Raw genomic sequence first — 115,343 nt, 5'->3', positions numbered from 1 at the left:
TTAATGGAGGATACACTATTTCTATTAAGTGTGAGTCATCATGCGAGAAGATATTATATTTAAATTTATGTTCATTTAATGATTTAAATATCTTATAGCAATTTAAAATAAAAAGATCTGTATATTCTTCTATTATAATATCAGATAATTTAATCATTTTCCTTTCATCTAATGAAAAACAATCGTTAGTAATAGTAATTTTATCTTGGTTAAAATCTATCTTAATTTTTTGAGGAATATTGCTTTGCCTATCTATACAAAACTTACGCTATGAGTAAAAAAGTGATAAATTATTGTAAAAATAATTAAACATGTCAAAGAGGATAAAGTTGCAAGCAATACCAATTAATAGGACAGATTATTGTCAATTTTAATAGTTAGCCAAAAGAATTATAGTTTAACCTACTACGCTGAACATGCAAAGAAATGTAGTCATGATGTTATTAATAGATTTTTAAGGAATGAAAAATATACACCTTCTTTGTTATGGGAACACATCAAGAATGATGTTATTTTTTCATCTAATGGATATACAATATTTGATGATACGGTTTCAAATAAAAGGAATACGAAGCAAATAGAAATTGCAAGATCGCAGTACAGTGGAGCTACAGGTAGAGTTACTAAAGGTATAGGAGTAGTGAGTCTGGTATATTATAACCCTGATATTAATAAGTTTTGGGTAATAGATTATCGAATTTTTGCACCTGATCATGATGGAGCAACAAAACTAGAACACCTATTAAACATGTTAAATAATGCTGTTTATAGCAAGAAGATTCCTTTTCAAACAGTACTTTTTGACACATGGTATTCTACACACAAAATTATGCAACATGTTGACTCTCTGGGGAAATATTATTATGCCCCTATTAAAGCCAATAGAAACGTTAGTAAAACACACGATTCTAAACCTTATAAAGCTGTAAAAGAGTTGACATTTTCAGATGAAGAGATCAGGCATGGAGTAGAGATTCATATAAAAGGCTTTGCTAAAAATAAGCATGTTAATTTGTTTAAATTTACTGTTTCTACCAACAGAGTTGAGTATGTTGTTACCAATAACAAAACTCACAAATCTTCTAAAGCTGCACAAGATGAGTGTGGCTTTCGATGGGTAATTGAGAGCATGCACAGAGAAATTAAGCAACTTACTGGGATAGAACGTTGTCAATGCAGGAAACAGCGTATTCAACGTAATCATATTAGTTGGGCATTTTTAGTTTGGGCATTTCTCAAAAGGACTGCAAATACAATCGGTAAAACGGTTTACCAAATAAAGTTAGGGCTTTTAGATGACTATATGCAACAACAGCTGCGTTCTCCATCTTTACGATATTTAGAACCAAACATAGCGTAAGTTTTGTAATATTTACCCAAAGAGTCAACATGTTGCATGATTTTATGCGTAGCATACCATGTATCAAAAAGCACAGTTTGAAAAGGAATCTTTTTGCTATACACAGCATTATTTAGCATGCTTAGTAAGTGATCTAGTTTTGTTGCTCCATCATGGTCGGGAGAAAAAATGCGATAATCTATTACCCAAAACCTATTAATGTCTGGGTTATAATATACAAGACTTACTACTCCTATACCGGTAGTAATTCCACCTGTAGCTCCACTGTACTGTGATCTAGCAATTTCTATCTTTTTCGTATTCCTTTTGTTTAAAACCGTATCATCAAATATTGTATATCCGTTAGGTGAAAAAACAACATCATTCTTAATGTGTTCCCATAACAAAGAAGGGCTATATTTTTCATTTTCTAAAAATCTATTAATAACATCATGGCTACATTTCTTTGCATGTTCAGCGTAGTAGGTCAAACTATAATTCTTTTGGCTAACTGTTAAAAATTGACAGTAATCCGTTCTATTAATTCGTATTGCTCGCAATTTTATCCTCTCCTCATGATAAATTATTCTTACAATAATTTATCACTTTTTTACTCATAGCGTAAGTTTTGAAGAAAAAACAGTCAATTATTAAAAGATATAGTTATAGCACTGCCTGATGATAAGGAATTAGATTTAGATGATAGAATAGCCATTACTCATGAAATCATCGAAGAGATGGGGTGGGTAAGAAATGGCCTAGGAGTTCAGGTTGATATTCATCAGCCACAGACGTACGAAAAGAATTGGCATGCCCATGTGCTTGTAACTACCAGAAGATTTACAGAAAACGGTAAAGCTTTAGGAGCTAAGGCAGTAGATTTAAATCCTAAATTTGCCAAAGTTAAGGGCAAAGCGTTTATTATCCCCGAAGATAAAATTATTCATGAAAGAGCTAAAGAAGTAATCAATAAATATTTTGTTAAGTTAGGTTTAGACATCAGAGTAGACCCGATAAGTTTTATGCCACAGCAACATGTTGGCCCTACTAGAATGAGAAGTATTATCAATGAAATAGCAGAGCAAAATAACATATGCAGGCTTGCCCATCTTGAAATCATCAAAGGAGCAGATGGAGTGCTTGATCGCATGATTCGTCATCAAGCTATTTTTACTAAATTGGATATAGAAAAAGCAGTAAAAGAGATTAAAGAAGAAGCAGAAAAGCAAAAACTAATAAGGGAAATATTAAATTCAGATAGGCTGGTAAAACTATATAGCATAAATCATTAAGATACTGACAATTTAATAGTATTAAAAACAGCATCATAAAATGTTTCAAAATCTTCTACAACTTTCCTAATTTCATTTTTTATCTTAAACCAGTAATGCTCTATAGGATTTAAATCAGGAGAGTAAGTTGGTAAATACAATATGGTACAACCAACGGATTCAATGAACTCTTTAACTTTAGAATTTTTATGAAAATTAATGTTATCCATAATAACGGTTTGCCCAGGTTGTAATTCTGTAATTAATACATTTTTCTCCATAACACCTTTGTCCTATAATGCTCCATCCATACTCTTTGCAAGCATTATCCTCTATTCCAGATTCATCAAGATATACTAATTTGTCTTTTGTGATGGTTTGTATCTTTGCTATAAATTCATTTCTTAATTTAATATCTCTTTTCGGATGAAAATGAGTTTTGTTTATAGCTATAGCCAAGTTTTCTGATTTGTCTTAAAATAGTTACAGATGCAATATTACCCCATTGCTTTGCTAACTCCTTTGATGTTTTATTCATATTAGCTTTAAAAAATTCTTTAAAAGATTCTGAATCTTTTATCTTATGACTATGTCCTTTCTGATAACCAGTTGCTGCTTCTAAAGTACCTTGCTTATCTTTTAATTTTTTCCATTTATATATAGTATCACGACTTACATTAAATAATTTACTTACCTTACTTATTCGTATCCCTGCTTCTACAGCTTTTATAACTCTTAGTCTTAGTTCTATTGCATATGCTCGTGCCATATCTCTTTACATGCTTGTTAATATTTGCTTACTATAACATGATACTCTCGCTCTGTCAGTACCTTAATGACTTATGCTATATAATGAAGATGGCACGGATACTAAATACTATACTACTATAGATATACGGGATGAAGAATTAAGGATAGTTAGAATAGCAGATAAGGTAAATAGCCAGATTCATTTTAATAACGTTATTAAGCTTAAAAGTGCTATCGATAATCTTGCAAGTGTTAATGAAGCACAAAGAGAAAGTCTACAGCATATTTTAATTAATAATCAAGGGATTAGGATTTTACAAGGTAGAGCTGGCACTGGTAAGTCGCAAGTACTTGCTGAAGCTTATAAAATTGCCACCAATAATAGGCAAAATATTATAGGACTTAGCCCTACTCATAAAGCAGCATAAAAGTAAAGGCTACCAGCAATGTCATACAGTAAAAGGGTTTTTATTTAAATTATATAATGGTAAAGCTGATCTAGCAAGAAACAGCCTGCTCGTAGTAGATGAAGCAGGGATGGTAGGTAATAGTGATTATTTAGAATTACTAAAAGTAGCAAGGAGTAATAATTGTAATCTGATATTGGCTGGAGATGAGAGACAACTCACTTCCGTTGAGCGAGGAGGAATGTTTACAGTATTGGCTAGTAAATTTGGCTCATATGAATTAAGTAACATTAGAAGACAAAGCAAGGCATGGGCAAGAGAAATGGCTTCATGCTTTGCAAAATCAGATATTGCTGGTGGTCTGCGTTTACTTGCACAGCATAAATGTTTAAAGATTGATCATACGCTAGAAGAATCAATGGCAAGATTAATTAATGATTGGAGTAACAGCAAATTTGCTCTAAATGAGCGTTTAATAATTACCATGCGTAATGCTGAAGTAGATAGTATTAATCAAGGGATTAGGGAGTTATTAAAAGCTAAAGGCTTGCTTGCCGGTAAAGAGTATAGACACTATCTATCATCTGAAAAGCACGAAGATTATATGGCAGGAGATCGTATTTTGTTTAAAAGTACTAATAAAGATTTACAAATAGAAAATGGTGAATTTGCAACGATAACTTCAGTAAGTAATGATAAGTTTGTTGCTAAAACAGATAGCAGGAAAGAAATAGAATTTAATCCTCAAGATGTAAGCTTTAAACATGGCTATGCTTCTACAGTGTATAAAGCACAAGGAGCCTCAATTAAAGATGTCTATGTATTACATAATCTAGCAGGAAATAGCAGAAATTCTTATGTAGCCATGACAAGGCACATAGAAGAAGTAAAATTTTATTATAATAGGAAGGCTACCAGGAATATGGCCAGTTTAATATCGCAACTTAGTAAAATAGATAATAGGCTATCTAGCATTAATTTTAAAACTTTAGAAGAATTGGTAGCGATTCAAGATCAAAAAAATAAGAGTCCTAATATTATAGATAAAGTAGGTAATTGGTTTAAAGGGGTAGTAGAAGATATTAATGATAGATTACACAGTAATGATAATTATTACCACTTAAGAGTGAAGTTAGAGCCACCTGCTAAAGTAGCAGAAATCCTAAGAAGCACTAGCACAAATCTTGCCACAAGCCATAAAGCCCAAGAAGATCGGAAAAGCTCTTCTTATAACCTTACGAATTGTAATAAACAAGATACAACAATAAGTGTTAAGTTACAAGAGGATATTATGGCAAAGAATAAAATAGATTATAATGCTATTAATAAACAAAAAGCAGTAGAATTAAAGCAACGATTATCATTTAAAGCGGAAGAAATAGGTAGAAATTTGCTAGGCAGTCCAAACAAGCATTTATCAAATAGTCAAGTGTTACGCTGGGAGAAAGATGGCAAAATAGTGATGAGGATAGGTGGCAGTAAAGCTGGCAGATGGTATGATTTTAGTAAAGGAGAGGGAGGAGATTTATTTACCTTAGTACAAAGAGAAAAAAATTGTGATTTTGTAGAAGCTAAGAAATATTTACAAGATATGGTTGGTGTGTCAAACAATAGCAAGTTATTAGAAGATAAGATAAAAGAGCAATTTGACCAAAAAGTTAAGAATCAAGATCAACAAGCGAAATATGCTGAAATATCTAAGATAAAGAGAGCTGAAGAATTATATGAAAAATCAGATTCTATAATTTATATGACGCCAAATAATATAGCAAAAAAATATTTATTAGAACATCGTGGAATTAAAAAAATATTAACAGGATATCAACTAAATAATGATCTTAGAACCAATATGATGTGGGACAGTAATAGCAAACAATATTATCCTGCATTAATTGCTTTTGCTAGAAATAAAGATGGTAATATTACCGGTGGACAATCAATTTATTTAAACAAAGACACAAATAATAAAGCTGATATTGAGGTTAATAAACGTTCTTTTGGCAGAATCAGAGGTTCTTTTGTTGAGATTAGTAAAAATAATGAACAGCAGAACGTACACAGCAGGAATGTACAAAGCAGTAAAGATGGCAATAATTCAGTTAGTAATATAACGATTATAGTAGAAGGGGTAGAAACGGCTTTAAGCATTGGGGAAGCTGGTATTAAAGGCAAAATTCTTTGTAGTTTAGGTGTAAGTAACATCAGGAACTATGAGCCTATCAAAGGTGAGAGAATAATAATTGCTGCTGATAATGATGGTAAAGAAGCAGTATCGGTTCACACTGTAATGAAAGCTCAGGAAGAATTAATTAGCAAAGGAGCTGTGGTAGCAATAATACGACCACCAGAAAAAGGCGATTTTAACGATATGTTAAAATCCCAAGGAGCAGAATCTATAAACAAGCTTATAGAGCCTGAAATAGCAAAATTAACAGTAGCTAGTAAAATAACTAAACAGTCATCCTTAAAAGCAAGTGATGATAGCAAATCACAATTTCAGTCTATAGAATTATTATTGTCAAAATTGGCAAATAACGATAATAACGGACTAAATAATTTGCAGCAACAGCAAATAAAAGCTTTAGCAAAGTTTGGCACAGCAGAGAATATCAATACCGCAATACAAATCTACAGAGAAAAAGGTATAGATTCTTGTCTGCTCTACAGTAACAAGATTTGCATAGCAGCAATAGAGCAGAAGATACAGAAAGATTTACAAATTATGCAGAATAAATTTGATCCTAATTATAATCTTGGTGATCAAAAATTTTCTGATATAGTAGTACATGATTTTCAAGGCAAAAGCCATCTCATCCCTGAAGATTACTTAAATGCTATAGGAAGGGATAAACAAGTAATGCAGTATATAAGTCCAAGCTCAGAAATAGCTAAAGAAATAAGAAGTGCGGTAAAGAATTGCTCTGAGATCAAACTAAATCAAGGAATAAGAGTTTAGGATGTAATAATATTTTATCAAGTTAAAAAATGTCAACATATGAGTGAACAAGGAAACCTGCTGGGTGATCCAGATAAGGATAAGAAGAAAGCTAAGCATGATAAGATATTTCGTAAGGCACTGGAGAATCCTCTAGTTGCTAATGAGTTCTTTAATGCATATTTGCCCCCAAATATTAAAAGTTTAATAGATTTTCCTAGTTTAGCAATGGAAAATACCACTTTTGTAGAAAGCTCTTTAAAAGATTCTATCCCTGATGTTTTATTCTCATGCAAATTTGATAAACAAGACGGATACTTATTTTTGCTTGTAGAACATCAATTAAAAGCAGATCATTTTATGGCTTTTAGGTTATTTAAATATATGATTAATATTTGTGAGCGATATTTAATACAAAATCCTAAAGCTAAGACTTTACCATTAATATACCCAATGATATTTTTCAATGGTCAGGAGAAATACAATGTTGCAAGGAATTTGTGGGATTTATTTGCCAATAACAAATTAGCAAAAGAATTATGGATTAATGATTACCAGTTAGTGAATGTCCATGAAATTCCTGATGAAGAATTTAAGCACAAGATATGGTCAGGGATATTAGACAAAACTTACGCTATGAGTAAAAAAGTGATAAATTATTGTAAAAATAATTAAACATGTCAAAGAGGATAAAGTTGCAAGCAATACCAATTAATAGGACAGATTATTGTCAATTTTTAATAGTTAGCCAAAAGAATTATAGTTTAACCTACTACGCTGAACATGCAAAGAAATGTAGTCATGATGTTATTAATAGATTTTTAAGGAATGAAAAATATACACCTTCTTTGTTATGGGAACACATCAAGAATGATGTTATTTTTTCATCTAATGGATATACAATATTTGATGATACGGTTTTAAATCTCTTTTGGGTATATTCCCCGCCGCTTGCGGCGTAATATGGCGGAATGAGCAAATATATACATAAAAGTCATAATGTTACGGTACTGTCATTGCTAAAATAAAAGGGACCAGTAAATTGCACGAAAAAGGGACCAGAGAAGTTGGTGTGACCTAATAAGGTTAATGTGCAATATTCACTAGATAATTAAGCAAGTAAATATCTAGTGATACAATGATAAGAATAAATATGTATACAACAATTATCACCCTTTATAAACAAGGCAATAGTCAAAGGAATATTGCCAAACTAACAAGAACAGACCGCAAAACAGTACGAAAAATAATAAACCGCTATGTAGAGGCTGGTACAGAATCCCCAGCAATCTATGAACGATCTTCAGTTTTGGATTTTTGGCACGAAAAAATAATTGAGTTATTAGAAAAAAATCTGAGTTACATAAGAATTTTTGAGGAGTTAAAAAATCAAGGTTATACAAGCAGTTATACTTCTTTGACCCGTTATATCAAAAAATATAAAATTAAGGATAACAGTTGCATTCGTTTTCATACTTTAGCAGGAGAGGAAGCACAAGTAGATTTTGGTGACATAGGCTTACAGTATAATTCTAAAGGGCGTAGAGTTAAAGCATATGTATTTAATATGCGTTTAAGCTATAGTCGCCTTGATTATTATGAAGTAGTGTTTGATCAAAGTTGTCAAACATGGATTCAATGTCATATCAATGCATTTAATTATTTTGCTGGTAGTCCAAAAGTAATAAAACTTGATAATCTTAAAGCTGGAGTAGTAGATGCCAATTTTTATGAGCCAGTATATCAGAAGGAATATAAGTGCTTAGCCGATCATTATGGAATTTTACTTTCTCCTTGTCGAGTGTATCAACCGCAAGAAAAAGGCAAAGTTGAGTCGGGAATAAAATACGTTAAAAATAATTTTTTTGCTGGTCGTAAATTTGATAGATATGAAGAATTAACAAATGGTCTTGCAAATTGGTTAAATAAGGCCAATAGCCGAATACATGGTACTACTAAGAGAATACCTAGAGAACTGTTTGAGCAAGAGGAAAGAAGTAGTTTGATTCCTTTACCATTAGAAACTTTTGATTTGTCATCTTGGCATAATCGAAAAGTAGCAAAAGATTGTCATATTACCATAGATAATAATTATTACTCTGTACCAGCAAAATATATATACAGTGAGGTAATGGTACAATTGTCCCCAAAACTTGTTCAAATATTTTCTATACAAAATGATTTAATAGCAAGACACGTTAGAACAGAGGGCAAGGGGATATTTACCACTAATCCGTCTCATTATGCTAAATACAAACGTCTATGCCCAGGTTTTATAGAATATAGTGAACATTATCAACAACAAATGCAGCAGATAGGGAATAATTGCAGTTTATTATTAGAATCATTACAACAAACAAGAGTGAATGATTGGCAACGTTGTGCACGAGGTATCATTTCTTTACGTAAGGTTTACAATGATGACTTAATAGATAAAGCCTGTCATAGAGCACTACATTATGGTATAAGTTCTTACTCTAAAATTAAGAATATTTTAAATAGTAATGCAGTAAACTTACCATTACCAGAGTTTGGAGGTAATAATGCAGAACTTATTTAATGACCTACGAAGCTTTAGATTATCAGGTATAGTCAATAGTTTAAATGAAAGGATTATTTATGCTCAAAATAATAAACTAGGATTTAAAGAATTTCTATCACTATTATGTGAAGATGAAAAATCTAACCGTAAGGATAATAATTACCGTCGCCGTAAAAGTGCTGCTAAATTGCCGGTAACTAAAAATTTAGAAGACTTTGATTTTAATTTCCAACCAAGTGTTGATGCCAAAGTAATAAGTGATTTATCAACTTGTGATTATATTAATACTAAGGGAAATGTAATATTCATAGGTGATTCAGGAACTGGGAAAACTCATCTTGCCATTGGGCTAGCATTAAAAGCTTTAACACGAGAATACTCTGTATATTTTACTACGGTATCGGATATGCTTTATAATTTACATATTGCAAGAGCAGATAATAGTTATCACAAAAAGGTTAAATTACTCCTATCGTTTGATTTATTAATTCTTGATGAGCTCGGGTTTAAGCAATTGCCAAAACATTCAGTAGAAGACTTTTTTAATATTATTGCTAAACGATATGAAAATAAATCTACCATTATTACCACAAACAAGGATTTTGAAAAATGGAATGAAATATTTGCTGATGAAGTATTAACTCATGCAATTATTGATCGAGTGGTACATCATGCTCATATACTAAACATAAAAGGTAAAAGTTATCGTATTAATAACTATAAATCTGGAGGTAATATGGCATAAAAATTTTTAAATATAGTGGTTCCTTTTTCGTGCAATTTACTGGTCCCTTTTTAATTGACAATGACAGTACTGCTGTATCACATGGTATTTCCAGCAAAATATCGCCGAGCAGTGTTTGACGTATCAGTTGATCAAGTATTACGAGAAATATGTTTAGAGATAGAAAAGAGATATCAAATAAAATTTTTAGAAATAGGGGTTGATGAAGATCATGTCCATTTTTTGGTACAATCTGTACCAACCTATAGCGTAACAAAAATAGTAACAACAATTAAAAGTGTTACAGCTCGTCAAATATTTAGACAGTGTCCACAGGTAAAGAAACAATTATGGGGTGGAGAATTTTGGACTGATGGATATTTTACGAGTACGGTAGGTAAGCATGGAAATGAGAATATGATAGGAAAATACGTAAAAAACCAAGGCAAGGAATATCAGAAACTGCATGAGGATCATCAGCTAGCTTTCTTCTAAAATACCCCGCTGCTTGCGGCGGGGATTACTTTTATTTCGGTCTTTATATGATACATATTTTAAACTATTTCTAATCTGATGTACAATACATAATTGATGTTCGGTTTTCGGAAAAACTGCCTCTATCGCCTCAGACATACCGGTTAAATTATCACTGCAAGCAATAAGCATGTCTTGCATACCTCTGTTCTTCATCTCAGTAAAATTACCAAGCCAAAATTTTGCTCCTTCATTTTCACTGATCCACAATCCTAAAATATCCTTCCTGCCAGATAAATCAATACCTAATGCTACATATACAGACTTATTGATAATTCGTTTATCTTGACGTACTTTTACTACTAAACAGTCAAAAAATACTATAGCATATACTCGATCCAATGGTCGGCTTTGCCATATCTTGACATCCTCAATTACATCATCAGTAATTTGACTTATCAAACTTTCGCTAACGTCAGCTCCATACAATTCTTGCATTTGAATCTTAATATCAGATAAGCTCATTCCTTTAGCGTATAACGATATTATTTTATCATCAAATCCTTCAATACGTCTTTGACGCTTTGGAATTAATGCAGGTTCAAATGTACTACTTCTATCCCTTGGAACCTCAATCTCTATAACTCCATTATTTGTTACTAGATTCTTTACATTCTTACCATTACGAACATTATCACTGTCATTGTCAATTAAAAAGGGACCAGTAAATTGCACGAAAAAGGAACCACTATATTTAAAAATTTTTATGCCATATTACCTCCAGATTTATAGTTATTAATACGATAACTTTTACCTTTTATGTTTAGTATATGAGCATGATGTACCACTCGATCAATAATTGCATGAGTTAATACTTCATCAGCAAATATTTCATTCCATTTTTCAAAATCCTTGTTTGTGGTAATAATGGTAGATTTATTTTCATATCGTTTAGCAATAATATTAAAAAAGTCTTCTACTGAATGTTTTGGCAATTGCTTAAACCCGAGCTCATCAAGAATTAATAAATCAAACGATAGGAGTAATTTAACCTTTTTGTGATAACTATTATCTGCTCTTGCAATATGTAAATTATAAAGCATATCCGATACCGTAGTAAAATATACAGAGTATTCTCGTGTTAAAGCTTTTAATGCTAGCCCAATGGCAAGATGAGTTTTCCCAGTTCCTGAATCACCTATGAATATTACATTTCCCTTAGTATTAATATAATCACAAGTTGATAAATCACTTATTACTTTGGCATCAACACTTGGTTGGAAATTAAAATCAAAGTCTTCTAAATTTTTAGTTACCGGCAATTTAGCAGCACTTTTACGGCGACGGTAATTATTATCCTTACGGTTAGATTTTTCATCTTCACATAATAGTGATAGAAATTCTTTAAATCCTAGTTTATTATTTTGAGCATAAATAATCCTTTCATTTAAACTATTGACTATACCTGATAATCTAAAGCTTCGTAGGTCATTAAATAAGTTCTGCATTATTACCTCCAAACTCTGGTAATGGTAAGTTTACTGCATTACTATTTAAAATATTCTTAATTTTAGAGTAAGAACTTATACCATAATGTAGTGCTCTATGACAGGCTTTATCTATTAAGTCATCATTGTAAACCTTACGTAAAGAAATGATACCTCGTGCACAACGTTGCCAATCATTCACTCTTGTTTGTTGTAATGATTCTAATAATAAACTGCAATTATTCCCTATCTGCTGCATTTGTTGTTGATAATGTTCACTATATTCTATAAAACCTGGGCATAGACGTTTGTATTTAGCATAATGAGACGGATTAGTGGTAAATATCCCCTTGCCCTCTGTTCTAACGTGTCTTGCTATTAAATCATTTTGTATAGAAAATATTTGAACAAGTTTTGGGGACAATTGTACCATTACCTCACTGTATATATATTTTGCTGGTACAGAGTAATAATTATTATCTATGGTAATATGACAATCTTTTGCTACTTTTCGATTATGCCAAGATGACAAATCAAAAGTTTCTAATGGTAAAGGAATCAAACTACTTCTTTCCTCTTGCTCAAACAGTTCTCTAGGTATTCTCTTAGTAGTACCATGTATTCGGCTATTGGCCTTATTTAACCAATTTGCAAGACCATTTGTTAATTCTTCATATCTATCAAATTTACGACCAGCAAAAAAATTATTTTTAACGTATTTTATTCCCGACTCAACTTTGCCTTTTTCTTGCGGTTGATACACTCGACAAGGAGAAAGTAAAATTCCATAATGATCGGCTAAGCACTTATATTCCTTCTGATATACTGGCTCATAAAAATTGGCATCTACTACTCCAGCTTTAAGATTATCAAGTTTTATTACTTTTGGACTACCAGCAAAATAATTAAATGCATTGATATGACATTGAATCCATGTTTGACAACTTTGATCAAACACTACTTCATAATAATCAAGGCGACTATAGCTTAAACGCATATTAAATACATATGCTTTAACTCTACGCCCTTTAGAATTATACTGTAAGCCTATGTCACCAAAATCTACTTGTGCTTCCTCTCCTGCTAAAGTATGAAAACGAATGCAACTGTTATCCTTAATTTTATATTTTTTGATATAACGGGTCAAAGAAGTATAACTGCTTGTATAACCTTGATTTTTTAACTCCTCAAAAATTCTTATGTAACTCAGATTTTTTTCTAATAACTCAATTATTTTTTCGTGCCAAAAATCCAAAACTGAAGATCGTTCATAGATTGCTGGGGATTCTGTACCAGCCTCTACATAGCGGTTTATTATTTTTCGTACTGTTTTGCGGTCTGTTCTTGTTAGTTTGGCAATATTCCTTTGACTATTGCCTTGTTTATAAAGGGTGATAATTGTTGTATACATATTTATTCTTATCATTGTATCACTAGATATTTACTTGCTTAATTATCTAGTGAATATTGCACATTAACCTTATTAGGTCACACCAACTTCTCTGGTCCCTTTTTCGTGCAATTTACTGGTCCCTTTTATTTTAGCAATGACATCACTATCAGTATGACAATATTTATCATATCCTAAGTGATTATTCATCTCTGACTGCAATGCCTTCTCTACAAGCCGTTTGGTTAATTGCTTTAATAAACCATCCTCTTTAAGTAATGTTGATATATCTGTATCATTATTTATTAATAAATCTATCGCTTGATTCATTGCTTCATTTTGTTTTTGGCTCATATAATTTCTCCTTTTGTTATATTATATTTTTATATAACCTTTGAGAAATTCCCACACTTATTTGGACAGAGCCTATAAATTTAGTCTTGATTCCACATTGTGTAGCTGCATAACCAAGGGCAATAGCTATATGGGTTTTTCCTACTCCAGAAGGACCAAGCAGAATAATATTTTCCTGTCTTTCTACAAAAGATAGAGATCTTAGGCCTTCCAGAATCTTGCGTTTTATTCCTGTAGCAAAATCATAATCAAAATTATCCAGCGTTTTAATAGCAGGAAAACCTGCCATTCTGGTGAGTATTGATTTACTTCTATTCTGTCGTGCCAACAGCTCTGTTTTTAATATTGACTCAAGGAAATCCGTATAACTTGAGTCTTCTTTACTAGAAGATTGTGCAATATCAAAATAATTTTCAGCTATCTGAATAAGGTTTAAAGAGCGGCATAGCTCTTCTATACGTTGGTGCTGTAGGTTCATAATGCCTCCAGTATACTTTGGTATATGCAGAGGGAATGTTGTAAGGAAACTGTAGAAAATCATTCCCTTTTATCTTCCATAATCTCTAGTGCTGCAGGATGACTACCACTATAATCCAATGGTAGTGGCGGAAGATTGCTCCTTTCAAACTGTAATGTTTGGCAAAATCCAGCATACCTTTATTAAAGCGGTGTATGCCAGGACCATATGTATCCCTATCCAGTATTACTGTCTTCATGTTGTCATACAGTACTTCTTCTGGCACTCCGCCAAAATATTCAAATGCCCGCTTATGGCATTCTATTAATGTTACAAGCTTCTCATTAGTAACAAATTCTACATAGCTTGCTCGACTAAATCCTAATGTAGCCACAAAAGCTGATAGAGGACTTTTCCCCTTACGAAATTCTATCCAGTCAACTTGCATCTGTTTGCCAGAAGCAGTCTCAAATCTTATCATATCCTCCTGTTTAGCTGCAGGCTTTATACTCCTTAAATAATCCCTGAGTTGGGTCATCCCGCCTGTGTAACCCAACTCCTTTATCTCTTGAAACAGTACCAGATAGTGATACAGGATGGGCTGATTTTATTCTGTCACTCAAGTAGTCTTTATATGGGGCAAGCTTTGTTACCAACTTTGGCCTATCCTTATATTTAGGGGAACCATCATATTTTAAATATTTACGTACTGTATTTACTGATGCACCTACTTCTCTTGCTATACTTCTTAAGCTTTTACCATGTTTATTCAATATTTTTATTTCCATTATTTGCTCCAGTATTATCATTATTCATTACCTCCTTATTCAGAAGATATAGCTTAATGCGATAAGGTAGTGACTTATAGTATGAGTTGGATTATACTAAATGAAAAACTTATGGCAAAGGCATATTCATACGATTTAAGAATACGAGTAATAAAAAGTTTAACAGATGGTAAAACAATAAAAGAGACTTCAGAGATATACTCTATTAGTAGGAAGACTATAATAGAGTGGAAAAAATTAAAGAAACAAACTGGGGATGTCAAAGCAAAAAGTGGTTATCATACAGGACATCGTAGAATAATAAGAGACATAGAGGGATTTAAAAAATTTATAGAATTAAATTTTGATAAAACCACCATGGAGCTAGCTAATAACTGGAGTCAAAAAGTATCTGCAAGTACGATATCAAGATTGCTTAATAAATTAGGTTATAGTTATAAAAAAAACTTTTCTTCATCCCAAAAGGGATATTGGTCTAAGGAATGAGTTTATATTGAAACTAAAAACTATAGATAAACAAGATTTAGTATTTATCGATGAGTCTGGGATAGAAGATAATAGCTGTAGAGAACACGGGTGGAGCATTATCGGTCAAAGATGTTATGGTGAAAAGGTCTATCAACATAAATCACGGATTAGTATGATTGCTGGGCTGTGTGTCAAAGATATTATTGCCCCAATAATATTTGATGGGACATGTAATAAGGACATTTTTGAAACTTATGTACAAGAGATATTGATCAAGGAATTAAAGGCTGGTCAGATAGTAATAATGGATAATATTAATTTTCATAAAAGTACAAAAGTGAAAACGTTAATTGAATCTGTTGGTTGCAGTATTTTATTTTTACCAACTTACTCTCCTGACTTAAATTCTATTGAGCATTACTGGTTTAAAATCAAGAATGAAATAAGAAAAACTATTTCTAATTTTGAGCACTTTTTTGATGCTGTTTACTATGCTCTTAAAAAATCACTACCTTATCGCATTAAGCTATATAGGACAAGCCACGGGATGACAGGGGAAAATGATCCACGCAGGCAACGCTTATGCAGTAATGATACCAACTTTATAACTAATAAAACTACCTCCATACTTACTTTACCCTTTAACCTCACAAAGTTATTGTTTGTTTTACTTTTTGTGATTATTATCGCATAGAAAATTAACTTAATTCTATGCCAAATATAGACATTCTTATTTTTGCTAGTTTTTTAGCGATTAATTTAATCGTTGGGTTTGCGGATATTAAAAATATAAAAAATATTCGGGAATATGCGATTGGAAAAAGGAATTTCTCAACCGGTACGATAGTTGCAACCCTAATTGCTACTTGGATCGGTACTAGTACTTTCCTAATCGATAATGCAAGAATATATACTGACGGGTTGTTTTACTTGCTTCCTAGCATACTCGGTAGTGTTGTTAGTTGGCTCTTAATTGCCTATTTTCTTGCTCCTCGTTTTGAACATTTTTTAGGCAGTAGGTCAGTAGCCGAAATAATGGGGAACGCTTACGGCAATAAAGTTCGTGGTCTTACCGCTATTGTTAGCATATTAATGGCTATAGGCAGGATTGCCATTCAGTTTCACATAGCAAGTTTAGTGCTAGAGTTATTTTTCGGTATCTCAAATTTTTACGTAGATTTGTTTTTAGCGACTTTCATAATAAGCTATTCGGCTTTCGGTGGGGTTAAATCGGTTACTTTTACTGAAGCTGTACAGTTTTTTACCTATAGTGCCGTTATTCCGGTAATAGGTATTATAGTGTGGAATGTTTTTAGTGATCCTACTATTTCTATTGACTCAAATGTGCAACATCGTCTTACCGATTTAGGGATGATATTTAATTATACTAACCCTAAATTTTGGATATCCCTAAATATCTTTATATATTTTGCGATTCCATCACTTGGTCCTTCGATTTTTCAAAGAATATTGATGGCAAAGGATATACACCAGATATCAAGAACCTTTTTTATTTCAGCAATTATTTGCCTTTGTTTATCTGTCTTATTCATTTGGATTGCGATATTATTACTTTCCCAAAATGCTGTCGATAGTAGTCAATTATTTTTTCAGATTACTAAAAGCTATATAGGATTGAAAGGCTTAATAGTTGGCGTTATTATGGCAATGATAATCTCAAGCACTAACTCTTATATTAACGTTGCAACAGTAAGCTTTATTAATGATATCTGTAAAAAAACCTCGCTGCGATATAGCTATATAACTGCAATTATCATAGGTTTGATAGGATTCGTTATCTCGCTTTATACGCAAGACCTAATTAATATATTCTTATTACTCACCAGTATCTATTTACCTATAATCACCTTGCCATTGATTCTCATAATATATGGCTTTAAATCAACTGCTAAAACCTTTTTTATTGGCACAGTAGCAGCATTGTTAACAATCATAATATGGCAATTATTTTCTTTAAGGCAGATTATAGGAATTTATCCGATCTTGCCGGCTGCGATCATAAACTTAATCTTTTTCCTTGGTAGTCATTATATTTTAAAACAGCCAGGCGGTTTTGGTTCGTTAAAAGAGCCACTAAGCGTAAGGCTGATAAAGCAAGAGCGAAGAAGAAGATTCTTGGGTTTATTCAGCTTAATCAAGAATTTTAATCCTTTGATATATTGGAATAATACATTACCACGCCAAGAAATCACTTATAGCTATGTTGGGATATTTATTTTAATCTCTATCTTTTCATCTTTATATCTTACGCCTAACAGCAGGATAATGAATCATCTAAATATATATAATATCATTTATCACTGCACGCTTGTAACTTCTGCAATACTTATCACCTATCCGTTATGGCCTTTGAGGTTTCAGAAGAAATATATTATATCGCTATTCTGGTTTATTGCTAATTTTGGTATATTGATATTTTTTAGTAGTTTGCTTGTTTTATCAAGCAATTTCTATCAATTACAATTAATGAGTTTGATAATTAATCTGCTTATAATTGCGACATTGTTTAGATGGCATACTACTTTACTTATGACTATTATTGGCGTATTTACTAGCATAGAGTTTTATAAATATTTTATGGATGAGAAGCTGTTAATTAATATAGATAGTTTCCAGTTCAAAGTGATATATTTCCTTACTTTATTTAGTGGGTTGTTAATTGTTTTCTTAAGACCAAGGCAAGAGCAAGAGAGATTAGTTAACCTAATAAATACTCATTTAGGGGATAGGGTTAGCTTTAGAGAGCAGGAACTAGAGAAATTACTTGATTTAAAACATGAATTTTTACGTAATATAAACCACGAAATAAATACGCCGCTAACCGGTATTATTAGCCTTGGTGAAACTTTATGGGCTAATTACGATAGATTTAGTGATGATCAACGTCGTAATGCAGTAGAGATAATAGCTAAAAGCTCTAGTAGGTTAAATAGTTTGATAGCCAATATTTTAGATTTTTCAAAACTATCTAGTCTTGGTTATGAGTTAAAAAAAGAAAGCATAAATTTAAGTGAGCTATTGCATGAGCGAATAAAAATTTGTAAGAAATTATATTTGAACAATAAGAAGTTAGAATTTATATCTAAAATTGAAGAAAATATAATATTTAAATGTGATCCTCATTATATTAGCCATACATTCGATAACTTAATAATTAACGCTATTAGTTACTGTAATAACGGCATAATAAAAATTGATTTACAAAAGCAAGAAAATAATATTTTATTTACTATTAAAGATGATGGAATAGGTGTACCAAAAGAGGAACTACAAACTATATTCGGTGTGTTTGTCGTAAGCTCAAAAACCCGCTCACCTGCAGGTGGTAGAGGAATGGGGCTTGCCTTATGTAAAAAGGTAATAGAGCTGCATGGTGGCAAAATCTGGGCAGAAAATGATGAGCAAGGGAAGACGACTTTTATTTTTATGCTGTGATATCATTGTACAATGTCATCCTCGCGTAGGCGAGGATCCAGACTTTTCCGGTGTCATCCCGTGGCTTGGGAACTAGATCCAGCATAAAGCGAGATAACCTAAGCTTTTTATATTTGTATTTTTTAATTGATCCCGTGTGGACAAGCAACTAGGTGACAACTGAAAAACCGATCCACGCAGGCAATGCCCCCACGGGATGACAATGAAAAAATAATAAAATAATAAGTATAGCTTAATGCGATAAGGTAGTGACTTTTTTAAGAGCATAGTAAACAGCATCAAAAAAGTGCTCAAAATTAGAAATAGTTTTTCTTATTTCATTCTTGATTTTAAACCAGTAATGCTCAATAGGATTTAAGTCAGGAGAGTAAGTTGGTAAAAATAAAATATTGCAACCAACAGATTCAATTAACGTTTTCACTTTTGTACTTTTATGAAAATTAATATTATCCATTACTACTATCTGACCAGCCTTTAATTCCTTGATCAATATCTCTTGTACATAAGTTTCAAAAATGTCCTTATTACATGTCCCATCAAATATTATTGGGGCAATAATATCTTTGACACACAGCCCAGCAATCATACTATAGCATAAGTCATTAAGGTACTGACAGAGCGAGAGTATCATGTTATAGTAAGCAAATATTAACAAGCATGTAAAGAGATATGGCACGAGCATATGCAATAGAACTAAGACTAAGAGTTATAAAAGCTGTAGAAGCAGGGATACGAATAAGTAAGGTAAGTAAATTATTTAATGTAAGTCGTGATACTATATATAAATGGAAAAAATTAAAAGATAAGCAAGGTACTTTAGAAGCAGCAACTGGTTATCAGAAAGGACATAGTCATAAGATAAAAGATTCAGAATCTTTTAAAGAATTTTTTAAAGCTAATATGAATAAAACATCAAAGGAGTTAGCAAAGCAATGGGGTAATATTGCATCTGTAACTATTTTAAGACAAATCAGAAAACTTGGCTATAGCTATAAACAAAACTCATTTTCATCCGAAAAGAGATATTAAATTAAGAAATGAATTTATAGCAAAGATACAAACCATCACAAAAGACAAATTAGTATATCTTGATGAATCTGGAATAGAGCAAAACTTACGCTATGTTTGGTTCTAAATATCGTAAAGATGGAGAACGCAGCTGTTGTTGCATATAGTCATCTAAAAGCCCTAACTTTATTTGGTAAACCGTTTTACCGATTGTATTTGCAGTCCTTTTGAGAAATGCCCAAACTAAAAATGCCCAACTAATATGATTACGTTGAATACGCTGTTTCCTGCATTGACAACGTTCTATCCCAGTAAGTTGCTTAATTTCTCTGTGCATGCTCTCAATTACCCATCGAAAGCCACACTCATCTTGTGCAGCTTTAGAAGATTTGTGAGTTTTGTTATTGGTAACAACATACTCAACTCTGTTGGTAGAAACAGTAAATTTAAACAAATTAACATGCTTATTTTTAGCAAAGCCTTTTATATGAATCTCTACTCCATGCCTGATCTCTTCATCTGAAAATGTCAACTCTTTTACAGCTTTATAAGGTTTAGAATCGTGTGTTTTACTAACGTTTCTATTGGCTTTAATAGGGGCATAATAATATTTCCCCAGAGAGTCAACATGTTGCATAATTTTGTGTGTAGAATACCATGTGTCAAAAAGTACTGTTTGAAAAGGAATCTTCTTGCTATAAACAGCATTATTTAACATGTTTAATAGGTGTTCTAGTTTTGTTGCTCCATCATGATCAGGTGCAAAAATTCGATAATCTATTACCCAAAACTTATTAATATCAGGGTTATAATATACCAGACTCACTACTCCTATACCTTTAGTAACTCTACCTGTAGCTCCACTGTACTGCGATCTTGCAATTTCTATTTGCTTCGTATTCCTTTTATTTAAAACCGTATCATCAAATATTGTATATCCATTAGATGAAAAAATAACATCATTCTTGATGTGTTCCCATAACAAAGAAGGTGTATATTTTTCATTCCTTAAAAATCTATTAATAACATCATGACTACATTTCTTTGCATGTTCAGCGTAGTAGGTTAAACTACAAAACTTACGCTATGAGTAAAAAAGTGATAAATTATTGTAAAAATAATTAAACATGTCAAAGAGGATAAAGTTGCAAGCAATACCAATTAATAGGACAGATTATTGTCAATTTTTAATAGTTAGCCAAAAGAATTATAGTTTAACCTACTACGCTGAACATGCAAAGAAATGTAGTCATGATGTTATTAATAGATTTTTAAGGAATGAAAAATATACACCTTCTTTGTTATGGGAACACATCAAGAATGATGTTATTTTTTCATCTAATGGATATACAATATTTGATGATACGGTTTTAAATAAAAGGAATACGAAGCAAATAGAAATTGCAAGATCGCAGTACAGTGGAGCTACAGGTAGAGTTACTAAAGGTATAGGAGTAGTGAGTCTGGTATATTATAACCCTGATATTAATAAGTTTTGGGTAATAGATTATCGAATTTTTGCACCTGATCATGATGGAGCAACAAAACTAGAACACCTATTAAACATGTTAAATAATGCTGTTTATAGCAAGAAGATTCCTTTTCAAACAGTACTTTTTGACACATGGTATTCTACACACAAAATTATGCAACATGTTGACTCTCTGGGGAAATATTATTATGCCCCTATTAAAGCCAATAGAAACGTTAGTAAAACACACGATTCTAAACCTTATAAAGCTGTAAAAGAGTTGACATTTTCAGATGAAGAGATCAGGCATGGAGTAGAGATTCATATAAAAGGCTTTGCTAAAAATAAGCATGTTAATTTGTTTAAATTTACTGTTTCTACCAACAGAGTTGAGTATGTTGTTACCAATAACAAAACTCACAAATCTTCTAAAGCTGCACAAGATGAGTGTGGCTTTCGATGGGTAATTGAGAGCATGCACAGAGAAATTAAGCAACTTACTGGGATAGAACGTTGTCAATGCAGGAAACAGCGTATTCAACGTAATCATATTAGTTGGGCATTTTTAGTTTGGGCATTTCTCAAAAGGACTGCAAATACAATCGGTAAAACGGTTTACCAAATAAAGTTAGGGCTTTTAGATGACTATATGCAACAACAGCTGCGTTCTCCATCTTTACGATATTTAGAACCAAACATAGCGTAAGTTTTGACTATAATTCTTTTGGCTAACTATTAAAAATTGACAATAATCTGTCCTATTAATTGGTATTACTTGCAACTTTATCCTCTTTGACATGTTTAATTATTTTTACAATAATTTATCACTTTTTTACTCATAGCGTAAGTTTTGAGAGGATAATGCTTGCAAAGAGTATGGATGGAGCATTATAGGACAAAGGTGTTATGGAGAAAAGGTGTATCAACATAAATTTAGAATAAGTATGATAGCTGGTCTTTGTAATGGTAATCTTATTGCTCCTGTAATATTTGTCATTGTCAATTAAAAAGGGACCAGTAAATTGCACGAAAAAGGAACCACTATATTTAAAAATTTTTATGCCATATTACCTCCAGATTTATAGTTATTAATACGATAACTTTTACCTTTTATGTTTAGTATATGAGCATGATGTACCACTCGATCAATAATTGCATGAGTTAATACTTCATCAGCAAATATTTCATTCCATTTTTCAAAATCCTTGTTTGTGGTAATAATGGTAGATTTATTTTCATATCGTTTAGCAATAATATTAAAAAAGTCTTCTACTGAATGTTTTGGCAATTGCTTAAACCCGAGCTCATCAAGAATTAATAAATCAAACGATAGGAGTAATTTAACCTTTTTGTGATAACTATTATCTGCTCTTGCAATATGTAAATTATAAAGCATATCCGATACCGTAGTAAAATATACAGAGTATTCTCGTGTTAAAGCTTTTAATGCTAGCCCAATGGCAAGATGAGTTTTCCCAGTTCCTGAATCACCTATGAATATTACATTTCCCTTAGTATTAATATAATCACAAGTTGATAAATCACTTATTACTTTGGCATCAACACTTGGTTGGAAATTAAAATCAAAGTCTTCTAAATTTTTAGTTACCGGCAATTTAGCAGCACTTTTACGGCGACGGTAATTATTATCCTTACGGTTAGATTTTTCATCTTCACATAATAGTGATAGAAATTCTTTAAATCCTAGTTTATTATTTTGAGCATAAATAATCCTTTCATTTAAACTATTGACTATACCTGATAATCTAAAGCTTCGTAGGTCATTAAATAAGTTCTGCATTATTACCTCCAAACTCTGGTAATGGTAAGTTTACTGCATTACTATTTAAAATATTCTTAATTTTAGAGTAAGAACTTATACCATAATGTAGTGCTCTATGACAGGCTTTATCTATTAAGTCATCATTGTAAACCTTACGTAAAGAAATGATACCTCGTGCACAACGTTGCCAATCATTCACTCTTGTTTGTTGTAATGATTCTAATAATAAACTGCAATTATTCCCTATCTGCTGCATTTGTTGTTGATAATGTTCACTATATTCTATAAAACCTGGGCATAGACGTTTGTATTTAGCATAATGAGACGGATTAGTGGTAAATATCCCCTTGCCCTCTGTTCTAACGTGTCTTGCTATTAAATCATTTTGTATAGAAAATATTTGAACAAGTTTTGGGGACAATTGTACCATTACCTCACTGTATATATATTTTGCTGGTACAGAGTAATAATTATTATCTATGGTAATATGACAATCTTTTGCTACTTTTCGATTATGCCAAGATGACAAATCAAAAGTTTCTAATGGTAAAGGAATCAAACTACTTCTTTCCTCTTGCTCAAACAGTTCTCTAGGTATTCTCTTAGTAGTACCATGTATTCGGCTATTGGCCTTATTTAACCAATTTGCAAGACCATTTGTTAATTCTTCATATCTATCAAATTTACGACCAGCAAAAAAATTATTTTTAACGTATTTTATTCCCGACTCAACTTTGCCTTTTTCTTGCGGTTGATACACTCGACAAGGAGAAAGTAAAATTCCATAATGATCGGCTAAGCACTTATATTCCTTCTGATATACTGGCTCATAAAAATTGGCATCTACTACTCCAGCTTTAAGATTATCAAGTTTTATTACTTTTGGACTACCAGCAAAATAATTAAATGCATTGATATGACATTGAATCCATGTTTGACAACTTTGATCAAACACTACTTCATAATAATCAAGGCGACTATAGCTTAAACGCATATTAAATACATATGCTTTAACTCTACGCCCTTTAGAATTATACTGTAAGCCTATGTCACCAAAATCTACTTGTGCTTCCTCTCCTGCTAAAGTATGAAAACGAATGCAACTGTTATCCTTAATTTTATATTTTTTGATATAACGGGTCAAAGAAGTATAACTGCTTGTATAACCTTGATTTTTTAACTCCTCAAAAATTCTTATGTAACTCAGATTTTTTTCTAATAACTCAATTATTTTTTCGTGCCAAAAATCCAAAACTGAAGATCGTTCATAGATTGCTGGGGATTCTGTACCAGCCTCTACATAGCGGTTTATTATTTTTCGTACTGTTTTGCGGTCTGTTCTTGTTAGTTTGGCAATATTCCTTTGACTATTGCCTTGTTTATAAAGGGTGATAATTGTTGTATACATATTTATTCTTATCATTGTATCACTAGATATTTACTTGCTTAATTATCTAGTGAATATTGCACATTAACCTTATTAGGTCACACCAACTTCTCTGGTCCCTTTTTCGTGCAATTTACTGGTCCCTTTTATTTTAGCAATGACAATCATATTTTAATATAGCATTAATATGCTATATTAAAATATGAGATAAGCCCTTAACTTATTAAGGTAATAACCAGTTATGACTTAAATTATTAATACTATATTGAAATATAATTAGTATTAGAAATATTTATCGAATAGGAATATAAGCAAAGAGATAAAGATACTAAAGAGCAGACAAGAGGTTAAGGGGCAGAAGAAAGAGAAGTTACCTTTTTGCAAGAAAAAGTCACCTGGTAGATGTCCAAGTTTAAGATAAGGGATGAGAGGATAAATAAGTCCAATGGTGGTGATAAGTAATCCAAGGGTAATGAAGAATTTCTGCATATAAGAATCTGATAATTATAGTTAATAATTATTTTATACGCACATAAAAACCACGGGGCTTGCCCCATGGATGTAGTGCTCCCCATATCTTTCTGCTATGGTGATGTATGCAGATTAGAAAACAAGGTCACTGTGCTTACCGATGTGAATATCATTTGGTGCTGGTTAGTAAATACAGACACAAAATATTTAATGATGGTAGTTTCAAATATTTTCAAGGCATTCTGAAGCAGGTATGGGAAAATATCCCTGAGGTAAAATTATTGACAATAAATCATGATACAGACCACATTCATATGCATCTATCAATACTACCTAAGGTAAGAGTGAGCGATGTGGTTAGGACAGTGAACGCTCCACGGGGCTTGCCCCGTGGAGCGTTCACATAAGGTTTAATAATTTCTTAATCCTACTCCCTCTATATCCCTTATCCATAATCGGGGTTATAGTATTTTCAAGTCTTTCTTAGTTTTACTATAGTCTTGTTTATATGCTTGCCATAGATCACGTACTGGACCGGATTTATTAAGTAACATGGAAACAGATCCACTAGCTATAACTTTTCCATTATTTAGCATAATAACACTATCAAAGTTGGGCAAAAGGTGTAGCCGATGCAATGAAATAATCATAGCTGATTCTGGAAAATCATTTATAATTTGTAATAGAATTTCTTGTTCTGTAGGTAAATCTACACTAGAAGTAGGCTCATCCATTAGAATAAGCGAGCTAAAACGTGCAGCAAATAGCCCACGTGCCAGAGCCAATCTTTGCTTTTGACCAACTGAAAGATTTAGCCCTTTTTCACGAATATCTGTTTTAAGACCATTTGGTAAGGTGTCAAGAATATTTGAAAAACCAGAGAGTTTTACAACATGATGAATTTTATCTAATTCTGTTGGAAGATCCATTGTAATGTTGAATGCTATTGTATTTTCAAATATTTCTGGATCTTGAGGTATCAGAGTAGTAATTGTTTGAAGGGGTTCTAATGAATTGAAATGAACTTCATCAATTTTAAGATCCACATGTGAAGGGGTATAAAGTCCGGACAATAGATTCATCAATGTACTTTTACCTCCGCCATTTAATCCAATCAAAGCAATTTTTTCGCCACGCCTTATCTTAAACTCAATTCGATTAAAAATTTGGACATACCTAACAGCTTCTGAAGCATGGTGAAAAGTTAGATTTTTTACCTCAATGACATGCCATTGTTTAACAGTTGCTGAACTTTTAGGTAAAAGTGTTAATTTTTTAATATCATCTAGAATAGGTTGTATGCTTTTGATATCTGTATTCATACGTACAATTTCTCCATAATGAGTACTTAAAGCTTGGAATACATCATTAATATCACATTGGTAACGAAAAATCATGACTACGATGCCTAGCATAATTGTTTCCGTTTTATTTAAAGTATGAACTACATAACTAACCAAAATTATGGTTTGAACAATAGTGAACAAAATCATCATTGAGAACCACTTAATCTCATTTAAAACTACTCTTTTTCGGAAAAATGGCCAAATAGACATCATGTGCTCAAATAAATTATTATGTGTTAATTTACCTAAACGTAACGTTAGTATTGTTGTTATGTTACTAATGTAGTCAAAGAATACAGAACCAATGTGATTCTCAACTTCATTTTCAGCATTAAAGAGTGGTACTAATTTATTATCGAATAAAATCACCACTATCATTACAAATAAAGAAGAAAAAAAACTGATAAAACCTAAGGGTGGTGAAATCCAAAGTAAAAACCCCATTGCGGTTACAAATTTAACTATTGTATGAATATAGCTGAATTGATTATCTGCGAAGCGGTATATAGCTGCTGATGAACGATTAATGCGTGTAATAATGTTACCAGAATGATGATCTTGATGCCATTTTAGTGGTAAATGCATTAATTGTTTATAAATATTTAGTCTAAACGCTTGTTGAATTTTTAGAGCGACATTCCTTTCAACAACTCTTGCAGGACCATGAAATAACCAAAATAATAACATTAGACCAACTCCAGCAAGCAACCAAAATATTATTTGAGTCAGTTGTCCAGGCTTAAAATGCTGCAATTCATCGACAACTCGACCAAATGCATATGGACTTAAGCTCAAAAATATTTGAGCTACTATAAGTGCTAAGTAATAACCAATAATTGCGAACCTCCATGGTGCACCATAATGCCAAACAGTATAGATCAAGTTGAGGTAAGGATTACTCATTAGGTTTGTGACCATATAGGTTAATTGTTCGAGAGTTCAATGTTATTTCAAAAGTACAAGATATGAATTATACTTTAACTAACTCTAAGCTAATAGCTTAACAAATTATCTGGAAAACTTTCGACAAATCAACATATTCTTTGGGGATACAGGTTGATATTCCGGCGAAACGTACATTATTAAGAGTAGAAGTCGGCATAGTCAGTGTCTGAGCATCTGATAAAGATCGCCTACAGATTTTGCCTTAGAGAGATCATCACCAGTAATAGTTTGGCCATATTCTGTGTCGAACATGACGATAACACCAAGGGCAGCAAGCGAATCCCACTCCGGCAAATCCTTAAGCAACGTATCCATGGTTACTTCTACAGGATTCTGGAAGTCTGTCACAGACAGGAAATTCGCAAGAAAGGTCTCTTTACTCATTCAATACCTACTAATAGTTTGTCTTTTGCTAATAAAATGGCTTATAGTAGATTGTGTAAGAATACGAACCGATTCATAGTGTGTAGAGTTTGAGTATTTTAATCGATGGTACAATACAACTTTTGAGAATTGAATTTACTTATAGCCATCGATTATTTAAAAACATATCTAAACAATCCACTAATTCTCTTAATTATTTGCTATCTTAAAATCTTAACTAAAGTCATTATCTCTCTTACTTCTATATTGAAATTATTAAGTTATTATAATTCTGTTCTAATATGAACACAGAGCTAATTGTATAAAACTTAATACTAAAATGCAAATTTATTTATTAATTTGTCATTGTCAAATAAAAAGGGACCACTATATGTAAAAATTTTTATGTCATATTACCTCCAAATTTATAGTTATTAATACGATAACTTTTACCTGTTATGTTTAGTATATGTGCATGATGTACTACTCGATCAATAATTGCATGAGTTAATAACTCATCAGCAAATATTTCATTCCATCTTTCAAAATCCTTGTTTGTGGTGATAATGGTAGATTTATTTTCATATCGTTTAGCAATAATATTAAAAAAATCATCTACTGAATGTTTTGGTAATTGCTTAAAACCTAACTCATCAAGAATTAATAAGTCAAATGATAAGAGTAATTTAACTTTTTTGTGATAGCTATTATCTGCTCTTGCAATATGTAAATTATAAAGCATATCCGATACCGTAGTAAAATATACAGAGTATTCTCGTGTTAAAGCTTTTAATGCTAATCCAATAGCAAGATGAGTTTTGCCAGTTCCAGAATTACCTATGAATATGACATTGCCCTTAGTATTAATATAATCACAAGTAGATAAATCACTTATTACTTTGGTATCAATACTTGGTTGGAACTGAAAATCAAAGTCTTCTAAATTTTTAGTGACTGGTAATTTAGCAGCACTTTTACAACGACGGTAATTATTATCCTTACGGTGAGATTTTTCATCTTCACATAATAGTGAGAGAAATTCTTTAAATCTCTTTTGGGTATATTCCCCGCCGCTTGCGGCGTAATATGGCGGAATGAGCAAATATATACATAAAAGTCATAATGTTACGGTACTGCTGTATCACATGGTATTTCCAGCAAAATATCGCCGAGCAGTGTTTGACGTATCAGTTGATCAAGTATTACGAGAAATATGTTTAGAGATAGAAAAGAGATATCAAATAAAATTTTTAGAAATAGGGGTTGATGAAGATCATGTCCATTTTTTGGTACAATCTGTACCAACCTATAGCGTAACAAAAATAGTAACAACAATTAAAAGTGTTACAGCTCGTCAAATATTTAGACAGTGTCCACAGGTAAAGAAACAATTATGGGGTGGAGAATTTTGGACTGATGGATATTTTACGAGTACGGTAGGTAAGCATGGAAATGAGAATATGATAGGAAAATACGTAAAAAACCAAGGCAAGGAATATCAGAAACTGCATGAGGATCATCAGCTAGCTTTCTTCTAAAATACCCCGCTGCTTGCGGCGGGGATTACTTTTATTGACCTACGAAGCTTTAGATTATCAGGTATAGTCAATAGTTTAAATGAAAGGATTATTTATGCTCAAAATAATAAACTAGGATTTAAAGAATTTCTATCACTATTATGTGAAGATGAAAAATCTAACCGTAAGGATAATAATTACCGTCGCCGTAAAAGTGCTGCTAAATTGCCGGTAACTAAAAATTTAGAAGACTTTGATTTTAATTTCCAACCAAGTGTTGATGCCAAAGTAATAAGTGATTTATCAACTTGTGATTATATTAATACTAAGGGAAATGTAATATTCATAGGTGATTCAGGAACTGGGAAAACTCATCTTGCCATTGGGCTAGCATTAAAAGCTTTAACACGAGAATACTCTGTATATTTTACTACGGTATCGGATATGCTTTATAATTTACATATTGCAAGAGCAGATAATAGTTATCACAAAAAGGTTAAATTACTCCTATCGTTTGATTTATTAATTCTTGATGAGCTCGGGTTTAAGCAATTGCCAAAACATTCAGTAGAAGACTTTTTTAATATTATTGCTAAACGATATGAAAATAAATCTACCATTATTACCACAAACAAGGATTTTGAAAAATGGAATGAAATATTTGCTGATGAAGTATTAACTCATGCAATTATTGATCGAGTGGTACATCATGCTCATATACTAAACATAAAAGGTAAAAGTTATCGTATTAATAACTATAAATCTGGAGGTAATATGGCATAAAAATTTTTAAATATAGTGGTTCCTTTTTCGTGCAATTTACTGGTCCCTTTTTAATTGACAATGACAATAGAGGGATTTAAAAAATTTATAGAATTAAATTTTGATAAAACCACCATGGAGCTAGCTAATAACTGGAGTCAAAAAGTATCTGCAAGTACGATATCAAGATTGCTTAATAAATTAGGTTATAGTTATAAAAAAAACTTTTCTTCATCCCAAAAGGGATATTGGTCTAAGGAATGAGTTTATATTGAAACTAAAAACTATAGATAAACAAGATTTAGTATTTATCGATGAGTCTGGGATAGAAGATAATAGCTGTAGAGAACACGGGTGGAGCATTATCGGTCAAAGATGTTATGGTGAAAAGGTCTATCAAACATAAATCACGGATTAGTATGATTGCTGGGCTGTGTGTCAAAGATATTATTGCCCCAATAATATTTGATGGGACATGTAATAAGGACATTTTTGAAACTTATGTACAAGAGATATTGATCAAGGAATTAAAGGCTGGTCAGATAGTAGTAATGGATAATATTAATTTTCATAAAAGTACAAAAGTGAAAACGTTAATTGAATCTGTTGGTTGCAGTATTTTATTTTACCAACTTACTCTCCTGACTTAAATCCTATTGAGCATTACTGGTTTAAAATCAAGAATGAAATAAGAAAAACTATTTCTAATTTTGAGCACTTTTTTGATGCTGTTTACTATGCTCTTAAAAAATCACTACCTTATCGCATTAAGCTATATTAATGTTACAAGCTTCTCATTAGTAACAAATTCTACATAGCTTGCTCGACTAAATCCTAATGTAGCCACAAAAGCTGATAGAGGACTTTTCCCCTTACGAAATTCTATCCAGTCAACTTGCATCTGTTTGCCAGAAGCAGTCTCAAATCTTATCATATCCTCCTGTTTAGCTGCAGGCTTTATACTCCTTAAATAATCCCTGAGTTGGGTCATCCCGCCTGTGTAACCCAACTCCTTTATCTCTTGAAACAGTACCAGATAGTGATACAGGATGGGCTGATTTTATTCTGTCACTCAAGTAGTCTTTATATGGGGCAAGCTTTGTTACCAACTTTGGCCTATCCTTATATTTAGGGGAACCATCATATTTTAAATATTTACGTACTGTATTTACTGATGCACCTACTTCTCTTGCTATACTTCTTAAGCTTTTACCATGTTTATTCAATATTTTTATTTCCATTATTTGCTCCAGTATTATCATTATTCATTACCTCCTTATTCAGAAGATATTACTTTAATACTGTATCAATTTTTATCCGTTGCTCTGTATCATTTTACTTCCGTTGCTAACAAGCTATTATCTTCTATCCCAGACTCATCGATAAATACTAAATCTTGTTTATCTATAGTTTTTAGTTTCAATATAAACTCATTCCTTAGACCAATATCCCTTTTGGGATGAAGAAAAGTTTTTTTTATAACTATAACCTAATTTATTAAGCAATCTTGATATCGTACTTGCAGATACTTTTTGACTCCAGTTATTAGCTAGCTCCATGGTGGTTTTATCAAAATTTAATTCTATAAATTTTTTAAATCCCTCTATGTCTCTTATTATTCTACGATGTCCTGTATGATAACCACTTTTTGCTTTGACATCCCCAGTTTGTTTCTTTAATTTTTTCCACTCTATTATAGTCTTCCTACTAATAGAGTATATCTCTGAAGTCTCTTTTATTGTTTTACCATCTGTTAAACTTTTTATTACTCGTATTCTTAAATCTCTTTTGGGTATATTCCCCGCCGCTTGCGGCGTAATATGGCGGAATGAGCAAATATATACATAAAAGTCATAATGTTACGGTACTGCTGTATCACATGGTATTTCCAGCAAAATATCGCCGAGCAGTGTTTGACGTATCAGTTGATCAAGTATTACGAGAAATATGTTTAGAGATAGAAAAGAGATATCAAATAAAATTTTTAGAAATAGGGGTTGATGAAGATCATGTCCATTTTTTGGTACAATCTGTACCAACCTATAGCGTAACAAAAATAGTAACAACAATTAAAAGTGTTACAGCTCGTCAAATATTTAGACAGTGTCCACAGGTAAAGAAACAATTATGGGGTGGAGAATTTTGGACTGATGGATATTTTACGAGTACGGTAGGTAAGCATGGAAATGAGAATATGATAGGAAAATACGTAAAAAACCAAGGCAAGGAATATCAGAAACTGCATGAGGATCATCAGCTAGCTTTCTTCTAAAATACCCCGCTGCTTGCGGCGGGGATTACTTTTATTCGTATGAATATGCCTTTGCCATAAGTTTTTCATTTAGTATAATCCAACTCATACTATAAGTCACTATCTTATCGCATTAAGCTATACGACTTTATCGCCTTTGGTGCGTTTATGTCCATTATAACCTAAATTATCACCCTTTTTTAGCAGTAGTACATGTACCATCACCTGTAGTACTGAAGTATCAAGCATCCCAGCTTTAAATAATTTTAAAACTGAGGCTTCAAAGATTTTATCAAAACATCCATGCTTAATCCAAAAACTAAAAGCTTTAAAGATGCTGGTATAGTGTATCTCTGGTTTGCCATTGGAATCTTTAGCTATTGGTATTTCTTGCCACTGACAACCAATGTGTATTAGTTTAAGAATATAGTGGAATAATTTGAAAAAAGATATTTTTTTACTTGGACCACGTGAACTCTTTTTAAGATGCGGTAAGACAAATTCATTAAACTCAGTTTCCCTCAAAACCGTAGGGATACTATTATATTAACGCTTACCTTTCATTTAATTTTGTATACCATACTTTATTTTGAATTCCGTAATATACTCTCTAAACCTTTATATGCAAGCTTTTATTCATAGTTATTAACTGTTTCTATTACTCGCAATGAGTTCCTATAGTAATATTGTACGACAAACATTGTCGTATTGCTATGATGTGCGGTAATTGGTAAAATAGAGTTTTCCGTACCATTAGTGTCAAGTCTTAACTAATGTCAATAGTATCAAAAAGGCTGTTCTAAATATATGGTATGTCCATAACTATGTCAAGATAATTTTTGGACATAAAAATACGATATGTCCGAAAACGAACCTTTTTGAACATATGTGGTTCTAATCGCATCATTTTTCTTATTCCTAAAACGTTTTTTTGTTATATTAGAAGAACATTCTAATAAGAACAAGGTTTTGAAACATTTTTTGAACAAATTTTAATTAGGTTTTTGTGAGTCTGTGACATGTTTCAAAACGATCATTTTTGGAATATACTAACTTTGTTACTTACCTAGTATTTATTTTATTTTGTCTTCTATGTTGTTTACGCTGTATTTCTTCAGTCACAAAATCTTTTTTCTTATTACACTCTTTAGGATCTACTACCCTTTCTTTATATTGGCTTATCTTTTCTTGTAATAAATCAATATTTTTTAGTGCCTCTACTCTTTTATCTAACTCTTTATTATATATTTTAATGTTTTTTACGTTTTGTTCCATTAGGTCTACATGGTTATTACTGGTTTCTGAAGATACAGTTACTTCTTTTTCTTTAGGATATAAACGACTAATTAGTTTTTTTATTAAATTCTTTATTTTAACAAAAATATTTTTCGTACTATTTGATGTATCTGTTTTTAAAGCTGATTTCTGATTATGCTGCTCCTTGTTCTCAACTGTTTTCTGTGAAGATATGGTTTCAAGAATATCTTTTAATATTTTTTCTTCCTCCTTCTGTACCTTATCAAGATCTAAGTGTTGTTTATTTTCTGCCCTTACTTCCTTTTCAGACTTAAATTCATATTTGTCATTCTCATTAATGATAATATGCTGGCTTACTATGTACGCAGATGTTAAATCTTGCCTAATTACTTGTAGCTTCTTAAGACAATCTGTCGTTATGTCCCTTAACTCATTTATCATTATCATATTCTTTGCACTTGTATCCTCTGTGTTAATACCTTTAAGTATACTCTTGATATCTGTCATAAAAACCTCATATGTTATTTATCTAGTCTAACAGAAAATATTATGTTAATAATAATCTATTGTTTTGTAGAAGTCAAGATTTGATCTTACAGACACTATAAATTTTGCACCTGATTGTCAGTTAAGTTTTGACTGTCAGATATATAATCAAGATACAAGATTTCATTATTCTTTTCAACAGCTAATTTCTTACTATCCTTAAAAGTTTGCATAGGAGTTTTTCCATAACAATATTTACCAGAATGAGGTCTTTCATTATTGAAATACTCTAGCCAGATATCAAGATCTAATTGTAGGTCATCAAGATCTGTATAAATCTTTTTCCGCATTGCTGTATCAAAGAATTCTTGTTTCATAGTTTTATTAAAACGCTCACACATGCCGTTTGTTTGTGAAGAATATGCTTTAGTAGTAGTATGCTCTATACCTTCGATACTTAGAAATAATTCAAAAGCATGATGCTCTATATTCCCCTTATATTCTGACCCACGATCTGTAAGAATACGAATTATTGGTATCCCCCCTTGGGTCTCGTACCATGGTAACACGCGGTCATTCAGCATATCAGCAGCAGTTAAAGCTGTTTTATCAGTATATAGTTTAACATCAGCTACTCTGCTGTAGCTATCAATAAATACCTGATAATAAACCTTACCTATACCCTTAAAGTTGCCTACATAATATGTATCTTGGCATCCTAGATACCCCGGATGCTGTGTCTCAATTTCTCCATGTGCTTCTTTTTCATTACGACGCTTCTCTAGCACTTGTAATTGTGCCTCAGTAAGTACAATACCATCTTGAGCCATTTTTGCTTCTAATGCTTTAAGCCTTTTACTGATATTGTTTAAATCATTACGTAACCAAATTGATCTCACTCCTCCAGGTGATACAAGTACACCAGTCTTTTTAAGCTCATTTGATACTCTTAGCTGACCGTATGGGCTTTGTTCGGAAGGGTATCTGTTGGTCTTTTTTAGACGTAATTATCCTATTTTGACTGTGACACATTTACCGAATGAATTCCATAAATTTATAATATTGGTAATAACAATTGCTTCACGTTTTTGTGATGATATTTTTTTAGTTAATAGAGATGAACCAATACATCTCTTAATTCTTGAAATTTGAGCTTCAATTCGTGCCCTAATTCCATAACAGTATTTTTTATAAAATGCATAAATGTTACCTTTCTTACTAATCTTACAACCTTATCATGCCATATGGTGTTATCTTGACCGGCTTTGTTCGGAAGGGTAATAAAAAAGGAAGGGTAGTATGTAGAGAATACCATATAATATTCTGGAATAGATAAGTTATAAATTAAAAATGCCATACAAAGAAAGAACAAAAACAGGTTTGCCAAGAAAAATAGATAGGCCGAGATATAAAATAACCAATTGGTCACAATATAACGATAGTTTAAGAAAAAGAGGGATGGTCAGCCTGTATTTCCCTGAAGGTGATTTAGAGTCTTTGTTCATTAATACACAACCTTACGTAGAGGGAGAATCTGGGAGGACAACGACATACCAAGTACCATATATACAACTACATTTATACATTATATCGTTTATTTGATTTCGGGCAGCGTCAAATAACAGGTTACTTTGAGGATCTATGGCGGGGCAAGGGTCTTGAGATTCCAGTACCAAGTTTTGGTCATCTATGTGATTTATTTTCACAGATACCATTAGAGGTCAAACAGTTTTGCAATAAACTTGCTGTGCGTATCAAGAATGGCGAAGCTATATCTCTGATACTAGATAGCACAGGTCTTAGATTTAATACAGCTAGTAACTGGTATGAAACAAAATACAATAAAGTCTGTAAGAATAAGCCATGGCAGAAAATGCATATTTCTATAGATCCTGCAATGAATATTCATGATGTTGAGATTACTGATTGCTATACTGCTGATATAGAGATGCTAGAGTCCTTAATACCAGAGAATATATCGGTAGATAGAGTAATTGCTGATGGTGCTTACTATAGTATTGAAGGAGTTGAGAAATTAAGTAATTGCGGTATTACGCCAGTAATGCCTCCCCCACGTAATGCTAAGATATATGGTGTAAATACCTTATTATATTATTTAACAATCAAACCCTGCTTTAGCAAGGTGAACAAGTAAATTTAGTTTATAATAATATCTAAAGATAGAAATTCTTCATCTATACCCAATAGTGATGCTTCATTAGTAGAATATTTAAAAGCACGTTCTAAATCATCATAATCAAATTTACTTGATGATATTAATATAGTATTATCATCAATATCATTTTCTTTAATAACTACAACATCGTTACCGGTAGAAGTAATATTTTCTGATTCTTTAAAATCCTTTATTAATAAGGCTCCATCCTAAATCTAAACACCTGCCTTTTGTCTATCCTCTTGTGTTTTACAACGGCAAAAAGAAATATAACGCTCCAAAGAATCTTTGGGACTTGTGCCAGCATAAAGAACTTATGCAAGATATTTGGACTAAAGACCATAAGGTAGTAAATGTTCATGATATTCCTGATGAGGATTTAAAAAAGAAAGCTTGGACGGAGATACTGCAATTCTTCATGAAGCATATTCATGAAAGAGATTTACTTAAAAGATGGCATGAGGTAGCTGATCTATTACCAGAATTTGCCAAACTTAATATTGGTATTGATTACCTAGAGCTAATATTAACCTATACATTGATTAAAATTGAAAAATCTGATAAGATAGAACTAGAAAAAATATTAAAAAGTCGTTTAAACACTGCACAGGGAGAAAAACTTATGACTAGCTTAGCTCTCATCATTGGAAAGAAGAAGGTATACAACAAGGAATAGCAAAAGGCATGCAGATTGGGGAAGCGAAAGGTTTGCAGATTGGTAGAAATGAGGGAAAACACGAAAGAACTATGGAAGTAGCTAAAAATATGAGTCTTTCTAATTAAGTGTGTAAATTTTAGGGCTTAAATTCTACCTTCAAATTTTATCAAAAAGTGAGCCATAGCTGCGTTCCAGTTTGGAATCGGCATAGCCTATTTCTTGGTCATATAATCAATTGCCAAATATAAGGTCTTAAAAACGGCATTATCATTTGGAAAAACCTGTTTATTCTTGGTAACCTTACGTAATTGGCTATTGACAGATTCTACACTATTCGTTGTGTATATTACTTTCCTTATCGCCTCAGGGTATCCTAGAAAAACCATTAAATTTTCCCAATGAACATACCAAGATTTAGCAATTTGTGGATACTGTTTACTCCATTTAGCTTCAAAAGATTCTAAAGCAAGATGTGCTTCTTCCTCTGTGCTAGCAGTATTGAAAATACTATAAGTAAGTAGAACAAAACTTATTTAAAATAATAAGATTTTAAATAGGTAATGATGAACAGAAAATATAGACACTTATCTCGCGAAGAGAGATATGAAATAAAAAGAATGTATGACCTAGGAGTCAGTATTAACAAGATAGCACAACATCTTACGAGGTCTAAAAGCACTATTAGTATGGAGCTAAAAAGAAATAAAGTAAAAGGTAAGTATATGCCTTGTGTTGCTCAGGAACAATATAAAAAAAGGATGCATCAGCAAGAGTTATTAAAAATAGAGAAGTTACCTATTTTGTTAAATTATATCAAAAATGCTATGATTCACAAGAAATGGTCACCGGATGCTATAGCCGGAAAGTTAAAACTGGACAAAAATACAGCTTGTTGTATCAGTACAGAAAGTATATATAGATTTGTCTACACTTCTCCAGTTGCAGCTAAATTAAAGTTATATAGCTATTTACCGTCTAAAAGATATAAAAGGCAAGAAAGGGGGACAAGGCATCAAAGGATCATTATACCACAAAGGATCTCAATACATCAGCGTGATGCAATAGCAATGCAAAAGCTAGAAGTAGGGCATTTTGAGGCAGATCTTACATTTCATAAAGGTAATCAAAGTATGAATATCGGTGTGCTGGTGGATAAAAAGAGTCAAAAGATTATTTTAGTGCTGAATAACTCCAAAAGAGCTAAAACAGTTACCACTGGGTTTTTAAAAAAGATCAAAACGCTGCCAAGTAGTGTTAGAAAGACTATTACTATGGATAATGGCAAAGAGTTTGTAGGGCATCTTGCTTATAGACTATCTGGGTTTCAAACTTTCTTTTGTGATCCATACCGCCCTAGACAAAAAGCACTAGTGGAGAAAATGAATTCTATGATTCATAGAATTTTACCTAAAAATACAGATATTACAACCGTTACACAAAGAGGTCTTGACAATATTGCTGAGATTTTAAATAACATGCCAAGAAAGATTTTTGGTTATAAAACCCCCAATGAAATTTGGGCAGAAAATTTATAGGTTTTGTTCTACTTAGTCCTTGAATTTTCAGTATAAATAGGCTTTAAATCAGCCGCTAATTCTTTTCGGTCTTTATATGATACATATTTTAAACTATTTCTAATCTGATGTACAATACATAATTGATGTTCGGTTTTCGGAAAAACTGCCTCTATCGCCTCAGACATATCGGTTAAATTATCACTGCAAGCAATAAGCATGTCTTGCATACCTCTGTTCTTCATCTCAGTAAAATTACCAAGCCAAAATTTTGCTCCTTCATTTTCACTGATCCACAATCCTAAAATATCCTTCCTGCCAGATAAATCAATACCTAATGCTACATATACAGACTTATTGATAATTCGTTTATCTTGACGTACTTTTACTACTAAACAGTCAAAAAATACTATAGCATATACTCGATCCAATGGTCGGCTTTGCCATATCTTGACATCCTCAATTACATCATCAGTAATTTGACTTATCAAACTTTCGCTAACGTCAGCTCCATACAATTCTTGCATTTGAATCTTAATATCAGATAAGCTCATTCCTTTAGCGTATAACGATATTATTTTATCATCAAATCCTTCAAATACGTCTTTGACGCTTTGGAATTAATGCAGGTTCAAATGTACTACTTCTATCCCTTGGAACCTCAATCTCTATAACTCCATTATTTGTTACTAGATTCTTTACATTCTTACCATTACGAACATTATCACTATCAGTATGACAATATTTATCATATCCTAAGTGATTATTCATCTCTGACTGCAATGCCTTCTCTACAAGCCGTTTGGTTAATTGCTTTAATAAACCATCCTCTTTAAGTAATGTTGATATATCTGTATCATTATTTATTAATAAATCTATCGCTTGATTTATTGCTTCATTTTGTTTTTGGCGCATATAATTTCTCCTTTTGTTATATTATATTTTTATATAACCTTTGAGAAATTCCCACACTTATTTGGACAGAGCCAAAAATCAATTGTATCCCCATATTTGTCTACAGCTCTATACAAATATGCCCATTTACCTTTTACTTTAATGTATGTCTCATCTACTCTCCAACTAAACCCTGACTTAGGCTTCCAGCACCATTTTAATTTATCTAATATCTTTGGGGCATAATACTGAACCCAACGGTAAATTGTAGAGTGATCTACCTCTACACCTCTTTCCTCTAACATCTCTTCTAAATCTCGATAGCTAATACCGTACTTACAGTACCACCTTACTGCCCATATTATTATATCGTATTTAAAATGACGTCTCTTAAAAAAATTCATAAAGCTTATCTATAACAATTTATTCCCTATTCTTATATACTAATATTTCCTATTTGCAACAGGGCATTTTAAAGCTTAATGTAATTATAATTGTTGGGAGAATAATTTCCGTTCCTGTCATCTAGTTGCTTGTCCGCTTGTCCGGCTCTGATTATTCAGAAAATAAAGTTTGTTATTAACCATTTATAGCATAAATCATTAAGATACTGACAATTTAATAGTATTAAAAACAGCATCATAAAATGTTTCAAAATCTCCTACAACTTTCCTAATTTCATTTTTTATCTTAAACCAGTAATGCTCTATAGGATTTAAATCAGGAGAGTAAGTTGGTAAATACAATATGGTACAACCAACGGATTCAATGAACTCTTTAACTTTAGAATTTTTATGAAAATTAATGTTATCCATAATAACGGTTTGCCCAGGTTGTAATTCTGTAATTAATACATCCCTAATATAAGTTTTAAAGACCTCTGTATTACAATTACCTTCAAATATTACAGGAGCAATAAGATTACCATTACAAAGACCAGCTATCATACTTATTCTAAATTTATGTTGATACACCTTTTCTCCATAACACCTTTGTCCTATAATGCTCCATCCATACTCTTTGCAAGCATTATCCTCTATTCCAGATTCATCAAGATATACTAATTTATCTTTTGTGATGGTTTGTATCTTTGCTATAAATTCATTTCTTAATTTAATATCTCTTTTCGGATGAAAATGAGTTTTGTTTATAGCTATAGCCAAGTTTTCTGATTTGTCTTAAAATAGTTACAGATGCAATATTACCCCATTGCTTTGCTAACTCCTTTGATGTTTTATTCATATTAGCTTTAAAAAATTCTTTAAAAGATTCTGAATCTTTTATCTTATGACTATGTCCTTTCTGATAACCAGTTGCTGCTTCTAAAGTACCTTGCTTATCTTTTAATTTTTTCCATTTATATATAGTATCACGACTTACATTAAATAATTTACTTACCTTACTTATTCGTATCCCTGCTTCTACAGCTTTTATAACTCTTAGTCTTAGTTCTATTGCATATGCTCGTGCCATATCTCTTTACATGCTTGTTAATATTTGCTTACTATAACATGATACTCTCGCTCTGTCAGTACCTTAATGACTTATGCTATACACCCACAATACCTATTTGCAACAGTGCCGAATAAATCACGGGATGACAGGGGGAAACAATCCACGCAACAACTTCGTGGATGCAAAGCATCGACACAGCAATCTCGTCAAACATCCTAAGATTGCTTCGTAGAAACTTTCATTTTCTCCTCGCAATGACGATTTGCTACTGACCTTGTTCCTTATCTTTTAACAACTTAATATCTCTATGTGTAATTATTTTATCGATTATGCCGAATTTTTTTGCTTCTTCAGGTGACATAAAATTATCACGCTCCATACTTTTCTCAACATGTTTTACATCTTGCCCAGTATGTTTACTATATAAGCTATTAAGGATCTTTTTGATTTTCAATGTTTCTTGAGCATGAATTTCTATATCTGTTGCCTGACCTCGATAACCTCCGGATGGTTGGTGGATCATAACACGGCTATGCGGCAGGCTGTATCTCATTCCTTTTTCACCACCACAAAGTAAAAATGACCCCATAGAACAAGCTTGACCGATACAAAGAGTAGCTACTTTAGGCTTGATATATTGCATCGTGTCATAAATTGCAAGACCGGCAGTTACAACCCCGCCAGGAGAATTTATATACATATATATATCTTTCTCAGGATTTTCTGCCTCAAGGAACAATAATTGAGCAGTAATCAAATTTGCCATATGGTCTTCAATAGGACCACATACAAAGATTATACGTTCTTTTAATAACCTTGAATATATATCATAAGCACGCTCACCCCTAGAGGTTTGTTCAATTACTATCGGTACGTAGGACATTGGATATTTTTCCTTAAAGTTTTTGTTGGAAAGATATGCGTCATCCCGTGGATAAGCCACGGGATGACACACCGAGGAGATTGACTAACAATCCTACTTCTTACTATCTTCTAAAGCATTAGCAAGTATGTCGCCCATATTGGTTGTATTATCGCTAGAGCCATATTCTTTAAGAGCCTTTTGACGCTCTGCTATTTTATGGGCTTTTATTGATAATAAAATTTTATTGGTTGACTTTTCGATAGAAGCAACTTTTGCTTCGATTTCTTGATCTACTGCAAACATTTCAGGTTTTTGTTCTTCTTTTTCATCTGATAAATCAGATTTTTTGATAAATCCTGCTGCTTTATCGTTTACTAATACTTCCAATCCATCATCTTTGATTGCTGTCACAACAGCTTTAACTACTGTTCCTTTTTTATATTCATCAGCAATTCCTTGATATGGATTAGGAGTTAATTGCTTGATACCTAGACTAATTTGTTCTTTTTCAATATTGATTGTTAGCACTTTGCACTCTACTTCATCACCTTTTTTGTATGTTTTGAGTAACTCATTGCCATTATCTTCCCAAGTAATATCACCCTCATGAATCATACCGTCTAAATTGTCGCTAAGTGCAACAAAGATTCCAAAATCAGTAATGTTTCTAATTGGAGCTTTAATCACTGTTCCAACAGGGTTAGTTTCAGCAAATTTTATTAAAGGATTTTGCTGGCATTGCTTAATACTTAAAGAAACACGATGTTTTTCTGTATCAACTTCTAACACCATGAATTCTACTTCTTGACCTATGGTAAGAGTCTTTCTAGGATTTTGATTAGATTTAAGCCAACTAATTTCACTTGAGTGAACAAGCCCTTCTAAACCATCCATTAATTCAATAAATACACCATAATCAGCAAAGTTTGTGACTTTTCCAGTCATTTTTTTACCGACAGGGAATTCTTCTTTAATTTTTTCCCATGGATTATAATCAAGTTGTTTCATACCAAGAGATATTCTTTTTGTCTCTTCGTTAAACTTAATAACCATTACTTTAACTTTCTGATTAAATTGTAGCACTTCTGATGGGTGGTTAACTCTACCCCAAGAAATATCAGTTAAGTGTAATAAGCCGTCAACACTACCAAGGTCAATGAATGCACCATAATCTGTAATATTTTTTACTGTTCCCTCAAGGATCATTCCTTCTTTGATTTTAGATAGCATCTCGTCTCTAGCTTCAGAACGTGATTCCTCTAATATAGCTCTTCTTGAAACAACTATGTTACCAAGCTTTTTATCCATGCTTAGGATCTTAAATGGCTGTCTAATATTCATTATAGAGCTAGGATCTTTAATTGGTCTAACATCAACTTGGCTTCCTGGTAAAAACGCTACAACACCAGATAAATCAACAGTGAACCCACCTTTTACACGACCAAAAATTGTACCATCAACAAACTCACCTTTGCTACACATGAGTTCTAACTGACCCCATAATTCTTCTTTTATCGCTTTCTCACGACTTAAAGTTTTGCCGCTATGTCCTTCAGTTTTTTCAATATAAACATCAACTAAATCACCAATCTCAGGTAATTTATGTGCCGGTGATAATAAAAATTCAGATTTAGGTATTCTACCTTCATTTTTTAATCCAACGTCAACAACCACTACTTCATTAATATCAACTACTTGACCTTTTACTACTGTTCCAGGTTTTATATGACTCGTATCAACATTTTCAAGCATTTTAGAAAAATCATCTTCAAATTCATGATTAACTGCTGCAAGTTGTGGAACGAATCTTTGTTTTAATTTTGTTGTCATATTTTTCTCGTAAATATTAGCGGTGCTGAACTAATAGATAATCTTTTTAAAGGGTTAATAAAAAAGATATTTTCCAAATATCACTGTCATCCCGTGGTGGCATTGCCCGCGTGGATCGAAAAACACCCTAAGGTAGTCATGCCGTGGCTTGACTACGGCATCCAGAAAATAATAAAAAATACTAATATTATTAGTATTTTTTAACTGGACCCGGTGGACAAGCCACGGGGTGACATGGGGAAACGATCCACGCGGGCAATGCCTCCCGTGGTCAAGCAACTAGATGACATTTCTATCTATAAGCGAGTTTGGAAAAATATCCTCTAAATAAAATAAACTATAAGCACCAAGTTATTTTATTCTTTTAATATAAATTGCGTTATTTGTTCTACAACCAATAAGGGTGAAAGTTTGGAAGTATCAATAATTAATGCATCCAAAGCCGGTAATAAAGGTGCTACTTCTCGCTCTTTATCTCTTTTATCACGCAGAATTATCTGTTGTAAAATCTCGTCAAGTATACATGCTTTCCCTTTAGCTTGCAACTGTTTATATCGCCTCTCAGCTCTAATCTCAGGGTTTGCGGTTATAAATATTTTAAAATCGGCATTAGGTGCAACTATTGTCCCTATATCTCTACCCTCCATAAGAATTCGAGGTGTAATATTAATTAACTTTACTAAATGCTTATTTAGATTATCTCTTACCTCAGCTATTACGGCAATTTGCGAAGCAATGCCTCCTATATTTTCATCCTCTAAGTCAAACTTATCTGTAATATCTATTTCTTTAGATAAGGAAATTACTTTATTGATGTCTGTAATATCTATTTTTTCTTTAATGCAATTAAAAGCAAGCTGCCTATAAACAATACTTGATTGAACATATTTTAAAGAAAATTTTTCAGCAAGCATAAGCCCAATAGTGCCTTTACCGGAAGCTGCAGGACCATCAAGTGCAATAACAAAATTTTGAGTAAAGTATAAAGCTTTAGATTTTAAGTTTGTCATAAAAAATTTGTAGAATAGATAATAAAATACTATAAATAATGTAAATAAAGCTTGAAATCTACTATATTATACAATAAATATAGAACTTAATATTTATAAGGGTGATTAGCTCAGTTGGTTAGAGCATTACGTTGACATCGTAAAGGTCGGGGGTTCAATTCCCCCATCGCCCACCACCTTATCTCCAGGCTTTTCTTAATCTGCTAATTTTATCTTCATACTCCGTATGCTCACTATATGCTCCTTGCATTTTGAAAAATAGTACTATAATTGCCTTGTGTGCCTCTTATAAACTGATGTTTAAGTTGAGGTCTTATACACACTATATGCTGCTCACATTTCACTCCTGATTGTGTAATCCATAATGAGAGTGATAATAATCCCACTATCTTCTACAATTTTGTCGGTAATTTTATTCCACCTGAATGGAGTACTCTTTCCTCTCGTAATGGTAAAATTTTAAGTAAAACCTCAAGACAACTCCTATCTCTTATAGTCTTCCGCTTGCAAATCTACTATAACAACAGTATTGACGAACTTCAGGAAACCTATCATTTCTTTGAGGATTCTCTAGGAGTATGTCAAGAGCGTGTAAGACAGTGTCTAATTGAATTAAAAAAGAGTGGCTTTATCGAATTTTATAAAGCAACAATAGTTAAATATGGCATTAAATGCCGTAATACTCCTTGTATTAAGCTGGCTAGAAATTTCCAACCTACTTCTAGCAAAATACCTTCTGAAAATGAAAAAAATTTTGCCTCAACTCCAAAAAACTTTGGGGTGAAACCCAAAGAAATTTTGCCTCAACCCCAAAAAAGTTTGGATGAGAGAATATATATAGATAATAATAAAAATATATCTAATAAATCTAGATCTAGCGAATCTATCATTTTTCAAAATGAACAAAATATATTTAATCATAATAACCAAACTCAGTTACAAGAACAAAAACCTGAAGCAAATTTACAATGCAATGTTATAAAATCAATCAATGATCAACAACAAGGTGATAATATCAGTTCATCTAGTGCTAATATCACAACAGGTGCTACACGAATTAATACTGCACTACAAGCAGTTATTAATAAAATCTCTAAAAAATATGACTCTACACCATCAAATAGCAATAATGCTGCAATTACTGCTATTAATCATAAAAGCTGGTTCAAAAGAAAAAAATTAGCAGATTTTTATCCATTAAGCCAAGAAGATGCTGATTTACTACAAGTAAAATCAAATAGAGAATTTAACCTAGATTTTATCAACAAATTGCTCTTAAAGCTTGCAGGAGAATATTCCAATCACCATTTTGGCCATAAGAAAGTGTTACTAAACTATATGGCTAAAGCTTTAGCTCATGAGTTACATGAAACTACTAAAGCTAATAATGCTACATTTCAGTTTAAATCTAGCGACTTAAACAACGCTAAAGAGCAATACCTAGATAAGATAGAAAGTAGCCTTGATACTAGCTTGCAAGCTCAGCTAAAACGTAAAATTGTTGGTAGTTTTAATCCTGATTCAGCTTATAAATTACTAAGCTCCTGCTTATTTATTGGGGTAGTAGGTAATAGCTATCAAATAAAACTGCTTAAAACTATTACGTTTTCAGAAAATGCACAAGATAAAATACTACAGCAAGTACAAATGATCTATGGCAGTAATATTGGGCAGTTACAAATCATACCATTTGCTGAGCTTGAAGCGAAGCAGAGTAATATTGAAGATGAAAAACAAGATTATCTATTGCAGCTAAGCAAACAATTAAATCCTGATTCAATATGGTACAGGGCACGGAAATTTCTTATTGAACGTTATAACCAATATATTGATTTTGGTGTATTAACTAAATTAGTAGTGGTAGAGGAAGATATAGTCAATAAAAAGGTAATCCTCAAATCAATATCAGCTTTTAATGATTATTATGTTAGGAATCGTCATATGCAAGATCTAGAAGAAGCTTTTAAGAGTCAAGATTATTACTTTGAATTAATCAAGTTTGAATATAACTAAGCTATTGTGGTAATTGATAATTTGTAATAACTACTTCATCAGATATTTTATTGTGCTCAGGCATAGAATATTTAACCTTAATAGTACTAATATTAAAATTTTTGTATAAGTTTCTAATAAAGGGAGTATTACTATTAGAAATCATTATTTTTATACCTTGATTATTGAGTTCTGTAGCAAAATCTTTAAGTCTCGTTTGATCATTTTCATCAAAGGGTAATCTGGTATAAAACTTCTCACCTGATTTATGATAAGGAGGATCAAAATAAACAAAATCACCTTTTTGTGGTTCAATGAACGAAAAATCCATAGCACAAATAGATGTGTCAGCTAAAAGCTGACTACACTGTTTTAATCGAGAAGCAAGATCAGATTTACTATAATTCCTACCAGAGAAAGTTTGAGCTGGTTTGCCATCAATATTAATCCGGTAAATGCCTTTAAATGAATATCTATTAAGATAGATAAATCTTGCGGTAATCTTTGCTGGGTCGTTACTGTCATTATTACTTCTAACTTGATAATAATGTTCTTTAGAGTGTTTTTCTTTATGAGAGTCTAATAGTTTACTGACCTTATCTGGATTCTTCTTTATTGCGTTATAGCTAGTTACTAGCTCTAGATTAATATCAGATAAATAGCATTGTTTAAATTTATCTCTAATTTGAAAAAATAAAGCCCCACCACCAAGGAATGGTTCATAGTAGTTATTCAGTGTTGATGGAAGAAACTTAATTAATTGATCGGCAATTTTTCTTTTACCACCAACCCATTGTAGGAATGGTTGTGGTTTATCTGAGTTCTTTACTGACATGAAATTATTATTAAAATATTTATACTAAATTATAGTATAAAATAGGTTTAAATGCCAGCAAAATACTGTATTACAAGGGATTTTCAAGGAATTCTTGATGTTTTCTGTAGCATCATTAATACTAGTTTTGATTTGTATGTAATAGACAAAGATCTGAGCTAACAAATAATAGTAATTTAGCTGTGTCTCATTTATGCAGCTCTTTATTAAATTGTGTAGAAATCTGTCAAAAAAGCTCTTAAATCCTCTGTACTTCATGGAATAGTTAGGATATCTGTCCTTGTTAAGAGCAGCCGTGGTGCAGTTCTAGTTCAGAGGTTAAATTAAAAACTACAAAATTTTAGCACTTTAACCTCTGAGCTGTTTTCTTAACTTTAACAGCAAGGAAATGCTATGACAATTAATAATCAAAATCAACAAAAAGATAATAATAACGTTAAAAATTCTCTGCAGCAAGCTTGGATATTGCAATTATCTCCTATATCTGTCACATTAATGCCATCTGACCCTGAATACAGTTTTACAGACAAACATCAAGAATTAGAGCAAAAATTACAAAAGGCAAAGCATGAACTAAAAGAATCTAATATATTTAAGATAGATTTAATTAAAAATATTAGTAATAAATTAGATATATAGCATAAGTCATTAAGGTACTGACAGAGCGAGAGTATCATGTTATAGTAAGCAAATATTAACAAGCATGTAAAGAGATATGGCACGAGCATATGCAATAGAACTAAGACTAAGAGTTATAAAAGCTGTAGAAGCAGGGATACGAATAAGTAAGGTAAGTAAATTATTTAATGTAAGTCGTGATACTATATATAAATGGAAAAAATTAAAAGATAAGCAAGGTACTTTAGAAGCAGCAACTGGTTATCAGAAAGGACATAGTCATAAGATAAAAGATTCAGAATCTTTTAAAGAATTTTTTAAAGCTAATATGAATAAAACATCAAAGGAGTTAGCAAAGCAATGGGGTAATATTGCATCTGTAACTATTTTAAGACAAATCAGAAAACTTGGCTATAGCTATAAAAAAACTCATTTTCATCCGAAAAGAGATATTAAATTAAGAAATGAATTTATAGCAAAGATACAAACCATCACAAAAGACAAATTAGTATATCTTGATGAATCTGGAATAGAGGATAATGCTTGCAAAGAGTATGGATGGAGCATTATAGGACAAAGGTGTTATGGAGAAAAGGTGTATCAACATAAATTTAGAATAAGTATGATAGCTGGTCTTTGTAATGGTAATCTTATTGCTCCTGTAATATTTGAAGGTAATTGTAATACAGAGGTCTTTAAAACTTATATTAGGGATGTATTAATTACAGAATTACAACCTGGGCAAACCGTTATTATGGATAACATTAATTTTCATAAAAATTCTAAAGTTAAAGAGTTCATTGAATCCGTTGGTTGTACCATATTGTATTTACCAACTTACTCTCCTGATTTAAATCCTATAGAGCATTACTGGTTTAAGATAAAAAATGAAATTAGGAAAGTTGTAGAAGATTTTGAAACATTTTATGATGCTGTTTTTAATACTATTAAATTGTCAGTATCTTAATGATTTATGCTATATCATGTAATGAAATGCTCTCTGAGCTACTTACACTTTATGGAGTAGAAAAAGATCCTAATAAGAAGAACTCCTTATCTAATATTGTCATAGATTGTGCTAAGGGACTATTAGATTATTCTCATAATCTGGTTAATTTGCTGCATAAAGATGCTAAACTAGTTCCCATAGATCTACAAGCTTTTAATCTAGAGCAATTAGTAAATGAAACTGTTAATAAAATTATACCAGAAGCTAAGGATAAAGGTTTAGATCTTTTTTGTAATTTTCAGTATGATATAGTCAAGATTATTATTGGAGATAGTTACTGGATAAAGGCAATATTAGAACAATTAGTAGCTAATTCAGTTAAATTTACTGAAGAAGGCAAAGTTATTGTGACAATCAATTTATTTCCTACTACTATAGACGAAGATAATAAAGAGATGGTGCTACAGCTTATTGTCCATGATACAGGTATTGGCATGTCTGAGGAAATACAGCAATATATTAGAGGTAAGAATACTGAATTTGATTCTGCAACTGAGTATAAAGGGTTAAACTGCGGACTTAGCTTTGTTAAAAGACTTATCCATGAAATGCACGGAGATATTGAGGTAGAAAGCGAAGAAGGTAAGAGTACGACTGTTACATGTAATATACCAGTAAAATTGCCTATATATCATCAATAATTACTAAATAAAGTAAAGTCTTGTAAAAAAATTTACAAGACTTTACTTAAATATCTATAAAACTATAGTCCTGGTAACCATACTGTAGTAAAAATATCTTGACTATGATTAGTTTAGTTAACTAAACTAAAGGGATGAGTAAAGAATGGCGTAATATGGTTAAAAATCCAGTAAATTATAAGTATGAAGAGTCTTTAAATAATTGTTCTTATAGTAAAAGATTATTACACAAACTTTGGTTATTAAATAAATATGCAACAAATAAGATAAATCTTAATCAAGTTACTAAGGCTATTTACTATGCCAAAAAATATCACAGTGGACAAAAACGAAAAACTGGAGAATTATTTTATACTCATACTTTAGAAGTAGCATATATGGTATCTGATTACTTATTTAAAACTGATATTATTGTTACCGCTATATTACATGATGTTATTGAGGATACAGAGCTTACTAAAGAAATGATAGCAGAAGCATTTAATGATAAGATAGCCTATTATGTTGAAGATTTAACCAGAATTAAGAAAGATCATAAGATTAGTGCCGTAGAAATGGTGAAGATATTATATATGCAAAAGAAGGATGATTTATTATTAATTAAGCTATTTGATAGATTACATAATATGCAAACAGTCAGAGCTAAGTCTCTTGACAAGATTTGGCAAACAACATCTGAAACTTTACAAATATTTTTAGCTTTATCTGCTTATTTAAAAATACCCGAGATTGCTAAGCAATTAGAGGCACACTGCCTACGAGTAGTCTTTAATTATGAAATCTTACAGAACGCTGTTACGAACAGAGAGAAATATTAATTTTCCTAGAGAAGAGTATAAGTTATAGCAAGCCTTAGTATTATTAATAATAGTAATTAACAAGATAAAAGGGATTGATATATGCCTAATGATTTATATTATTTTTATGAAAGTGATTTAGATAAAGGAAATTTCAGGAATTTTTATGATAGTCTACCTTCTTCAAGGCTAAAAGAACAATTTCTAAATTCTATACCAAAGGATGATATATGCTGGGACTCTACTTGGGTTTTGCAAGGGTATAAGGGGCCATATCCTAATGGTAATAGTGAAAAACTATCTTCAAGTTACGGATTACAAGAGGTAAGATATTGGTGGGGGTATCAAAGCATATAAACTGGGTTCCTATAGTTGGTACGATCGTGTGGGGTGCATCGAAGATTGCTGGAAAAATAACTAATGTGTCTAAATGGTGTAGTTTATATTTTGACAGTAAAACTGGAGAGTGCTTAAGCCATAATAAAGAGGTAGCTGCATCAAAACTAAATGAGATAGGAAGACAATTGTTTGATAATGGCAAATTTAGTGAAGCAAAGGAGTATTTTAGTAATGCTTATACACACTCGAGTAATAAAGCAAATTATGATGTCTATAAGGATAATATAAATAAGGCTAAAGCTGAAACAGATGCTATAAACTTAAATTCCCAAGGTGATAATTTATTTAACCAAGGCAGGTATCACGAAGCTCACAATAAATATCAGGAAGCTTATGATAAATCTCAAATTACAAAAGAAAAAAACAAATATGCTCTTTATAAGGATAAAGCTAAGACCGAACTAAATGCTATAGGGCTAAAAGAATTGGGTGATGTAGAGTTCAATGCTGGTAGGTATGATAGTGCAAAAGTCAAGTATCAAGAAGCACATGATAAATCTCAAATTACAAAAGAAAAAAACAAATATGCTCTTTATAAGGATAAAGCTAAGACCGAACTAAATGCTATAGGGCTAAAAGAATTGGGTGATGTAGAGTTCAATGCCGGTAGGTATGATAGTGCAAAAGTCAAGTATCAAGAAGCACATGATAAATCTCAAATTACAAAAGAAAAAAACAAATATGCTCTTTATAAGGATAAAGCTAAGACCGAACTAAATGCTATAGGGCTAAAAGAATTGGGTGATGTAGAGTTCAATGCCGGTAGGTATGATAGTGCAAAAGACAAATATCAGCAAGCCTGCAACAAATCATCAGTTGTTGTTAATAAAACGACATACACTAACTGCATAAGTAAAGCCCAAGTCGAGCTAGATGCACAAAGTGCGTACCAATGTGGTAAGATGTTGTTTAGTCAAGGTAAGTACAGTGATGCTTTAAAGGAATATCAGGTTGCTCATGGTAGTTCTAAGATAATGAATGTAAAATCTACTTACAATAATGAAATATCTAAAGTAAAAGTAGAAATAAGTGCTAAGCAGTTATATGAACAAGGTGAGGCGTTATACCGTGCCGAAAATTATGTGGAAGCTAAGATAAAATATAATGAAGCAGTATATGTTTCTGAAGTTAACAAAGATTACTATAATAGGACAGGTGCTGCAAGAGCACAGGTAGAGTTAGATGCTACAGAGTTAAACGAGCAGGGGAATATACTATTTGCGAGTGGTAATTTTAGTGAAGCAAAAGATAAGTACCAGCAGGCTTATGACATATCTGAAGTTGCCAAAAAAAATGATAACTTTTTCAGCAAATTATTTTATAGCCCCCATGAATATAAAAAGAATAAAGATAAAGCTCAAACAGAGTTAGATGCAATTGCATTGAGTGATCAGGCTAATATTCTCTTGAATCAGGGGAAGTTTGCTGAGGCTATAATAAAGTATCAAGCGGCTTATGATAAAACACAAATATTTAATCAACGTGACCAATACAAAAATAATAGAGACCTAATACAGGCAAAAGTATATAATAAGGAAGGTTATCAATTATTGAGTGAAGCTAGCACTGGAGGAGATATTGCTGTTAAAATTCTCAAATATAAAAATGCACAAGAAAAATTTGAAAAGGCCATAAATATACGTCCTAATAGCGATGTATATAAAAGTAGTCTGGCTAAAGTCAAAGCTGAACTAGATGCTATAAACCTAAATTCTCAAGGTGATAATTTATTTGATCAAGGCAGGTATCATGAATCCCACAATAAATATCAAGAAGCTTACAATAAATCTCAAATTACAAAAGAGAAAAATATATATGCGATTAATTACGAAAAAGCCCAAACTATCATAAATAAATTATCAAAACTTGAGACCTTATGGAATAAGGCTTGGGAAGCTGAAAATGATACAGAAGACGATAGATCTAAAGAAGCAGGAGAAGTTTTTCAAGAAGTCCTGAGAGAAGCAAAAGATGGTTTAAAAATAGTTCCTAATGATCCCAAATTTAAACAATATGAAACCCTTGCTTCTTTTAAAATAGAAGGAAATGAACTATTCAATGAAGGTCTTGAATCGCAACAAAATGGGTTTGAGTTGCTACAAGAAGCACACAAACTAAAACAACAACAAAAATATGAGCTAGCTAATAGCAAATTTCATGAAGCAAAAGATAAATTCTCTAATGCAAAAGATAAATTTGAGATAGGAAGTAACGAAGATCAACGATTTGTATCTTGTGTTGAGTTGGTACAGGAGCAACTTAATGAGGTTATGGAATCAATAAAAAATACTGAACAATATACGCTAGCTTCAGAGTTATCTAACTTAGATATCAATATTAGTAATAGCAGTTATTTAGAAACCGATTCTCTTGAGACTAATATAACTGGAGAACATAATAATTATTATGCACAAATTTAGTGGAGATCACTTATGAAAAGAAAGTTAGCTCGAAATATTAATAAATGTAATAAAGAAATTAATGCACAAGTAAAAACAACTCATGCAAATGTAAGTGATATTGGTAACAAACTCTTAACAGATGATTCGTTAACTCTTGAAAATATTAATGAATTAGGACAACGTATTGCCGAGCAACAAGAATACGATAAAAATCAACTTATTGTTTGTGATATTAGCAAATTAAATGAACGATTAGAGTCACATAAGGATGATGATATTAACGAAAAACCAATTTTTATTATTTGTCATAGCGAGCACAATGTTAAAGCTACTTTTTGTATTATTAAACACTTGGATAAAACTGTTTGTTTATATCAAGATTTTTCAAATATACAAATTCCAGAAAATATAAAAAGTATTTTAGAACAGTATTTTGATAAAGATATAGAGTTTAAGATACATGCTAAAATAGCAGAGATAAAAAATCAAAAAGATGAGGATATTTTATCTTTAACAACTCTAAAAACTATGATGGATTATTTAAAATCAGATAACAAGAAGGATTTTATTGAAGGCTTTACTAATACTAAAAACACATTTTTTGGATGGTTCAAAATTGGATGGTTTAAGAATGGAATTACAAATTTAAAAAAGGAGTTATTTTCCTTAGTGGAAGAAGGTTATTATAAAATAATTGCTAGTGATATTGATCAATTATCAAGAGAAACAGAGTTCAAAAAAGCAATTAAAGAACTTATTAATAATATTCCATTAATAGAAGAAATAGATAATTTTAAAAATTATCAAACTCTTTTAAAAAAATTCGTAGAAACGGAAGAAAATGAAATCGATACTGATACTGTTAAAATCAAAGAACTAGAGAAACAACTAGAGGAGGCAAAAGAAAATGCTTTTGGCAAAACTAAGGAACTAAAAATAGGGGTGTCTAAAAATAAAGAAGGTAATCAACAATTAGACATTGTCAAAAATTTTCCAACTCAAATGGATAAATTTACAAAAATTTTTGAGCCACTTACAAAATCTGCAGTAGATGAAAAGTTAGATAAGGTACTTGAAGAGATTAGCTCAAAGTTAGATCTTGAATATGACAAGTTAAAAGGTTTTTTTAGAGTCACAGAAGAAAAAAAACAAGATGATAATTATAATACTTCTAGTGTCAGAAATATTAAAGATGTTATTAGTGTTTTACCAAAAGCTAAATCTTACGATACTAACCTGATAAATACAAACAAACCGTTTGAGAAGTTATTATCAGAGATAAAAGAAGAATCAGATGTTTTAAATATTAAATCTTCAAAGAAAGGTTATAACAAAGTCAAAGAGTTTTATGAATTATGGAAAAATAAGGAAGCATTGGAAATTAATCAATGGGCAGTTTCTAAGAAGGGACAACTTGCCGACACTGAAATTTATGAAGCATTAGCTATAATGGATAGGGCTAATGAGCTTGTGACGGGAGGACATAAACTTCGCGATACTCAGATTTTAGCTATACTTACATTTTTACAACAAAAAGATAAGGGACAATTATCTCAAATTCAAACAGGAGAAGGAAAAACTACTATTGTATCAATACTTGCAGCTATTAAGGCTTTGCAAGGTGAAACTGTAGATGTTATCACTAGTAATCCTATTTTAGCATCTGAAGGAATTAAAGATAAAAAGCTCTTTTATGACTTATTGAATTTGAATGCGACAACAAATAATTTAGATGAAAACTATAAGAGCGGTGAAAGAGAATGTTATAAATCTGACATTGTATATGGCAGTATTAGCAATTTTCAGTTTGATTATCTAAAAGATACATTTTTAGGTCTTGGAACACGTGCAGGTAGGGCATTTGAGAGTATTATTCTTGATGAAGTAGATAGTATGATTATTGATAATGCAAGTCATATTGCTAAATTATCCGGACCATTACCCGGCATGGAAAGTTTAAAATATGTTTATATAAAGATATGGCAAGCACTTTATAAAGCAGAAGAAAAGATTATAGAAGAATTTCAAGAAGAATTAAAACGAAAAGCTCAAGAATTACCGGATAGTGAAGAAGCTAAACTATTATACGAACAATTTGAGAATGAATTACAAGACTCAATAATTCCAAAAATCAAAGATTATATTAAATCATCTAATCCAACGAAAATTGATATTATTCCTTCACATATTCAAGAATATGCTGACAACTCGTTAGATAGATGGATCAATAGTGCTATTGATGCAAAATTTAATTATCATGAAGATGAACAATATATTATTCGTATCAATAAAGATGGAGAAGAAATAGTTCAACCAGTAGATTATGCCAATACAGGCATTACTTTAAAAAATACCATATGGCAATATGGTCTTCACCAATTTTTACAACTAAAACATAATTTACACTTAACTTCCGAAAGCTTAACTAGTTGCTTCATTTCTAATCTTAGTTACATTAATAAATATGGGGATAAAATATTTGGTCTGACAGGTACTTTAGGTTCTACAGCAGAACAAGAATTATTATCTTCAATTTATAATGTAGGTTACGCAAAAATTCCAACTTATAAAGAAAAGAAATTTATCGAAATTGATGGTGAGGTTGTAAATGATGAAATCTTTAGTGAGAAAGTTGCAGATGATACTATAGCTGAAATAAAGAAAGATCGATCTTCTTTAATTATTTGCGAAACAATAAAAGATGCAAAAACAATACAAGAAGTATTAAAAAGCAAAAAGCAAGATATCATTATTAGGATTTTTTTTGATGAAGAAAATGCACATATTACTGAAAAAGAAATAAAGTATGCTGAAGTAGTTATAGCAACAAATATAGCCGGTAGAGGAACAGATTTTAAGACTTCCGTCGAACTTGAAAATAATGGTGGATTACACGTATGTGTTGCTTTTTTACCTTGTAATAAAAGAGTAGAAGATCAAGCTTTTGGTAGAACAGCACGTCAAGGTAATAATGGTACTGCTAAATTAATTATCAAGAAAAGTGAAGTTGAAAAATTAGGTATTAATGCTTATAGCTTTGCAGACGTTAAACTTGTAAGAGACCTAAGAGAAGAGGACAGAATTGCACAAATTAAATAAAAGTAATCCCCGCCGCAAGCAGCGGGGTATTTTAGAAGAAAGCTAGCTGATGATCCTCATGCAGTTTCTGATATTCCTTGCCTTGGTTTTTTACGTATTTTCCTATCATATTCTCATTTCCATGCTTACCTACCGTACTCGTAAAATATCCATCAGTCCAAAATTCTCCACCCCATAATTGTTTCTTTACCTGTGGACACTGTCTAAATATTTGACGAGCTGTAACACTTTTAATTGTTGTTACTATTTTTGTTACGCTATAGGTTGGTACAGATTGTACCAAAAAATGGACATGATCTTCATCAACCCCTATTTCTAAAAATTTTATTTGATATCTCTTTTCTATCTCTAAACATATTTCTCGTAATACTTGATCAACTGATACGTCAAACACTGCTCGGCGATATTTTGCTGGAAATACCATGTGATACAGCAGTACCGTAACATTATGACTTTTATGTATATATTTGCTCATTCCGCCATATTACGCCGCAAGCGGCGGGGAATATACCCAAAAGAGATTAAAATACTAGAACTTAAATTTCAAGATAGATTATTTGAACTTTTTTCTGATCTGTATAGAAAATTAAAAAGAGAGGGGCAATCCTATTGAGCATTACTGGTTTAAAATCAAGAATGAAATAAGAAAAACTATTTCTAATTTTGAGCACTTTTTTGATGCTGTTTACTATGCTCTTAAAAAAGTCACTACCTTATCGCATTAAGCTATACCAATGAAATCACTTACAGGAACTGAAAATGTAGATTTAAATTGTTGTTTAATTATTGTATGAAAGTATTCTTGTAGTGCAGTTGGTGATTGATGATTACAAAATAATAACCAAGCCTCTCCTACAACATAATTATAAAGGTGAGCATAATTATATTGTACATAATTTAATAGCTCGAACAAGTCATTCCAATCATGCTGTACTACTATATTACGAGCACTAGTAATACGTGCTTGTTGTAGGGTCTCTGAATCATAATGCATCACAGCACTTGCGAATCCTTCAGTAAAAAAACGAGGCATTGAATCCATTTTACCTTGAAGTATAGCATTGATTATTGCATGGGCCATTTCATGCTCAAGTACCCGAAAATCACTATTGATGTGTGAGGAGGCTCTTATGTTACATATAATCTTTTGAGCATTATTATAACCAGGAGAAGGTGTTGAACTATAGACTCCACTTTCTCCAGAATATGTTGGTGGTGGACTTAAATTTAATGTGCAGTCATGTGTTATCGCCTTATTTAGTAGGTTAGTCCCAAATATTCCGCCAATTTTATCAATAGCTATTTGCAAATGTTCTTTAACTACTGTTCTATTCCTACCATAATAATTCAAAACTTACGCTATGTTTGATATAATTCCTATAAATTAAAGGATATTATAAAGTGATGCACTGTAAAAACATAGCTTTGTAGTAAGGGTTTTTAGCATATTTGCTATAACATAGCGTAAGTTTTGAATTATCACTAACTTTAAAAGTACCAAAATGACCAAGATCCACATTATATTGGTCAAGATATTGGGATAGTGTTTGCGTTGCACAAGGTTCAGAAAAACATTCATTCATTATCAAAGAATTCAAAACTTACGCTATGTTTGATATAATGCCCATGAATTAAGGGATATTATGAAGTGCTTCACTATAAAACATTGCTGTGTAATAAGAGTTTTTAGCATATTTGCTATAACATAGCGTAAGTTTTGAATTATTACTTGGTGCATATTGTGCTAAATGCTTTGGGGGATCTATATCTTCACGTTTATTTCTTACATGAGATGAATCGTAACTTGAATAATAACTTTCTTGTTCCTGAAATTGGTTCAATTCATCTTTTATATATTTTTTAAGGTCATAGCCCTTATAACTGCCTTTTTTATGACCCAACGATGAAGTAGCTTTATTGTTGTTTTGCTGTTTTTTTTATGGTGAGAGTCTTTAGACTTATTTCTCTCTTGGACGTGAGGTGTAGTAGAGTAGCTACCTTTTTGTTGAGGTTTAGCTAATTTGTGATTATTGTTAGTAACTTTCTCTATTTTTTTAGAATTATATAGAGAATGATTTGATGTTAAAGAAGAATTAACTTTCTGATTATTATAATTCTGCATAAAATAATGATTGCCATTATACATATATTTAGGAAGCAAATTATGTGAGCTATGACTAATAGAACTAGTTTTCTTGTGATGGTAACTTGTAGATAGAGTATGATTAAAATGCGTAGTAGTTGAGTTTACAATAGCAGAACCATTATTATGTATTTTTGTAGTATTTGTATTAGTTTTGATATTGCTTAGTGCAGCCGTAACCGTCACCATGCCAGTTGTTGTATTAAACATGATGTATCCTTTTTTGTTAATCTTAATAAATGATGTTAATAGACTTAGAATCTAAAAATAGGTAGTACTCAAAGATTAGGTAAGACAAAAAATAGAGGAAAAAAATAGCAGGTTATTTTAGGTATCCCTTTTTTGGAGAAAAATTAATATATTCGTAAGTAAGTATTTATGAATTACACTATAATGTGATAATTTAACATATCTTGCTCCTCCTCTCTCTTGAACACTAATATAGCTCTGCTAAATATTTTTCATAAAATGTAAAAATTATTTCTCCTCTTTTTTTTAATGCTCTGTTATAATTATTCCAGTTGTAAACTTTTTATAGCTTTGACATATACATTTGTGGTTAAGTTCTTTATCAATTCAATACTTTATCGAGTTCGTAGCTACTTTTTTCTTATCCACAAAACAATACCTCCCGTGGCTTGGGAACTAGAGCAGTTTTTTTATTGTCATCCCATAACTTGATCACGGAGTCTTGTGTTGCAGACCATATCCTAAGATACCGCAATCAAGTTGCGGTATGACAAAATATTGGATCACGTAGTCAAGCCACGGGATGACACATAAATAGCACCAATAATATAAGAATAAATTTAAATGATAAATTCTATCAGGATAGGCACTAGGAAAAGTAAGCTCGCTTTAACGCAAACTAACTTAGTTATTGAGCAAATCAAAAAGCATTTTCCTAATATTAACTGCGAAATAGTAGAAATCACTACTAGCGGCGACTTGATCCAAAATAAACCTTTATATGATATAGGTGGTAAGGCTTTATTCTTGAAAGAAATAGAGCAGGCTTTGCTTGATAAAAAGGTTGATTTGGCTGTTCACTCTTTGAAAGATGTTCCAGGTATAATACCTGAAGATTTGAATATTGAAGCTGTTTTAGAGCGAGAAGATTCAAGAGATGTGTTTGTTTGTCTGACACATAAATCCATAGAAGAGCTACCAAAAAATGCTGTAATAGGGACTTCATCAGTACGCCGAAAATTATGTGTACAAAGAATAAGACCGGATTTAGAAATAGTAGTTTTTAGGGGTAATGTTGACTCAAGAATCAATAAGCTAATTAATAAGGAAGTTGACGCAATCATACTTGCATATGCCGGCTTAAAAAGGCTTGATGCATTTAATCCGGAATATTGTCATTTGATAGAGCATTCACAAATGTTACCATGTATAGGACAGGGTGTTATTGCGATTGAAATACGAAAAGACGATCATGATATGATTGAAATATGTAAACAAATTAACCACCTACCGACTTTTGAGCTGATAAAGCCGGAAAGAGTACTTTTAGAATATTTAGATGCAAATTGCCGCACGCCTATAGGTGCTTATTCGAAATATTTAGATAATGGTGATATACAAACCGATTTCATGCTCGGTAATCTTGATGGTAGTAAAATAGCTTTCCATACAGAAATATCTAACCCAAAAACCTCAAAAGAAGCAGGCATAAAAGCCGCTAAAGTGATGTTAAGTCACCTCGAATAATCTATGAATCCACAACAGTAGATGGTCCAGCACATTCCATAAAGGTCGATACAAGCGAATTTTGCAGGATTCGCCTGTACTCACGTACTTTTGTACGCCTAGCCGCCTCACCTTGAAATTCATCTTGTCTAGACCTTTATGAAATGTGCTGTATAGGTGACCTTATATGTCATTTTTAGCAACGGCGGGAATCCCGCATAAAGCAAGATAAATCGAGCTTTTTATTTCAAAACTTACGCTATGTTTGATATAATTCCTATAAATTAAAGGATATTATAAAGTGATGCACTGTAAAAACATAGCTTTGTAGTAAGGGTTTTTAGCATATTTGCTATAACATAGCGTAAGTTTTGATTTAAATGTCATTGCTAAAATAAAAGGGACCAGTAAATTGCACGAAAAAGGGACCAGAGAAGTTGGTGTGACCTAATAAGGTTAATGTGCAATATTCACTAGATAATTAAGCAAGTAAATATCTAGTGATACAATGATAAGAATAAATATGTATACAACAATTATCACCCTTTATAAACAAGGCAATAGTCAAAGGAATATTGCCAAACTAACAAGAACAGACCGCAAAACAGTACGAAAAATAATAAACCGCTATGTAGAGGCTGGTACAGAATCCCCAGCAATCTATGAACGATCTTCAGTTTTGGATTTTTGGCACGAAAAAATAATTGAGTTATTAGAAAAAAATCTGAGTTACATAAGAATTTTTGAGGAGTTAAAAAATCAAGGTTATACAAGCAGTTATACTTCTTTGACCCGTTATATCAAAAAATATAAAATTAAGGATAACAGTTGCATTCGTTTTCATACTTTAGCAGGAGAGGAAGCACAAGTAGATTTTGGTGACATAGGCTTACAGTATAATTCTAAAGGGCGTAGAGTTAAAGCATATGTATTTAATATGCGTTTAAGCTATAGTCGCCTGAAAATACTATAAGTAAGTAGAACAGAACCTATTTAAAATAATAAGATTTTAAATAGGTAATGATGAACAGAAAATATAGACACTTATCTCGAGAAGAGAGATATGAGATAAAAAGAATGTATGACCTAGGAGTCAGTATTAATAAGATAGCACAACATCTTACGAGGTCTAAAAGCACTATTAGTATGGAGCTAAAAAGAAATAAGGTAAAAGATAAGTATATGCCTTGTATTGCTCAGGAAAAATATGAAAACAGGATGTATCAGCAAGAGTTATTAAAAATAGAAAAGAACCCTATGTTGTTAGATTATATTAAAAATGCTATGATTCGCAAGAAATGGTCGCCGGATGCTATAGCCGGAAAGTTAAAACTAGACAAAAATACAGCTTTGTGTATCAGTACAGAAAGTATATATAGATTTGTTTACACTTCTGCAGTAGCAGCTAAATTAAAGTTATATAGCTATTTACCTTCTAAAAGATATAAAAGGCAAAAAAGAGGGAAGAGGCGTCAAAGGATCATTATACCACAAAGGATCTCAATACATCAGCGTGATGCAATAGCTACGAAAAAGGTAGAAGTAGGGCATTTTGAGGCAGATCTTACATTTCATAAAGGTAATCAAAGTATGAATATTGGTGCACTGGTGGATAAAAAGAGTCAAAAGATTATTTTAGTGCTGAATAACTCCAAGAGAGCTACAACAGTTACCAATGGTTTTTTAAGAAAGATAAAAACTCTTCCAAATAGTGTGAGAAAGACTATTACTATGGATAATGGCAAAGAGTTTGTGGGGCATGTTGCCTATAGACTATCTGGGTTTCAAACTTTCTTTTGTGATCCATACCGCCCTAGACAAAAAGCATTAGTGGAAAAAATGAATTCTATGATTCATAGAATTTTACCTAAAAATACAGATATTACTACCGTTACACAAAGAGCTCTTGACAATGTTGCTGAGATTTTAAATAACATGCCAAGAAAGATTTTTGGTTATAAAACCCCCAATGAAATTTGGGCAGAAAATTTATAGGTTTTGTTCTACTTAGTCCTTGAATTTTCAGCCTTGATTATTATGAAGTAGTGTTTGATCAAAGTTGTCAAACATGGATTCAATGTCATATCAATGCATTTAATTATTTTGCTGGTAGTCCAAAAGTAATAAAACTTGATAATCTTAAAGCTGGAGTAGTAGATGCCAATTTTTATGAGCCAGTATATCAGAAGGAATATAAGTGCTTAGCCGATCATTATGGAATTTTACTTTCTCCTTGTCGAGTGTATCAACCGCAAGAAAAAGGCAAAGTTGAGTCGGGAATAAAATACGTTAAAAATAATTTTTTTGCTGGTCGTAAATTTGATAGATATGAAGAATTAACAAATGGTCTTGCAAATTGGTTAAATAAGGCCAATAGCCGAATACATGGTACTACTAAGAGAATACCTAGAGAACTGTTTGAGCAAGAGGAAAGAAGTAGTTTGATTCCTTTACCATTAGAAACTTTTGATTTGTCATCTTGGCATAATCGAAAAGTAGCAAAAGATTGTCATATTACCATAGATAATAATTATTACTCTGTACCAGCAAAATATATATACAGTGAGGTAATGGTACAATTGTCCCCAAAACTTGTTCAAATATTTTCTATACAAAATGATTTAATAGCAAGACACGTTAGAACAGAGGGCAAGGGGATATTTACCACTAATCCGTCTCATTATGCTAAATACAAACGTCTATGCCCAGGTTTTATAGAATATAGTGAACATTATCAACAACAAATGCAGCAGATAGGGAATAATTGCAGTTTATTATTAGAATCATTACAACAAACAAGAGTGAATGATTGGCAACGTTGTGCACGAGGTATCATTTCTTTACGTAAGGTTTACAATGATGACTTAATAGATAAAGCCTGTCATAGAGCACTACATTATGGTATAAGTTCTTACTCTAAAATTAAGAATATTTTAAATAGTAATGCAGTAAACTTACCATTACCAGAGTTTGGAGGTAATAATGCAGAACTTATTTAATGACCTACGAAGCTTTAGATTATCAGGTATAGTCAATAGTTTAAATGAAAGGATTATTTATGCTCAAAATAATAAACTAGGATTTAAAGAATTTCTATCACTATTATGTGAAGATGAAAAATCTAACCGTAAGGATAATAATTACCGTCGCCGTAAAAGTGCTGCTAAATTGCCGGTAACTAAAAATTTAGAAGACTTTGATTTTAATTTCCAACCAAGTGTTGATGCCAAAGTAATAAGTGATTTATCAACTTGTGATTATATTAATACTAAGGGAAATGTAATATTCATAGGTGATTCAGGAACTGGGAAAACTCATCTTGCCATTGGGCTAGCATTAAAAGCTTTAACACGAGAATACTCTGTATATTTTACTACGGTATCGGATATGCTTTATAATTTACATATTGCAAGAGCAGATAATAGTTATCACAAAAAGGTTAAATTACTCCTATCGTTTGATTTATTAATTCTTGATGAGCTCGGGTTTAAGCAATTGCCAAAACATTCAGTAGAAGACTTTTTTAATATTATTGCTAAACGATATGAAAATAAATCTACCATTATTACCACAAACAAGGATTTTGAAAAATGGAATGAAATATTTGCTGATGAAGTATTAACTCATGCAATTATTGATCGAGTGGTACATCATGCTCATATACTAAACATAAAAGGTAAAAGTTATCGTATTAATAACTATAAATCTGGAGGTAATATGGCATAAAAATTTTTAAATATAGTGGTTCCTTTTTCGTGCAATTTACTGGTCCCTTTTTAATTGACAATGACATTAAAAAACTTGCTGCTTTTATGTTAATTTTTCTGGATTCCCACTTCTAGCTAAGAATGACATAGAATAATAACTGTCTGGTACTATTGACAATTTGTCCCTATGCTTTCGTAGAAAATTTTTAAGCCGTTTCAGGTGCAAATTTGTCTGTTTCACCGGCTAAGTTATATTCTTGGTGTTCAGCTTCATTTATAAAACTTGGGGTTACATCAGGTGATGAAATAGTATTATCTACTATGCTGAAATCATTATCTTTACATGCTTTTGTAAGTGTTAGTAAAGCTCTTAATATTGGTTCACATCTGCTTTCTGCTAATTCTATTAAGTTTTTTTCGTTATACATAGATTCTTTATTAACAAGTTTTACATCAATGTTAGCACCATATTGTATTAATAATTTTGTTACCTCTTTATTATCCGATATAACGGCATCTTGAATAGTAGTAAGACCCCCAATATTTTTTAACTCTAAATTAGTAAATTTGATTAAAAGCTCTACTATTTCAATTTTATACTTTGTATATACTCCCGTTTTTACAACATAATGTAGAGGAGTGTCGCTTAAATAATAATCTTGGATATTAGGGTTAGCTCCTTCTTCTAGTAAAAATGTAGCCACCTCATCTAAATTTTCTGTAATAGAAGTATGTAGAAGAGTATACCCACAAAGCTCTTCCTGAATATCAATATTTATACCTTGCTTAAAAGCTTTTTCCAAAATAAGTTTTAATTTATATTGTTCATTTTCTTTACATCTATTAACTACCTTAAATAAAATTTCTGATGTAATAGGTGAGGTTGAATTTAAAATATTATCTAAGTAATTAGAGGTCTGATCAGTAGTGCTAGATGATGATTTTTTTGAGGTACTATAAGAAGCTTTATATTCATTTATTTTTTGTAAAGTTTCGCTACTAGCTAATTCTGGTCTAGTCAAAACTTACGCTATGAGTAAAAAAGTGATAAATTATTGTAAAAATAATTAAACATGTCAAAGAGGATAAAGTTGCAAGCAATACCAATTAATAGGACAGATTATTGTCAATTTTTAATAGTTAGCCAAAAGAATTATAGTTTAACCTACTACGCTGAACATGCAAAGAAATGTAGTCATGATGTTATTAATAGATTTTTAAGGAATGAAAAATATACACCTTCTTTGTTATGGGAACACATCAAGAATGATGTTATTTTTTCATCTAATGGATATACAATATTTGATGATACGGTTTTAAATAAAAGGAATACGAAGCAAATAGAAATTGCAAGATCGCAGTACAGTGGAGCTACAGGTAGAGTTACTAAAGGTATAGGAGTAGTGAGTCTGGTATATTATAACCCTGATATTAATAAGTTTTGGGTAATAGATTATCGAATTTTTGCACCTGATCATGATGGAGCAACAAAACTAGAACACCTATTAAACATGTTAAATCTCTTTTGGGTATATTCCCCGCCGCTTGCGGCGTAATATGGCGGAATGAGCAAATATATACATAAAAGTCATAATGTTACGGTACTGCTGTATCACATGGTATTTCCAGCAAAATATCGCCGAGCAGTGTTTGACGTATCAGTTGATCAAGTATTACGAGAAATATGTTTAGAGATAGAAAAGAGATATCAAATAAAATTTTTAGAAATAGGGGTTGATGAAGATCATGTCCATTTTTTGGTACAATCTGTACCAACCTATAGCGTAACAAAAATAGTAACAACAATTAAAAGTGTTACAGCTCGTCAAATATTTAGACAGTGTCCACAGGTAAAGAAACAATTATGGGGTGGAGAATTTTGGACTGATGGATATTTTACGAGTACGGTAGGTAAGCATGGAAATGAGAATATGATAGGAAAATACGTAAAAAACCAAGGCAAGGAATATCAGAAACTGCATGAGGATCATCAGCTAGCTTTCTTCTAAAATACCCCGCTGCTTGCGGCGGGGATTACTTTTATCATGTTAAATAATGCTGTTTATAGCAAGAAGATTCCTTTTCAAACAGTACTTTTTGACACATGGTATTCTACACACAAAATTATGCAACATGTTGACTCTCTGGGGAAATATTATTATGCCCCTATTAAAGCCAATAGAAACGTTAGTAAAACGCACGATTCTAAACCTTATAAAGCTGTAAAAGAGTTGACATTTTCAGATGAAAAGATCAGGCATGGAGTAGAGATTCATATAAAAGGCTTTGCTAAAAATAAGCATGTTAATTTGTTTAAATTTACTGTTTCTACCAACAGAGTTGAGTATGTTGTTACCAATAACAAAACTCACAAATCTTCTAAAGCTGCACAAGATGAGTGTGGCTTTCGATGGGTAATTGAGAGCATGCACAGAGAAATTAAGCAACTTACTGGGATAGAACGTTGTCAATGCAGGAAACAGCGTATTCAACGTAATCATATTAGTTGGGCATTTTTAGTTTGGGCATTTCTCAAAAGGACTGCAAATACAATCGGTAAAACGGTTTACCAAATAAAGTTAGGGCTTTTAGATGACTATATGCAACAACAGCTGCGTTCTCCATCTTTACGATATTTAGAACCAAACATAGCGTAAGTTTTGATATCACAATACGAGTTATATTGAAGATTCTATGCCTCTTATTGAAACGTTAGGTATTGATGATGCATATTGTTCTAAAGCATATTGGTTTAGTTAAATTACTTCTGTAATTTGCTATTTATGGTGCTTATTTTAGCATCAGGTGGGCGGATATAAAGCGGCGCTATAACACTGTTTAACTCCGCCTTGTTTGCAAGTAAGCTTGCTACATATCTACAAATAATAAAAGCTTTAACTCTAACAAAGCGTGGCAGAATTATTATATTCGGCAGATTTTTAACTTGAGTATATATAAATTCAAGACCGCTACCACAACAAATTATATCTCCTTTCTCATGCTTAAGCAGCCCTATAGCATAATCAAAATCTATTAATAGCGGTTCATTTGTTTTACCTGATCTATCAAAAATCTGTAAATAGAGCTGACTACGATAGGCGTTTAAGAATACATATATTTGATCGTAAACTTTAACCTGCCCTATAGCTCTAAAATAAGCATGCTCAAAATTACTAACCGCTACTGCTTTAATATTCTTTTTGGCAAATAATATACCTTTAGCCGCAGCAAGCCCTATCCTAATTCCTGTAAAACTACCAGGACCGTTTGTTACGGCTAAATAATCCAGCTCATCATATGAACACTGAGCAGCTTTCATTACCTGCTCTATCATAGGCATTAGATTTTCTGCCTGCATAGATGGGCGTAATTCTTCCGCATACGCTAAGATATTGTCTTTATCTGAAAGTGCTACCGATGCCGTATTATTTGCCGTATCAAATGCTAGAATTTTCATGAGTTATAATGACTAAATTTATATACCACAGATACTTTAAAAGTTGGTAAGTCAAATAAGCGGTGAGTCTGCGGAACATAGATAAACTACGTGAGCAAAGACGAATCCCAAAATTTGACTTATATGAAGATCAACTTGAAAAAGAGCAAGAAGTCTGTAGACCGAGGAACGGAGCGTATAAGTAATACGTGAAAGGCTACAAAGACGACGTAGCCAATTTTTCAAGTTCATCGAATATGTACCAAATCTTGAAGTATCAAAGGTATACTCCTGTAGAACCGAAGCCACCACTACCTCTTGCAGTCTCTTCAAGAGTTTCGCTTTCTTTCCATGATATACGCTCATATTTTGATATTACCATTTGAGCAATTCTCATACCTTTTTCTATAACAAAATCATCTTTGCCTAAATTAATAAGAATAACTTTTATCTCACCACGATAATCAGCATCAATAGTACCAGGGGAATTAGCAACTGTAATGCCATTTTTGGCGGCAAGACCCGAACGTGGTCTTATTTGTGCTTCGAATAATTCCGGTAGTGCAATAGCTATACCGGTTGGAATTAGCTGTATCTCACCTGCTTTTATAGTTATAGGTTGCTCGTTTGCTGCTGTTAAATCCATACCAGCACTATGATCCGTAGCGTATTCTGGCAATTTGCCAAAAAAATTATCTAATTTCTTAATTTTAACTTGTGTTATAGTCATGTTACTTTATATCAAATTTATCGTTAATAATCTTATTTTCAATTGCATTAATTAAGGAATCAGCAAAATTATCAGTTAGTATTTTACTTGCCATACCAAGCTTCTTTTTAATCCATGGCTGTTTAGCACAAAGATACTGAAATTTAATATTATCACCAAATTTAGCTTTCATAGTACTATACATATCGCCCAGGTCATCAATTAAACCATAATCAAGAGCCGTTCGTCCTGCCCAGAATTCACCATTAAATAAAATATCGTCTTGTTGAGTTAATTTACCGACTCTTCTTGTTTTTACATAATCAACAAAATGTTCATAAACTTGCTTTTGTAGATCTTTAATAATTTTTACATCCTCTTTATTAATAGGTTTGAAAGGATCTAAAACTGATTTATTTTTCCCTTCTGTATAGACTCTTCTTTCTATTCCAAGCTTATTAATTGCTTCATGAAAGCCAAAGCCACTTGAGACTACACCGATACTACCTATAATCGAGCTATGCAAAGCATATATTTGATCACCAGCACAAGCTAGCCAATAGCCGCCCGATGCTGCCATATCTTCTATAAAGCTATAAATTTTGATTTTGTGTTCTTTAGCAAGCGTGCGAATACGTTTTGCAATAAGTTCCGATTGTACAGGCGATCCACCTGGGGAGTTGATAATAAGGCACAAAGCTTTTAGCTTTTTTATTTTAAAAGCTTTTTCTATTAGCTCGTTTAATGATTCTAAAGTAAGCCCTGACTGCACAGTACTAACTTTACCTATAACGCCGTTTAAACGTAAAACGGCAACTACTTCTTTAGAATTACCAAAGATCGAAGCAAATAATTGCTCTAATTTACTTATCTGAGGTTTAGCTATTATTGGTTCAAACTCTGCATTCGCAATAGTTGATTTATTTACTTCGTTCATTATCTTGCTCATTGTTATCTTTTGATGCTTCTTCAGCAGGTGCTTCTAAAGGATTTATTAGGTCTTTTACTGTTCCTTTTTTTATAGGCTGCAAAGGTTTTGCTGGTTTATTCAAAGATTGCCCATTATAGCTATTTTTAGGTTCTGGATAATTTCCTGGTATAGCAGATAAAATAGTTTCCCTAATTTTTTCATCATACCAATTAGTATTACCAATAAAACTAGTTACTATTTTACCATTTGGATCTATTAATATGCTTGTAGGTAAACTAATTACTCCTAAAGCCTTAAATAGCTGATTTCTATAATCTTGATAAATCGGTAAATATCTTATCTGGTAACTTTTATAATACTCCATAATAACTTTTACGTCTTGATAATCTTCTGAAACCGGAATCACTGAGAAAGGCAGCTTCCTAAAATCTTTCTGTAATGTATCAAGATCGGGCATCTCTTTTACACAATTAGCACTCCAAGTAGCCCAAAATACTAATAATATAGTTTTTCCCTCGAACTGATCAAGAGAATATTGATTTTTTTCTTCATCAAAAAAAATTATATCATCAGGAACATTAGAGCCATTCTTAGGATTTGCATAAATTTTAGAAGTAAAAAATATTATTAATAATAAAAATACTGTAATGGTCAAAAAATATTTATTATAATTACTTAAACCCATAAAATAATTTATTATTGTAATGAAAAAATTTGGTTTCGTTGTACTTTTACTTCTATGCACTATGTTATGTAGCTGCGGCATAAAAAAAACTTTAGAACCACCGACTGATGACAATGACGTCATTGCGAGGAAATTACAAAGTAATTGACGAAGCAATCTCAGGAATTTAGTATTGTTTCATGAGATTGCCACACCCCTTACAGTTGCGTAGCTCATGACAGATATCAATATCTTTTAAGAGTCGTACCCTGTAATACTAAGTCAAAACAAAATGATTTCAGATGTTGTTGAGGCTCAACCAAAGCGGGTTTAATCTCACCACATTCATTACTACATATATTTTTATTAGATAGATCTAAACGTGTTTCTAATGTTTTAAGATCTGGATGTTCTACTCTTATATTGACACTTTTTAAATTACCAGCAGATTTATAAGGTAACATGCTGACAAAGTAATATTCCCCTTTATTATTAGTAGTAGCAATACCGCTACCAGTAAAACTAAAATCTTTTTTACCGGTAAATCTTCTTTTATCAACACGTGTTTTTAAAGGTTCATAAGGATATTTACCACCACTACCTGCTTGCCATAAATAAACTTTAGCATCTGCAACTGGTACACAATTCTGATCCAGTACTATTCCTTTAATTATGATTTTTTCACCATAAAATCTAGATATCTGCCCTGTCTTACGTAATAAATTATTGGTAGGCTCAAAAACTTTTGGTTCATAATCATTAAATATATTTCTTGTAATTTTACAACGATTAAGCTTATTAGGATAGCCCTTGGAAGCAGCAAATATATTTAATGTCCAAAAACATAAAAAACAAAATATAAATTTTTTCACTTTTCACCACTTTATTTTTTGTTATTTTTTGTCATTGCGAGGAGAGGCAACGCATTGACGCGGCAATCTTAGGAATTTTATATTTCTTTCATGAGATTGCTTCGTCGCTACGCTCCTCGCAATGACGACTCCCGATCTATACTATAATCAAATTAAAACAATTATTCATATTAATCAAATTATTTTTACAAAACTTACGCTATGAGTAAAAAAGTGATAAATTATTGTAAAAATAATTAAACATGTCAAAGAAGATAAAGTTGCAAGCAATACCAATTAATAGGACAGATTATTGTCAATTTTTAATAGTTAGCCAAAAGAATTATAGTTTAACCTACTACGCTGAACATGCAAAGAAATGTAGTCATGATGTTATTAATAGATTTTTAAGGAATGAAAAATATACACCTTCTTTGTTATGGGAACACATCAAGAATGATGTTATTTTTTCATCTAATGGATATACAATATTTGATGATACGGTTTTAAATAAAAGGAATACGAAGCAAATAGAAATTGCAAGATCGCAGTACAGTGGAGCTACAGGTAGAGTTACTAAAGGTATAGGAGTAGTGAGTCTGGTATATTATAACCCTGATATTAATAAGTTTTGGGTAATAGATTATCGAATTTTTGCACCTGATCATGATGGAGCAACAAAACTAGAACACCTATTAAACATGTTAAATAATGCTGTTTATAGCAAGAAGATTCCTTTTCAAACAGTACTTTTTGACACATGGTATTCTACACACAAAATTATGCAACATGTTGACTCTCTGGGGAAATATTATTATGCCCCTATTAAAGCCAATAGAAACGTTAGTAAAACACACGATTCTAAACCTTATAAAGCTGTAAAAGAGTTGACATTTTCAGATGAAGAGATCAGACATGGAGTAGAGATTCATATAAAAGGCTTTGCTAAAAATAAGCATGTTAATTTGTTTAAATTTACTGTTTCTACCAACAGAGTTGAGTATGTTGTTACCAATAACAAAACTCACAAATCTTCTAAAGCTGCACAAGATGAGTGTGGCTTTCGATGGGTAATTGAGAGCATGCACAGAGAAATTAAGCAACTTACTGGGATAGAACGTTGTCAATGCAGGAAACAGCATATTCAACGTAATCATATTAGTTGTGCATTTTTAGTTTGGGCATTTCTCAAAAGGACTGCAAATACAATCGGTAAAACGGTTTACCAAATAAAGTTAGGGCTTTTAGATGACTATATGCAACAACAGCTGCGTTCTCCATCTTTACGATATTTAGAACCAAACATAGCGTAAGTTTTGATAATCTAACAACATAGGGTTCTTTTCTATTTTTAATAACTCTTGCTGATACATCCTGTTTTCATATTTTTCCTGAGCAACACAAGGCATATACTTATCTTTTACCTTATTTCTTTTTAGCTCCATACTAATAGTGCTTTTAGACCTCGTAAGATGTTGTGCTATCTTATTAATACTGACTCCTAGGTCATACATTCTTTTTATCTCATATCTCTCTTCTCGAGATAAGTGTCTATATTTTCTGTTCATCATTACCTATTTAAAATCTTATTATTTTAAATAGGTTCTGTTCTACTTACTTATAGTATTTTCACCCTATGTTGTTAGATTATATTAAAAATGCTATGATTCGCAAGAAATGGTCTCGCCGGATGCTATAGCCGGAAAGTTAAAACTAGACAAAAATACAGCTTTGTGTATCAGTACAGAAAGTATATATAGATTTGTTTACACTTCTGCAGTAGCAGCTAAATTAAAGTTATATAGCTATTTACCTTCTAAAAGATATAAAAGGCAAGAAAGAGGAAAGAGGCGTCAAAGGATCATTATACCACAAAGGATCTCAATACATCAGCGTGATGCAATAGCTACGAAAAAGGTAGAAGTAGGGAATTTTGAGGCAGATCTTACATTTCATAAAGGTAATCAAAGTATGAATATTGGTGCACTGATGGATAATAAAGAGTCAAAAGATTATTTTAGTGCTGAATAACTCCAAGAGAGCTACAACAGTTACCAATGGTTTTTTAAGAAAGATAAAAACTCTTCCAAATAGTGTGAGAAAGACTATTACTATGGATAATGGCAAAGAGTTTGTGGGGCATGTTGCCTATAGACTATCTGGGTTTCAAACTTTCTTTTGTGATCCATACCGCCCTAGACAAAAAGCATTAGTGGAAAAAATGAATTCTATGATTCATAGAATTTTACCTAAAAATACAGATATTACTACCGTTACACAAAGAGGTCTTGACAATGTGGCTCTGTCCAAATAAGTGTGGGAATTTCTCAAAGGTTATATAAAAATATAATATAACAAAAGGAGAAATTATATGAGCCAAAAACAAAATGAAGCAATGAATCAAGCGATAGATTTATTAATAAATAATGATACAGATATATCAACATTACTTAAAGAGGATGGTTTATTAAAGCAATTAACCAAACGGCTTGTAGAGAAGGCATTGCAGTCAGAGATGAATAATCACTTAGGATATGATAAATATTGTCATACTGATAGTGATAATGTTCGTAATGGTAAGAATGTAAAGAATCTAGTAACAAATAATGGAGTTATAGAGATTGAGGTTCCAAGGGATAGAAGTAGTACATTTGAACCTGCATTAATTCCAAAGCGTCAAAGACGTATTGAAGGATTTGATGATAAAATAATATCGTTATACGCTAAAGGAATGAGCTTATCTGATATTAAGATTCAAATGCAAGAATTGTATGGAGCTGACGTTAGCGAAAGTTTGATAAGTCAAATTACTGATGATGTAATTGAGGATGTCAAGATATGGCAAAGCCGACCATTGGATCGAGTATATGCTATAGTATTTTTTGACTGTTTAGTAGTAAAAGTACGTCAAGATAAACGAATTATCAATAAGTCTGTATATGTAGCATTAGGTATTGATTTATCTGGCAGGAAGGATATTTTAGGATTGTGGATCAGTGAAAATGAAGGAGCAAAATTTTGGCTTGGTAATTTTACTGAGATGAAGAACAGAGGTATGCAAGACATGCTTATTGCTTGCAGTGATAATTTAACCGGTATGTCTGAGGCGATAGAGGCAGTTTTTCCGAAAACCGAACATCAATTATGTATTGTACATCAGATTAGAAATAGTTTAAAATATGTATCATATAAAGACCGAAAAGAATTAGCGGCTGATTTAAAGCCTATTTATACTGCTAGCACAGAGGAAGAAGCACATCTTGCTTTAGAATCTTTTGAAGCTAAATGGAGTAAACAGTATCCACAAATTGCTAAATCTTGGTATGTTCATTGGGAAAATTTAATGGTTTTTCTAGGATACCCTGGGGCGATAAGGAAAGTAATATACACAACGAATAGTGTAGAATCTGTCAATAGCCAATTACGTAAGGTTACCAAGAATAAACGGGTTTTTCCAAATGATAATGCCGTTTTTAAGACCTTATATTTGGCAATTGATTATATGACCAAGAAATGGGCTATGCCGATTCCAAACTGGAACGCAGCTATGGCTCACTTTTTGATAAAATTTGAAGGTAGAATTTAAGCCCTATGAAAAATTTACACACTTAATTAGAAAGACTCGACAATGTTGCTGAGATTTTAAATAACATGCCAAGAAAGATTTTTGGTTATAAAACCCCCAATGAAATTTGGGCAGAAAATTTATAGGTTTTGTTCTACTTAGTCCTTGCATTTTCCGCGGTAATGGCGGAAGTTCAAATAGCGGAATAAGTCGTTCTAATGCTAATGATGGATTTAATGCTGCTAAAGATAATGCTAACATGGGTAATCAAGAAATCAATAAGAGAATGGAAGCTGTTAAAAATGCAGACGGTACTAGCCCTGATGCGGAAGAAGCTGATTCACGTAAACGTGGTGCAGCAGTCGGAGGTGGTGATTGTGATGATTATAATACCGGTAATGTTTACGGTGTATGGATATGTCCATATTACGGAAAAGCAGTGCAGAAAGCTCTAAGAGACGGATTTAGTGGTTATACAGCTAAATCTGAGGGTGGATCAGTCGGTGTTGATACTGTTATAAATGATAATATAGTCCTTGGTGCTGCTTATACTAGAATCGATACAAAGTTACGTTATAAAGATTCAAAATCTGGTAATGTTACAAAAGTCGAAACTAATATGGGTTCTGTATACGGATTATACAATTTTGCAGATAATCTATTTATAGAGGGTATAACCACCTATTCACGTAGTAGAATTAAGACTAATGAGTTCGTGGTACTGTAGATGGTACTGAGAATGCGTATGGTAAATACAACTCAACTTCTTATAGTGCTCAAGTAGTTGGTGGTTATAATTACTTATGGAAAGATAGTTCTCTTGCACCAATGGTAGGTCTAAGATTCACTAGAATTAAAGATTCCGGATATCAAGAGCAGGGTACTACTTTCCAAAACTTAACTATTAAGAAGCGTCAATATAATAAAGTTGAGGGAATACTTGGAGATGAAATTAAGACGACATTCTATAAGGATGACTTCATAATTAGACCCAAGCCCATGCGTTTATTAATTACGACTTTAGTGGTAAAACACCAGCAATCGTTGCAGAGCTTAATGGTATTAACGAGCCATTACCAGTACAAACCCCTAAAGCTACTAAAATGTTATATGATCTAGGAGCAGGTGTAGTAGTTAAGAAAGGTAATATAGAGTACGGAGTACATTATGGTCTTAACTTTGCTAAAAAATACCATGCACAAAGTGGTACTTTAAGACTTAAACTAAACTTCTAAAAAACTAACCTAAAATAGGTAAAAATGTTGTTCTGTGTCATTCCCGCTTAAGGCTTGCCTGCGTGGATCATTTTCCCCTGTCATCCCGTGATTTATTCACGGGTTCCAGTTAAAAATACTAATAAAATTAGTATTTTTTATTATTTTCTGGATCTAGTTCCCAAGCCATGGGATGACAAATAAGCCACGCACGCAAGGCTTTCACTCTACCAGTTTCCCCTGCACATAAAAATCATAAGCGGTTTGGTAAAAGCTAATAGCTTCCTCGGTAAGGTTAATAGAGTTTGGTATCTCTTCTTTTTCTTCTCCTAATAATATATAGGTTTTTGGCTGTAGTTTAGGGCTTAAAATTACTAGCTTATCGTCTTTTAAAAAGCCTAGTAACTGATAAGTGCTAATAAAAGCTCTATTTGCTGGATTATTTATTATATCCTGCCCCCATAATTTGCTTTTATATTCAAAGCCAAGCAAACCGAAAATCGTTGGGGCTATATCTATTTGACTTGCTAGATTATCTATTTTTTTTGGTTTCAATATTTGTGGTGCATAGATAATTAGTGGTATATGATATTTCTCTACAGGTAGCTCCGTTTTACCGGCACTTGAAGCACAATGATCGGCAGTAATAACAAAGATAGTATCGTTAAACCATTCTTTAGTTTTAGCAGTTTCTAAGAACTTATTTATCGCATAATCGGTATATTTAACTGCTGCATTACGTCCACCACCTGATGGTAAATCAATCCTATTATCAGGGAAAGTATAAGGTCGGTGGTTTGAGGTAGTCATAATTAACGAGAAAAACGGCTTACCATCTTTATAATCTGTATCAGCTTGCTCTATTACCTTGTTTAAGATATCCTCGTCTGCTACCCCCCATATATTTGCAAAGCTTATCTCGTGAGATGCTAAATTGCCACGGTCTATTATATTGTAGTGATTACCGCCGAAATAATTACGTAAATTATCAAAATAGCTATAACCACCAAAGATAAAATTAGTGTTATATCCTTGATTCCTAAACACAGTGCCGATATTAAATAAATTCTGGTTATCAGGTCTACGCACTATTGACGAGCCTGGAGTTGGAGGAATTGATAAAGTTATAGCTTCAAGTCCCCGCACTGTCCTTGTACCGGTAGCATAAATATTAGTGAAGAACATACTTTTATTTGTTAATTCATCCAAGTAAGGTGTGATATTATCACTATTGCCAAAGCTTTGCATGAATTTGGCACTTAAACTTTCTACTGTAATAAAGATTACATTATATTTTTGCTTATTCAGATTTTTAGAGGTAATAATACGCTCGATAGAGTGATCATTTATGAATTTGTCACTATTATTTTGTAAACTATCACGTACTATGTTTAAAGCTTGATTATTATCAATAGTAGGATAAAAACTATTATAGTTTAGACTGTTATTAAGATAAGCCGAAAAAATCTCATAAGGACCGTTTTTAGCAAGCTCTTCTGCATATTTATTAGAATGGAAATTTAGCTTTTCAGGGCTATAAAATTTAAAGGCAATAAAACTAATTGCAGCTAGAATAATTGCTGAAGCTAAACAGCATTTTCTATTTATATTATATGCTGCATCAATAACAGCTTTTCGCAAGATATAGGTAGTAATAGCACTAACTATTAGAATTCCACTAATAATCTCTATATAAGGCATAGATTCTTTAACTGTGCCGATAATTTCATGAGTATATACTAGATAATCAACGGCAATAAAATTAAAGCGAGTCCCAAACTCATCCCAAAAAGTAAGTTCAGCTGCTGTAATAAAGATTAGTGAGGAAATAAAACCACAGTAAAATAAATAACAAAGCGGTGTGTAGACTAGCCTAAACCTTGATAATGCTAAGTTTCCCAGCAATATTAAAACTAACATTTCAGGTAAAAAATAAGCCGCAGAAATAAAATCGTTAATTAATCCGAAAATGAATATTAACGGCAATTCTATAAACGAAACTTGTTTATAGAATAACGCATAAGCACATAAAGCTATTCTAGTGATTGTTTGAAATATTAAGTAAGTCTTAGCAGTTAGGGGTTTCATTGATTTTGTTTTAAATTGTTGATTCTATAATTTTTATATGTCATTCCAAACTTTACCTCTCCGGTAATAATATCTCTCTCTTACCTGTATGATTCGGTGCGGAGACTATTCCTTCCTTTTCCATTTTCTCAACTAAATTGGCAGCTTTGTTATAACCGATTCTAAGCGATCTTTGAATATAGCTAATGGAAGATTTACGCTCATCACGTACTATCTGCACAGCTTTTTTGTAAAGTACTTCATCTGATGTGCCATCGCCGATATCAATACTATTATCATCTTCATCAGGCTGCTCTGTTACAGCGGATATATATTCTGGTGTGCCTGTTTCTTTTAGGTATTCCGTAATTTGCTCAATCTCAGATTCGTTAACGAAAGGTCCATGTACCCTAGTAATTTTAGAGGTATTGCCCATAAATAGCATATCACCCATACCAAGTAACTGCTCTGAACCCTGTTCGCCTAAGATAGTTCGGCTATCGATTTTAGAGGTAACCTTAAAGCTGATACGGCTTGGGAAGTTAGCCTTGATCACACCGGTAATAACGTCTACCGATGGTCTTTGCGTTGCCATAATAATATGAATACCGGCTGCTCTTGCCATTTGAGCAAGCCGCTGTATTAACATCTCAATATCCTTACCAGCAACCAGCATTAAATCAGCCATCTCATCAACAATCACCACTATAAACGGCAGCTTTTCCATATTCATTGCCACAGTTTCATAGATAGGTCTACCTGTTTCAGGGTCAAAGCCTGTTTGAATTGATTTCTCAATTATTCTTCCCTCTTTAACTGCTTCTTGAATCTTAGCATTATAGCCAGCAATATTCTTAACACCGATATTACTCATCATTCTATAGCGGTTTTCCATTTCTTTAACTGCCCATTTTAGTGCCACCACTGCTTTAGCCGGTTCAGTTACAACGGGCGTTAATAAATGTGGTATTCCGTCATAAGCCGATAACTCAAGCATTTTCGGATCAATCATGATAAAGCGACATTCTTCAGGAGTATAGCGATATAACAGAGAGACGATCATAGCGTTAATTCCCACCGATTTACCTGAGCCGGTCGTCCCTGCGACAAGCAAGTGCGGCATTTTGGCAAGATCGGCAATAAGCGGTTTACCTGCTAAATCTTTACCTAAAACTAAAGGCAATAAAGTAGATGTATCTTGATATTCCGGCGTTTCTATTAACTCTTTTAAGCAAAAGAATTCTCGCTGCTTATTAGGTAGCTCAATACCAAGCACATTTTTACCAGGTACTACTGCTATCCTTGTCGATAAGGCTGAGAGTGAACGAGCTATATCGTCAGATAACCCTACTACTCTTGAGGTTTTAGTGCCTGCTGCCGGTTCAAACTCATATAAAGTTACTACTGGACCTTGGCTTATATTAATTATTTGTCCTTTCACACCAAAATCATTTAGTACAGTCAACAGCTCTTCGGCTTTTTGTTTAAGCTCTGACGATGAAACACCTTTTATATGATGACTTTCAGGGTTACGAAGTAAAGAAATTGGAGGCAATGCTGCTGTTTCATTTTGAGAGATTTTAGGAGCAGCAGGTTTATTAAAGAATTTTATAGGATTTACAGGGGCTGGTTTAGTAACAATAGACTTTGGCTCTTCTGTAAATCTTATTTTTTCGCTTACCGGCTTTGTATAAGAAGGGGTAATCTTTATTTTATTATCTGCTTTACCGGAAAATAATTTTGGCAAAGTTAATTGTGAAAATAGATTATAGAAAAAAGTTTGTATTTGATATGCTAAAAATTTACTTAACTTAATAACAAAGCTACTTAAAGAAGTAAATTTAATTTCAAATAAAACAACAAATATAATAAATGTAAAGAATACTAATAATAAATGAAGCTGATTTGTAAATTGTTTAAGATAATCGAAAATAATTATACCAGCTGCTCCGCCACCATTAGAGGGTACAAAATCCAGATCAAAATTAGATAGTAAAGCTGCGGTACTGAAAAGAGCAAGTAGCATTACCGATATACGGATAAAGGATTTACGATATTTCTGTTGCCAGCAATTCTTCCCCCAAATAAAACAAGAAAGCGGTATTATAAAAGCTGCTACCCCAAAAAATTGATATAAAAAATCAGATAGGTAAGAACCAAAAATCCCTAATAAATTATTAGTATATCCAGTTGTTACCGAATTAAAAGACGGGTCATCAAGCTTATATGATACAAGCATAGAAATAGTAGCAAGACCGATTATTCCTAAAATAACAGCTTGTACTTTACTATTTGAAAGAAATTTGTTTACGTAGTATAGCATTAGTTATTGATAAAAATTTACTATAACATACTATTTTGAAGTAAATTAAACAAGAAAATTTACACCTTGGAAAAAAATGTTATACTAGGGACAATTACAATCGTCATTGCGAAGAGAACCGTAGCTCTTATGTCATTCCCGCGTAGGCGGGAATCCAGAAAAAAGTACAAATACAATAAATTTTTAAAATTAAAAGCGTAGGTTATCTTGCTTTATGCTGGATTCCCGCCTCCGCGGGAATGACAATGATATCCATTAGAGTAAAAAAATGTTACATGTAATATCTGTAAAATATATTGATGATTATTATTTACAATTGTCTTTTGATGATGGTACTAGAGGAAATACAACTTATATAAGCATTTGGTTGGTTCAGTATTTGAACCTCTTAAGGACAAAAATTTATTTGCTAGAGTAACCCTTGATGAAGAATTGCAGACCATTGTTTGGTCTAACGGAGCAGATTTTGCTCCTGAATTCTTAAAAGCCCACTTAGGTTCTGTGCACTTTTAATAGAATGATCATAATTATGGCTCTTTTTAGCTGCAAATTATAAGATTTTTTTTGAAATAGGAACAACTATTACTGCAAAAATCTTATTAATTTTCGCTTAAAAATATCTCTTAATTATAATCATTAATCAAAAGTGCACAGAACCTAGATAATATAAGCTAAATAGAATTTACACCTTTTAAAAAACTATGTTATAATATAGTTCTATAGAGAACACATAGTATAACATGACCATAAAAATTCATTCCGAGAAAGATTTTGAGAAAATGTGGGCAGCTGGCAGGCTTGCGGCTGAAACACTTGATTTTATAGAACCGCATGTAAAGCCAGGCGTTACCACAAATAGTTTAAATGATCTTTGTCATAATTTTATTATTTCGAATAATGCCATTCCTGCCCCTTTAAATTATAAAGGTTTTCCAAAATCTATTTGCACCTCGATAAATCATGTAGTTTGTCACGGCATTCCAAACGATAAACCATTACGAAATGGTGATATAATAAATATTGATGTTACAGTAATTTTAGATGGTTGGTATGGTGACACTAGCCGTATGTATTATGTTGGCGATGTAGCAATAAAGCCAAAACGCCTTATTCAGGTGACTTATGATGCGATGATGAAAGGAATCGAGGTAGTAAAGCCAGGGGCAAGGCTCGGTGATATAGGTCATGCTATTCAAAGCTATGCTGAGAAGCATAATTATTCTGTGGTTAGAGATTATACTGGTCATGGGATCGGTCGTGTTTTTCATGATGAACCATCAATATTAAATTATGGTCGCAGCGGAACAGGACTTGTTCTAGAAGAAGGTATGTTTTTTACTGTTGAGCCTATGGTAAATGCCGGCGGATATAATACTATATTAAGCAGCCTTGATGGTTGGACAGTTACCACGCGTGATAAGTCTTTATCGGCACAATTTGAGCATACTATAGGTGTTACTAAAGACGGCTTTGAAATATTTACATTATCCCCTAAAAAATTAGATTATCCTCCCTATGTTAAACTATAAGCTAATGGAATTCTTTGACGACGAACCTGAGATAGTTCCCGAGATAGCTATAAAAGAAGAGGTAACGCCTCATTATATAGGTCATCGTAAAAGGGTAAAAGAGCGATTTGTGGCTTCAGGAGCGGCAAATTTTTCCGACTATGAGTTATTGGAACTAATGTTATTTTCGTCTATTCCTCGTAAAGATGTAAAGCCTCTAGCCAAAAAATTACTGGAAAATTTTAGCAGTATTACTGATTTGATCAATATTGATAAAGAAAGATTGCTTAGTATTAGTGGTACTAATGAGAATCTATATATCAATTTTGCTATAGTACGTGAATTAATAAATAGAGCATTAAAACAAAAAATAATAAATAAAAATATTAATTTGTAGTAGTTGACATTTGATCTTAGTGTGCCACGAAGTGTAGATAAACTAGCTGTTGAAAGAACAGTCTTAGAAGTGTTGACCTAGCACGCTAAGTATCGAGCCTTGGGCAGAAATTGGCAACAATTATGCTAAGCGTAGGCAGAGATATTGCAGGCCGTAGTGATTGAGCCACGTTAAAAATGTTATATGAGATCGCAGACTTTGTTAAGATAAAGGAATGCAATATTATCTATATCGTAAATTAGGCAGATATAGGTTTAGGTTTCCGGGGTCGGAGAGCATGGCATGTAATAAAAGTTTATCTATAAACGTGGGATATCCTATATTCTCTTCCATTTTTTTTGAAGTATCAGCCGACAAGAGTAAAACCCAAGGGAGCTGAGAGGGGATATAGGAAGTCGGATGGATCATAGTAGTGTTGAAGCAGAGGAGAGTTTGTGGAGCGAAGGATCCTAGGTAAAATCGATCTTTTTAGGGAAATGTTATGGTAACAACAGAATATCAAATAAATGCAGAAACGAAACTAAAAAGAATAGCATGGTTATCCTCACAGGATAAGGGCAAGAGATTTAACAATCTCATGCATTTATTTAATGAAGAAGCACTTACCAAATGTTACCAAGAGCTTGATGTAAATAAAGCGGTGGGAACAGATGGTATGGACAAATCGAACTATAGCTTAAACCTTACAGAAAATATTAGAGAATTGGTTAAGAAACTAAAGAACATGGTATATAAACCAGGGAATATACTAGAGGTAAAGATACCAAAGGAAGGAAGCCCGGGTAAGTATAGGACTTTTGGGATTAGCAATTTTGAAGATAAGCTTTGCCAAAAGATGATGAAGAAGGTACTTGAAAATATCTATGAGCCATTATTCCTTAAGTGTTCCTACGGTTTCAGGGCAGGGATTGGATGTCATGATGCAGTAAGGGAGCTTTCTAAACATCTTTTTGAAAATGAGGTTGAGAGCATAATAGACTTAGACTTAGCGAACTTTTTTGGTACATTGGATAGGAAGATATTGATCGAAATATTACGGGAGAAGGTTCAGGATGAGAGGCTAATTAGGTATTTAATCCGCAAAACTTACGCTATGAGTAAAAAAGTGATAAATTATTGTAAAAATAATTAAACATGTCAAAGAGGATAAAGTTGCAAGCAATACCAATTAATAGGACAGATTATTGTCAATTTTTAATAGTTAGCCAAAAGAATTATAGTTTAACCTACTACGCTGAACATGCAAAGAAATGTAGTCATGATGTTATTAATAGATTTTTAAGGAATGAAAAATATACACCTTCTTTGTTATAGGAACACATCAAGAATGATGTTATTTTTTCATCTAATGGATATACAATATTTGATGATACGGTTTTAAATAAAAGGAATACGAAGCAAATAGAAATTGCAAGATCGCAGTACAGTGGAGCTACAGGTAGAGTTACTAAAGGTATAGGAGTAGTGAGTCTGGTATATTATAACCCTGATATTAATAAGTTTTGGGTAATAGATTATCGAATTTTTGCACCTGATCATGATGGAGCAACAAAACTAGAACACCTATTAAACATGTTAAATAATGCTGTTTATAGCAAGAAGATTCCTTTTCAAACAGTACTTTTGACACATGGTATTCTACACACAAAATTATGCAACATGTTGACTCTCTGGGGAAATATTATTATGCCCCTATTAAAGCCAATAGAAACGTTAGTAAAACACACGATTCTAAACCTTATAAAGCTGTAAAAGAGTTGACATTTTCAGATGAAGAGATCAGGCATGGAGTAGAGATTCATATAAAAGGCTTTGCTAAAAATAAGCATGTTAATTTGTTTAAATTTACTGTTTCTACCAACAGAGTTGAGTATGTTGTTACCAATAACAAAACTCACAAATCTTCTAAAGCTGCACAAGATGAGTATGGCTTTCGATGGGTAATTGAGAGCATGCACAGAGAAATTAAGCAACTTACTGGGATAGAACGTTGTCAATGCAGGAAACAGCGTATTCAACGTAATCATATTAGTTGTGCATTTTTAGTTTGGGCATTTCTCAAAAGGACTGCAAATACAATCGGTAAAACGGTTTACTAAATAAAGTTAGGGCTTTTAGATGACTATATGCAACAACAGCTGCGTTCTCCATCTTTACGATATTTAGAACCAAACATAGCGTAAGTTTTGTCCGTATGTTTAAGGCGGGAGTTTTATCTGATGGAGAGTTAACTATCCTGGAAGAAGGGGTAATTGCAGGAAGTATTGTAAGCCCCATACTTGCGAATATATTTGCTCATTATGTACTAGATGAATGGATTAAAAAAGTAGTGACCCAACATTGCAGGGGTACGGTAGAATTATTTCGCTACTGTGACGATGCAGTAATATGCTGTAGATATGGAGAGGATGCAAAGAAGATTAAAGCAGTTCTTGGGAAACGACTTGAAAAGTACAAACTTAAACTTAATGAAGAAAAGACCAAATTGGTCAGATTTTCAAAGAACCAGTTGTCTCAAGGCATAAAACAGGAGCCCTTTGATTTTCTAGGATTTACCTTTTATCTGGGAAAGTCTAGGGATGGTAGAATAATACCTAAGTTAAAGAGCAGTGGAAAAAGAATAAGCACCAAGTTAAAGAAAGTTAATGATTGGTGTAAAGGCATTAGAAACAAATACAAACTACCTATCATATGGACAACCTTTTGCAGTAAGCTTAGAGGACATATCCAATATTATGGAGTGTCGCACAATTGCAATGCCGTAAATGGTTTTATATGGAAGGCGGTTAAAATAATGTTCAAATGGCTAAATAGACGCAGTCAGAAGAAATCATTTAACTGGGAACAATTTAGACTTTTTATTACACGCCATCCTTTGCCAAAGGTAAAAGTATATCATGTCATGTTAAGTGGGCATACCGTGTAAATGATGGTATCTTGAGCCCATTGCCTTAATAGGGCACGATGCGGTTCTAATGAGGGGCGTAATTCTAATGAGGGGCGTAATAGGTGACTATTACATCTACTCCACCATTTAATTAAAATAATGTATTAAAAAATACAGATAAAAAATAGGAGGTCACAATGCACTTAAATCAAAAAATAATAAAGCCAAAATTAGGTTTACTTGAATTAGCTAAGAGCCTTGGTAGCATATCATCAGCATGTAAAGCAATGGGATATAGTAGAGATAGTTATTACAGATTTAAGAACTGTATGAAACTGGTGGCGAAGAAGCATTATATGAGATTAGCCGTAAGAAGCCAATAATAGCCAATAGAGTTGATCCAGCGATAGAGAAGGCAGTAATGGATATGGCAATAGAATATCCAGCATACGGTCAGCTAAGAGTATCAAATGAGCTTAAAAAGACTGGTGTACTTGTATCACCTGGAGGAGTGAGATCAATTTGGTTACGTAATGATTTAAACAATATCAGTAAAAGGCTTAAAGCATTAGAAGCAAAAATGGCTCAAGATGGTATTGTACTTACTGAGGCACAATTACAAGTGCTAGAGAAGTGTCGTAATGAAAAAGAAGCACATGGAGAAATTGAGACACAGCATCCGGGGTATCTAGGATGCCAAGATACATATTATGTAGGCAACTTTAAGGGTATAGGTAAGGTTTATTCTCAGGTATTTATTGATAGCTACAGCAGAGTAGCTGATGTTAAACTATATACTGATAAAACAGCTTTAACTGCTGCTGATATGCTGAATGACCGCGTGTTACCATGGTACGAGACCCAAGGGGGGATACCAATAATTCGTATTCTTACAGATCGTGGGTCAGAATATAAGGGGAATATAGAGCATCATGCTTTTGAATTATTTCTAAGTATCGAAGGTATAGAGCATACTACTACTAAAGCATATTCTTCACAAACAAACGGCATGTGTGAGCGTTTTAATAAAACTATGAAACAAGAATTCTTTGATACAGCAATGCGGAAAAAGATTTATACAGATCTTGATGACCTACAATTAGATCTTGATATCTGGCTAGAGTATTTCAATAATGAAAGACCTCATTCTGGTAAATATTGTTATGGAAAAACTCCTATGCAAACTTTTAAGGATAGTAAGAAATTAGCTGTTGAAAAGAATAATGAAATCTTGTATCTTGATTATATCAAAACTTACGCTATGTTTGATATAATGTCCATGAATTAAGGGATATTATGAAGTGCTTCACTATAAAACATTGCTGTGTAATAAGAGTTTTTAGCATATTTGCTATAACATAGCGTAAGTTTTGATATATCTGACAGTCAAAACTTAACTGACAATCAGGTGCAAAATTTATAGTGTCTGTAAGATCAAATCTTGACTTCTACAGTTTATTGCCTCATGGGGTTCTTTGATCGATTATTTAAAAGTTAATATGGGTAATATGCGACTTGAACAATTTCGGGTATTATTTTTGAACAAAAAAAATATTTTGATTGCTGATGAAGTTTAAAGTCAAGGAACTATTGATCAGGCTGCTGTATACCCACGAGAAATAATTAAAAGAGCATTGTTTAATGATGCGAGTAATATTATACTTGTTCACAATCATCCAAGTGGTAGCCCTGATCCTTCAAAAGCCGATATTGATATGACAAATATAATAGTAGATATAAAACAATAAATATTATAGTGCATGATCATGTAATTATCAGTAATAATAAATATTTTAGCTTTAAATCTAACATGTTACTATGAATATAAATAGCTATATTGTATTATTTATTTTTTCTTTTATAGCAACTACTATATTAACATGTATATTAACCAAATATCTTGCGGCATTCGGTTTAGTTGATGTGCCTAGTAGTCGTCGCTCTCATGATAAGGTAACTCCTCGTGGCGGTGGTCTTGCTATTGTAATTGTTGTAATGATTGCTTTAAGCGGTTTTGAATATATAACAAGCGGTTTGCTTACTAACTCGGCAAAAATATTACCGCCATTATTTGTAATTGCGACAGTCTCTTTTTTAGATGATTTAAAACCTGTGCCGGTAATAATTCGGTTGATAACTCATTTAATTTGTTCTGCTTTTGCTATCTATCTTTTTATCTCTCTGGATTTTGCTGCTAATATTAATGTACCGATATATCTTATTTTTATTGCATTAATTATAGCTTTAAGTGGCTTCGTTAATATATATAATTTTATGGATGGTATAGACGGCATGAGTTGTATAGAGTCTATTCACCTATCAAGTACTATACTTATATTATGTCTACTACAATTTCAGGTACTTGCTAATCCATATTTTATATTTAACATGAATATTGTTATACTTGGTTGTTCTGTTGGATTTTTAATATTTAATTGGCATCCGGCAAAAATATTCTTAGGGGATGTAGGTAGTATTAGCCTTGGTTTTTTACTTGGTCTTTGTTTGTTAATGCTTGCTACTACAAATATTAACTTATTTGTAGCTTGTTTTATCGCTAGCTTGTATTACTTAACTGATGCGGTACTAACTATATTTATTAGGTTAGTAAATAAAGAAAAAATTTGGCAACCTCACTTAAAGCATTTTTTCCAAAAAGCTGTCAAAAAAGGCAAATCTCATAAGCGGGTAGTATCGATTATAGCGATTTGTAATGTATTCTTGATGATGTTATCAGTACTATCATTATACTCACCTATAATATCTGTAATGCTTGCTTTAGGAGTAATTACTGTCACTGTCCAAAGTCTATTAAGATGAAGCTAATTAAAGATAATGTTCATAAAATAGTTAGGCATATATTTGCAAGGCAGCATCCTTTGCTCCCTGAAATTATGTTTAATTGGAGTAAAATAGTCGGATTTAAATTTAGCGATAAGGTATTACCTTTAAAAATAATTGCTGATACTAATAAAAAGCAAAAGATTAATACGCTGTTTATACAAGCAGAAGATCATGCAACAGCTTTAGAAATATCTTTTTACCAAGAAATTATACTAGAACGCATTGAAGTTTATTTAGGCTTTAAGGCAATACACCAGATGCGAGTGACTGTCTATAAGCAAAAATAGTGGCGTTATGGCATTGACTGTGTGGATCGAAAAGCACCATCGGTGTCATCTAGTCGGTTATAATTAGGTTGCTGCATAGCTCCAATGTCATTCCCGCGTAGGCTTTATTATGTGAATCAAAAAGCGTCCTCGGTGTCATCCCGTGGCTTGCTAACTAGATCCAGTAAAAATAACTAAAAATATCAATATTATTGATATTTTTAACTGGACCCCGTGAATAAATCAATAGTATAGCTTAATGCGATAAGGTAGTGACTTATAGTATGAGTTGGATTATACTAAATGAAAAACTTATGGCAAAGGCATATTCATACGATTTAAGAATACGAGTAATAAAAAGTTTAACAGATGGTAAAACAATAAAAGAGACTTCAGAGATATACTCTATTAGTAGGAAGACTATAATAGAGTGGAAAAAATTAAAGAAACAAACTGGGGATGTCAAAGCAAAAAGTGGTTATCATACAGGACATCGTAGAATAATAAGAGACATAGAGGGATTTAAAAAATTTATAGAATTAAATCTCTTTTGGGTATATTCCCCGCCGCTTGCGGCGTAATATGGCGGAATGAGCAAATATATACATAAAAGTCATAATGTTACGGTACTGCTGTATCACATGGTATTTCCAGCAAAATATCGCCGAGCAGTGTTTGACGTATCAGTTGATCAAGTATTACGAGAAATATGTTTAGAGATAGAAAAGAGATATCAAATAAAATTTTTAGAAATAGGGGTTGATGAAGATCATGTCCATTTTTTGGTACAATCTGTACCAACCTATAGCGTAACAAAAATAGTAACAACAATTAAAAGTGTTACAGCTCGTCAAATATTTAGACAGTGTCCACAGGTAAAGAAACAATTATGGGGTGGAGAATTTTGGACTGATGGATATTTTACGAGTACGGTAGGTAAGCATGGAAATGAGAATATGATAGGAAAATACGTAAAAAACCAAGGCAAGGAATATCAGAAACTGCATGAGGATCATCAGCTAGCTTTCTTCTAAAATACCCCGCTGCTTGCGGCGGGGATTACTTTTATTTTTGATAAAACCACCATGGAGCTAGCTAATAACTGGAGTCAAAAAGTATCTGCAAGTACGATATCAAGATTGCTTAATAAATTAGGTTATAGTTATAAAAAAAACTTTTCTTCATCCCAAAAGGGATATTGGTCTAAGGAATGAGTTTATATTGAAACTAAAAACTATAGATAAACAAGATTTAGTATTTATCGATGAGTCTGGGATAGAAGATAATAGCTGTAGAGAACACGGGTGGAGCATTATCGGTCAAAGATGTTATGGTGAAAAGGTCTATCAACATAAATCACGGATTATAGCATAAATCATTAAGATACTGACAATTTAATAGTATTAAAAACAGCATCATAAAATGTTTCAAAATCTCCTACAACTTTCCTAATTTCATTTTTTATCTTAAACCAGTAATGCTCTATAGGATTTAAATCAGGAGAGTAAGTTGGTAAATACAATATGGTACAACCAACGGATTCAATGAACTCTTTAACTTTAGAATTTTTATGAAAATTAATGTTATCCATAATAACGGTTTGCCCAGGTTGTAATTCTGTAATTAATACATCCCTAATATAAGTTTTAAAGACCTCTGTATTACAATTACCTTCAAATATGTCATTGCTAAAATAAAAGGGACCAGTAAATTGCACGAAAAAGGGACCAGAGAAGTTGGTGTGACCTAATAAGGTTAATGTGCAATATTCACTAGATAATTAAGCAAGTAAATATCTAGTGATACAATGATAAGAATAAATATGTATACAACAATTATCACCCTTTATAAACAAGGCAATAGTCAAAGGAATATTGCCAAACTAACAAGAACAGACCGCAAAACAGTACGAAAAATAATAAACCGCTATGTAGAGGCTGGTACAGAATCCCCAGCAATCTATGAACGATCTTCAGTTTTGGATTTTTGGCACGAAAAAATAATTGAGTTATTAGAAAAAAATCTGAGTTACATAAGAATTTTTGAGGAGTTAAAAAATCAAGGTTATACAAGCAGTTATACTTCTTTGACCCGTTATATCAAAAAATATAAAATTAAGGATAACAGTTGCATTCGTTTTCATACTTTAGCAGGAGAGGAAGCACAAGTAGATTTTGGTGACATAGGCTTACAGTATAATTCTAAAGGGCGTAGAGTTAAAGCATATGTATTTAATATGCGTTTAAGCTATAGTCGCCTTGATTATTATGAAGTAGTGTTTGATCAAAGTTGTCAAACATGGATTCAATGTCATATCAATGCATTTAATTATTTTGCTGGTAGTCCAAAAGTAATAAAACTTGATAATCTTAAAGCTGGAGTAGTAGATGCCAATTTTTATGAGCCAGTATATCAGAAGGAATATAAGTGCTTAGCCGATCATTATGGAATTTTACTTTCTCCTTGTCGAGTGTATCAACCGCAAGAAAAAGGCAAAGTTGAGTCGGGAATAAAATACGTTAAAAATAATTTTTTTGCTGGTCGTAAATTTGATAGATATGAAGAATTAACAAATGGTCTTGCAAATTGGTTAAATAAGGCCAATAGCCGAATACATGGTGAAAATACTATAAGTAAGTAGAACAGAACCTATTTAAAATAATAAGACAAAACTTACGCTATGTTATAGCAAATATGCTAAAAACTTTTATTACACAGCAATGTTTTATAGTGAAGCACTTCATAATATCCCTTAATTCATGGGCATTATATCAAACATAGCGTAAGTTTTGATTTTAAATAGGTAATGATGAACAGAAAATATAGACACTTATCTCGAGAAGAGAGATATGAGATAAAAAGAATGTATGACCTAGGAGTCAGTATTAATAAGATAGCACAACATCTTACGAGGTCTAAAAGCACTATTAGTATGGAGCTAAAAAGAAATAAGGTAAAAGATAAGTATATGCCTTGTATTGCTCAGGAAAAATATGAAAACAGGATGTATCAGCAAGAGTTATTAAAAATAGTGTCATTGCTAAAATAAAAGGGACCAGTAAATTGCACGAAAAAGGGACCAGAGAAGTTGGTGTGACCTAATAAGGTTAATGTGCAATATTCACTAGATAATTAAGCAAGTAAATATCTAGTGATACAATGATAAGAATAAATATGTATACAACAATTATCACCCTTTATAAACAAGGCAATAGTCAAAGGAATATTGCCAAACTAACAAGAACAGACCGCAAAACAGTACGAAAAATAATAAACCGCTATGTAGAGGCTGGTACAGAATCCCCAGCAATCTATGAACGATCTTCAGTTTTGGATTTTTGGCACGAAAAAATAATTGAGTTATTAGAAAAAAATCTGAGTTACATAAGAATTTTTGAGGAGTTAAAAAATCAAGGTTATACAAGCAGTTATACTTCTTTGACCCGTTATATCAAAAAATATAAAATTAAGGATAACAGTTGCATTCGTTTTCATACTTTAGCAGGAGAGGAAGCACAAGTAGATTTTGGTGACATAGGCTTACAGTATAATTCTAAAGGGCGTAGAGTTAAAGCATATGTATTTAATATGCGTTTAAGCTATAGTCGCCTTGATTATTATGAAGTAGTGTTTGATCAAAGTTGTCAAACATGGATTCAATGTCATATCAATGCATTTAATTATTTTGCTGGTAGTCCAAAAGTAATAAAACTTGATAATCTTAAAGCTGGAGTAGTAGATGCCAATTTTTATGAGCCAGTATATCAGAAGGAATATAAGTGCTTAGCCGATCATTATGGAATTTTACTTTCTCCTTGTCGAGTGTATCAACCGCAAGAAAAAGGCAAAGTTGAGTCGGGAATAAAATACGTTAAAAATAATTTTTTTGCTGGTCGTAAATTTGATAGATATGAAGAATTAACAAATGGTCTTGCAAATTGGTTAAATAAGGCCAATAGCCGAATACATGGTACTACTAAGAGAATACCTAGAGAACTGTTTGAGCAAGAGGAAAGAAGTAGTTTGATTCCTTTACCATTAGAAACTTTTGATTTGTCATCTTGGCATAATCGAAAAGTAGCAAAAGATTGTCATATTACCATAGATAATAATTATTACTCTGTACCAGCAAAATATATATACAGTGAGGTAATGGTACAATTGTCCCCAAAACTTGTTCAAATATTTTCTATACAAAATGATTTAATAGCAAGACACATTAGAACAGAGGGCAAGGGGATATTTACCACTAATCCGTCTCATTATGCTAAATACAAACGTCTATGCCCAGGTTTTATAGAATATAGTGAACATTATCAACAACAAATGCAGCAGATAGGGAATAATTGCAGTTTATTATTAGAATCATTACAACAAACAAGAGTGAATGATTGGCAACGTTGTGCACGAGGTATCATTTCTTTACGTAAGGTTTACAATGATGACTTAATAGATAAAGCCTGTCATAGAGCACTACATTATGGTATAAGTTCTTACTCTAAAATTAAGAATATTTTAAATAGTAATGCAGTAAACTTACCATTACCAGAGTTTGGAGGTAATAATGCAGAACTTATTTAATGACCTACGAAGCTTTAGATTATCAGGTATAGTCAATAGTTTAAATGAAAGGATTATTTATGCTCAAAATAATAAACTAGAATTTAAAGAATTTCTATCACTATTATGTGAAGATGAAAAATCTAACCGTAAGGATAATAATTACCGTCGCCGTAAAAGTGCTGCTAAATTGCCGGTAACTAAAAATTTAGAAGACTTTGATTTTAATTTCCAACCAAGTGTTGATGCCAAAGTAATAAGTGATTTATCAACTTGTGATTATATTAATACTAAGGGAAATGTAATATTCATAGGTGATTCAGGAACTGGGAAAACTCATCTTGCCATTGGGCTAGCATTAAAAGCTTTAACACGAGAATACTCTGTATATTTTACTACGGTATCGGATATGCTTTATAATTTACATATTGCAAGAGCAGATAATAGTTATCACAAAAAGGTTAAATTACTCCTATCGTTTGATTTATTAATTCTTGATGAGTTCGGGTTTAAGCAATTGCCAAAACATTCAGTAGAAGACTTTTTTAATATTATTGCTAAACGATATGAAAATAAATCTACCATTATTACCACAAACAAGGATTTTGAAAAATGGAATGAAATATTTGCTGATGAAGTATTAACTCATGCAATTATTGATCGAGTGGTACATCATGCTCATATACTAAACATAAAAGGTAAAAGTTATCGTATTAATAACTATAAATCTGGAGGTAATATGGCATAAAAATTTTTAAATATAGTGGTTCCTTTTTCGTGCAATTTACTGGTCCCTTTTTAATTGACAATGACAAAATAGAAAAGAACCCTATGTTGTTAGATTATATTAAAAATGCTATGATTCGCAAGAAATGGTCGCCGGATGCTATAGCCGGAAAGTTAAAACTAGACAAAAATACAGCTTTGTGTATCAGTACAGAAAGTATATATAGATTTGTTTACACTTCTGCAGTAGCAGCTAAATTAAAGTTATATAGCTATTTACCTTCTAAAAGATATAAAAGGCAAGAAAGAGGGAAGAGGCGTCAAAGGATCATTATACCACAAAGGATCTCAATACATCAGCGTGATGCAATAGCTACGAAAAAGGTAGAAGTAGGGAATTTTGAGGCAGATCTTACATTTCATAAAGGTAATCAAAGTATGAATATTGGTGCACTGGTGGATAAAAAGAGTCAAAAGATTATTTTAGTGCTGAATAACTCCAAGAGAGCTACAACAGTTACCAATGGTTTTTTAAGAAAGATAAAAACTCTTCCAAATAGTGTGAGAAAGACTATTACTATGGATAATGGCAAAGAGTTTGTGGGGCATGTTGCCTATAGACTATCTGGGTTTCAAACTTTCTTTTGTGATCCATACCGCCCTAGACAAAAAGCATTAGTGGAAAAAATGAATTCTATGATTCATAGAATTTTACCTAAAAATACAGATATTACTACCGTTACACAAAGAGGTCTTGACAATGTTGCTGAGATTTTAAATAACATGCCAAGAAAGATTTTTGGTTATAAAACCCCCAATGAAATTTGGGCAGAAAATTTATAGGTTTTGTTCTACTTAGTCCTTGCATTTTTAAAATTTTTTGAAAACCAAAATAATAATAAACCTAAATTATTCATTTTTTATTTAGGTGGAAAAATCGATAAATGCAATATAGAAATTCACGATGTAATATTTGTTATAGGACAAACTGACATTGAAATAGCAAATAAAATTAAAGAAAAATGGATTGGCAATCCTAAATCTTTCCATATAGATTCTTGGTTTATGATAGAAAATATTGATGGATTTGAGATAGAAGTTAATCAAGGCAAAATAAAACCAACGCCTAATAGTTTATTTTTTTTCAATTTAGGTTATTACCTACAAGATAATTTTTGCGAAAGTCATTTTATGACTTTAACAGTAGCAAAATCTAGAGCAGAGGCAATAAAAATAGCAAGAAATAAGCTTTTTGCTAATCACCAAATGTTACATACAGATAATATATATGATATTGATGAATGCATAAAACTAGAACAGATTAGTAATTATTATATATCACTAAAATATACTGGTAATACAAAACCAAACGTTATAAATAACGGATATCAGAAATTAAGTAATTAAGAATATTGGGCAAAAAAGAGTTTTATATAGATTAAAAAATTTGCATTGCAAGCTTGGCAGCGACCTACTCTCCCATGCCTTATGACATAGTACCATTAGCACTATGAGGTTTCACGTTCGAGTTCGGGATGGGATCGTGTGTTTCACTCATGCTATAACCACCAAGCTAGCAATACAAACTTTTTAATAGTAGATTTGTATTGGTTGCTGTTAGTGTTGTTGCATGCCTTAATTATCTTGTACCACAGTTTGTATTCTGAGATCCTGTGGACAAGCCATGAGATGACATTATATTTTACTGGATTCCTGCCTATACGGGAATGACAGATTAAGTCATGCAACAACACTTTTATTAATTGATAAAGCTATTTTAACCTGATAACTTTGTGAGTTGATACTGACATATTATAGAATAAACACTATATACATGTGTAATCTTACAGCAAAGTAAATCAATCGAGCTATTAGTATCAGTTAGCTACACACATTACTGTGCTTCCACACCTGACCTATCAACGTGGTGGTCTTCCACGGCTCTAATGGGGAAGTCTAGTTTTGAGGTGGGTTTCCTGCTTAGATGCATTCAGCGGTTATCCCTTCCGTACTTAGCTACCCAGCTGTGCCGTTGGCACGACAACTGGTCCACCAGGGGTACGTCCACCTCGGTCCTCTCGTACTAAAGGCAGAACCTCTCAAACTTCCTACACCCACGGCAGATAGGGACCGAACTGTCTCACGACGTTCTAAACCCAGCTCACGTACCACTTTAATCGGCGAACAGCCGAACCCTTGGGACCTTCTCCAGCCCCAGGATGTGATGAGCCGACATCGAGGTGCCAAACGATTTCGTCGCTATGGACGCTTGGAAATCATCAGCCTGTTATCCCCGGAGTACCTTTTATTCGTTGAGCGATGGCCCTTCCACTCGGGACCACCGGATCACTATGACCGACTTTCGTCTCTGCTCGTCTTGTCAGACTCGCAGTCAGGCTAGCTTATGCCATTGCACTCTAAAAGTTGATTTCCGACCAACCTGAGCTAACCATCGCACGCCTCCGTTACTCTTTGGGAGGCGACCGCCCCAGTCAAACTACCCACCATGCATTGTCTCGGATCCTGATTCAAGGATCTCGGTTAAGATGTCAAGAAGCAAAAGGGTGGTATCTCAAGGGTGACTCCACAAAGGCTGACGCCTCTGCTTCATAGTCTCCCACCTATCCTGCACATTTGATTCCTAACACCAGTGCAAAGCTATAGTAAAGGTTCACGGGGTCTTTCCGTCTGACCGCGGGAACTCCGCATCTTCAAGGAGAATTCAATTTCGCTGAGTCGATACTGGAGACAGTGGGGAAATCGTTACGCCATTCGTGCGGGTCGGAACTTACCCGACAAGGAATTTCGCTACCTTAGGACCGTCATAGTTACGGCCGCCGTTCACTGGGACTTCAATTCAGAGCTTGCACCCCTCCTCTTAATCTTCCAGCACTGGGCAGGCGTCAGACCCTATACTTCATCTATTGACTTTGCAGAGCCCTGTGTTTTTAATAAACAGTCGCTACCCCCTAGCTTGTGCCACCCACAAATGGTTGCCCATATGTGGGTCATCTTTCTTCCGAAGTTACAGATGTAATTTGCCTAGTTCCTTCAGCATCGTTCTCTCAAGCGCCTTGGTATACTCTACCTGTCCACCTGTGTCGGTTTCGGGTACGGTCTATAATGAAGGTGTTATTTCCTGGAAAATATTCGCTGCACAATCAATCCAATAAGACTGTACAACTTACTACTTTCGTCACATCCTTCAGGTTCAGGAATATTAACCTGATTCCCATCGATTACGCCTTTCAGCCTCACCTTAGGGGCCGACTAACCTTGCACAGATTAACTTTACGCAAGAACCCTTGGACTTTCGGCGAGAATGTTTCTCGCATTCTTTATCGCTACTTATGTCAGCATTCTCACTTCCGATACCTCCAGCAAACCTTACGGTTCACCTTCACAGGCTTACGGAACGCTCCGCTACCACTCACACCAAATGTGTGAATCCGCATCTTCGGTACATGACTTGAGCCCCGTTACATTGTTGGCGCAAGAAAACTTATTTAGACTAGTGAGCTATTACGCTTTCTTTAAATGATGGCTGCTTCTAAGCCAACATCCTAGTTGTTTTGGTCTTCTCACATCCTTTAACACTTAGTCATGATTTAGGGACCTTAGATGGCGGTCTGGGCTTTTTCCCTCTCGACTATGGACCTTAGCACCCATAGTCTGTCTGCTATGCTATACTCATCGGCATTCGGAGTTTGATTGAGTTTGGTAAGTCTGTGGGACCCCCTAGCTCATTCAGTGCTCTACCTCCGATGGTAACTGCTATAACGCTCTACCTAAATAGATTTCGCGGAGAACCAGCTATATCCGAGTTTGATTGGCCTTTCACCCCTAACCACAGCTCATCCCCTACTTTTTCAACAGTAGTGGGTTCGGTCCTTCAGCGGATTTTACTCCGCTTTCAACCTGGCCATGGCTAGATCACTCGGTTTCGGGTCTAATTCATCTAACTATAGTCGCCCTATTCAGACTCGCTTTCGCTACGCCTACACCTAACGGCTTAAGCTTGCTAGATAAACTAAGTCGCTGACCCATTATACAAAAGGTACGCCGTCACAAGACATAAATGCTTGCTCCGACTGCTTGTAAGCATTCGGTTTCAGATACTATTTCACTCCCCTTGTCGGGGTACTTTTCACCTTTCCCTCACGGTACTTGTTCACTATCGGTCACTAGAGAGTACTTAGGCTTAGAGGGTGGTCCCCCTATGTTCAGACAGGATTTCACGTGTCCCGCCTTACTCAAGGACTTCAAACTTTTTACCTATACGGGACTATCACCCTCTACGGTCAACCTTTCCATGTTGTTTTAGTTATTTTTTTGAAGCCACTGGCCTGGTCCGCGTTCGCTCGTCACTACTAACGGAGTCTCGGTTGATGTCCTTTCCTCCAGCTACTTAGATATTTCAGTTCGCTGGGTTTGCTTCACATAGCTATGTATTCACTATATGATACCTAATAAATTAGGTGGGTTTCCCCATTCGGAAATCTTCGGATCAAAGCTTATTCGCAGCTCCCCGAAGCTTATCGCAGCGTATTACGTCCTTCATCGCCTTCTAGTGCCAAGGCATCCACCAAATGCTCTTATTATATTTACTTAACGCTATTACTTGAGATTACACGATGCATACAGAATTAATTTTACAATTTCTTCAGTATCTAACTCACGATATAAATTTTTATTATCGCGGTGTATTTAGTTTTTAGCTTTATCAACTTTTTAAACAGCTACAAAAGTTTTGTGTTTCAAACCTTGTGTGATTGATTTTATATCCATAATTTCTAATGTTGTCAAACACTATTTTAAATAATTTTTAAATTTCTTTTTTTATGCAAACGCGAAATAACATTTTATCACTTTTGAAGAATTGACTTTTTCGGCTTTCCATTAGGGTTTATTGCACTTTCTGGAACTTTTACATCTCTACCGGAATCTTCAAAAATGAATCTACCTTTTTGTAAAATTTTATTCACTTTCTTCAATTCCCCTTGCATATTTACTAAGCCTTTCTCTGTTTTAGCAAATAATAACTTACCATTTTTTCTTAATACTATCTCTTCATCAGCTTCAAAATTTTTAGATATTTTTAAATTACCCTCCTTATCAAACTTACCTAAAATATTTTTTTGTAAATCGGCAAATTCTGCAAAAGCGTATAATTTTAAATTTTGTTTTATCTCCTCAGGTTCAGTTATATATTCCCCAGCTTTATTAATAAAACCAGTTATCTCATATTTGAAATCTTTACCATGCAGAGTTTTTTTAACAAGGAATTGAGTTTCAGTAAGTAATTTAGTTTCATTTTCTACCTCATCGTCAACTATACTAATTATTTTTCTTTTTATAGAATAGATATCGCTATTTTTATCGAGCTTTGGATCAAACTCTTTAATTTGTGAATTTTCATCAAATCGCACTGATTTTTTATCTTTAGTCATAATCGCCTCTATTATAGATTTTTAACAATAATCAAGAATAGCCTGATATTAAACTAATGTAAAATATTTACGCTGCTTCAAAAGAAAATTGATAAACTAATCATTAGTTTAATTTATATTAATATTTATTATACTTGAATATTAATTATAATAAACTTTTTGTTGACAAACCCTAGAACCATATTATATGATAATGCACTAAAAATTTAATTTATAATCAAAACTTACGCTATGAGTAAAAAAGTGATAAATTATTGTAAAAATAATTAAACATGTCAAAGAGGATAAAGTTGCAAGCAATACCAATTAATAGGACAGATTATTGTCAATTTTTAATAGTTAGCCAAAAGAATTATAGTTTAACCTACTACGCTGAACATGCAAAGAAATGTAGTCATGATGTTATTAATAGATTTTTAAGGAATGAAAAATATACACCTTCTTTGTTATGGGAACACATCAAGAATGATGTTATTTTTTCATCTAATGGATATACAATATTTGATGATACGGTTTTAAATAAAAGGAATACGAAGCAAATAGAAATTGCAAGATCGCAGTACAGTGGAGCTACAGGTAGAGTTACTAAAGGTATAGGAGTAGTGAGTCTGGTATATTATAACCCTGATATTAATAAGTTTTGGGTAATAGATTATCGAATTTTTGCACCTGATCATGATGGAGCAACAAAACTAGAACACCTATTAAACATGTTAAATAATGCTGTTTATAGCAAGAAGATTCCTTTTCAAACAGTACTTTTTGACACATGGTATTCTACACACAAAATTATGCAACATGTTGACTCTCTGGGGAAATATTATTATGCCCCTATTAAAGCCAATAGAAACGTTAGTAAAACACACGATTCTAAACCTTATAAAGCTGTAAAAGAGTTGACATTTTCAGATGAAGAGATCAGGCATGGAGTAGAGATTCATATAAAAGGCTTTGCTAAAAATAAGCATGTTAATTTGTTTAAATTTACTGTTTCTACCAACAGAGTTGAGTATGTTGTTACCAATAACAAAACTCACAAATCTTCTAAAGCTGCACAAGATGAGTGTGGCTTTCGATGGGTAATTGAGAGCATGCACAGAGAAATTAAGCAACTTACTGGGATAGAACGTTGTCAATGCAGGAAACAGCGTATTCAACGTAATCATATTAGTTGGGCATTTTTAGTTTGGGCATTTCTCAAAAGGACTGCAAATACAATCGGTAAAACGGTTTACCAAATAAAGTTAGGGCTTTTAGATGACTATATGCAACAACAGCTGCGTTCTCCATCTTTACGATATTTAGAACCAAACATAGCGTAAGTTTTGGAGATTTAAGAATAAATTTACATTTTCAGACTACATGATAAAAGCATTAAAGAAAGAGAAACATCAAGGACCACTTGTTAATCACACAAGTTTTAGATTCAGCTGTAACATAGACGAGCAGGAAAAAAGAGTTCTGGAATACGAGCAGTACTTAAGCCAGGTGGAGAGCTCAAGTGCTAGTGCAAGATATCCCAGGTCAGAAAGAAGATAGCAGGAAGATTTAGCTCTGAGATATCGTATTCGATTCTCACAACTGCAAGATTTATAGAAAGTAGCAAAGGGGAGTCATTAACTATTTTACTTCCTGAGAATCTAATTTTGAGCAAGATAAAAAGAGATATTTTAACCAATGAGGTATAGCATAAATCATTAAGATACTGACAATTTAATAGTATTAAAAACAGCATCATAAAATGTTTCAAAATCTTCTACAACTTTCTTAATTTCATTTTTTATCTTAAACCAGTAATGCTCTATAGGATTTAAATCAGGAGAGTAAGTTGGTAAATACAATATGGTACAACCAACGGATTCAATTAACTCTTTAACTTTAGAATTTTTATGAAAATTAATGTTATCCATAATAACGGTTTGCCCAGGTTGTAATTCTGTAATTAATACATCCCTAATATAAGTTTTAAAGACCTCTGTATTACAATTACCTTCAAATATTACAGGAGCAATAAGATTACCATTACAAAGACCAGCTATCATACTTATTCTAAATTTATGTTGATACACCTTTTCTCCATAACACCTTTGTCCTATAATGCTCCATCCATACTCTTTGCAAGCATTATCCTCTATTCCAGATTCATCAAGATATAGCATAAGTCATTAAGGTACTGACAGAGCGAGAGTATCATGTTATAGTAAGCAAATATTAACAAGCATGTTAAAGAGATATGGCACGAGCATATGCAATAGAACTAAGACTAAGAGTTATAAAAGCTGTAGAAGCAGGGATACGAATAAGTAAGGTAAGTAAATTATTTAATGTAAGTCGTGATACTATATATAAATGGAAAAAATTAAAAGATAAGCAAGGTACTTTAGAAGCAGCAACTGGTTATCAGAAAGGACATAGTCATAAGATAAAAGATTCAGAATTTTTTAAAGCTAATATGAATAAAACATCAAAGGAGTTAGCAAAGCAATGGGGTAATATTGCATCTGTAACTATTTTAAGACAAATCAGAAAACTTGGCTATAGCTATAAAAAAACTCATTTTCATCCGAAAAGAGATATTAAATTAAGAAATGAATTTATAGCAAAGATACAAACCATCACAAAAGACAAATTAGTATATCTTGATGAATCTGGAATAGAGGATAATGCTTGCAAAGAGTATGGATGGAGCATTATAGGACAAAGGTGTTATGGAGAAAAGGTGTATCAACATAAATTTAGAATAAGTATGATAGCTGGTCTTTGTAATGGTAATCTTATTGCTCCTGTAATATTTGAAGGTAATTGTAATACAGAAGTCTTTAAAACTTATATTAGGGATGTATTAATTACAGAATTACAACCTGGGCAAACCGTTATTATGGATAACATTAATTTTCATAAAAATTCTAAAGTTAAAGAGTTAATTGAATCCGTTGGTTGTACCATATTGTATTTACCAACTTACTCTCCTGATTTAAATCCTATAGAGCATTACTGGTTTAAGATAAAAAATGAAATTAGGAAAGTTGTAGGAGATTTTGAAACATTTTATGATGCTGTTTTTAACACTATTAAATTGTCAGTATCTTAATGATTTATGCTATACCAGACTCACTACTCCTATACCTTTAGTAACTCTACCTGTAGCTCCACTGTACTGCGATCTTGCAATTTCTATTTGCTTCGTATTCCTTTTATTTAAAACCGTATCATCAAATATTGTATATCCATTAGATGAAAAAATAACATCATTCTTGATGTGTTCCCATAACAAAGAAGGTGTATATTTTTCATTCCTTAAAAATCTATTAATAACATCATGACTACATTTCTTTGCATGTTCAGCGTAGTGTCATTGCTAAAATAAAAGGGACCAGTAAATTGCACGAAAAAGGGACCAGAGAAGTTGGTGTGACCTAATAAGGTTAATGTGCAATATTCACTAGATAATTAAGCAAGTAAATATCTAGTGATACAATGATAAGAATAAATATGTATACAACAATTATCACCCTTTATAAACAAGGCAATAGTCAAAGGAATATTGCCAAACTAACAAGAACAGACCGCAAAACAGTACGAAAAATAATAAACCGCTATGTAGAGGCTGGTACAGAATCCCCAGCAATCTATGAACGATCTTCAGTTTTGGATTTTTGGCACGAAAAAATAATTGAGTTATTAGAAAAAAATCTGAGTTACATAAGAATTTTTGAGGAGTTAAAAAATCAAGGTTATACAAGCAGTTATACTTCTTTGACCCGTTATATCAAAAAATATAAAATTAAGGATAACAGTTGCATTCGTTTTCATACTTTAGCAGGAGAGGAAGCACAAGTAGATTTTGGTGACATAGGCTTACAGTATAATTCTAAAGGGCGTAGAGTTAAAGCATATGTATTTAATATGCGTTTAAGCTATAGTCGCCTTGATTATTATGAAGTAGTGTTTGATCAAAGTTGTCAAACATGGATTCAATGTCATATCAATGCATTTAATTATTTTGCTGGTAGTCCAAAAGTAATAAAACTTGATAATCTTAAAGCTGGAGTAGTAGATGCCAATTTTTATGAGCCAGTATATCAGAAGGAATATAAGTGCTTAGCCGATCATTATGGAATTTTACTTTCTCCTTGTCGAGTGTATCAACCGCAAGAAAAAGGCAAAGTTGAGTCGGGAATAAAATACGTTAAAAATAATTTTTTTGCTGGTCGTAAATTTGATAGATATGAAGAATTAACAAATGGTCTTGCAAATTGGTTAAATAAGGCCAATAGCCGAATACATGGTACTACTAAGAGAATACCTAGAGAACTGTTTGAGCAAGAGGAAAGAAGTAGTTTGATTCCTTTACCATTAGAAACTTTTGATTTGTCATCTTGGCATAATCGAAAAGTAGCAAAAGATTGTCATATTACCATAGATAATAATTATTACTCTGTACCAGCAAAATATATATACAGTGAGGTAATGGTACAATTGTCCCCAAAACTTGTTCAAATATTTTCTATACAAAATGATTTAATAGCAAGACACGTTAGAACAGAGGGCAAGGGGATATTTACCACTAATCCGTCTCATTATGCTAAATACAAACGTCTATGCCCAGGTTTTATAGAATATAGTGAACATTATCAACAACAAATGCAGCAGATAGGGAATAATTGCAGTTTATTATTAGAATCATTACAACAAACAAGAGTGAATGATTGGCAACGTTGTGCACGAGGTATCATTTCTTTACGTAAGGTTTACAATGATGACTTAATAGATAAAGCCTGTCATAGAGCACTACATTATGGTATAAGTTCTTACTCTAAAATTAAGAATATTTTAAATAGTAATGCAGTAAACTTACCATTACCAGAGTTTGGAGGTAATAATGCAGAACTTATTTAATGACCTACGAAGCTTTAGATTATCAGGTATAGTCAATAGTTTAAATGAAAGGATTATTTATGCTCAAAATAATAAACTAGGATTTAAAGAATTTCTATCACTATTATGTGAAGATGAAAAATCTAACCGTAAGGATAATAATTACCGTCGCCGTAAAAGTGCTGCTAAATTGCCGGTAACTAAAAATTTAGAAGACTTTGATTTTAATTTCCAACCAAGTGTTGATGCCAAAGTAATAAGTGATTTATCAACTTGTGATTATATTAATACTAAGGGAAATGTAATATTCATAGGTGATTCAGGAACTGGGAAAACTCATCTTGCCATTGGGCTAGCATTAAAAGCTTTAACACGAGAATACTCTGTATATTTTACTACGGTATCGGATATGCTTTATAATTTACATATTGCAAGAGCAGATAATAGTTATCACAAAAAGGTTAAATTACTCCTATCGTTTGATTTATTAATTCTTGATGAGCTCGGGTTTAAGCAATTGCCAAAACATTCAGTAGAAGACTTTTTTAATATTATTGCTAAACGATATGAAAATAAATCTACCATTATTACCACAAACAAGGATTTTGAAAAATGGAATGAAATATTTGCTGATGAAGTATTAACTCATGCAATTATTGATCGAGTGGTACATCATGCTCATATACTAAACATAAAAGGTAAAAGTTATCGTATTAATAACTATAAATCTGGAGGTAATATGGCATAAAAATTTTTAAATATAGTGGTTCCTTTTTCGTGCAATTTACTGGTCCCTTTTTAATTGACAATGACAGTAGTAGGTTAAACTATAATTCTTTTGGCTAACTATTAAAAATTGACAATAATCTGTCCTATTAATTGGTATTGCTTGCAACTTTATCCTCTTTGACATGTTTAATTATTTTTACAATAATTTATCACTTTTTTACTCATAGCGTAAGTTTTGTACCAACTTACTCTCCTGATTTAAATCCTATAGAGCATTACTGGTTTAAGATAAAAAATGAAATTAGGAAAGTTGTAGGAGATTTTGAAACATTTTATGATGCTGTTTTTAATACTATTAAATTGTCAGTATCTTAATGATTTATGCTATATACTAATTTGTCTTTTGTGATGGTTTGTATCTTTGCTATAAATTCATTTCTTAATTTAATATCTCTTTTCGGATGAAAATGAGTTTTTTTTATAGCTATAGCCAAGTTTTCTGATTTGTCTTAAAATAGTTACAGATGCAATATTACCCCATTGCTTTGCTAACTCCTTTGATGTTTTATTCATATTAGCTTTAAAAAATTCTTTAAAAGATTCTGAATCTTTTATCTTATGACTATGTCCTTTCTGATAACCAGTTGCTGCTTCTAAAGTACCTTGCTTATCTTTTAATTTTTTCCATTTATATATAGTATCACGACTTACATTAAATAATTTACTTACCTTACTTATTCGTATCCCTGTTTCTACAGCTTTTATAACTCTTAGTCTTAGTTCTATTGCATATGCTCGTGCCATATCTCTTTACATGCTTGTTAATATTTGCTTACTATAACATGATACTCTCACTCTGTCAGTACCTTAATGACTTATGCTATATCTTAGGAAAGCACACTTACCACCTGGTAAATCTTTAACCACTTTTGATTTTAGCCAAGTACAGCCACTGAATAAAGCTAAGATAGAGGAATTAGCTTTTAATACTGCCTGGATAAAGAGATCAGAAAATCTTTTAATCTTCGGTCCATCTGGAGTAGGCAAAAGTCACTTAGCGGCTGCAATAGGATATGCTTTAGTGGAGAAACATGTTAAGGTATTATTTATATCTACTACTAAACTAGTATAGCTTTTACAAGCTGCACGTAAAGAGTATAGATTACCAAATGAACTGACCAAATTAGATAAGTATGATGTTATTATCCTTGATGATATTGGTTATGTACGTAAAGATGAAGGAGAAACACATGTATTGTTTGAGTTGATTGCTCAACGATATGAATCTGGTAGTATGATTGTAACTGCTAACTGTCAACAGCGGTCGAAAAATGATACAGATTTTTAATATGCAACGGCTGAAAATTGATACAGTATCATAAAAAAATTATCTGATATTTAAGTCATAAGAGAGTCTTTCTAATTAAGTGTGTAAATTTTTCATAGGGCTTAAATTCTACCTTCAAATTTTATCAAAAAGTGAGCCATAGCTGCGTTCCAGTTTGGAATCGGCATAGCCCATTTCTTGGTCATATAATCAATTGCCAAATATAAGGTCTTAAAAACGGCATTATCATTTGGAAAAACCCGTTTATTCTTGGTAACCTTACGTAATTGGCTATTGACAGATTCTACACTATTTGTTGTGTATATTACTTTCCTTATCGCCTCAGGGTATCCTAGAAAAACCATTAAATTTTCCCAATGAACATACCAAGATTTAGCAATTTGTGGATACTGTTTACTCCATTTAGCTTCAAAAGATTCTAAAGCAAGATGTGCTTCTTCCTCTGTGCTAGCAGTATAAATAGGCTTTAAATCAGCCGCTAATTCTTTTCGGTCTTTATATGATACATATTTTAAACTATTTCTAATCTGATGTACAATACATAATTGATGTTCGGTTTTCGGAAAAACTGCCTCTATCGCCTCAGACATACCGGTTAAATTATCACTGCAAGCAATAAGCATGTCTTGCATACCTCTGTTCTTCATCTCAGTAAAATTACCAAGCCAAAATTTTGCTCCTTCATTTTCACTGATCCACAATCCTAAAATATCCTTCCTGCCAGATAAATCAATACCTAATGCTACATATACAGACTTATTGATAATTCGTTTATCTTGACGTACTTTTACTACTAAACAGTCAAAAAATACTATAGCATATACTCGATCCAATGGTCGGCTTTGCCATATCTTGACATCCTCAATTACATCATCAGTAATTTGACTTATCAAACTTTCGCTAACGTCAGCTCCATACAATTCTTGCATTTGAATCTTAATATCAGATAAGCTCATTCCTTTAGCGTATAACGATATTATTTTATCATCAAATCCTTCAATACGTCTTTGACGCTTTGGAATTAATGCAGGTTCAAATGTACTACTTCTATCCCTTGGAACCTCAATCTCTATAACTCCATTATTTGTTACTAGATTCTTTACATTCTTACCATTACGAACATTATCACTATCAGTATGACAATATTTATCATATCCTAAGTGATTATTCATCTCTGACTGCAATGCCTTCTCTACAAGCCGTTTGGTTAATTGCTTTAATAAACCATCCTCTTTAAGTAATGTTGATATATCTGTATCATTATTTATTAATAAATCTATCGCTTGATTCATTGCTTCATTTTGTTTTTGGTGCATATAATTTCTCCTTTTGTTATATTATATTTTTATATAACCTTTGAGAAATTCCCACACTTATTTGGACAGAGCCTCATAAGATTTTCCTCCTGTTTATTAATAATTCCTATTGGCACAAGACCAGCTTTCTTTTTATCCTTAAGCCTGAAACTATCACCTTTAATATTAAGTATAGTGGAGTGGTGAAGCAGACGATCTAAAATAGCAGCTGTAAGAGCACTATCCTGAGCAAGACTATTATGCCATTGTCCAAATGGAAGATTACTTGTAAGAATTATGCTACCCTTTTCGTAACGCTTTGCTATAACTTGAAATAACAGATTAGCTTGTTCTGGTTTTAACGGCAGATATCCAAACTCATCTATTATTAAGTAATTTATATGGTAGTATGACTCTTTTGAATATGGAGTCCAGGTTTCCCTGATTTAGCCCAGTATTAAGTACAAGCATCAAATCTGCAGCTGTTGTAAATTTAGTCTTGATTCCACATTGTGTAGCTGCATAACCAAGAGCAATAGCTATATGGGTTTTCCCTACTCCAGAAGGACCAAGCAGAATAATATTTTCCTGTCTTTCTACAAAAGACAGAGACCTTAGACCTTCCAGAATCTTGCGTTTTATTCCTGTAGCAAAATCATAATCAAAATTATCCAGCGTTTTAATAGCAGGAAAACCTGCCATTCTGGTGAGTATTGATTTACTTCTATTCTGTCGTGCCAACAGCTCTGTTTTTAATATTGACTCAAGGAAATCCATATAACTTGAGTCTTCTTTACTAGAGGATTGTGCAATATCAAAATAATTTTCAGCTATCTGAATAAGGTTTAAAGAGCGGCACAGCTCTTCTATACGTTGGTGCTGCAGGTTCATAATGCCTCCAGTATACTTTGGTATATGCATAGGGAATGTTGTAAGGAAACTGTAGAAAATTGTTCCCTTTTATCTTCCATAATCTCTAGTGCTGCAGGATGACTACCACTATAATCCAATGGTAGTGGCTGAAGATTGCTCCTTTCAAACTTTAATCTTTCTGCAGGTATTTCGCCTGTTGTTCCATGCACACGCCGATTCGCAGTATCACGCAACCATTTTAGTACCTCTGAATTTGCAGTATCCACATCCAACACTAACTCTGCAGTTTTTAATTTTGTTGCTAATGGATTATAAAAGCTTTCTCTTATATATCTGTTAAATCGCTCAACCTTGCCCTTAGTTTTTGCTCTATAAGGCCTACACACTTGTAATCGGAAACTGTAATGTTTGGCAAAATCCAGCATACCTTTATTAAAGCGGTGTATGCCAGGACCATATGTATCCCTATCCAGTATTACTGTCTTCATGTTGTCATACAGTACTTCTTCTGGCACTCCGCCAAAATATTCAAATGCCCGCTTATGGCATTCTATTAATGTTACAAGCTTCTCATTAGTAACAAATTCTACATAGCTTGCTCGACTAAATCCTAATGTAGCCACAAAAGCTGATAGAGGACTTTTCCCCTTACGAAATTCTATCCAGTCAACTTGCATCTGTTTGCCAGAAGCAGTCTCAAATCTTATCATATCCTCCTGTTTAGCTGCAGGCTTTATACTCCTTAAATAATCCCTAAGTTGGGTCATCCCGCCTGTGTAACCCAACTCCTTTATCTCTTGAAACAGTACAGTACCAGGTAGTGATACAGGATGGGCAGATTTTATTCTGTTACTCAAGTAGTCTTTATATGGGGCAAGCTTTGTTACCAACTTTGGCCTATCTTTATATTTAGGGTTACCATCATATTTTAAATATTTACGTACTGTATTTACTGATGCACCTACTTCTCTTGCTATACTTCTTAAGCTTTTACCATGTTTATTCAATATTTTTATTTCCATTATTTGCTCCAGTGTCATTGTCAATTAAAAAGGGACCAGTAAATTGCACGAAAAAGGAACCACTATATTTAAAAATTTTTATGCCATATTACCTCCAGATTTATAGTTATTAATACGATAACTTTTACCTTTTATGTTTAGTATATGAGCATGATGTACCACTCGATCAATAATTGCATGAGTTAATACTTCATCAGCAAATATTTCATTCCATTTTTCAAAATCCTTGTTTGTGGTAATAATGGTAGATTTATTTTCATATCGTTTAGCAATAATATTAAAAAAGTCTTCTACTGAATGTTTTGGCAATTGCTTAAACCCGAGCTCATCAAGAATTAATAAATCAAACGATAGGAGTAATTTAACCTTTTTGTGATAACTATTATCTGCTCTTGCAATATGTAAATTATAAAGCATATCCGATACCGTAGTAAAATATACAGAGTATTCTCGTGTTAAAGCTTTTAATGCTAGCCCAATGGCAAGATGAGTTTTCCCAGTTCCTGAATCACCTATGAATATTACATTTCCCTTAGTATTAATATAATCACAAGTTGATAAATCACTTATTACTTTGGCATCAACACTTGGTTGGAAATTAAAATCAAAGTCTTCTAAATTTTTAGTTACCGGCAATTTAGCAGCACTTTTACGGCGACGGTAATTATTATCCTTACGGTTAGATTTTTCATCTTCACATAATAGTGATAGAAATTCTTTAAATCCTAGTTTATTATTTTGAGCATAAATAATCCTTTCATTTAAACTATTGACTATACCTGATAATCTAAAGCTTCGTAGGTCATTAAATAAGTTCTGCATTATTACCTCCAAACTCTGGTAATGGTAAGTTTACTGCATTACTATTTAAAATATTCTTAATTTTAGAGTAAGAACTTATACCATAATGTAGTGCTCTATGACAGGCTTTATCTATTAAGTCATCATTGTAAACCTTACGTAAAGAAATGATACCTCGTGCACAACGTTGCCAATCATTCACTCTTGTTTGTTGTAATGATTCTAATAATAAACTGCAATTATTCCCTATCTGCTGCATTTGTTGTTGATAATGTTCACTATATTCTATAAAACCTGGGCATAGACGTTTGTATTTAGCATAATGAGACGGATTAGTGGTAAATATCCCCTTGCCCTCTGTTCTAACGTGTCTTGCTATTAAATCATTTTGTATAGAAAATATTTGAACAAGTTTTGGGGACAATTGTACCATTACCTCACTGTATATATATTTTGCTGGTACAGAGTAATAATTATTATCTATGGTAATATGACAATCTTTTGCTACTTTTCGATTATGCCAAGATGACAAATCAAAAGTTTCTAATGGTAAAGGAATCAAACTACTTCTTTCCTCTTGCTCAAACAGTTCTCTAGGTATTCTCTTAGTAGTACCATGTATTCGGCTATTGGCCTTATTTAACCAATTTGCAAGACCATTTGTTAATTCTTCATATCTATCAAATTTACGACCAGCAAAAAAATTATTTTTAACGTATTTTATTCCCGACTCAACTTTGCCTTTTTCTTGCGGTTGATACACTCGACAAGGAGAAAGTAAAATTCCATAATGATCGGCTAAGCACTTATATTCCTTCTGATATACTGGCTCATAAAAATTGGCATCTACTACTCCAGCTTTAAGATTATCAAGTTTTATTACTTTTGGACTACCAGCAAAATAATTAAATGCATTGATATGACATTGAATCCATGTTTGACAACTTTGATCAAACACTACTTCATAATAATCAAGGCGACTATAGCTTAAACGCATAATAAAAGTAATCCCCGCCGCAAGCAGCGGGGTATTTTAGAAGAAAGCTAGCTGATGATCCTCATGCAGTTTCTGATATTCCTTGCCTTGGTTTTTTACGTATTTTCCTATCATATTCTCATTTCCATGCTTACCTACCGTACTCGTAAAATATCCATCAGTCCAAAATTCTCCACCCCATAATTGTTTCTTTACCTGTGGACACTGTCTAAATATTTGACGAGCTGTAACACTTTTAATTGTTGTTACTATTTTTGTTACGCTATAGGTTGGTACAGATTGTACCAAAAAATGGACATGATCTTCATCAACCCCTATTTCTAAAAATTTTATTTGATATCTCTTTTCTATCTCTAAACATATTTCTCGTAATACTTGATCAACTGATACGTCAAACACTGCTCGGCGATATTTTGCTGGAAATACCATGTGATACAGCAGTACCGTAACATTATGACTTTTATGTATATATTTGCTCATTCCGCCATATTACGCCGCAAGCGGCGGGGAATATACCCAAAAGAGATTTAATTGTATGGTTATCAATAAGAGCAGTGATAAAGGAATTAGTTGCTACAACACATTACGAAGGCAATAAGAATTATTCTTCTAAAGATGCTCTAAATGAGTTATTTATAATGCTTAATTATGATTTAAATCCTAATAAGAATGAGGGATGACAACATTCAAACAATTTAAAACTGAAGTAATACAATAGATAACAAGGAGATTGGGATGAGCAATACACTACCACCATAACCGGCAAAGAAAACTGTCACCCCTCGGCAAGAAAACTGTCGTTGCATAGGCTTTATTATTTTTTGATTTAAGTGCATTGTGACCTCCTATTTTTTATCTGTATTTTTTAATACATTATTTTAATTAAATGTAAGATCAAATGTCAACTACTACATATAAAACCCCCAATGCAATTTAGGCAGAAAATTTATAGGTTTTGTTCTACTTAGTCCTTGAATTTTCACGCTCATAAATCTGTTCTATCACTCCATCAAGACCCATTAAGAAAGTATAAACTTTTAGTTGTGGGAATTTTTCTTTGATTATCTTACGGGCTTTATTTAAAATTTCCGTATGTGCTTCAGTTTCTTTTTCTTTAGTGCTTAAACGTTCTTCGGCTATGAGCTTTTTATAAGCCCCGCATTCACGATGATCAAGGAAAATGATTTGTTTGATGTTATGTAAGTCTTGCAAAATTTCTATAGTATCTTCTATAGTTTTTCCCCAATAGGTATATTTCTCATTAACAAGGGCAAGTGAGGCGGAAGTGATACCTTATCGAAATCATCCTCTAAACCTAGTTGTTTCATTAACTTATCTGTTTCATCTATCAATCTAAAATCTACGCAACTTATTAAAAGAGTTGAAGCTTCATTTAGAGTTTTTAAATGTTCTTTACTTACTTCTACTTTTATAATCTTTTTGTCGGCAAGCATATTTAATAAACCTAAAATTAAAAATATTTCTTACATGCTTTAAAGTAAGAATAACCAGTTATGATTGTTAGAAAGGCTGCAATCCATAAAATTATTTCTCCAATTAAATCAAGATAGATAATATTAGAACCTTTTGATCCTAGTACTAATATTGATAAAGCAAACATTTGTAAAAAGGTTTTAGTTTTTGCAAGTGTTGATACAGGAACGCTAACTTTAACTAATGCTAAAAATTCTCGAAGACTGCTAACTAAAAACTCTCTTGTCAATATCAATAAACATGGAATTTCATCTACATCACTTTTCTTCAATAACATTATAATAACACAGCCAACTAATAATTTATCAGCAATTGGGTCAAGCATTTTACCAAAACTTGTAACCAAGTTATATTTTCTTGCAATATAACCATCAAAAAAATCCGTAATACTAGCTAGCACAAATAGTAATGCTCCAAGCGTGCGGGCAAGAGGGCTATTAATATAAAATGTTAGTATAATAACTGGAATTGCAGCTATTCGGGCAATCGTCAAATAGTTAGGTAAATTTTTATCAATTTTCATCAATTATATTATAAACACTCCATTTATTTATCTAGCTTATTAATATAATATTGCTGGATTATGGATAATATATTGTTCCAAGACCAATATATTAAAAGACCTGCCGGAAAACTACTAAACATTACCAGAAAAACCAAAGGCATAAATTTCATTACTTGAGCTTGTACTGGATCAGCAGGCTCAGGACTCATTCTTTGTTGTAGGAACATAGTAATAGCCATTAAGATAGGCCATGCACCAATCATTAGGAATGAAGGTAAAGAATACGGCAATAACCCAAATAAGTTAAAGATACTAGTAGGATCAGGAGCGGATAAGTCTTTAATCCAGCCGTAGAATGGTGCTTGACGCATTTCAATAGTAACATAAAGCACTTTATAGATAGAGAAAAATACCGGTATTTGAACAAGTATAGGCAAACAACCAGCTACGGGATTGACTTTTTCCTTTTTATATAAAGCCATAATTTCTTGATTTAAACGAGCTTTATCATCACCATATAAATTTTTTATCCTATTAATTTCAGGCTGTAAATTCTTCATTCTTTTCATCGAACGATAGGATTTATTAGCCAAAGTAAACATCAATAACTTAATAATAACAGTAACTATTAAGATACTGATACCGAAATTACCAACATATTTATAAAAGAAGTTCATAGCATAGAAAACTGGCTTAGTAATTATATAAAACCAACCGAAATCTATAGCTCTATCAAATAATTTAATGTCATATTGTTTTTCGTATTTATCTAGCAAATCTACTTTCTTTGCTCCCGCAAAAAATCTTCCTTTAATAGAAAAATTCTCACCTGGTTTTACTATTTGTACAGGCGAAATAAAATCTACTTGATATCTCTCTACTTCTTGTTTAACTGCATAATTAAAGTTTGAACTATAATTACTTGATTTATCAGGGATTAAAGAAGTAAGCCAATATTTATCAGTAATTCCAATCCAATCAACTTTACTTGAGGAAAATTTCTCACTTTTTTTGTCCTTAATATCATCATATGAATATTCTTTTAGGTTTTCGTCTATACATCCAATAGGACCTTGATGTAGTATATTTACGGCTTTTTCTACAGCAGTATATTTACGATTTATTAAGCCATAAGACTGCACAGGAAGTTCTTGAGTACTATTATTGACGATGGTTTGTTCTATGGTAAATAAATAATTTTCATCTACTGTAATAGCTATTAAAAATTTAACACCATCCTCATTAACCCAAAATAAATTAACTGGTTTTTCAGGGGTTAATATTTCACTATCACTATTCCATATAGTTTCGTTATTAGGTAGCTTTACACTAGATAAATTACTCACCCAGCCTATTTCTGCAAAATATGCATCTTTAGTATCAGATGGTGAAAATAACACTACTTCAGGACTATTTTCAGATAAATCTTGCTTATATTTTTTCAAAATTAAATCATCAAATCTAAGTCCTTTTAATGAAATAGAGCCAGAAAGTGCATTTGAATCTATTTTAATACGTGGTGCTTGACTTGCTTCTTGAACAATAACAGGTGTAGCCTCTAATTGTGCAGATTCTTTTTTCTTTAAATCTTTTGCTTTCTGCAACGCTATTTGTTGTTGCTGCTTTTGCTGCTGTGGTTTTACAATAAAATATTGCCAACCAAAAATTATACCTAAAGACAGTACAATGGCTGCTATAAGATTAACTATATTATTATTCATTAGTAAGTACTTAATTTTTTATATTTTAGAGCTTTAAATTTTATAGGATTTAAATAAAATAATCAAGGATATACTCGTTTAATTTGAAAAATTGGCTACGTCGTCTTATAAGATCTGTGATGCTCACGTATTAAGTAACTGCTGCCGCTCCTCGCCTTATAGACTCCTTGCTCTTTTCCAAATTAAACTTCGTCTATCTACACTTTTAGATTATCTTTTTGAGTATTGTGGTCAAGCCACGGGATGACAAAATACCCTACACTATACCGACATTTTGGAAGATTTTTAATTTAAATTCAGGCAATACGGAAATTATATGTTCAAAAATATCGGCTTGAACTTTTTCATATCCTATTAAACTTATTTCTTTAACGAAAATATATATCTCGATAGGTAAGCCATTAACAGTCGGTTCAAGTTGTCTTACTAGAAAAGTAAACCCATCAGTATAAACAGCAGAATTATTTTTTAGATATTCTTGGACATATAATTTAAATACTTTAATATTGGTTAGATCTTTTTCATCTTTATCAAGTGTGATTTTATTAATTATATCTTTTGATAGATAAGGAGATTTTTTTAGATTTGTTAGGATAGTAGAATCACAAAAATTAATAGTTGCCATATTGATGTTAAATTCTCTTTTTACTCTTCTTGCTCCTGCCTCATCGACTCCTTTATAATTTATAACGTTGGAACTTAAAACACTAGAAGTAGGAATAGTTGAAATAGATTGATCAAAATTTCTAATTGTCACTACAGAGATAGTAATTTTTTCGACTGTTCCTTCGACTTCACCAATACGCACCCAGTCACCTATATTGATAATATCTTGACTAGTCAGTTGAAGACTTGCAATTAACCCAAGCATAGTGTCTTTAAAGATGAATGTTAAAAGAGCAGCGGCAGCACCTAAACTTGTTAAAAAAGCACTAAGCGAAATATTTAGCAAATAAGAAATAGTTATCATAGCCGAAATGATCATGACAAATATTTTTAATATTTGAAAATATAAACTTAGAGGAGCTTTTTTGGCAAAAGTTTTAATTCTATTATGATAAAGGTCAGCCCCAGCATCTATAAGAGTCAGTAATAACATAGTGAAAGATAAACTGACATATAATATGACTATAGTGTCTTTAATTCCAAGTAATATATGTGCTTTAAAAGAAGTAGGATGAAAGATATTTCCCCAAAATACGAAATAAACCCCTAATAGAGAGTGTAATAAATAACGAAATATTGGATATTTCTTCAGCACTCTTTCATAATCTTCATAATTATGTCTTGTTAAATAATTTTTTATTGGAACAAAAATTAGTTTTTTAATTAAAAATACTAAAGGTATAATAGATACCAACATAACAAATAACATTACTATTTCAGTACTTGATGTACGATATAAATCCATTAAATATTGCATATTTTACCTATCATATTATTATGTATAATTATAAATAAATTTTCATTATTACTAAAAATTTTATTTTTATCAATAAATTTAACTAAAAAGAACAAAATAACTTTTTAACTATGACATTTCCGAATATTAATCCTATTATTTTTTCTATAGGACCGCTTGCTATATCTTGGTACTCTCTTTCATATGTAGTTGGAATTTTACTTGGTTGGTTTTATGCAAGTAAAATTATAG

116 protein-coding genes, 1 tRNA gene, 2 rRNA genes and 21 pseudogenes (2 of these 140 cut by a window edge) are annotated in these 115,343 nt (G+C 32.3%); 75 read left to right on the top strand and 65 right to left on the bottom strand.

The features are described from left to right. Positions 1 to 157: the 5' portion of a hypothetical protein gene (locus AAGD55_RS05240; RefSeq protein ID WP_341792369.1), read on the bottom strand. 50 nt of this gene lie to the left of the window's left edge; the window shows 157 of its 207 coding nt (coding positions 1-157); its start codon is at positions 155 to 157; its stop codon lies beyond the left edge, outside the window. A 204-nt stretch (positions 158 to 361) separates the two neighbouring features. Between AAGD55_RS05240 and AAGD55_RS05235 the strand changes: the two genes are divergently transcribed. After that, on the top strand, positions 362 to 1,360 hold the full coding sequence (locus AAGD55_RS05235) for a transposase (RefSeq protein ID WP_341792368.1): 999 nt from the start codon (positions 362 to 364) through the stop codon (positions 1,358 to 1,360). On the opposite strand, the gene AAGD55_RS05230 is transcribed toward AAGD55_RS05235, so the two are convergent. Beyond that, entirely contained in the window at positions 1,300 to 1,899 is a 600-nt protein-coding gene (locus AAGD55_RS05230) for a hypothetical protein (protein WP_341792367.1), read from the bottom strand. The genes AAGD55_RS05235 and AAGD55_RS05230 overlap by 61 nt on opposite strands. A gap of 72 nt (positions 1,900 to 1,971) precedes the next feature. Between AAGD55_RS05230 and AAGD55_RS05225 the strand changes: the two are divergent. Beyond that, positions 1,972 to 2,619 (top strand): annotated as a pseudogene (locus AAGD55_RS05225) (MobA/MobL family protein); the annotation flags it as partial. An 8-nt stretch (positions 2,620 to 2,627) separates the two neighbouring features. On the opposite strand, the pseudogene AAGD55_RS05220 reads toward AAGD55_RS05225, so the two are convergent. Beyond that, a pseudogene (locus AAGD55_RS05220) lies at positions 2,628 to 3,379 on the bottom strand (transposase). Between the two features lie 76 nt (positions 3,380 to 3,455). Between AAGD55_RS05220 and AAGD55_RS05215 the strand changes: the two are divergent. The 6 genes and pseudogenes from AAGD55_RS05215 to tnpA (AAGD55_RS05190) form a co-directional block, all read left to right on the top strand. Then, positions 3,456 to 6,723: pseudogene (locus AAGD55_RS05215) on the top strand (AAA family ATPase); the annotation flags it as partial. A gap of 39 nt (positions 6,724 to 6,762) precedes the next feature. Further along, positions 6,763 to 7,326 (top strand): annotated as a pseudogene (locus AAGD55_RS05210) (Rpn family recombination-promoting nuclease/putative transposase); the annotation flags it as partial. 53 nt (positions 7,327 to 7,379) lie between these two features. Further along, complete coding sequence (locus tag AAGD55_RS05205) at positions 7,380 to 7,664, top strand: hypothetical protein (RefSeq protein ID WP_341791162.1); 285 nt, start codon at positions 7,380 to 7,382, stop codon at positions 7,662 to 7,664. 191 nt (positions 7,665 to 7,855) lie between these two features. Continuing rightward, the gene (istA, locus tag AAGD55_RS05200; RefSeq protein WP_341790850.1) at positions 7,856 to 9,262 is read left to right on the top strand and encodes an IS21 family transposase; all 1,407 of its coding nucleotides are present in this window, start codon (positions 7,856 to 7,858) and stop codon (positions 9,260 to 9,262) included. Next, positions 9,246 to 9,989, top strand: a complete 744-nt coding sequence (istB, locus tag AAGD55_RS05195) for an IS21-like element helper ATPase IstB (protein ID WP_341790851.1) — start codon at positions 9,246 to 9,248, stop codon at positions 9,987 to 9,989. The genes istA (AAGD55_RS05200) and istB (AAGD55_RS05195) overlap by 17 nt, the downstream gene beginning before the upstream one ends. Positions 9,990 to 10,049: 60 nt before the next feature. After that, the gene (gene tnpA / locus AAGD55_RS05190; RefSeq protein ID WP_341792366.1) at positions 10,050 to 10,463 is read left to right on the top strand and encodes an IS200/IS605 family transposase; all 414 of its coding nucleotides are present in this window, start codon (positions 10,050 to 10,052) and stop codon (positions 10,461 to 10,463) included. Here the strand turns inward: tnpA (AAGD55_RS05190) and AAGD55_RS05185 are convergent. The 7 genes from AAGD55_RS05185 to AAGD55_RS05155 form a co-directional block, all read right to left on the bottom strand. Next, positions 10,449 to 11,177 carry an IS256 family transposase gene (locus AAGD55_RS05185; RefSeq protein WP_410526119.1) on the bottom strand — a complete coding sequence of 243 codons (729 nt, stop codon included), beginning with the start codon at positions 11,175 to 11,177 and terminating at the stop codon, positions 10,449 to 10,451. The two genes, tnpA (AAGD55_RS05190) and AAGD55_RS05185, sit on opposite strands and share 15 nt — an antisense overlap. Positions 11,178 to 11,206: 29 nt before the next feature. Further along, positions 11,207 to 11,950, bottom strand: coding sequence for an IS21-like element helper ATPase IstB (gene istB, locus AAGD55_RS05180; protein WP_341790851.1), 744 nt, complete (start codon positions 11,948 to 11,950; stop codon positions 11,207 to 11,209). Continuing rightward, on the bottom strand, positions 11,934 to 13,340 hold the full coding sequence (istA, locus tag AAGD55_RS05175) for an IS21 family transposase (RefSeq protein ID WP_341790850.1): 1,407 nt from the start codon (positions 13,338 to 13,340) through the stop codon (positions 11,934 to 11,936). Before istA (AAGD55_RS05175) ends, istB (AAGD55_RS05180) begins: the two co-directional genes overlap by 17 nt. A 72-nt stretch (positions 13,341 to 13,412) precedes the next feature. Continuing rightward, positions 13,413 to 13,673, bottom strand: a complete 261-nt coding sequence (locus AAGD55_RS12355) for a transposase (RefSeq protein ID WP_410526138.1) — start codon at positions 13,671 to 13,673, stop codon at positions 13,413 to 13,415. A gap of 16 nt (positions 13,674 to 13,689) precedes the next feature. Next, positions 13,690 to 14,151, bottom strand: a complete 462-nt coding sequence (locus AAGD55_RS05165) for an ATP-binding protein (RefSeq protein WP_410526118.1) — start codon at positions 14,149 to 14,151, stop codon at positions 13,690 to 13,692. A gap of 85 nt (positions 14,152 to 14,236) precedes the next feature. Further along, positions 14,237 to 14,668: a DDE-type integrase/transposase/recombinase gene (locus AAGD55_RS05160; protein WP_341792524.1), complete on the bottom strand. Its 432-nt coding sequence runs from the start codon at positions 14,666 to 14,668 to the stop codon at positions 14,237 to 14,239. After that, positions 14,622 to 14,939, bottom strand: coding sequence for a hypothetical protein (locus tag AAGD55_RS05155; protein WP_341791321.1), 318 nt, complete (start codon positions 14,937 to 14,939; stop codon positions 14,622 to 14,624). The genes AAGD55_RS05160 and AAGD55_RS05155 overlap by 47 nt, the downstream gene beginning before the upstream one ends. A 90-nt stretch (positions 14,940 to 15,029) precedes the next feature. Here AAGD55_RS05155 and AAGD55_RS05150 point away from each other — a divergent pair. Then, a pseudogene (locus AAGD55_RS05150) lies at positions 15,030 to 15,888 on the top strand (IS630 family transposase); the annotation flags it as partial. Positions 15,889 to 16,097: 209 nt separating this feature from the next. After that, positions 16,098 to 18,842 (top strand): sodium:solute symporter family transporter, encoded by a 2,745-nt coding sequence (locus tag AAGD55_RS05145; protein WP_341792365.1) that lies wholly within the window; start codon positions 16,098 to 16,100, stop codon positions 18,840 to 18,842. A 232-nt stretch (positions 18,843 to 19,074) separates the two neighbouring features. Here AAGD55_RS05145 and AAGD55_RS05140 read toward each other — a convergent pair. Further along, positions 19,075 to 19,431, bottom strand: a pseudogene (locus AAGD55_RS05140) (IS630 family transposase); the annotation flags it as partial. Between the two features lie 80 nt (positions 19,432 to 19,511). Between AAGD55_RS05140 and AAGD55_RS05135 the strand changes: the two are divergent. After that, positions 19,512 to 19,871: an IS630 transposase-related protein gene (locus tag AAGD55_RS05135; protein WP_341790906.1), complete on the top strand. Its 360-nt coding sequence runs from the start codon at positions 19,512 to 19,514 to the stop codon at positions 19,869 to 19,871. Then, on the top strand, positions 19,822 to 19,977 hold the full coding sequence (locus AAGD55_RS05130) for a hypothetical protein (RefSeq protein ID WP_341792364.1): 156 nt from the start codon (positions 19,822 to 19,824) through the stop codon (positions 19,975 to 19,977). Before AAGD55_RS05135 ends, AAGD55_RS05130 begins: the two co-directional genes overlap by 50 nt. Here AAGD55_RS05130 and AAGD55_RS05125 read toward each other — a convergent pair. Then, positions 19,957 to 20,874: a transposase gene (locus AAGD55_RS05125; RefSeq protein WP_341792523.1), complete on the bottom strand. Its 918-nt coding sequence runs from the start codon at positions 20,872 to 20,874 to the stop codon at positions 19,957 to 19,959. The two genes, AAGD55_RS05130 and AAGD55_RS05125, sit on opposite strands and share 21 nt — an antisense overlap. Before the next feature lie 103 nt (positions 20,875 to 20,977). Here AAGD55_RS05125 and AAGD55_RS05120 point away from each other — a divergent pair, with 103 nt between their 5' ends. Both AAGD55_RS05120 and AAGD55_RS05115 read left to right on the top strand, forming a co-directional pair. Further along, complete coding sequence (locus AAGD55_RS05120) at positions 20,978 to 22,027, top strand: transposase (protein ID WP_341790834.1); 1,050 nt, start codon at positions 20,978 to 20,980, stop codon at positions 22,025 to 22,027. Between the two features lie 148 nt (positions 22,028 to 22,175). Beyond that, positions 22,176 to 22,313, top strand: a pseudogene (locus AAGD55_RS05115) (IS630 family transposase); the annotation flags it as partial. 65 nt (positions 22,314 to 22,378) lie between these two features. Here the strand turns inward: AAGD55_RS05115 and istB (AAGD55_RS05110) are convergent. The 3 genes from istB (AAGD55_RS05110) to AAGD55_RS05100 all read right to left on the bottom strand — a co-directional run bounded on the left by istB (AAGD55_RS05110) (position 22,379) and on the right by AAGD55_RS05100 (position 24,980). Beyond that, positions 22,379 to 23,122, bottom strand: a complete 744-nt coding sequence (gene istB / locus AAGD55_RS05110; RefSeq protein WP_341790851.1) for an IS21-like element helper ATPase IstB — start codon at positions 23,120 to 23,122, stop codon at positions 22,379 to 22,381. Next, on the bottom strand, positions 23,106 to 24,512 hold the full coding sequence (gene istA, locus AAGD55_RS05105; RefSeq protein ID WP_341790850.1) for an IS21 family transposase: 1,407 nt from the start codon (positions 24,510 to 24,512) through the stop codon (positions 23,106 to 23,108). Before istA (AAGD55_RS05105) ends, istB (AAGD55_RS05110) begins: the two co-directional genes overlap by 17 nt. A gap of 261 nt (positions 24,513 to 24,773) precedes the next feature. Further along, positions 24,774 to 24,980 (bottom strand): DUF2905 domain-containing protein, encoded by a 207-nt coding sequence (locus AAGD55_RS05100; protein WP_341792363.1) that lies wholly within the window; start codon positions 24,978 to 24,980, stop codon positions 24,774 to 24,776. A 107-nt stretch (positions 24,981 to 25,087) separates the two neighbouring features. Here AAGD55_RS05100 and tnpA (AAGD55_RS12350) point away from each other — a divergent pair, with 107 nt between their 5' ends. After that, a complete protein-coding gene (gene tnpA / locus AAGD55_RS12350; protein WP_410526117.1) occupies positions 25,088 to 25,369 on the top strand; it encodes an IS200/IS605 family transposase in 282 nt (93 codons plus the stop codon). A 54-nt stretch (positions 25,370 to 25,423) separates the two neighbouring features. Here tnpA (AAGD55_RS12350) and AAGD55_RS05095 read toward each other — a convergent pair whose 3' ends face one another. The 3 genes from AAGD55_RS05095 to istB (AAGD55_RS05085) all read right to left on the bottom strand — a co-directional run bounded on the left by AAGD55_RS05095 (position 25,424) and on the right by istB (AAGD55_RS05085) (position 28,718). Then, positions 25,424 to 27,190 carry an ABC transporter ATP-binding protein gene (locus AAGD55_RS05095; RefSeq protein WP_341792362.1) on the bottom strand — a complete coding sequence of 589 codons (1,767 nt, stop codon included), beginning with the start codon at positions 27,188 to 27,190 and terminating at the stop codon, positions 25,424 to 25,426. A 222-nt stretch (positions 27,191 to 27,412) separates the two neighbouring features. Then, positions 27,413 to 27,637 (bottom strand): acyl carrier protein, encoded by a 225-nt coding sequence (locus AAGD55_RS05090; RefSeq protein ID WP_341792361.1) that lies wholly within the window; start codon positions 27,635 to 27,637, stop codon positions 27,413 to 27,415. 382 nt (positions 27,638 to 28,019) lie between these two features. Beyond that, positions 28,020 to 28,718, bottom strand: a complete 699-nt coding sequence (gene istB, locus AAGD55_RS05085; protein WP_341792360.1) for an IS21-like element helper ATPase IstB — start codon at positions 28,716 to 28,718, stop codon at positions 28,020 to 28,022. Here istB (AAGD55_RS05085) and tnpA (AAGD55_RS05080) point away from each other — a divergent pair. From tnpA (AAGD55_RS05080) to AAGD55_RS05070, 3 genes and pseudogenes are all read left to right on the top strand, one after another. Beyond that, the gene (gene tnpA, locus AAGD55_RS05080; protein ID WP_341790826.1) at positions 28,711 to 29,154 is read left to right on the top strand and encodes an IS200/IS605 family transposase; all 444 of its coding nucleotides are present in this window, start codon (positions 28,711 to 28,713) and stop codon (positions 29,152 to 29,154) included. The two genes, istB (AAGD55_RS05085) and tnpA (AAGD55_RS05080), sit on opposite strands and share 8 nt — an antisense overlap. Before the next feature lie 9 nt (positions 29,155 to 29,163). After that, a complete protein-coding gene (gene istB / locus AAGD55_RS05075) occupies positions 29,164 to 29,916 on the top strand; it encodes an IS21-like element helper ATPase IstB (RefSeq protein WP_341792522.1) in 753 nt (250 codons plus the stop codon). A gap of 66 nt (positions 29,917 to 29,982) precedes the next feature. Continuing rightward, a pseudogene (locus AAGD55_RS05070) lies at positions 29,983 to 30,676 on the top strand (IS630 family transposase); the annotation flags it as partial. Here the strand turns inward: AAGD55_RS05070 and AAGD55_RS05065 are convergent. From AAGD55_RS05065 to AAGD55_RS05055, 3 genes are all read right to left on the bottom strand, one after another. Further along, positions 30,668 to 30,829, bottom strand: coding sequence for a hypothetical protein (locus AAGD55_RS05065; RefSeq protein ID WP_341792359.1), 162 nt, complete (start codon positions 30,827 to 30,829; stop codon positions 30,668 to 30,670). The pseudogene AAGD55_RS05070 and the gene AAGD55_RS05065 overlap by 9 nt on opposite strands. 10 nt (positions 30,830 to 30,839) lie before the next feature. Continuing rightward, entirely contained in the window at positions 30,840 to 31,157 is a 318-nt protein-coding gene (locus tag AAGD55_RS05060; RefSeq protein ID WP_341791321.1) for a hypothetical protein, read from the bottom strand. 168 nt (positions 31,158 to 31,325) lie between these two features. Further along, positions 31,326 to 31,634, bottom strand: coding sequence for a hypothetical protein (locus AAGD55_RS05055; protein ID WP_341792521.1), 309 nt, complete (start codon positions 31,632 to 31,634; stop codon positions 31,326 to 31,328). An 89-nt stretch (positions 31,635 to 31,723) separates the two neighbouring features. Here AAGD55_RS05055 and tnpA (AAGD55_RS05050) point away from each other — a divergent pair, with 89 nt between their 5' ends. After that, entirely contained in the window at positions 31,724 to 32,167 is a 444-nt protein-coding gene (gene tnpA / locus AAGD55_RS05050) for an IS200/IS605 family transposase (RefSeq protein ID WP_341790826.1), read from the top strand. Positions 32,168 to 32,284: 117 nt separating this feature from the next. Here the strand turns inward: tnpA (AAGD55_RS05050) and AAGD55_RS05045 are convergent, their stop codons facing one another. The 3 genes and pseudogenes from AAGD55_RS05045 to AAGD55_RS05035 all read right to left on the bottom strand — a co-directional run. After that, positions 32,285 to 32,671, bottom strand: a complete 387-nt coding sequence (locus AAGD55_RS05045; RefSeq protein WP_341792358.1) for a hypothetical protein — start codon at positions 32,669 to 32,671, stop codon at positions 32,285 to 32,287. Positions 32,672 to 33,208: 537 nt separating this feature from the next. Next, the gene (locus AAGD55_RS05040; RefSeq protein ID WP_341792357.1) at positions 33,209 to 33,910 is read right to left on the bottom strand and encodes a hypothetical protein; all 702 of its coding nucleotides are present in this window, start codon (positions 33,908 to 33,910) and stop codon (positions 33,209 to 33,211) included. Positions 33,911 to 34,005: 95 nt separating this feature from the next. After that, positions 34,006 to 34,863 (bottom strand): annotated as a pseudogene (locus tag AAGD55_RS05035) (integrase core domain-containing protein); the annotation flags it as partial. Positions 34,864 to 35,239: 376 nt separating this feature from the next. Between AAGD55_RS05035 and AAGD55_RS05030 the strand changes: the two are divergent. The 3 genes and pseudogenes from AAGD55_RS05030 to AAGD55_RS05020 form a co-directional block, all read left to right on the top strand. Beyond that, the gene (locus tag AAGD55_RS05030; RefSeq protein ID WP_341792356.1) at positions 35,240 to 35,491 is read left to right on the top strand and encodes a hypothetical protein; all 252 of its coding nucleotides are present in this window, start codon (positions 35,240 to 35,242) and stop codon (positions 35,489 to 35,491) included. 145 nt (positions 35,492 to 35,636) lie between these two features. Then, positions 35,637 to 36,044, top strand: coding sequence for a transposase (locus AAGD55_RS05025; protein ID WP_341792355.1), 408 nt, complete (start codon positions 35,637 to 35,639; stop codon positions 36,042 to 36,044). A gap of 217 nt (positions 36,045 to 36,261) precedes the next feature. Further along, positions 36,262 to 36,848 (top strand): annotated as a pseudogene (locus AAGD55_RS05020) (Rpn family recombination-promoting nuclease/putative transposase); the annotation flags it as partial. 87 nt (positions 36,849 to 36,935) lie between these two features. Here AAGD55_RS05020 and AAGD55_RS05015 read toward each other — a convergent pair. Next, positions 36,936 to 37,229 carry a transposase gene (locus AAGD55_RS05015; RefSeq protein WP_341792520.1) on the bottom strand — a complete coding sequence of 98 codons (294 nt, stop codon included), beginning with the start codon at positions 37,227 to 37,229 and terminating at the stop codon, positions 36,936 to 36,938. A gap of 54 nt (positions 37,230 to 37,283) precedes the next feature. Between AAGD55_RS05015 and AAGD55_RS05010 the strand changes: the two genes are divergently transcribed. Beyond that, positions 37,284 to 38,258, top strand: a complete 975-nt coding sequence (locus AAGD55_RS05010) for an IS30 family transposase (protein ID WP_341791000.1) — start codon at positions 37,284 to 37,286, stop codon at positions 38,256 to 38,258. A gap of 8 nt (positions 38,259 to 38,266) precedes the next feature. Here the strand turns inward: AAGD55_RS05010 and AAGD55_RS05005 are convergent, their stop codons facing one another. The 7 genes and pseudogenes from AAGD55_RS05005 to cmk form a co-directional block, all read right to left on the bottom strand. Continuing rightward, positions 38,267 to 38,791, bottom strand: a complete 525-nt coding sequence (locus AAGD55_RS05005; RefSeq protein WP_341792354.1) for an IS256 family transposase — start codon at positions 38,789 to 38,791, stop codon at positions 38,267 to 38,269. Positions 38,792 to 38,831: 40 nt separating this feature from the next. Beyond that, positions 38,832 to 39,152 (bottom strand): transposase, encoded by a 321-nt coding sequence (locus AAGD55_RS05000; RefSeq protein WP_341792353.1) that lies wholly within the window; start codon positions 39,150 to 39,152, stop codon positions 38,832 to 38,834. A gap of 56 nt (positions 39,153 to 39,208) precedes the next feature. Continuing rightward, positions 39,209 to 39,535, bottom strand: a pseudogene (locus tag AAGD55_RS04995) (IS6 family transposase); the annotation flags it as partial. A gap of 198 nt (positions 39,536 to 39,733) precedes the next feature. Further along, positions 39,734 to 40,604, bottom strand: a protein-coding gene (locus tag AAGD55_RS04990; protein ID WP_341790833.1) for an IS630 family transposase whose coding sequence is annotated in 2 segments (ribosomal slippage) — positions 39,734 to 40,276 and positions 40,278 to 40,604 — 870 coding nt in all. Because the reading frame shifts where the segments join, the coding sequence is not laid out codon by codon here. Between the two features lie 247 nt (positions 40,605 to 40,851). Next, positions 40,852 to 41,469, bottom strand: coding sequence for an ATP-dependent Clp endopeptidase proteolytic subunit ClpP (gene clpP, locus AAGD55_RS04985; protein ID WP_041804794.1), 618 nt, complete (start codon positions 41,467 to 41,469; stop codon positions 40,852 to 40,854). Between the two features lie 93 nt (positions 41,470 to 41,562). Continuing rightward, positions 41,563 to 43,281 carry a 30S ribosomal protein S1 gene (locus tag AAGD55_RS04980; protein WP_341792352.1) on the bottom strand — a complete coding sequence of 573 codons (1,719 nt, stop codon included), beginning with the start codon at positions 43,279 to 43,281 and terminating at the stop codon, positions 41,563 to 41,565. A gap of 356 nt (positions 43,282 to 43,637) precedes the next feature. Then, positions 43,638 to 44,291, bottom strand: a complete 654-nt coding sequence (gene cmk / locus AAGD55_RS04975; protein WP_341792351.1) for a (d)CMP kinase — start codon at positions 44,289 to 44,291, stop codon at positions 43,638 to 43,640. 99 nt (positions 44,292 to 44,390) lie between these two features. Between cmk and AAGD55_RS04970 the strand changes: the two genes are divergently transcribed. Beyond that, positions 44,391 to 44,467: transfer RNA gene (locus AAGD55_RS04970), tRNA-Val, on the top strand. A gap of 139 nt (positions 44,468 to 44,606) precedes the next feature. Then, positions 44,607 to 46,304: a hypothetical protein gene (locus tag AAGD55_RS04965; protein ID WP_341792519.1), complete on the top strand. Its 1,698-nt coding sequence runs from the start codon at positions 44,607 to 44,609 to the stop codon at positions 46,302 to 46,304. Position 46,305: 1 nt separating this feature from the next. Here AAGD55_RS04965 and AAGD55_RS04960 read toward each other — a convergent pair whose 3' ends face one another. After that, positions 46,306 to 47,118, bottom strand: coding sequence for a Dam family site-specific DNA-(adenine-N6)-methyltransferase (locus tag AAGD55_RS04960; RefSeq protein ID WP_341792350.1), 813 nt, complete (start codon positions 47,116 to 47,118; stop codon positions 46,306 to 46,308). A 393-nt stretch (positions 47,119 to 47,511) separates the two neighbouring features. On the opposite strand from AAGD55_RS04960, the gene AAGD55_RS04955 reads away from it, so the two are divergent. The 7 genes from AAGD55_RS04955 to AAGD55_RS04925 all read left to right on the top strand — a co-directional run bounded on the left by AAGD55_RS04955 (position 47,512) and on the right by AAGD55_RS04925 (position 56,083). Beyond that, the gene (locus tag AAGD55_RS04955; RefSeq protein WP_341792349.1) at positions 47,512 to 47,757 is read left to right on the top strand and encodes a hypothetical protein; all 246 of its coding nucleotides are present in this window, start codon (positions 47,512 to 47,514) and stop codon (positions 47,755 to 47,757) included. Between the two features lie 76 nt (positions 47,758 to 47,833). Continuing rightward, positions 47,834 to 48,703, top strand: coding sequence for an IS630 family transposase (locus AAGD55_RS04950; RefSeq protein ID WP_341791135.1), 870 nt, complete (start codon positions 47,834 to 47,836; stop codon positions 48,701 to 48,703). Further along, positions 48,703 to 49,386, top strand: a complete 684-nt coding sequence (locus AAGD55_RS04945; RefSeq protein WP_341792348.1) for a sensor histidine kinase — start codon at positions 48,703 to 48,705, stop codon at positions 49,384 to 49,386. The genes AAGD55_RS04950 and AAGD55_RS04945 overlap by 1 nt, the downstream gene beginning before the upstream one ends. Before the next feature lie 134 nt (positions 49,387 to 49,520). Further along, entirely contained in the window at positions 49,521 to 50,204 is a 684-nt protein-coding gene (locus AAGD55_RS04940) for an HD domain-containing protein (RefSeq protein ID WP_341792347.1), read from the top strand. A gap of 81 nt (positions 50,205 to 50,285) precedes the next feature. Further along, the gene (locus AAGD55_RS04935) at positions 50,286 to 50,540 is read left to right on the top strand and encodes a hypothetical protein (RefSeq protein WP_341792346.1); all 255 of its coding nucleotides are present in this window, start codon (positions 50,286 to 50,288) and stop codon (positions 50,538 to 50,540) included. A gap of 26 nt (positions 50,541 to 50,566) precedes the next feature. After that, a complete protein-coding gene (locus AAGD55_RS04930; protein WP_341792345.1) occupies positions 50,567 to 53,002 on the top strand; it encodes a hypothetical protein in 2,436 nt (811 codons plus the stop codon). 12 nt (positions 53,003 to 53,014) lie between these two features. Next, the gene (locus AAGD55_RS04925; RefSeq protein WP_341792344.1) at positions 53,015 to 56,083 is read left to right on the top strand and encodes a hypothetical protein; all 3,069 of its coding nucleotides are present in this window, start codon (positions 53,015 to 53,017) and stop codon (positions 56,081 to 56,083) included. A gap of 31 nt (positions 56,084 to 56,114) precedes the next feature. Here AAGD55_RS04925 and tnpA (AAGD55_RS04920) read toward each other — a convergent pair whose 3' ends face one another. The 4 genes from tnpA (AAGD55_RS04920) to AAGD55_RS04905 form a co-directional block, all read right to left on the bottom strand. Then, entirely contained in the window at positions 56,115 to 56,558 is a 444-nt protein-coding gene (tnpA, locus tag AAGD55_RS04920; RefSeq protein ID WP_341790826.1) for an IS200/IS605 family transposase, read from the bottom strand. Between the two features lie 246 nt (positions 56,559 to 56,804). Next, positions 56,805 to 57,434, bottom strand: a complete 630-nt coding sequence (locus AAGD55_RS04915; RefSeq protein WP_341792343.1) for a hypothetical protein — start codon at positions 57,432 to 57,434, stop codon at positions 56,805 to 56,807. Positions 57,435 to 57,714: 280 nt separating this feature from the next. After that, positions 57,715 to 57,924 carry a hypothetical protein gene (locus AAGD55_RS04910; protein ID WP_341792342.1) on the bottom strand — a complete coding sequence of 70 codons (210 nt, stop codon included), beginning with the start codon at positions 57,922 to 57,924 and terminating at the stop codon, positions 57,715 to 57,717. 8 nt (positions 57,925 to 57,932) lie between these two features. Next, the gene (locus AAGD55_RS04905; protein WP_341792341.1) at positions 57,933 to 58,436 is read right to left on the bottom strand and encodes a hypothetical protein; all 504 of its coding nucleotides are present in this window, start codon (positions 58,434 to 58,436) and stop codon (positions 57,933 to 57,935) included. A 603-nt stretch (positions 58,437 to 59,039) separates the two neighbouring features. On the opposite strand from AAGD55_RS04905, the gene hemC reads away from it, so the two are divergent. From hemC to istB (AAGD55_RS04875), 5 genes are all read left to right on the top strand, one after another. Next, on the top strand, positions 59,040 to 59,942 hold the full coding sequence (gene hemC, locus AAGD55_RS04900; RefSeq protein WP_341792340.1) for a hydroxymethylbilane synthase: 903 nt from the start codon (positions 59,040 to 59,042) through the stop codon (positions 59,940 to 59,942). Between the two features lie 502 nt (positions 59,943 to 60,444). Continuing rightward, entirely contained in the window at positions 60,445 to 60,894 is a 450-nt protein-coding gene (locus tag AAGD55_RS04890; RefSeq protein ID WP_341792339.1) for a helix-turn-helix domain-containing protein, read from the top strand. Positions 60,895 to 60,941: 47 nt separating this feature from the next. After that, positions 60,942 to 61,916 carry an IS30 family transposase gene (locus AAGD55_RS04885; protein WP_341790922.1) on the top strand — a complete coding sequence of 325 codons (975 nt, stop codon included), beginning with the start codon at positions 60,942 to 60,944 and terminating at the stop codon, positions 61,914 to 61,916. A 50-nt stretch (positions 61,917 to 61,966) separates the two neighbouring features. Beyond that, entirely contained in the window at positions 61,967 to 62,920 is a 954-nt protein-coding gene (locus AAGD55_RS04880) for a Mu transposase domain-containing protein (RefSeq protein WP_341792144.1), read from the top strand. Further along, positions 62,904 to 63,647 (top strand): IS21-like element helper ATPase IstB, encoded by a 744-nt coding sequence (gene istB / locus AAGD55_RS04875; protein ID WP_341790851.1) that lies wholly within the window; start codon positions 62,904 to 62,906, stop codon positions 63,645 to 63,647. Before AAGD55_RS04880 ends, istB (AAGD55_RS04875) begins: the two co-directional genes overlap by 17 nt. A 187-nt stretch (positions 63,648 to 63,834) precedes the next feature. Here istB (AAGD55_RS04875) and AAGD55_RS04870 read toward each other — a convergent pair whose 3' ends face one another. After that, a complete protein-coding gene (locus tag AAGD55_RS04870) occupies positions 63,835 to 64,650 on the bottom strand; it encodes an ankyrin repeat domain-containing protein (RefSeq protein ID WP_341792338.1) in 816 nt (271 codons plus the stop codon). A 51-nt stretch (positions 64,651 to 64,701) separates the two neighbouring features. On the opposite strand from AAGD55_RS04870, the gene AAGD55_RS04865 reads away from it, so the two are divergent. From AAGD55_RS04865 to AAGD55_RS04855, 3 genes are read left to right on the top strand one after another with little or no spacing between them, the layout of a single operon-like run. Then, positions 64,702 to 65,184, top strand: coding sequence for a hypothetical protein (locus tag AAGD55_RS04865; RefSeq protein ID WP_341791651.1), 483 nt, complete (start codon positions 64,702 to 64,704; stop codon positions 65,182 to 65,184). 9 nt (positions 65,185 to 65,193) lie between these two features. Then, the gene (gene tnpA / locus AAGD55_RS04860) at positions 65,194 to 65,637 is read left to right on the top strand and encodes an IS200/IS605 family transposase (protein ID WP_341790826.1); all 444 of its coding nucleotides are present in this window, start codon (positions 65,194 to 65,196) and stop codon (positions 65,635 to 65,637) included. Positions 65,638 to 65,673: 36 nt separating this feature from the next. Continuing rightward, positions 65,674 to 66,285 carry a transposase gene (locus AAGD55_RS04855; RefSeq protein WP_341792337.1) on the top strand — a complete coding sequence of 204 codons (612 nt, stop codon included), beginning with the start codon at positions 65,674 to 65,676 and terminating at the stop codon, positions 66,283 to 66,285. A gap of 104 nt (positions 66,286 to 66,389) precedes the next feature. Here AAGD55_RS04855 and tsaB read toward each other — a convergent pair whose 3' ends face one another. The 5 genes from tsaB to AAGD55_RS04830 all read right to left on the bottom strand — a co-directional run bounded on the left by tsaB (position 66,390) and on the right by AAGD55_RS04830 (position 70,240). Next, positions 66,390 to 67,085, bottom strand: coding sequence for a tRNA (adenosine(37)-N6)-threonylcarbamoyltransferase complex dimerization subunit type 1 TsaB (gene tsaB, locus AAGD55_RS04850; protein WP_341792336.1), 696 nt, complete (start codon positions 67,083 to 67,085; stop codon positions 66,390 to 66,392). A 256-nt stretch (positions 67,086 to 67,341) separates the two neighbouring features. After that, on the bottom strand, positions 67,342 to 67,794 hold the full coding sequence (gene dut / locus AAGD55_RS04845; RefSeq protein WP_341792335.1) for a dUTP diphosphatase: 453 nt from the start codon (positions 67,792 to 67,794) through the stop codon (positions 67,342 to 67,344). A 1-nt stretch (position 67,795) separates the two neighbouring features. Continuing rightward, positions 67,796 to 68,710: a S49 family peptidase gene (locus tag AAGD55_RS04840; RefSeq protein WP_341792334.1), complete on the bottom strand. Its 915-nt coding sequence runs from the start codon at positions 68,708 to 68,710 to the stop codon at positions 67,796 to 67,798. Continuing rightward, a complete protein-coding gene (locus AAGD55_RS04835; RefSeq protein WP_341792518.1) occupies positions 68,694 to 69,389 on the bottom strand; it encodes a TlpA disulfide reductase family protein in 696 nt (231 codons plus the stop codon). The genes AAGD55_RS04840 and AAGD55_RS04835 overlap by 17 nt, the downstream gene beginning before the upstream one ends. Positions 69,390 to 69,613: 224 nt before the next feature. Further along, positions 69,614 to 70,240 carry a dioxygenase gene (locus AAGD55_RS04830; protein ID WP_341792333.1) on the bottom strand — a complete coding sequence of 209 codons (627 nt, stop codon included), beginning with the start codon at positions 70,238 to 70,240 and terminating at the stop codon, positions 69,614 to 69,616. Positions 70,241 to 70,482: 242 nt separating this feature from the next. Between AAGD55_RS04830 and AAGD55_RS04825 the strand changes: the two genes are divergently transcribed. After that, positions 70,483 to 71,532: a transposase gene (locus AAGD55_RS04825; protein WP_341792332.1), complete on the top strand. Its 1,050-nt coding sequence runs from the start codon at positions 70,483 to 70,485 to the stop codon at positions 71,530 to 71,532. On the opposite strand, the gene AAGD55_RS04820 is transcribed toward AAGD55_RS04825, so the two are convergent. Beyond that, positions 71,512 to 71,790: a helix-turn-helix domain-containing protein gene (locus tag AAGD55_RS04820; RefSeq protein WP_341791355.1), complete on the bottom strand. Its 279-nt coding sequence runs from the start codon at positions 71,788 to 71,790 to the stop codon at positions 71,512 to 71,514. The two genes, AAGD55_RS04825 and AAGD55_RS04820, sit on opposite strands and share 21 nt — an antisense overlap. Positions 71,791 to 71,896: 106 nt before the next feature. On the opposite strand from AAGD55_RS04820, the gene AAGD55_RS04815 reads away from it, so the two are divergent. From AAGD55_RS04815 to AAGD55_RS04795, 5 genes and pseudogenes are all read left to right on the top strand, one after another. Continuing rightward, a complete protein-coding gene (locus tag AAGD55_RS04815) occupies positions 71,897 to 72,250 on the top strand; it encodes a hypothetical protein (protein ID WP_341792331.1) in 354 nt (117 codons plus the stop codon). Next, entirely contained in the window at positions 72,240 to 72,533 is a 294-nt protein-coding gene (locus tag AAGD55_RS04810) for an IS30 family transposase (protein WP_341792330.1), read from the top strand. The genes AAGD55_RS04815 and AAGD55_RS04810 overlap by 11 nt, the downstream gene beginning before the upstream one ends. A gap of 57 nt (positions 72,534 to 72,590) precedes the next feature. Beyond that, positions 72,591 to 73,805 carry an IS256 family transposase gene (locus AAGD55_RS04805; protein WP_341790885.1) on the top strand — a complete coding sequence of 405 codons (1,215 nt, stop codon included), beginning with the start codon at positions 72,591 to 72,593 and terminating at the stop codon, positions 73,803 to 73,805. 106 nt (positions 73,806 to 73,911) lie between these two features. After that, the gene (locus AAGD55_RS04800; RefSeq protein ID WP_341792329.1) at positions 73,912 to 74,511 is read left to right on the top strand and encodes an autotransporter outer membrane beta-barrel domain-containing protein; all 600 of its coding nucleotides are present in this window, start codon (positions 73,912 to 73,914) and stop codon (positions 74,509 to 74,511) included. Positions 74,512 to 74,567: 56 nt separating this feature from the next. Next, positions 74,568 to 74,903, top strand: a pseudogene (locus AAGD55_RS04795) (autotransporter outer membrane beta-barrel domain-containing protein); the annotation flags it as partial. 317 nt (positions 74,904 to 75,220) lie between these two features. On the opposite strand, the gene AAGD55_RS04790 reads toward AAGD55_RS04795, so the two are convergent. Both AAGD55_RS04790 and AAGD55_RS04785 read right to left on the bottom strand, forming a co-directional pair. Further along, on the bottom strand, positions 75,221 to 77,086 hold the full coding sequence (locus AAGD55_RS04790) for an LTA synthase family protein (protein ID WP_341792328.1): 1,866 nt from the start codon (positions 77,084 to 77,086) through the stop codon (positions 75,221 to 75,223). 52 nt (positions 77,087 to 77,138) lie between these two features. Then, on the bottom strand, positions 77,139 to 79,388 hold the full coding sequence (locus AAGD55_RS04785) for a DNA translocase FtsK (protein WP_341792327.1): 2,250 nt from the start codon (positions 79,386 to 79,388) through the stop codon (positions 77,139 to 77,141). 363 nt (positions 79,389 to 79,751) lie between these two features. Here AAGD55_RS04785 and AAGD55_RS04780 point away from each other — a divergent pair, with 363 nt between their 5' ends. From AAGD55_RS04780 to AAGD55_RS04710, 15 genes and pseudogenes are all read left to right on the top strand, one after another. Next, the gene (locus tag AAGD55_RS04780) at positions 79,752 to 79,901 is read left to right on the top strand and encodes a hypothetical protein (RefSeq protein WP_341792326.1); all 150 of its coding nucleotides are present in this window, start codon (positions 79,752 to 79,754) and stop codon (positions 79,899 to 79,901) included. Between the two features lie 227 nt (positions 79,902 to 80,128). Next, positions 80,129 to 80,917 (top strand): type I methionyl aminopeptidase, encoded by a 789-nt coding sequence (map, locus tag AAGD55_RS04775; protein ID WP_341792325.1) that lies wholly within the window; start codon positions 80,129 to 80,131, stop codon positions 80,915 to 80,917. Beyond that, complete coding sequence (locus AAGD55_RS04770; RefSeq protein WP_341792324.1) at positions 80,904 to 81,293, top strand: UPF0758 domain-containing protein; 390 nt, start codon at positions 80,904 to 80,906, stop codon at positions 81,291 to 81,293. Before map ends, AAGD55_RS04770 begins: the two co-directional genes overlap by 14 nt. Before the next feature lie 481 nt (positions 81,294 to 81,774). Then, on the top strand, positions 81,775 to 82,425 hold the full coding sequence (locus AAGD55_RS04765) for a reverse transcriptase domain-containing protein (protein WP_341792323.1): 651 nt from the start codon (positions 81,775 to 81,777) through the stop codon (positions 82,423 to 82,425). Between the two features lie 2 nt (positions 82,426 to 82,427). Then, positions 82,428 to 82,607, top strand: coding sequence for a hypothetical protein (locus AAGD55_RS04760; RefSeq protein WP_341792054.1), 180 nt, complete (start codon positions 82,428 to 82,430; stop codon positions 82,605 to 82,607). A 150-nt stretch (positions 82,608 to 82,757) separates the two neighbouring features. Further along, positions 82,758 to 83,045, top strand: coding sequence for a hypothetical protein (locus AAGD55_RS04755; protein WP_341792322.1), 288 nt, complete (start codon positions 82,758 to 82,760; stop codon positions 83,043 to 83,045). Further along, positions 82,946 to 83,392 carry a transposase gene (locus AAGD55_RS04750; RefSeq protein ID WP_341792321.1) on the top strand — a complete coding sequence of 149 codons (447 nt, stop codon included), beginning with the start codon at positions 82,946 to 82,948 and terminating at the stop codon, positions 83,390 to 83,392. The genes AAGD55_RS04755 and AAGD55_RS04750 overlap by 100 nt, the downstream gene beginning before the upstream one ends. Positions 83,393 to 83,487: 95 nt before the next feature. Then, positions 83,488 to 84,219 (top strand): reverse transcriptase domain-containing protein, encoded by a 732-nt coding sequence (locus tag AAGD55_RS04745; protein WP_341792320.1) that lies wholly within the window; start codon positions 83,488 to 83,490, stop codon positions 84,217 to 84,219. Positions 84,220 to 84,377: 158 nt separating this feature from the next. Further along, positions 84,378 to 85,468: pseudogene (locus AAGD55_RS04740) on the top strand (IS481 family transposase). 211 nt (positions 85,469 to 85,679) lie between these two features. Next, positions 85,680 to 86,002, top strand: a pseudogene (locus tag AAGD55_RS04735) (JAB domain-containing protein). After that, on the top strand, positions 85,999 to 87,000 hold the full coding sequence (locus AAGD55_RS04730; protein ID WP_341792319.1) for a glycosyltransferase family 4 protein: 1,002 nt from the start codon (positions 85,999 to 86,001) through the stop codon (positions 86,998 to 87,000). Before AAGD55_RS04735 ends, AAGD55_RS04730 begins: the two are co-directional and overlap by 4 nt. Next, positions 86,997 to 87,311 (top strand): DUF721 domain-containing protein, encoded by a 315-nt coding sequence (locus tag AAGD55_RS04725; RefSeq protein ID WP_341792318.1) that lies wholly within the window; start codon positions 86,997 to 86,999, stop codon positions 87,309 to 87,311. The genes AAGD55_RS04730 and AAGD55_RS04725 overlap by 4 nt, the downstream gene beginning before the upstream one ends. Before the next feature lie 263 nt (positions 87,312 to 87,574). Next, positions 87,575 to 87,871, top strand: coding sequence for an IS630 transposase-related protein (locus AAGD55_RS04720; protein WP_341791446.1), 297 nt, complete (start codon positions 87,575 to 87,577; stop codon positions 87,869 to 87,871). A 9-nt stretch (positions 87,872 to 87,880) separates the two neighbouring features. Continuing rightward, positions 87,881 to 88,324, top strand: a complete 444-nt coding sequence (tnpA, locus tag AAGD55_RS04715) for an IS200/IS605 family transposase (RefSeq protein ID WP_341790826.1) — start codon at positions 87,881 to 87,883, stop codon at positions 88,322 to 88,324. A gap of 39 nt (positions 88,325 to 88,363) precedes the next feature. After that, a pseudogene (locus AAGD55_RS04710) lies at positions 88,364 to 88,655 on the top strand (IS630 family transposase); the annotation flags it as partial. 13 nt (positions 88,656 to 88,668) lie between these two features. Here the strand turns inward: AAGD55_RS04710 and AAGD55_RS04705 are convergent. Then, positions 88,669 to 88,971: pseudogene (locus AAGD55_RS04705) on the bottom strand (transposase); the annotation flags it as partial. Between the two features lie 141 nt (positions 88,972 to 89,112). Here AAGD55_RS04705 and istA (AAGD55_RS04700) point away from each other — a divergent pair. From istA (AAGD55_RS04700) to AAGD55_RS04675, 6 genes are all read left to right on the top strand, one after another. Next, positions 89,113 to 89,931 carry an IS21 family transposase gene (gene istA, locus AAGD55_RS04700; protein ID WP_341792317.1) on the top strand — a complete coding sequence of 273 codons (819 nt, stop codon included), beginning with the start codon at positions 89,113 to 89,115 and terminating at the stop codon, positions 89,929 to 89,931. Between the two features lie 165 nt (positions 89,932 to 90,096). Then, positions 90,097 to 90,339, top strand: coding sequence for a helix-turn-helix domain-containing protein (locus AAGD55_RS04695; RefSeq protein WP_341792316.1), 243 nt, complete (start codon positions 90,097 to 90,099; stop codon positions 90,337 to 90,339). Between the two features lie 125 nt (positions 90,340 to 90,464). Beyond that, on the top strand, positions 90,465 to 91,871 hold the full coding sequence (gene istA, locus AAGD55_RS04690; protein ID WP_341792315.1) for an IS21 family transposase: 1,407 nt from the start codon (positions 90,465 to 90,467) through the stop codon (positions 91,869 to 91,871). Next, positions 91,855 to 92,598 carry an IS21-like element helper ATPase IstB gene (gene istB, locus AAGD55_RS04685; protein ID WP_341792314.1) on the top strand — a complete coding sequence of 248 codons (744 nt, stop codon included), beginning with the start codon at positions 91,855 to 91,857 and terminating at the stop codon, positions 92,596 to 92,598. Before istA (AAGD55_RS04690) ends, istB (AAGD55_RS04685) begins: the two co-directional genes overlap by 17 nt. A gap of 29 nt (positions 92,599 to 92,627) precedes the next feature. Beyond that, complete coding sequence (locus AAGD55_RS04680) at positions 92,628 to 93,419, top strand: IS30 family transposase (protein WP_341792313.1); 792 nt, start codon at positions 92,628 to 92,630, stop codon at positions 93,417 to 93,419. A 3-nt stretch (positions 93,420 to 93,422) separates the two neighbouring features. Then, positions 93,423 to 93,983 carry a DUF1543 domain-containing protein gene (locus AAGD55_RS04675; protein WP_341792312.1) on the top strand — a complete coding sequence of 187 codons (561 nt, stop codon included), beginning with the start codon at positions 93,423 to 93,425 and terminating at the stop codon, positions 93,981 to 93,983. A gap of 51 nt (positions 93,984 to 94,034) precedes the next feature. On the opposite strand, the gene rrf is transcribed toward AAGD55_RS04675, so the two are convergent. The 3 genes from rrf to AAGD55_RS04660 form a co-directional block, all read right to left on the bottom strand. Then, a 5S ribosomal RNA gene (rrf, locus tag AAGD55_RS04670) occupies positions 94,035 to 94,149 on the bottom strand. 277 nt (positions 94,150 to 94,426) lie between these two features. Next, positions 94,427 to 97,186 (bottom strand): 23S ribosomal RNA (locus AAGD55_RS04665). A gap of 255 nt (positions 97,187 to 97,441) precedes the next feature. Further along, on the bottom strand, positions 97,442 to 97,843 hold the full coding sequence (locus tag AAGD55_RS04660) for a hypothetical protein (RefSeq protein ID WP_410526128.1): 402 nt from the start codon (positions 97,841 to 97,843) through the stop codon (positions 97,442 to 97,444). 455 nt (positions 97,844 to 98,298) lie between these two features. On the opposite strand from AAGD55_RS04660, the gene AAGD55_RS04655 reads away from it, so the two are divergent. Beyond that, positions 98,299 to 99,348, top strand: a complete 1,050-nt coding sequence (locus tag AAGD55_RS04655) for a transposase (RefSeq protein WP_341790834.1) — start codon at positions 98,299 to 98,301, stop codon at positions 99,346 to 99,348. Positions 99,349 to 99,723: 375 nt separating this feature from the next. Here the strand turns inward: AAGD55_RS04655 and AAGD55_RS04650 are convergent. Further along, positions 99,724 to 100,185: pseudogene (locus tag AAGD55_RS04650) on the bottom strand (IS630 family transposase); the annotation flags it as partial. Between the two features lie 74 nt (positions 100,186 to 100,259). Between AAGD55_RS04650 and AAGD55_RS04645 the strand changes: the two are divergent. Then, complete coding sequence (locus AAGD55_RS04645; RefSeq protein ID WP_341792311.1) at positions 100,260 to 101,117, top strand: IS630 family transposase; 858 nt, start codon at positions 100,260 to 100,262, stop codon at positions 101,115 to 101,117. A gap of 9 nt (positions 101,118 to 101,126) precedes the next feature. On the opposite strand, the gene AAGD55_RS04640 is transcribed toward AAGD55_RS04645, so the two are convergent. Further along, positions 101,127 to 101,300: a hypothetical protein gene (locus AAGD55_RS04640; RefSeq protein WP_341791857.1), complete on the bottom strand. Its 174-nt coding sequence runs from the start codon at positions 101,298 to 101,300 to the stop codon at positions 101,127 to 101,129. 218 nt (positions 101,301 to 101,518) lie between these two features. Between AAGD55_RS04640 and istA (AAGD55_RS04635) the strand changes: the two genes are divergently transcribed. Both istA (AAGD55_RS04635) and istB (AAGD55_RS04630) read left to right on the top strand, forming a co-directional pair. Beyond that, positions 101,519 to 102,925, top strand: a complete 1,407-nt coding sequence (istA, locus tag AAGD55_RS04635; RefSeq protein WP_341790850.1) for an IS21 family transposase — start codon at positions 101,519 to 101,521, stop codon at positions 102,923 to 102,925. Continuing rightward, on the top strand, positions 102,909 to 103,652 hold the full coding sequence (istB, locus tag AAGD55_RS04630) for an IS21-like element helper ATPase IstB (protein WP_341790851.1): 744 nt from the start codon (positions 102,909 to 102,911) through the stop codon (positions 103,650 to 103,652). Before istA (AAGD55_RS04635) ends, istB (AAGD55_RS04630) begins: the two co-directional genes overlap by 17 nt. 36 nt (positions 103,653 to 103,688) lie before the next feature. Here the strand turns inward: istB (AAGD55_RS04630) and AAGD55_RS04625 are convergent, their stop codons facing one another. Then, positions 103,689 to 103,817 (bottom strand): hypothetical protein, encoded by a 129-nt coding sequence (locus AAGD55_RS04625; RefSeq protein WP_341792310.1) that lies wholly within the window; start codon positions 103,815 to 103,817, stop codon positions 103,689 to 103,691. Positions 103,818 to 103,858: 41 nt separating this feature from the next. On the opposite strand from AAGD55_RS04625, the pseudogene AAGD55_RS04620 reads away from it, so the two are divergent. Continuing rightward, positions 103,859 to 104,008: pseudogene (locus AAGD55_RS04620) on the top strand (transposase); the annotation flags it as partial. Here the strand turns inward: AAGD55_RS04620 and AAGD55_RS04615 are convergent. Continuing rightward, positions 104,005 to 104,127 (bottom strand): hypothetical protein, encoded by a 123-nt coding sequence (locus tag AAGD55_RS04615; protein ID WP_341792309.1) that lies wholly within the window; start codon positions 104,125 to 104,127, stop codon positions 104,005 to 104,007. The pseudogene AAGD55_RS04620 and the gene AAGD55_RS04615 overlap by 4 nt on opposite strands. Next, on the bottom strand, positions 104,078 to 104,437 hold the full coding sequence (locus AAGD55_RS04610) for an IS630 transposase-related protein (protein ID WP_341792308.1): 360 nt from the start codon (positions 104,435 to 104,437) through the stop codon (positions 104,078 to 104,080). The genes AAGD55_RS04615 and AAGD55_RS04610 overlap by 50 nt, the downstream gene beginning before the upstream one ends. A gap of 73 nt (positions 104,438 to 104,510) precedes the next feature. On the opposite strand from AAGD55_RS04610, the pseudogene AAGD55_RS04605 reads away from it, so the two are divergent. Next, positions 104,511 to 104,981: pseudogene (locus AAGD55_RS04605) on the top strand (ATP-binding protein). Positions 104,982 to 105,082: 101 nt separating this feature from the next. Here the strand turns inward: AAGD55_RS04605 and AAGD55_RS04600 are convergent. The 6 genes and pseudogenes from AAGD55_RS04600 to tnpA (AAGD55_RS04575) all read right to left on the bottom strand — a co-directional run bounded on the left by AAGD55_RS04600 (position 105,083) and on the right by tnpA (AAGD55_RS04575) (position 110,449). Next, the gene (locus AAGD55_RS04600; protein WP_341790919.1) at positions 105,083 to 106,297 is read right to left on the bottom strand and encodes an IS256 family transposase; all 1,215 of its coding nucleotides are present in this window, start codon (positions 106,295 to 106,297) and stop codon (positions 105,083 to 105,085) included. A gap of 29 nt (positions 106,298 to 106,326) precedes the next feature. Further along, positions 106,327 to 107,167: pseudogene (gene istB / locus AAGD55_RS04595) on the bottom strand (IS21-like element helper ATPase IstB). Further along, a complete protein-coding gene (gene istA / locus AAGD55_RS04590; RefSeq protein WP_341792307.1) occupies positions 107,164 to 108,171 on the bottom strand; it encodes an IS21 family transposase in 1,008 nt (335 codons plus the stop codon). The pseudogene istB (AAGD55_RS04595) and the gene istA (AAGD55_RS04590) overlap by 4 nt, the downstream one beginning before the upstream one ends. A gap of 78 nt (positions 108,172 to 108,249) precedes the next feature. After that, a complete protein-coding gene (gene istB, locus AAGD55_RS04585) occupies positions 108,250 to 108,993 on the bottom strand; it encodes an IS21-like element helper ATPase IstB (protein WP_341790851.1) in 744 nt (247 codons plus the stop codon). Then, positions 108,977 to 109,969, bottom strand: coding sequence for an IS21 family transposase (istA, locus tag AAGD55_RS04580; RefSeq protein WP_341792306.1), 993 nt, complete (start codon positions 109,967 to 109,969; stop codon positions 108,977 to 108,979). Before istA (AAGD55_RS04580) ends, istB (AAGD55_RS04585) begins: the two co-directional genes overlap by 17 nt. 36 nt (positions 109,970 to 110,005) lie before the next feature. Continuing rightward, positions 110,006 to 110,449 (bottom strand): IS200/IS605 family transposase, encoded by a 444-nt coding sequence (gene tnpA / locus AAGD55_RS04575; protein ID WP_341790826.1) that lies wholly within the window; start codon positions 110,447 to 110,449, stop codon positions 110,006 to 110,008. Here tnpA (AAGD55_RS04575) and AAGD55_RS04570 point away from each other — a divergent pair. Then, the gene (locus AAGD55_RS04570; protein WP_341792305.1) at positions 110,442 to 110,567 is read left to right on the top strand and encodes a hypothetical protein; all 126 of its coding nucleotides are present in this window, start codon (positions 110,442 to 110,444) and stop codon (positions 110,565 to 110,567) included. The genes tnpA (AAGD55_RS04575) and AAGD55_RS04570 overlap by 8 nt on opposite strands. A 362-nt stretch (positions 110,568 to 110,929) precedes the next feature. Here the strand turns inward: AAGD55_RS04570 and AAGD55_RS04565 are convergent. The 4 genes and pseudogenes from AAGD55_RS04565 to AAGD55_RS04550 form a co-directional block, all read right to left on the bottom strand. Then, positions 110,930 to 111,426, bottom strand: a pseudogene (locus AAGD55_RS04565) (carbonic anhydrase); the annotation flags it as partial. Between the two features lie 14 nt (positions 111,427 to 111,440). Then, entirely contained in the window at positions 111,441 to 111,986 is a 546-nt protein-coding gene (pgsA, locus tag AAGD55_RS04560) for a CDP-diacylglycerol--glycerol-3-phosphate 3-phosphatidyltransferase (RefSeq protein ID WP_341792517.1), read from the bottom strand. Between the two features lie 23 nt (positions 111,987 to 112,009). Further along, positions 112,010 to 113,689, bottom strand: a complete 1,680-nt coding sequence (yidC, locus tag AAGD55_RS04555) for a membrane protein insertase YidC (RefSeq protein WP_341792304.1) — start codon at positions 113,687 to 113,689, stop codon at positions 112,010 to 112,012. Positions 113,690 to 113,945: 256 nt separating this feature from the next. Beyond that, positions 113,946 to 115,112 (bottom strand): mechanosensitive ion channel family protein, encoded by a 1,167-nt coding sequence (locus AAGD55_RS04550; protein WP_341792303.1) that lies wholly within the window; start codon positions 115,110 to 115,112, stop codon positions 113,946 to 113,948. Between the two features lie 110 nt (positions 115,113 to 115,222). Here AAGD55_RS04550 and lgt point away from each other — a divergent pair, with 110 nt between their 5' ends. After that, positions 115,223 to 115,343: the 5' portion of a prolipoprotein diacylglyceryl transferase gene (lgt, locus tag AAGD55_RS04545; RefSeq protein ID WP_341792302.1), read on the top strand. It continues 671 nt past the right edge of the window; only the first 121 of its 792 coding nucleotides appear in the window; it begins with the start codon at positions 115,223 to 115,225; its stop codon lies off the right edge, out of view.

Source organism: Rickettsia endosymbiont of Gonocerus acuteangulatus (genome assembly GCF_964026435.1).
Taxonomy (GTDB): domain Bacteria; phylum Pseudomonadota; class Alphaproteobacteria; order Rickettsiales; family Rickettsiaceae; genus Rickettsia.
This window is presented reverse-complemented; position numbering and strand designations above follow the sequence as displayed.

Bases quoted from the DNA above. Each gene is read 5' to 3' on its own strand.
- AAGD55_RS05205 (WP_341791162.1), top strand. From the start codon at position 7,380: ATGTCAAAGAGGATAAAGTTGCAAGCAATACCAATTAATAGGACAGAT.
- istA (WP_341790850.1), top strand. From the start codon at position 7,856: ATGTATACAACAATTATCACCCTTTATAAACAAGGCAATAGTCAAAGG.
- istB (WP_341790851.1), top strand. From the start codon at position 9,246: ATGCAGAACTTATTTAATGACCTACGAAGCTTTAGATTATCAGGTATA.
- tnpA (WP_341792366.1), top strand. From the start codon at position 10,050: ATGACAGTACTGCTGTATCACATGGTATTTCCAGCAAAATATCGCCGA.
- istB (WP_341790851.1), bottom strand. From the start codon at position 11,950: ATGCAGAACTTATTTAATGACCTACGAAGCTTTAGATTATCAGGTATA.
- istA (WP_341790850.1), bottom strand. From the start codon at position 13,340: ATGTATACAACAATTATCACCCTTTATAAACAAGGCAATAGTCAAAGG.
- AAGD55_RS12355 (WP_410526138.1), bottom strand. From the start codon at position 13,673: ATGAGCCAAAAACAAAATGAAGCAATGAATCAAGCGATAGATTTATTA.
- AAGD55_RS05165 (WP_410526118.1), bottom strand. From the start codon at position 14,151: ATGAACCTACAGCACCAACGTATAGAAGAGCTATGCCGCTCTTTAAAC.
- AAGD55_RS05160 (WP_341792524.1), bottom strand. From the start codon at position 14,668: ATGACCCAACTCAGGGATTATTTAAGGAGTATAAAGCCTGCAGCTAAA.
- AAGD55_RS05155 (WP_341791321.1), bottom strand. From the start codon at position 14,939: ATGATAATACTGGAGCAAATAATGGAAATAAAAATATTGAATAAACAT.
- AAGD55_RS05145 (WP_341792365.1), top strand. From the start codon at position 16,098: ATGCCAAATATAGACATTCTTATTTTTGCTAGTTTTTTAGCGATTAAT.
- AAGD55_RS05135 (WP_341790906.1), top strand. From the start codon at position 19,512: ATGGCACGAGCATATGCAATAGAACTAAGACTAAGAGTTATAAAAGCT.
- AAGD55_RS05120 (WP_341790834.1), top strand. From the start codon at position 20,978: ATGTCAAAGAGGATAAAGTTGCAAGCAATACCAATTAATAGGACAGAT.
- istB (WP_341790851.1), bottom strand. From the start codon at position 23,122: ATGCAGAACTTATTTAATGACCTACGAAGCTTTAGATTATCAGGTATA.
- istA (WP_341790850.1), bottom strand. From the start codon at position 24,512: ATGTATACAACAATTATCACCCTTTATAAACAAGGCAATAGTCAAAGG.
- AAGD55_RS05100 (WP_341792363.1), bottom strand. From the start codon at position 24,980: ATGCAGAAATTCTTCATTACCCTTGGATTACTTATCACCACCATTGGA.
- tnpA (WP_410526117.1), top strand. From the start codon at position 25,088: ATGCAGATTAGAAAACAAGGTCACTGTGCTTACCGATGTGAATATCAT.
- AAGD55_RS05090 (WP_341792361.1), bottom strand. From the start codon at position 27,637: ATGAGTAAAGAGACCTTTCTTGCGAATTTCCTGTCTGTGACAGACTTC.
- tnpA (WP_341790826.1), top strand. From the start codon at position 28,711: ATGAGCAAATATATACATAAAAGTCATAATGTTACGGTACTGCTGTAT.
- AAGD55_RS05065 (WP_341792359.1), bottom strand. From the start codon at position 30,829: ATGATAAGATTTGAGACTGCTTCTGGCAAACAGATGCAAGTTGACTGG.
- AAGD55_RS05060 (WP_341791321.1), bottom strand. From the start codon at position 31,157: ATGATAATACTGGAGCAAATAATGGAAATAAAAATATTGAATAAACAT.
- tnpA (WP_341790826.1), top strand. From the start codon at position 31,724: ATGAGCAAATATATACATAAAAGTCATAATGTTACGGTACTGCTGTAT.
- AAGD55_RS05040 (WP_341792357.1), bottom strand. From the start codon at position 33,910: ATGACAGATATCAAGAGTATACTTAAAGGTATTAACACAGAGGATACA.
- AAGD55_RS05030 (WP_341792356.1), top strand. From the start codon at position 35,240: ATGCCATACAAAGAAAGAACAAAAACAGGTTTGCCAAGAAAAATAGAT.
- AAGD55_RS05010 (WP_341791000.1), top strand. From the start codon at position 37,284: ATGATGAACAGAAAATATAGACACTTATCTCGCGAAGAGAGATATGAA.
- AAGD55_RS05005 (WP_341792354.1), bottom strand. From the start codon at position 38,791: ATGAGCTTATCTGATATTAAGATTCAAATGCAAGAATTGTATGGAGCT.
- AAGD55_RS05000 (WP_341792353.1), bottom strand. From the start codon at position 39,152: ATGCGCCAAAAACAAAATGAAGCAATAAATCAAGCGATAGATTTATTA.
- clpP (WP_041804794.1), bottom strand. From the start codon at position 41,469: ATGTCCTACGTACCGATAGTAATTGAACAAACCTCTAGGGGTGAGCGT.
- AAGD55_RS04980 (WP_341792352.1), bottom strand. From the start codon at position 43,281: ATGACAACAAAATTAAAACAAAGATTCGTTCCACAACTTGCAGCAGTT.
- cmk (WP_341792351.1), bottom strand. From the start codon at position 44,291: ATGACAAACTTAAAATCTAAAGCTTTATACTTTACTCAAAATTTTGTT.
- AAGD55_RS04960 (WP_341792350.1), bottom strand. From the start codon at position 47,118: ATGTCAGTAAAGAACTCAGATAAACCACAACCATTCCTACAATGGGTT.
- AAGD55_RS04955 (WP_341792349.1), top strand. From the start codon at position 47,512: ATGACAATTAATAATCAAAATCAACAAAAAGATAATAATAACGTTAAA.
- AAGD55_RS04950 (WP_341791135.1), top strand. From the start codon at position 47,834: ATGGCACGAGCATATGCAATAGAACTAAGACTAAGAGTTATAAAAGCT.
- AAGD55_RS04945 (WP_341792348.1), top strand. From the start codon at position 48,703: ATGATTTATGCTATATCATGTAATGAAATGCTCTCTGAGCTACTTACA.
- AAGD55_RS04940 (WP_341792347.1), top strand. From the start codon at position 49,521: ATGAGTAAAGAATGGCGTAATATGGTTAAAAATCCAGTAAATTATAAG.
- AAGD55_RS04935 (WP_341792346.1), top strand. From the start codon at position 50,286: ATGCCTAATGATTTATATTATTTTTATGAAAGTGATTTAGATAAAGGA.
- AAGD55_RS04925 (WP_341792344.1), top strand. From the start codon at position 53,015: ATGAAAAGAAAGTTAGCTCGAAATATTAATAAATGTAATAAAGAAATT.
- tnpA (WP_341790826.1), bottom strand. From the start codon at position 56,558: ATGAGCAAATATATACATAAAAGTCATAATGTTACGGTACTGCTGTAT.
- AAGD55_RS04905 (WP_341792341.1), bottom strand. From the start codon at position 58,436: ATGTTTAATACAACAACTGGCATGGTGACGGTTACGGCTGCACTAAGC.
- hemC (WP_341792340.1), top strand. From the start codon at position 59,040: ATGATAAATTCTATCAGGATAGGCACTAGGAAAAGTAAGCTCGCTTTA.
- AAGD55_RS04890 (WP_341792339.1), top strand. From the start codon at position 60,445: ATGTATACAACAATTATCACCCTTTATAAACAAGGCAATAGTCAAAGG.
- AAGD55_RS04885 (WP_341790922.1), top strand. From the start codon at position 60,942: ATGATGAACAGAAAATATAGACACTTATCTCGAGAAGAGAGATATGAG.
- istB (WP_341790851.1), top strand. From the start codon at position 62,904: ATGCAGAACTTATTTAATGACCTACGAAGCTTTAGATTATCAGGTATA.
- AAGD55_RS04865 (WP_341791651.1), top strand. From the start codon at position 64,702: ATGTCAAAGAGGATAAAGTTGCAAGCAATACCAATTAATAGGACAGAT.
- tnpA (WP_341790826.1), top strand. From the start codon at position 65,194: ATGAGCAAATATATACATAAAAGTCATAATGTTACGGTACTGCTGTAT.
- AAGD55_RS04855 (WP_341792337.1), top strand. From the start codon at position 65,674: ATGTTAAATAATGCTGTTTATAGCAAGAAGATTCCTTTTCAAACAGTA.
- tsaB (WP_341792336.1), bottom strand. From the start codon at position 67,085: ATGAAAATTCTAGCATTTGATACGGCAAATAATACGGCATCGGTAGCA.
- dut (WP_341792335.1), bottom strand. From the start codon at position 67,794: ATGACTATAACACAAGTTAAAATTAAGAAATTAGATAATTTTTTTGGC.
- AAGD55_RS04840 (WP_341792334.1), bottom strand. From the start codon at position 68,710: ATGAACGAAGTAAATAAATCAACTATTGCGAATGCAGAGTTTGAACCA.
- AAGD55_RS04835 (WP_341792518.1), bottom strand. From the start codon at position 69,389: ATGGGTTTAAGTAATTATAATAAATATTTTTTGACCATTACAGTATTT.
- AAGD55_RS04825 (WP_341792332.1), top strand. From the start codon at position 70,483: ATGTCAAAGAAGATAAAGTTGCAAGCAATACCAATTAATAGGACAGAT.
- AAGD55_RS04820 (WP_341791355.1), bottom strand. From the start codon at position 71,790: ATGATGAACAGAAAATATAGACACTTATCTCGAGAAGAGAGATATGAG.
- AAGD55_RS04815 (WP_341792331.1), top strand. From the start codon at position 71,897: ATGGTCTCGCCGGATGCTATAGCCGGAAAGTTAAAACTAGACAAAAAT.
- AAGD55_RS04805 (WP_341790885.1), top strand. From the start codon at position 72,591: ATGAGCCAAAAACAAAATGAAGCAATGAATCAAGCGATAGATTTATTA.
- AAGD55_RS04790 (WP_341792328.1), bottom strand. From the start codon at position 77,086: ATGAAACCCCTAACTGCTAAGACTTACTTAATATTTCAAACAATCACT.
- AAGD55_RS04785 (WP_341792327.1), bottom strand. From the start codon at position 79,388: ATGCTATACTACGTAAACAAATTTCTTTCAAATAGTAAAGTACAAGCT.
- map (WP_341792325.1), top strand. From the start codon at position 80,129: ATGACCATAAAAATTCATTCCGAGAAAGATTTTGAGAAAATGTGGGCA.
- AAGD55_RS04770 (WP_341792324.1), top strand. From the start codon at position 80,904: ATGTTAAACTATAAGCTAATGGAATTCTTTGACGACGAACCTGAGATA.
- AAGD55_RS04765 (WP_341792323.1), top strand. From the start codon at position 81,775: ATGGTAACAACAGAATATCAAATAAATGCAGAAACGAAACTAAAAAGA.
- AAGD55_RS04760 (WP_341792054.1), top strand. From the start codon at position 82,428: ATGTCAAAGAGGATAAAGTTGCAAGCAATACCAATTAATAGGACAGAT.
- AAGD55_RS04750 (WP_341792321.1), top strand. From the start codon at position 82,946: ATGCAACATGTTGACTCTCTGGGGAAATATTATTATGCCCCTATTAAA.
- AAGD55_RS04745 (WP_341792320.1), top strand. From the start codon at position 83,488: ATGTTTAAGGCGGGAGTTTTATCTGATGGAGAGTTAACTATCCTGGAA.
- AAGD55_RS04730 (WP_341792319.1), top strand. From the start codon at position 85,999: ATGAATATAAATAGCTATATTGTATTATTTATTTTTTCTTTTATAGCA.
- AAGD55_RS04725 (WP_341792318.1), top strand. From the start codon at position 86,997: ATGAAGCTAATTAAAGATAATGTTCATAAAATAGTTAGGCATATATTT.
- AAGD55_RS04720 (WP_341791446.1), top strand. From the start codon at position 87,575: ATGAGTTGGATTATACTAAATGAAAAACTTATGGCAAAGGCATATTCA.
- tnpA (WP_341790826.1), top strand. From the start codon at position 87,881: ATGAGCAAATATATACATAAAAGTCATAATGTTACGGTACTGCTGTAT.
- istA (WP_341792317.1), top strand. From the start codon at position 89,113: ATGTATACAACAATTATCACCCTTTATAAACAAGGCAATAGTCAAAGG.
- AAGD55_RS04695 (WP_341792316.1), top strand. From the start codon at position 90,097: ATGATGAACAGAAAATATAGACACTTATCTCGAGAAGAGAGATATGAG.
- istA (WP_341792315.1), top strand. From the start codon at position 90,465: ATGTATACAACAATTATCACCCTTTATAAACAAGGCAATAGTCAAAGG.
- istB (WP_341792314.1), top strand. From the start codon at position 91,855: ATGCAGAACTTATTTAATGACCTACGAAGCTTTAGATTATCAGGTATA.
- AAGD55_RS04655 (WP_341790834.1), top strand. From the start codon at position 98,299: ATGTCAAAGAGGATAAAGTTGCAAGCAATACCAATTAATAGGACAGAT.
- AAGD55_RS04645 (WP_341792311.1), top strand. From the start codon at position 100,260: ATGGCACGAGCATATGCAATAGAACTAAGACTAAGAGTTATAAAAGCT.
- istA (WP_341790850.1), top strand. From the start codon at position 101,519: ATGTATACAACAATTATCACCCTTTATAAACAAGGCAATAGTCAAAGG.
- istB (WP_341790851.1), top strand. From the start codon at position 102,909: ATGCAGAACTTATTTAATGACCTACGAAGCTTTAGATTATCAGGTATA.
- AAGD55_RS04625 (WP_341792310.1), bottom strand. From the start codon at position 103,817: ATGTCAAAGAGGATAAAGTTGCAAGCAATACCAATTAATAGGACAGAT.
- AAGD55_RS04610 (WP_341792308.1), bottom strand. From the start codon at position 104,437: ATGGCACGAGCATATGCAATAGAACTAAGACTAAGAGTTATAAAAGCT.
- AAGD55_RS04600 (WP_341790919.1), bottom strand. From the start codon at position 106,297: ATGCACCAAAAACAAAATGAAGCAATGAATCAAGCGATAGATTTATTA.
- istA (WP_341792307.1), bottom strand. From the start codon at position 108,171: ATGGAAATAAAAATATTGAATAAACATGGTAAAAGCTTAAGAAGTATA.
- istB (WP_341790851.1), bottom strand. From the start codon at position 108,993: ATGCAGAACTTATTTAATGACCTACGAAGCTTTAGATTATCAGGTATA.
- istA (WP_341792306.1), bottom strand. From the start codon at position 109,969: ATGCGTTTAAGCTATAGTCGCCTTGATTATTATGAAGTAGTGTTTGAT.
- tnpA (WP_341790826.1), bottom strand. From the start codon at position 110,449: ATGAGCAAATATATACATAAAAGTCATAATGTTACGGTACTGCTGTAT.
- pgsA (WP_341792517.1), bottom strand. From the start codon at position 111,986: ATGAAAATTGATAAAAATTTACCTAACTATTTGACGATTGCCCGAATA.
- yidC (WP_341792304.1), bottom strand. From the start codon at position 113,689: ATGAATAATAATATAGTTAATCTTATAGCAGCCATTGTACTGTCTTTA.
- AAGD55_RS04550 (WP_341792303.1), bottom strand. From the start codon at position 115,112: ATGCAATATTTAATGGATTTATATCGTACATCAAGTACTGAAATAGTA.